The 111,731-nt window shown below is 73.7% G+C and carries 106 protein-coding genes, 1 tRNA gene and 2 pseudogenes (1 of these 109 running past the window's edge); 46 read left to right on the top strand and 63 right to left on the bottom strand.

The window, feature by feature from the left end; all coding sequences use genetic code 11:
• Window positions 1-2,994, bottom strand: the 5' portion of a protein-coding gene (locus IQ279_RS16835) for an AAA family ATPase (RefSeq protein ID WP_206349354.1). The gene continues 99 nt to the left of window position 1, outside the view; only the first 2,994 of its 3,093 coding nucleotides appear in the window; the start codon lies at window positions 2,992-2,994; its stop codon lies beyond the left edge, outside the window.
• Window positions 2,991-4,157: an exonuclease SbcCD subunit D gene (locus IQ279_RS16830; RefSeq protein WP_206349353.1), complete on the bottom strand. Its 1,167-nt coding sequence runs from the start codon at window positions 4,155-4,157 to the stop codon at window positions 2,991-2,993. The genes IQ279_RS16835 and IQ279_RS16830 overlap by 4 nt, the downstream gene beginning before the upstream one ends.
• Window positions 4,158-4,379: 222 nt before the next feature.
• Here IQ279_RS16830 and IQ279_RS16825 point away from each other — a divergent pair, with 222 nt between their 5' ends.
• Complete coding sequence (locus tag IQ279_RS16825; protein ID WP_307792396.1) at window positions 4,380-5,105, top strand: CDP-alcohol phosphatidyltransferase family protein; 726 nt, start codon at window positions 4,380-4,382, stop codon at window positions 5,103-5,105.
• An 81-nt stretch (window positions 5,106-5,186) separates the two neighbouring features.
• On the opposite strand, the gene IQ279_RS16820 is transcribed toward IQ279_RS16825, so the two are convergent.
• From IQ279_RS16820 to IQ279_RS16800, 5 genes are all read right to left on the bottom strand, one after another.
• Window positions 5,187-5,615 carry an FAD synthase family protein gene (locus IQ279_RS16820; protein WP_206349351.1) on the bottom strand — a complete coding sequence of 143 codons (429 nt, stop codon included), beginning with the start codon at window positions 5,613-5,615 and terminating at the stop codon, window positions 5,187-5,189.
• A gap of 33 nt (window positions 5,616-5,648) precedes the next feature.
• On the bottom strand, window positions 5,649-7,187 hold the full coding sequence (locus tag IQ279_RS16815) for a fibronectin type III domain-containing protein (protein WP_241028241.1): 1,539 nt from the start codon (window positions 7,185-7,187) through the stop codon (window positions 5,649-5,651).
• Between the two features lie 95 nt (window positions 7,188-7,282).
• On the bottom strand, window positions 7,283-8,884 hold the full coding sequence (locus IQ279_RS16810) for a lipopolysaccharide biosynthesis protein (protein ID WP_307792395.1): 1,602 nt from the start codon (window positions 8,882-8,884) through the stop codon (window positions 7,283-7,285).
• Window positions 8,881-10,647, bottom strand: a complete 1,767-nt coding sequence (locus tag IQ279_RS16805; protein ID WP_206349350.1) for a lipopolysaccharide biosynthesis protein — start codon at window positions 10,645-10,647, stop codon at window positions 8,881-8,883. Before IQ279_RS16805 ends, IQ279_RS16810 begins: the two co-directional genes overlap by 4 nt.
• The gene (locus IQ279_RS16800) at window positions 10,644-12,212 is read right to left on the bottom strand and encodes a hypothetical protein (protein ID WP_206349349.1); all 1,569 of its coding nucleotides are present in this window, start codon (window positions 12,210-12,212) and stop codon (window positions 10,644-10,646) included. Before IQ279_RS16800 ends, IQ279_RS16805 begins: the two co-directional genes overlap by 4 nt.
• A 186-nt stretch (window positions 12,213-12,398) precedes the next feature.
• Here IQ279_RS16800 and IQ279_RS16795 point away from each other — a divergent pair, with 186 nt between their 5' ends.
• Entirely contained in the window at window positions 12,399-13,652 is a 1,254-nt protein-coding gene (locus IQ279_RS16795) for a glycosyltransferase (protein WP_241028261.1), read from the top strand.
• Window positions 13,653-13,732: 80 nt separating this feature from the next.
• Here the strand turns inward: IQ279_RS16795 and IQ279_RS16790 are convergent, their stop codons facing one another.
• From IQ279_RS16790 to gmd, 3 genes are read right to left on the bottom strand one after another with little or no spacing between them, the layout of a single operon-like run.
• Window positions 13,733-14,881: a glycosyltransferase gene (locus tag IQ279_RS16790; RefSeq protein WP_206349347.1), complete on the bottom strand. Its 1,149-nt coding sequence runs from the start codon at window positions 14,879-14,881 to the stop codon at window positions 13,733-13,735.
• Entirely contained in the window at window positions 14,878-15,414 is a 537-nt protein-coding gene (locus tag IQ279_RS16785; protein WP_206349346.1) for an LbetaH domain-containing protein, read from the bottom strand. Before IQ279_RS16785 ends, IQ279_RS16790 begins: the two co-directional genes overlap by 4 nt.
• The gene (gmd, locus tag IQ279_RS16780) at window positions 15,411-16,424 is read right to left on the bottom strand and encodes a GDP-mannose 4,6-dehydratase (RefSeq protein ID WP_206349345.1); all 1,014 of its coding nucleotides are present in this window, start codon (window positions 16,422-16,424) and stop codon (window positions 15,411-15,413) included. The genes IQ279_RS16785 and gmd overlap by 4 nt, the downstream gene beginning before the upstream one ends.
• A gap of 128 nt (window positions 16,425-16,552) precedes the next feature.
• Here gmd and IQ279_RS16775 point away from each other — a divergent pair, with 128 nt between their 5' ends.
• Window positions 16,553-17,506, top strand: coding sequence for a GDP-L-fucose synthase family protein (locus IQ279_RS16775; protein ID WP_277402553.1), 954 nt, complete (start codon window positions 16,553-16,555; stop codon window positions 17,504-17,506).
• 40 nt (window positions 17,507-17,546) lie between these two features.
• Here IQ279_RS16775 and IQ279_RS16770 read toward each other — a convergent pair whose 3' ends face one another.
• Together IQ279_RS16770 and IQ279_RS16765 are read right to left on the bottom strand one after the other, a co-directional pair.
• Window positions 17,547-18,863, bottom strand: a complete 1,317-nt coding sequence (locus tag IQ279_RS16770; protein ID WP_307792394.1) for a sugar transferase — start codon at window positions 18,861-18,863, stop codon at window positions 17,547-17,549.
• 342 nt (window positions 18,864-19,205) lie between these two features.
• Window positions 19,206-19,829, bottom strand: coding sequence for a YigZ family protein (locus tag IQ279_RS16765; RefSeq protein WP_206349343.1), 624 nt, complete (start codon window positions 19,827-19,829; stop codon window positions 19,206-19,208).
• A 61-nt stretch (window positions 19,830-19,890) separates the two neighbouring features.
• On the opposite strand from IQ279_RS16765, the gene IQ279_RS16760 reads away from it, so the two are divergent.
• The gene (locus IQ279_RS16760) at window positions 19,891-20,298 is read left to right on the top strand and encodes a CoA-binding protein (protein WP_206349342.1); all 408 of its coding nucleotides are present in this window, start codon (window positions 19,891-19,893) and stop codon (window positions 20,296-20,298) included.
• 59 nt (window positions 20,299-20,357) lie between these two features.
• Here IQ279_RS16760 and IQ279_RS16755 read toward each other — a convergent pair whose 3' ends face one another.
• The 6 genes from IQ279_RS16755 to IQ279_RS16730 all read right to left on the bottom strand — a co-directional run bounded on the left by IQ279_RS16755 (window position 20,358) and on the right by IQ279_RS16730 (window position 24,457).
• Window positions 20,358-21,365, bottom strand: coding sequence for an NADP-dependent oxidoreductase (locus IQ279_RS16755; protein WP_206349341.1), 1,008 nt, complete (start codon window positions 21,363-21,365; stop codon window positions 20,358-20,360).
• 156 nt (window positions 21,366-21,521) lie between these two features.
• A complete protein-coding gene (locus IQ279_RS16750) occupies window positions 21,522-21,770 on the bottom strand; it encodes a WhiB family transcriptional regulator (RefSeq protein ID WP_206349340.1) in 249 nt (82 codons plus the stop codon).
• A gap of 211 nt (window positions 21,771-21,981) precedes the next feature.
• Complete coding sequence (locus IQ279_RS16745) at window positions 21,982-22,383, bottom strand: SRPBCC family protein (protein ID WP_206349339.1); 402 nt, start codon at window positions 22,381-22,383, stop codon at window positions 21,982-21,984.
• A gap of 59 nt (window positions 22,384-22,442) precedes the next feature.
• Window positions 22,443-22,814, bottom strand: a complete 372-nt coding sequence (locus IQ279_RS16740) for a GvpU-like protein (protein ID WP_206349338.1) — start codon at window positions 22,812-22,814, stop codon at window positions 22,443-22,445.
• A gap of 28 nt (window positions 22,815-22,842) precedes the next feature.
• Window positions 22,843-23,406, bottom strand: coding sequence for a YbaK/EbsC family protein (locus IQ279_RS16735; protein ID WP_206349337.1), 564 nt, complete (start codon window positions 23,404-23,406; stop codon window positions 22,843-22,845).
• Between the two features lie 169 nt (window positions 23,407-23,575).
• Window positions 23,576-24,457, bottom strand: a complete 882-nt coding sequence (locus IQ279_RS16730) for an acyltransferase (RefSeq protein ID WP_206349336.1) — start codon at window positions 24,455-24,457, stop codon at window positions 23,576-23,578.
• A gap of 141 nt (window positions 24,458-24,598) precedes the next feature.
• Between IQ279_RS16730 and IQ279_RS16725 the strand changes: the two genes are divergently transcribed.
• The 3 genes from IQ279_RS16725 to IQ279_RS16715 all read left to right on the top strand — a co-directional run bounded on the left by IQ279_RS16725 (window position 24,599) and on the right by IQ279_RS16715 (window position 27,653).
• Window positions 24,599-25,147 (top strand): gamma carbonic anhydrase family protein, encoded by a 549-nt coding sequence (locus IQ279_RS16725; protein ID WP_206349335.1) that lies wholly within the window; start codon window positions 24,599-24,601, stop codon window positions 25,145-25,147.
• 113 nt (window positions 25,148-25,260) lie between these two features.
• Entirely contained in the window at window positions 25,261-26,331 is a 1,071-nt protein-coding gene (locus IQ279_RS16720) for a DUF8017 domain-containing protein (protein WP_206349334.1), read from the top strand.
• Window positions 26,328-27,653, top strand: a complete 1,326-nt coding sequence (locus IQ279_RS16715; protein WP_206349413.1) for an MFS transporter — start codon at window positions 26,328-26,330, stop codon at window positions 27,651-27,653. Before IQ279_RS16720 ends, IQ279_RS16715 begins: the two co-directional genes overlap by 4 nt.
• Here IQ279_RS16715 and IQ279_RS16710 read toward each other — a convergent pair.
• Complete coding sequence (locus IQ279_RS16710) at window positions 27,593-28,492, bottom strand: spermidine synthase (protein ID WP_206349333.1); 900 nt, start codon at window positions 28,490-28,492, stop codon at window positions 27,593-27,595. The two genes, IQ279_RS16715 and IQ279_RS16710, sit on opposite strands and share 61 nt — an antisense overlap.
• 118 nt (window positions 28,493-28,610) lie before the next feature.
• On the opposite strand from IQ279_RS16710, the gene IQ279_RS16705 reads away from it, so the two are divergent.
• Window positions 28,611-29,483 carry a TVP38/TMEM64 family protein gene (locus IQ279_RS16705; protein ID WP_307792393.1) on the top strand — a complete coding sequence of 291 codons (873 nt, stop codon included), beginning with the start codon at window positions 28,611-28,613 and terminating at the stop codon, window positions 29,481-29,483.
• A gap of 52 nt (window positions 29,484-29,535) precedes the next feature.
• Window positions 29,536-30,408, top strand: a complete 873-nt coding sequence (locus IQ279_RS16700) for an undecaprenyl-diphosphate phosphatase (protein WP_206349332.1) — start codon at window positions 29,536-29,538, stop codon at window positions 30,406-30,408.
• Between the two features lie 55 nt (window positions 30,409-30,463).
• On the opposite strand, the gene IQ279_RS16695 is transcribed toward IQ279_RS16700, so the two are convergent.
• Window positions 30,464-31,681, bottom strand: a complete 1,218-nt coding sequence (locus IQ279_RS16695; RefSeq protein ID WP_206349331.1) for a CapA family protein — start codon at window positions 31,679-31,681, stop codon at window positions 30,464-30,466.
• Between the two features lie 427 nt (window positions 31,682-32,108).
• On the opposite strand from IQ279_RS16695, the gene IQ279_RS16690 reads away from it, so the two are divergent.
• Together IQ279_RS16690 and IQ279_RS16685 are read left to right on the top strand one after the other, a co-directional pair.
• A complete protein-coding gene (locus IQ279_RS16690; protein WP_206349411.1) occupies window positions 32,109-33,107 on the top strand; it encodes a PP2C family protein-serine/threonine phosphatase in 999 nt (332 codons plus the stop codon).
• 127 nt (window positions 33,108-33,234) lie between these two features.
• A complete protein-coding gene (locus IQ279_RS16685; RefSeq protein WP_206349330.1) occupies window positions 33,235-33,555 on the top strand; it encodes a hypothetical protein in 321 nt (106 codons plus the stop codon).
• A 36-nt stretch (window positions 33,556-33,591) separates the two neighbouring features.
• Here IQ279_RS16685 and IQ279_RS16680 read toward each other — a convergent pair whose 3' ends face one another.
• From IQ279_RS16680 to IQ279_RS16670, 3 genes are read right to left on the bottom strand one after another with little or no spacing between them, the layout of a single operon-like run.
• The gene (locus IQ279_RS16680; protein ID WP_372445165.1) at window positions 33,592-36,117 is read right to left on the bottom strand and encodes a glycoside hydrolase family 65 protein; all 2,526 of its coding nucleotides are present in this window, start codon (window positions 36,115-36,117) and stop codon (window positions 33,592-33,594) included.
• Between the two features lie 5 nt (window positions 36,118-36,122).
• Window positions 36,123-36,995 carry an HAD family hydrolase gene (locus tag IQ279_RS16675; protein WP_206349329.1) on the bottom strand — a complete coding sequence of 291 codons (873 nt, stop codon included), beginning with the start codon at window positions 36,993-36,995 and terminating at the stop codon, window positions 36,123-36,125.
• A 34-nt stretch (window positions 36,996-37,029) separates the two neighbouring features.
• Entirely contained in the window at window positions 37,030-37,866 is an 837-nt protein-coding gene (locus IQ279_RS16670) for a universal stress protein (protein WP_307792392.1), read from the bottom strand.
• A gap of 281 nt (window positions 37,867-38,147) precedes the next feature.
• Between IQ279_RS16670 and lnt the strand changes: the two genes are divergently transcribed.
• Window positions 38,148-39,695: an apolipoprotein N-acyltransferase gene (lnt, locus tag IQ279_RS16665; protein WP_206349327.1), complete on the top strand. Its 1,548-nt coding sequence runs from the start codon at window positions 38,148-38,150 to the stop codon at window positions 39,693-39,695.
• Here lnt and IQ279_RS16660 read toward each other — a convergent pair.
• Entirely contained in the window at window positions 39,667-40,572 is a 906-nt protein-coding gene (locus tag IQ279_RS16660; protein ID WP_206349326.1) for a Gfo/Idh/MocA family protein, read from the bottom strand. The genes lnt and IQ279_RS16660 overlap by 29 nt on opposite strands.
• A gap of 473 nt (window positions 40,573-41,045) precedes the next feature.
• On the opposite strand from IQ279_RS16660, the gene IQ279_RS16655 reads away from it, so the two are divergent.
• Window positions 41,046-41,510, top strand: coding sequence for a hypothetical protein (locus IQ279_RS16655; protein ID WP_307792391.1), 465 nt, complete (start codon window positions 41,046-41,048; stop codon window positions 41,508-41,510).
• Here the strand turns inward: IQ279_RS16655 and IQ279_RS16650 are convergent.
• Both IQ279_RS16650 and IQ279_RS16645 read right to left on the bottom strand, forming a co-directional pair.
• Window positions 41,498-42,001: a hypothetical protein gene (locus tag IQ279_RS16650; RefSeq protein WP_206349325.1), complete on the bottom strand. Its 504-nt coding sequence runs from the start codon at window positions 41,999-42,001 to the stop codon at window positions 41,498-41,500. The two genes, IQ279_RS16655 and IQ279_RS16650, sit on opposite strands and share 13 nt — an antisense overlap.
• Before the next feature lie 92 nt (window positions 42,002-42,093).
• Window positions 42,094-43,134, bottom strand: coding sequence for a helix-turn-helix transcriptional regulator (locus IQ279_RS16645; protein WP_206349324.1), 1,041 nt, complete (start codon window positions 43,132-43,134; stop codon window positions 42,094-42,096).
• Between the two features lie 106 nt (window positions 43,135-43,240).
• Here IQ279_RS16645 and IQ279_RS16640 point away from each other — a divergent pair, with 106 nt between their 5' ends.
• Window positions 43,241-43,696: a DUF3224 domain-containing protein gene (locus IQ279_RS16640; protein WP_206349323.1), complete on the top strand. Its 456-nt coding sequence runs from the start codon at window positions 43,241-43,243 to the stop codon at window positions 43,694-43,696.
• Window positions 43,697-43,757: 61 nt separating this feature from the next.
• On the opposite strand, the gene IQ279_RS16635 is transcribed toward IQ279_RS16640, so the two are convergent.
• From IQ279_RS16635 to IQ279_RS16600, 8 genes are all read right to left on the bottom strand, one after another.
• Window positions 43,758-44,429 (bottom strand): uracil-DNA glycosylase, encoded by a 672-nt coding sequence (locus tag IQ279_RS16635; RefSeq protein WP_206349408.1) that lies wholly within the window; start codon window positions 44,427-44,429, stop codon window positions 43,758-43,760.
• A gap of 154 nt (window positions 44,430-44,583) precedes the next feature.
• Window positions 44,584-46,164, bottom strand: coding sequence for an ABC transporter substrate-binding protein (locus IQ279_RS16630; RefSeq protein ID WP_206349322.1), 1,581 nt, complete (start codon window positions 46,162-46,164; stop codon window positions 44,584-44,586).
• 380 nt (window positions 46,165-46,544) lie between these two features.
• Window positions 46,545-47,300, bottom strand: coding sequence for an SDR family oxidoreductase (locus IQ279_RS16625; protein WP_206349321.1), 756 nt, complete (start codon window positions 47,298-47,300; stop codon window positions 46,545-46,547).
• A gap of 47 nt (window positions 47,301-47,347) precedes the next feature.
• Window positions 47,348-48,109, bottom strand: a complete 762-nt coding sequence (gene fabG, locus IQ279_RS16620; protein WP_206349320.1) for a 3-oxoacyl-ACP reductase FabG — start codon at window positions 48,107-48,109, stop codon at window positions 47,348-47,350.
• A gap of 188 nt (window positions 48,110-48,297) precedes the next feature.
• Window positions 48,298-48,693, bottom strand: a complete 396-nt coding sequence (locus IQ279_RS16615; protein ID WP_206349319.1) for a DUF3037 domain-containing protein — start codon at window positions 48,691-48,693, stop codon at window positions 48,298-48,300.
• Window positions 48,690-49,535, bottom strand: coding sequence for a HipA family kinase (locus tag IQ279_RS16610; RefSeq protein WP_206349318.1), 846 nt, complete (start codon window positions 49,533-49,535; stop codon window positions 48,690-48,692). The genes IQ279_RS16615 and IQ279_RS16610 overlap by 4 nt, the downstream gene beginning before the upstream one ends.
• 116 nt (window positions 49,536-49,651) lie before the next feature.
• Complete coding sequence (locus tag IQ279_RS16605) at window positions 49,652-50,692, bottom strand: tyrosine-type recombinase/integrase (protein ID WP_307792390.1); 1,041 nt, start codon at window positions 50,690-50,692, stop codon at window positions 49,652-49,654.
• A gap of 254 nt (window positions 50,693-50,946) precedes the next feature.
• Entirely contained in the window at window positions 50,947-51,255 is a 309-nt protein-coding gene (locus IQ279_RS16600) for a helix-turn-helix domain-containing protein (protein ID WP_206349317.1), read from the bottom strand.
• A gap of 675 nt (window positions 51,256-51,930) precedes the next feature.
• Here IQ279_RS16600 and IQ279_RS16595 point away from each other — a divergent pair.
• Window positions 51,931-53,134: pseudogene (locus IQ279_RS16595) on the top strand (IS110 family RNA-guided transposase).
• On the opposite strand, the gene IQ279_RS16590 reads toward IQ279_RS16595, so the two are convergent.
• From IQ279_RS16590 to IQ279_RS16575, 4 genes are all read right to left on the bottom strand, one after another.
• Window positions 53,127-53,612, bottom strand: coding sequence for a hypothetical protein (locus IQ279_RS16590; RefSeq protein WP_206349406.1), 486 nt, complete (start codon window positions 53,610-53,612; stop codon window positions 53,127-53,129). The pseudogene IQ279_RS16595 and the gene IQ279_RS16590 sit on opposite strands and share 8 nt — an antisense overlap.
• A 248-nt stretch (window positions 53,613-53,860) precedes the next feature.
• On the bottom strand, window positions 53,861-54,406 hold the full coding sequence (locus IQ279_RS16585) for a flavoprotein (RefSeq protein WP_206349316.1): 546 nt from the start codon (window positions 54,404-54,406) through the stop codon (window positions 53,861-53,863).
• Between the two features lie 102 nt (window positions 54,407-54,508).
• Window positions 54,509-55,393 carry an NAD(P)-dependent oxidoreductase gene (locus IQ279_RS16580; protein ID WP_206349315.1) on the bottom strand — a complete coding sequence of 295 codons (885 nt, stop codon included), beginning with the start codon at window positions 55,391-55,393 and terminating at the stop codon, window positions 54,509-54,511.
• The gene (locus tag IQ279_RS16575) at window positions 55,390-55,926 is read right to left on the bottom strand and encodes a hypothetical protein (RefSeq protein WP_206349314.1); all 537 of its coding nucleotides are present in this window, start codon (window positions 55,924-55,926) and stop codon (window positions 55,390-55,392) included. Before IQ279_RS16575 ends, IQ279_RS16580 begins: the two co-directional genes overlap by 4 nt.
• On the opposite strand from IQ279_RS16575, the gene IQ279_RS16570 reads away from it, so the two are divergent.
• Together IQ279_RS16570 and IQ279_RS16565 are read left to right on the top strand one after the other, a co-directional pair.
• On the top strand, window positions 55,916-57,013 hold the full coding sequence (locus IQ279_RS16570) for a GTP-binding protein (protein WP_206349313.1): 1,098 nt from the start codon (window positions 55,916-55,918) through the stop codon (window positions 57,011-57,013). The two genes, IQ279_RS16575 and IQ279_RS16570, sit on opposite strands and share 11 nt — an antisense overlap.
• Before the next feature lie 179 nt (window positions 57,014-57,192).
• Window positions 57,193-57,855 (top strand): Fur family transcriptional regulator, encoded by a 663-nt coding sequence (locus tag IQ279_RS16565; RefSeq protein WP_241028239.1) that lies wholly within the window; start codon window positions 57,193-57,195, stop codon window positions 57,853-57,855.
• A gap of 80 nt (window positions 57,856-57,935) precedes the next feature.
• On the opposite strand, the gene IQ279_RS16560 is transcribed toward IQ279_RS16565, so the two are convergent.
• The 3 genes from IQ279_RS16560 to aztA form a co-directional block, all read right to left on the bottom strand.
• The gene (locus IQ279_RS16560; RefSeq protein WP_206349311.1) at window positions 57,936-58,232 is read right to left on the bottom strand and encodes a hypothetical protein; all 297 of its coding nucleotides are present in this window, start codon (window positions 58,230-58,232) and stop codon (window positions 57,936-57,938) included.
• 387 nt (window positions 58,233-58,619) lie between these two features.
• Window positions 58,620-60,722: an ATP-binding SpoIIE family protein phosphatase gene (locus IQ279_RS16555; RefSeq protein WP_206349310.1), complete on the bottom strand. Its 2,103-nt coding sequence runs from the start codon at window positions 60,720-60,722 to the stop codon at window positions 58,620-58,622.
• 130 nt (window positions 60,723-60,852) lie between these two features.
• The gene (gene aztA, locus IQ279_RS16550; RefSeq protein ID WP_307792389.1) at window positions 60,853-61,602 is read right to left on the bottom strand and encodes a zinc ABC transporter ATP-binding protein AztA; all 750 of its coding nucleotides are present in this window, start codon (window positions 61,600-61,602) and stop codon (window positions 60,853-60,855) included.
• 61 nt (window positions 61,603-61,663) lie between these two features.
• Between aztA and aztB the strand changes: the two genes are divergently transcribed.
• The 6 genes from aztB to IQ279_RS16520 all read left to right on the top strand — a co-directional run bounded on the left by aztB (window position 61,664) and on the right by IQ279_RS16520 (window position 67,520).
• Window positions 61,664-62,518: a zinc ABC transporter permease AztB gene (gene aztB, locus IQ279_RS16545; RefSeq protein WP_206349308.1), complete on the top strand. Its 855-nt coding sequence runs from the start codon at window positions 61,664-61,666 to the stop codon at window positions 62,516-62,518.
• Between the two features lie 22 nt (window positions 62,519-62,540).
• Entirely contained in the window at window positions 62,541-63,773 is a 1,233-nt protein-coding gene (locus IQ279_RS16540; RefSeq protein ID WP_372445164.1) for a WD40 repeat domain-containing protein, read from the top strand.
• On the top strand, window positions 63,770-64,714 hold the full coding sequence (gene aztC / locus IQ279_RS16535; protein WP_206349307.1) for a zinc ABC transporter substrate-binding protein AztC: 945 nt from the start codon (window positions 63,770-63,772) through the stop codon (window positions 64,712-64,714). The genes IQ279_RS16540 and aztC overlap by 4 nt, the downstream gene beginning before the upstream one ends.
• A gap of 53 nt (window positions 64,715-64,767) precedes the next feature.
• Complete coding sequence (gene aztD / locus IQ279_RS16530; protein ID WP_206349306.1) at window positions 64,768-65,973, top strand: zinc metallochaperone AztD; 1,206 nt, start codon at window positions 64,768-64,770, stop codon at window positions 65,971-65,973.
• Window positions 65,974-66,090: 117 nt separating this feature from the next.
• Window positions 66,091-66,870 (top strand): class I SAM-dependent methyltransferase, encoded by a 780-nt coding sequence (locus IQ279_RS16525; protein WP_206349305.1) that lies wholly within the window; start codon window positions 66,091-66,093, stop codon window positions 66,868-66,870.
• A gap of 77 nt (window positions 66,871-66,947) precedes the next feature.
• Complete coding sequence (locus tag IQ279_RS16520; protein ID WP_206349304.1) at window positions 66,948-67,520, top strand: GNAT family N-acetyltransferase; 573 nt, start codon at window positions 66,948-66,950, stop codon at window positions 67,518-67,520.
• 44 nt (window positions 67,521-67,564) lie between these two features.
• On the opposite strand, the gene IQ279_RS16515 is transcribed toward IQ279_RS16520, so the two are convergent.
• The 13 genes from IQ279_RS16515 to IQ279_RS28055 all read right to left on the bottom strand — a co-directional run bounded on the left by IQ279_RS16515 (window position 67,565) and on the right by IQ279_RS28055 (window position 81,428).
• Window positions 67,565-69,130, bottom strand: a complete 1,566-nt coding sequence (locus IQ279_RS16515; protein ID WP_206349303.1) for an ABC transporter ATP-binding protein — start codon at window positions 69,128-69,130, stop codon at window positions 67,565-67,567.
• A complete protein-coding gene (locus IQ279_RS16510; protein WP_206349302.1) occupies window positions 69,102-69,959 on the bottom strand; it encodes an ABC transporter permease in 858 nt (285 codons plus the stop codon). Before IQ279_RS16510 ends, IQ279_RS16515 begins: the two co-directional genes overlap by 29 nt.
• Window positions 69,956-70,909, bottom strand: coding sequence for an ABC transporter permease (locus IQ279_RS16505; RefSeq protein WP_206349301.1), 954 nt, complete (start codon window positions 70,907-70,909; stop codon window positions 69,956-69,958). Before IQ279_RS16505 ends, IQ279_RS16510 begins: the two co-directional genes overlap by 4 nt.
• Window positions 70,906-72,504 carry an ABC transporter substrate-binding protein gene (locus IQ279_RS16500; protein WP_206349300.1) on the bottom strand — a complete coding sequence of 533 codons (1,599 nt, stop codon included), beginning with the start codon at window positions 72,502-72,504 and terminating at the stop codon, window positions 70,906-70,908. Before IQ279_RS16500 ends, IQ279_RS16505 begins: the two co-directional genes overlap by 4 nt.
• Before the next feature lie 69 nt (window positions 72,505-72,573).
• Entirely contained in the window at window positions 72,574-73,392 is an 819-nt protein-coding gene (locus IQ279_RS16495; protein WP_206349299.1) for a class I SAM-dependent DNA methyltransferase, read from the bottom strand.
• Window positions 73,389-74,675, bottom strand: a complete 1,287-nt coding sequence (locus tag IQ279_RS16490) for an MFS transporter (RefSeq protein WP_206349298.1) — start codon at window positions 74,673-74,675, stop codon at window positions 73,389-73,391. Before IQ279_RS16490 ends, IQ279_RS16495 begins: the two co-directional genes overlap by 4 nt.
• Window positions 74,672-75,769: a dipeptide epimerase gene (locus tag IQ279_RS16485; RefSeq protein WP_206349297.1), complete on the bottom strand. Its 1,098-nt coding sequence runs from the start codon at window positions 75,767-75,769 to the stop codon at window positions 74,672-74,674. The genes IQ279_RS16490 and IQ279_RS16485 overlap by 4 nt, the downstream gene beginning before the upstream one ends.
• The gene (locus IQ279_RS16480; RefSeq protein ID WP_206349296.1) at window positions 75,766-76,851 is read right to left on the bottom strand and encodes a PLP-dependent cysteine synthase family protein; all 1,086 of its coding nucleotides are present in this window, start codon (window positions 76,849-76,851) and stop codon (window positions 75,766-75,768) included. Before IQ279_RS16480 ends, IQ279_RS16485 begins: the two co-directional genes overlap by 4 nt.
• On the bottom strand, window positions 76,848-77,696 hold the full coding sequence (locus IQ279_RS16475; RefSeq protein ID WP_206349295.1) for a Rossmann-like domain-containing protein: 849 nt from the start codon (window positions 77,694-77,696) through the stop codon (window positions 76,848-76,850). The genes IQ279_RS16480 and IQ279_RS16475 overlap by 4 nt, the downstream gene beginning before the upstream one ends.
• Window positions 77,693-78,982, bottom strand: coding sequence for an ATP-grasp domain-containing protein (locus IQ279_RS16470; protein WP_206349294.1), 1,290 nt, complete (start codon window positions 78,980-78,982; stop codon window positions 77,693-77,695). The genes IQ279_RS16475 and IQ279_RS16470 overlap by 4 nt, the downstream gene beginning before the upstream one ends.
• Before the next feature lie 477 nt (window positions 78,983-79,459).
• On the bottom strand, window positions 79,460-80,170 hold the full coding sequence (locus IQ279_RS16465) for a GntR family transcriptional regulator (RefSeq protein ID WP_206349293.1): 711 nt from the start codon (window positions 80,168-80,170) through the stop codon (window positions 79,460-79,462).
• 116 nt (window positions 80,171-80,286) lie between these two features.
• Entirely contained in the window at window positions 80,287-80,673 is a 387-nt protein-coding gene (locus IQ279_RS28060; protein WP_241028237.1) for a YhaZ family DNA alkylation repair protein, read from the bottom strand.
• Window positions 80,670-81,428: a hypothetical protein gene (locus IQ279_RS28055; protein WP_241028236.1), complete on the bottom strand. Its 759-nt coding sequence runs from the start codon at window positions 81,426-81,428 to the stop codon at window positions 80,670-80,672. Before IQ279_RS28055 ends, IQ279_RS28060 begins: the two co-directional genes overlap by 4 nt.
• A gap of 310 nt (window positions 81,429-81,738) precedes the next feature.
• On the opposite strand from IQ279_RS28055, the gene IQ279_RS16455 reads away from it, so the two are divergent.
• Window positions 81,739-83,883, top strand: a complete 2,145-nt coding sequence (locus IQ279_RS16455) for a S9 family peptidase (protein WP_206349292.1) — start codon at window positions 81,739-81,741, stop codon at window positions 83,881-83,883.
• A gap of 37 nt (window positions 83,884-83,920) precedes the next feature.
• On the opposite strand, the gene IQ279_RS16450 is transcribed toward IQ279_RS16455, so the two are convergent.
• Window positions 83,921-84,826, bottom strand: coding sequence for a LysR family transcriptional regulator (locus tag IQ279_RS16450; protein ID WP_206349291.1), 906 nt, complete (start codon window positions 84,824-84,826; stop codon window positions 83,921-83,923).
• A gap of 73 nt (window positions 84,827-84,899) precedes the next feature.
• Here IQ279_RS16450 and IQ279_RS16445 point away from each other — a divergent pair, with 73 nt between their 5' ends.
• Entirely contained in the window at window positions 84,900-85,934 is a 1,035-nt protein-coding gene (locus IQ279_RS16445; RefSeq protein WP_206349290.1) for a DMT family transporter, read from the top strand.
• Between the two features lie 13 nt (window positions 85,935-85,947).
• Here IQ279_RS16445 and IQ279_RS16440 read toward each other — a convergent pair whose 3' ends face one another.
• On the bottom strand, window positions 85,948-87,297 hold the full coding sequence (locus IQ279_RS16440; RefSeq protein ID WP_206349289.1) for an aminotransferase class I/II-fold pyridoxal phosphate-dependent enzyme: 1,350 nt from the start codon (window positions 87,295-87,297) through the stop codon (window positions 85,948-85,950).
• A 68-nt stretch (window positions 87,298-87,365) separates the two neighbouring features.
• On the opposite strand from IQ279_RS16440, the gene IQ279_RS16435 reads away from it, so the two are divergent.
• A complete protein-coding gene (locus IQ279_RS16435; RefSeq protein WP_206349288.1) occupies window positions 87,366-88,064 on the top strand; it encodes a pyridoxamine 5'-phosphate oxidase family protein in 699 nt (232 codons plus the stop codon).
• Window positions 88,065-88,389: 325 nt separating this feature from the next.
• Here the strand turns inward: IQ279_RS16435 and IQ279_RS28050 are convergent, their stop codons facing one another.
• From IQ279_RS28050 to IQ279_RS16415, 5 genes and pseudogenes are all read right to left on the bottom strand, one after another.
• Window positions 88,390-89,562 (bottom strand): hypothetical protein, encoded by a 1,173-nt coding sequence (locus IQ279_RS28050; RefSeq protein ID WP_241028235.1) that lies wholly within the window; start codon window positions 89,560-89,562, stop codon window positions 88,390-88,392.
• 292 nt (window positions 89,563-89,854) lie between these two features.
• Window positions 89,855-89,941: pseudogene (locus IQ279_RS28045) on the bottom strand (hypothetical protein); the annotation flags it as partial.
• A gap of 104 nt (window positions 89,942-90,045) precedes the next feature.
• A complete protein-coding gene (locus IQ279_RS16425; protein ID WP_206349403.1) occupies window positions 90,046-91,056 on the bottom strand; it encodes a DMT family transporter in 1,011 nt (336 codons plus the stop codon).
• Between the two features lie 243 nt (window positions 91,057-91,299).
• Window positions 91,300-92,373, bottom strand: a complete 1,074-nt coding sequence (locus IQ279_RS16420) for an EamA family transporter (RefSeq protein WP_206349287.1) — start codon at window positions 92,371-92,373, stop codon at window positions 91,300-91,302.
• Window positions 92,374-92,404: 31 nt separating this feature from the next.
• Complete coding sequence (locus tag IQ279_RS16415) at window positions 92,405-93,016, bottom strand: peptidase (RefSeq protein ID WP_372445158.1); 612 nt, start codon at window positions 93,014-93,016, stop codon at window positions 92,405-92,407.
• A 192-nt stretch (window positions 93,017-93,208) separates the two neighbouring features.
• On the opposite strand from IQ279_RS16415, the gene IQ279_RS16410 reads away from it, so the two are divergent.
• The 3 genes from IQ279_RS16410 (at window position 93,209) to fdh (ending at window position 98,820) form a co-directional block, all read left to right on the top strand.
• Window positions 93,209-94,267, top strand: coding sequence for a 4Fe-4S dicluster domain-containing protein (locus tag IQ279_RS16410; protein WP_206349285.1), 1,059 nt, complete (start codon window positions 93,209-93,211; stop codon window positions 94,265-94,267).
• Complete coding sequence (gene nrfD / locus IQ279_RS16405; protein ID WP_307792387.1) at window positions 94,264-95,400, top strand: NrfD/PsrC family molybdoenzyme membrane anchor subunit; 1,137 nt, start codon at window positions 94,264-94,266, stop codon at window positions 95,398-95,400. Before IQ279_RS16410 ends, nrfD begins: the two co-directional genes overlap by 4 nt.
• A 135-nt stretch (window positions 95,401-95,535) precedes the next feature.
• A complete protein-coding gene (gene fdh, locus IQ279_RS16400; RefSeq protein ID WP_206349284.1) occupies window positions 95,536-98,820 on the top strand; it encodes a formate dehydrogenase in 3,285 nt (1,094 codons plus the stop codon).
• Between the two features lie 35 nt (window positions 98,821-98,855).
• Here the strand turns inward: fdh and IQ279_RS16395 are convergent, their stop codons facing one another.
• Window positions 98,856-100,079 carry an RNA-guided endonuclease InsQ/TnpB family protein gene (locus tag IQ279_RS16395; protein ID WP_206349283.1) on the bottom strand — a complete coding sequence of 408 codons (1,224 nt, stop codon included), beginning with the start codon at window positions 100,077-100,079 and terminating at the stop codon, window positions 98,856-98,858.
• A gap of 28 nt (window positions 100,080-100,107) precedes the next feature.
• Between IQ279_RS16395 and IQ279_RS16390 the strand changes: the two genes are divergently transcribed.
• Entirely contained in the window at window positions 100,108-100,341 is a 234-nt protein-coding gene (locus IQ279_RS16390; protein ID WP_206349282.1) for a TA system antitoxin ParD family protein, read from the top strand.
• A 95-nt stretch (window positions 100,342-100,436) separates the two neighbouring features.
• Here IQ279_RS16390 and selD read toward each other — a convergent pair whose 3' ends face one another.
• A complete protein-coding gene (selD, locus tag IQ279_RS16385; protein ID WP_206349281.1) occupies window positions 100,437-101,492 on the bottom strand; it encodes a selenide, water dikinase SelD in 1,056 nt (351 codons plus the stop codon).
• 147 nt (window positions 101,493-101,639) lie between these two features.
• Between selD and IQ279_RS16380 the strand changes: the two genes are divergently transcribed.
• The 16 genes from IQ279_RS16380 (at window position 101,640) to IQ279_RS16305 (ending at window position 111,658) form a co-directional block, all read left to right on the top strand.
• Window positions 101,640-101,732: transfer RNA gene (locus IQ279_RS16380), tRNA-Sec, on the top strand.
• Between the two features lie 166 nt (window positions 101,733-101,898).
• A complete protein-coding gene (locus IQ279_RS16375) occupies window positions 101,899-102,060 on the top strand; it encodes a hypothetical protein (protein WP_206349280.1) in 162 nt (53 codons plus the stop codon).
• A 198-nt stretch (window positions 102,061-102,258) separates the two neighbouring features.
• Window positions 102,259-103,371 (top strand): methyltransferase domain-containing protein, encoded by a 1,113-nt coding sequence (locus IQ279_RS16370; protein WP_307792386.1) that lies wholly within the window; start codon window positions 102,259-102,261, stop codon window positions 103,369-103,371.
• Window positions 103,372-103,549: 178 nt separating this feature from the next.
• Entirely contained in the window at window positions 103,550-104,788 is a 1,239-nt protein-coding gene (locus IQ279_RS16365; protein ID WP_206349279.1) for a helix-turn-helix domain-containing protein, read from the top strand.
• Between the two features lie 121 nt (window positions 104,789-104,909).
• The gene (locus tag IQ279_RS16360; protein ID WP_206349278.1) at window positions 104,910-105,248 is read left to right on the top strand and encodes a DUF6415 family natural product biosynthesis protein; all 339 of its coding nucleotides are present in this window, start codon (window positions 104,910-104,912) and stop codon (window positions 105,246-105,248) included.
• Complete coding sequence (locus tag IQ279_RS16355) at window positions 105,245-105,673, top strand: hypothetical protein (protein WP_206349277.1); 429 nt, start codon at window positions 105,245-105,247, stop codon at window positions 105,671-105,673. Before IQ279_RS16360 ends, IQ279_RS16355 begins: the two co-directional genes overlap by 4 nt.
• Window positions 105,663-105,830, top strand: coding sequence for a hypothetical protein (locus IQ279_RS16350; protein ID WP_206349276.1), 168 nt, complete (start codon window positions 105,663-105,665; stop codon window positions 105,828-105,830). Before IQ279_RS16355 ends, IQ279_RS16350 begins: the two co-directional genes overlap by 11 nt.
• A gap of 137 nt (window positions 105,831-105,967) precedes the next feature.
• Complete coding sequence (locus IQ279_RS16345) at window positions 105,968-106,423, top strand: hypothetical protein (protein WP_206349275.1); 456 nt, start codon at window positions 105,968-105,970, stop codon at window positions 106,421-106,423.
• The gene (locus IQ279_RS16340) at window positions 106,420-107,079 is read left to right on the top strand and encodes a hypothetical protein (protein ID WP_206349274.1); all 660 of its coding nucleotides are present in this window, start codon (window positions 106,420-106,422) and stop codon (window positions 107,077-107,079) included. Before IQ279_RS16345 ends, IQ279_RS16340 begins: the two co-directional genes overlap by 4 nt.
• A 6-nt stretch (window positions 107,080-107,085) precedes the next feature.
• Window positions 107,086-107,286 carry a DUF5999 family protein gene (locus IQ279_RS16335; protein ID WP_206349273.1) on the top strand — a complete coding sequence of 67 codons (201 nt, stop codon included), beginning with the start codon at window positions 107,086-107,088 and terminating at the stop codon, window positions 107,284-107,286.
• 98 nt (window positions 107,287-107,384) lie between these two features.
• On the top strand, window positions 107,385-107,801 hold the full coding sequence (locus IQ279_RS16330; RefSeq protein ID WP_206349272.1) for a roadblock/LC7 domain-containing protein: 417 nt from the start codon (window positions 107,385-107,387) through the stop codon (window positions 107,799-107,801).
• A 221-nt stretch (window positions 107,802-108,022) separates the two neighbouring features.
• Complete coding sequence (gene tgmA, locus IQ279_RS16325; protein ID WP_206349271.1) at window positions 108,023-108,268, top strand: putative ATP-grasp-modified RiPP; 246 nt, start codon at window positions 108,023-108,025, stop codon at window positions 108,266-108,268.
• The gene (gene tgmB / locus IQ279_RS16320; RefSeq protein WP_206349270.1) at window positions 108,268-109,245 is read left to right on the top strand and encodes an ATP-grasp ribosomal peptide maturase; all 978 of its coding nucleotides are present in this window, start codon (window positions 108,268-108,270) and stop codon (window positions 109,243-109,245) included. The genes tgmA and tgmB overlap by 1 nt, the downstream gene beginning before the upstream one ends.
• A complete protein-coding gene (locus IQ279_RS16315) occupies window positions 109,242-110,339 on the top strand; it encodes a methyltransferase domain-containing protein (RefSeq protein ID WP_206349269.1) in 1,098 nt (365 codons plus the stop codon). Before tgmB ends, IQ279_RS16315 begins: the two co-directional genes overlap by 4 nt.
• Before the next feature lie 467 nt (window positions 110,340-110,806).
• The gene (locus tag IQ279_RS16310) at window positions 110,807-111,214 is read left to right on the top strand and encodes a sulfatase-like hydrolase/transferase (RefSeq protein ID WP_206349400.1); all 408 of its coding nucleotides are present in this window, start codon (window positions 110,807-110,809) and stop codon (window positions 111,212-111,214) included.
• A gap of 18 nt (window positions 111,215-111,232) precedes the next feature.
• Window positions 111,233-111,658: an NUDIX hydrolase gene (locus IQ279_RS16305; protein WP_206349268.1), complete on the top strand. Its 426-nt coding sequence runs from the start codon at window positions 111,233-111,235 to the stop codon at window positions 111,656-111,658.
• Window positions 111,659-111,731: the final 73 nt, after the last annotated feature.

Below are 111,731 nucleotides of genomic sequence, written 5' to 3'. Positions count from 1 at the left end.
GCTGACGATGCCGACGCTGCGGTCGCGTTCGCGCAGGGAGTCAAGGACGTCCAGCACCTCGTCGAGGGTCTGGTCGTCCAGACTGCCGAACCCCTCGTCGATGAAGAGGGTGTCCAGGCGCAGCCCGCCCGCCTCCTCGCAGACCACGTCGGCCAGGCCGAGGGCGAGGGCGAGGGAGGCGAAGAAGGACTCGCCGCCGGAGAGGGTGGCGGTGTCGCGCTCGTTGCCCGTCCAGGCGTCGATCACGTGCAGGCCGAGCCCGGAGCGGCCGCGGCCGAAGGCGCGCGCGTCGGAGTGGACGAGGGTGTAGCGGCCCGCGGACATGTACGCCAGGCGGGCGCTGGCCGCGGCGGCGACCTGCTCCAGACGGGCGGCCAGCACATAGGACTCCAGCCGCATCCGGTGCTCGTTCTGCGCCGACGTGCCGGCGGTCAGGGCCGCCAGCCGGGCGACGCGGTCGTACTCCTCGCGCAGTGGGGCGAGTTCCCGGGTGTCGGCCAGGGCGCGGGCGGAGAGCCGGTCGAGCTGCTCGCAGCGGGTGCGGGCCTCGGCGTGGGCGGCGGAGGCGGCGTTCAGCCGTGCCACGGCCGCCGCCAGCGCGGCCTCGGCCCCGGCGGTGCCGACCGTCTCGCAGTCGGCCGTCTCGGTGCCGGCCGTTTCGAGGTCTCCGGGTGTGAGGTCCGCCAGTTCGGGGGCGGCCAGTTCGGCAGCGACGGCCGCCTCCTCGGCCTGCCGGTCGTCGATGCGCCGTTGCAGCAGGCGCTGCTCGTCGCCGGTGAGCCGGGCGTCGGCGGCGGCCCGCGGGGTGTCGAACCCGGCGCGCCAGACGGCGTCCGCGAGCCGGGCGTCGGCCTCCTTCAGCCGCAGCGCGGCGGCCTCGGCGGCGGCCGCGGCCTCGGCCGCACCGGTCAACAGCTCTGCCAGACGCTCCAGTTCGGCCGCCCGGTGAGCGACGGAGGGGGCCTCGCCCCGGGCACGGGCCACCTGCTCGGCCAGCTCGTCCCGCTCCCCCAGCAGCGCCTCGCGCCGGGAGACGCGGGAGGCCCTGCGCCGTTCGGCCTCCCGCCGGGCGGTCAGGCGGGCGTCGTGCTCGCGGACGGCGCGCTCCAGGGCCGCGCGGGCGTCCCGTACGCCGGAGGCCGCCTGCCGGGCGGCGGCGTGTTCCTTCTCCAGCTTCGCCACCCGCTCGGCGAGTTCGGCCGCGGGTGTCCCGCCCGCCTCCTCGTCCATCGCGGCCAGCCGGTCGCGTATGGACTCCAGCCGCTGCTCGGCCCGCCGCCGAAGGTCCTCCGCCCGCTGGTAGTCGGCCAGAGCGCTCTCCTCGGCGCTCCGGTCCGCGTGCCCGCTCCCGGGGCGGGCCGGGCCGGGGTGTTCGCGGGAGCCGCACACCGTGCACGGCTCGCCCTTCTCCAGCCCGGCGGCGAGTTCGGCCGCGATACCGCGCAGACGCCGCTCCTTGACCTCCAGCCAGTGCTCCTTGGCGGTCAGGGCCCGCTCGAGGGCGGCCGACAGCCCGGCGCCGGCCGCTTCCCGCTCGGCGGTGAGGGTGTCGCGGCGGCGGGCGGCGTCCAGGGCGCGCCGCAGGCCGTCCAGCCGCCGGGCGAGCTGCTCGGCCAGGGGCGCGGCCTCCGCGGCGGCGTCCACGTTCCGCTGGTGGGCTGCGCGGGCGGCCTCCCACCCCTCCAGCCACTCCTCCGCCTCGCGCAGCGCTTCCTCGTCCGAACCCGACTCCCGCTCCAGCAGGGCGAGTTCGCCGTCGAGCCGGGCGACGCGCTCCTCGGCGCGCCGGGCGGCCTCCAGCGCGCCCAGCTCCCGGCGGGTGGCGCGTTCCAGGTCCGCCAGTCGCTCGGCGGGGGCCTGGGCCGCCTCGCCGGGCAGTCCGGCGCGGGCCCGTTCCTCGGCGTACGCGGCTTCGCGGCCCTCCCTCTCGGCCTCCTCCCGCAGGGCGAGGGCGGGGGCGACGGTGTCGGCGGCGCGGGCCCGCTCCAGCCGGGCGCGGTCGGCGCGGTGCTCCTCCTCCCGCTCGGCCAGCTCCCCGGCGCGCCGCCGGGCCTGCGCGTACCGCCTGCGCCGCCGTTCCAGCTCGCGTACCTCGTCCAGCCGCCGCCGGGCGCCGGTGTGGGCCTCTTCGGCCAGACGCAGGGCCGAGGCCGCCGCGTCCAGCCGTTCGCGGGCCAGGGAGCGGACGGGCGCGGCCCACCCGAGTACGGCGTCGGCCAGACCGAGGTCGCCGGGGGAGAGACCGGCGAAGGGGTCGCCGTCCGGTCCGGCGCCCGGCGCGGCGCCCGGTTCGGTGGCGCCCGGTTCGGTGGCGCCCCCCGCCGCCTGCCGCATGCGGTGGGCCAGGGCGAGCAGCCGCTCGTCGCCGTCGCGCACCCGGCGCTGCGCGGCGGTGCGCAGCTCGGCCAGGTGCTGTTCGACGGCGGCGAAGCGGTGGGTGTCGAACAGGCGGCCCAGCAGTTTCGCGCGCTCCTCCGCGCCGGCCCGCAGAAAGCGGGCGAAGTCGCCCTGCGGCAGCAGCACCACCTGGCAGAACTGCTCGCGGCTCATGCCCAGCAGCTGGGCCAGTTCCTCACCGATCTCCTGGTGGGAGCGGCTGAGCGCCTTCCAGGTGCCGGCCGCGGCGTCGTACTCGCGCAGCCAGGACTGGGCCTTGTCGGTGGTCATGCCCGGGCCGCGCTTCTTGGGACGCCGCTGCTCGGGCTGCCGGGTGACCTCCAGCCGCCGCCCGCCGACGGTCAGGTCCAAAACCACCTCGGTGCGGGTGCCGGGGCCGGCGTGGTCGCTGCGCAGCCTGGCGGGGCCGGATGTCTGGCGGACGCCGGGCACCCCGCCGTACAGGGCGTAGCAGACGGCGTCCAGCACGGAGGTCTTGCCCGCGCCGGTGGGTCCGTGCAGCAGGAACAGCCCGGCGGCGGACAGCTCGTCGAAGTCGATCTCCTGGGTGCCGCCGAAGGGCCCGAAGGCGGTGACGGCGAGCCGGTGCAGTCTCATCGGGGCGCCTCCGTGCGGGCCGCGTGGGCGCGTACGGCGTCCAGGGCCGCGCCCAGCAGGACCCGCTCGTCCTCGTCGGGTCCCGCTCCGCCGCGGACGTGGGCGACGAAGTCCTCGGCGATCTCCCGGTCGGTGCGGTCGCGCAGCCTGCGCCCGTAGGAGGCCAGGTGACCCTGCCCGGCGCGCTCGGGGTCGAAGACGAGGGTGAGGACGTGGGAGAAGCGGGCGGCGAGCCGGGCCATCGGCTCACGCGGGCGGACGGGGTCGGTGAGGGTGGCCTCGACCCAGGCATGCTCGTGGCGCTCCAGCGCGGAATCTGCGAGCAGTTCCTCCAGCGTCCCGCGGATACGCGCCAGCGGGCGCGGCACCGGGCAGTCGATCCGCTCGGCCGCCACCTCCCCGCGCGGCCCGAGGTCGACCAGCCACACCGACTTGCGGTGGTGGGTCTCGGAGAAGGAGTAGGCCAGCGGCGATCCGGAGTATCGGATGCGCTCGGTGATGGTCTGGCAGCCGTGGAGGTGGCCCAGCGCCGCGTAGTCGGCGCCCTCGAAGACGGAGGCCGGGACGGAGGCGACGCCGCCCACGGTGATGTCGCGCTCGCTGTCGGAGGGCTCTCCCCCGGTGACGAAGGCGTGGGCGAGGACAACCGAGCGGGTCCCGGCGGGGCGGGCGGCCAGGTCGGCGCGCACCCGGTCCATGGCGGCGCCCAGCACCGCCGCGTGCCCGGCCCGCTCCACCCCGAAGTGGTCCCTGACCAGGGCCGGCTCCAGGTAGGGCAGACCGTAGAACGCCACCTCGCCGTGTGCGTCGGACAGCAGGACGGGGGTGGCGCAGCCGGCGGGGTCGGTGCGCAGATGGATGCCCGCCCGCTCGATGAGCCCGGAGGCCACCCCCAGCCGGCGGGCCGAGTCGTGGTTGCCGGAGATCATGACCGTCGGCACGCCGAGGTCCGCCAGGCGGTGCAGGGTGTCGTCGAAGAGTTCGACGGCGGCCAGCGGCGGCACCGCCCGGTCGTAGACGTCCCCGGCGACGAGGACGGCGTCGACGCGCTCGGTGCGCACCACCTCCACCAGGTGGTCGACGAAGGCCTCCTGGGCGGACAGCAGGCTCACCCGGTGGAAGCTCCGGCCCAGGTGCCAGTCGGAGGTGTGCAGCAGTCTCAAGATCCGGCTCCGCCCCGCAACGTCTGTCCCTCTCCTCGCCCCCCGTCGGCCGCCCTCCGGATTCTCGCACGATCCGTTCGGCGGAGTGCCGCATACGGGCGGACCGGACGGCCGGCGGACCGCGCCCGGCTCGCGGGCGCGCTCGCGGTGCCGGGGAGCCCGCGGGGGCCGCCTGCCATGATGTGCTCGCGTGCTTGCGTGCTTCGACTGGGGGGAGAGACGGTGAGCCGGTTCCGTTACGCGGTGGGGGAGTTGGCGGCGGCGCAGAAGCCGGCCAAGGGGGTGTCGCTGTACTCGCGGTACGTCAACCGGCCGGCCGGCCGGTTACTGGCCGCCGCGGCCTACGGTGCGCGGATGTCGCCCAACCAGGTCACGGCGGTCAGCGCGGTGTTCACGTTCACGGGGGTGGCGCTGATCGCCCTGCTGCCGCCTTCCCACGGCCTGGCGCTGGGGGTGTTCGCCGCGCTGGTGACCGGCTTCGCGCTGGACTCGGCCGACGGGCAGCTCGCCCGGCTGACGCGGCGGGGCGGCCCGGCCGGGGAGTGGCTGGACCATGTGGTGGACTGCGCGAAGATGCTCGCGCTCCACACGGCGGTGCTCGTCTGTTTCCACCGCCACTTCGGCTTCTCCGATCCGCTGTACCTGCTCGTCCCCCTCGCCTTCCAGTTCGCCGCCGTGACGGTCTTCTTCGGCGGCGTCCTCACCGAGCAGCTGAAGCGGAACGCGGCGGGCTCCGGGGCAGGGGCGCCCGCGGCCTCCGCGCCCTCCGCGCTCCGCTCGGTGGCGCTGCTGCCGGTGGACTACGGGCTGCTGTGCGCGGTCTTCCTCTTCCTGGGCGACCGCGAGCTGTTCCTGGTGCTGTACTGCGCGCTGCTCGCCGCCCATCTGCTGTTCCTGCCGGCGTTCCTGGCGAAGTGGTACCGCGAGCTGTCCGTCCCCGCCCGCTGACCGGCCGCTCGCCCTCGCGCCGCCCCGGGCCGGGGCGGCGCGAGGGCCGTGTGTGGGACGGCGGTACGTCGCGCGGCCGGCTCAGGCCGACTCGGCCAGTCCGTCGAGTGCCCGCCTCAGCAGCGTGCTGGAAGTGTGGACGGTGTAGGGGAAGTACACGACCTCGACTCCGACGCCGGCGAAGTCTCGCTCCAGTTTCTCCCCCTTCTCCGTGCCCCGCCAGTCGTCGCCCTTGAAGATGACGTCGAAGCGCACCTGCCGCCAGGTCTCCACTTTGTCGGGCACCGTCTCCACGAACGCCGCGTCCACGAAGCGGATGCTGCGTACGATCTCCAGCCGCTCGGTGAGCGGCACGACCGGCGATCTGCCCTTGGCCTGCCGGGCCATCTCGTCGGACACCACCCCGGCCACCAGGTAGTCGCAGCGGCTCCTGGCATGCCGCAGGATGTTCAGGTGCCCGACGTGGAACAGGTCGTATACCCCGGGCGCGTAGCCCACTCGGTGTGTCATCCGCTCTCCTCGGCTCCTCGGCGTGCGGTCGGGTCAGCTGCCGGCTGTCACGTACACGGGGCCGTTGCGTCCCGAGAGGTTGGTGCCGTCGGTGACCTCCAGCGAGTAGCGGTGGGTGGCGCCGGGCTCCACGGTGTCGGTGTAGCCCATCGTGGGCCGGTCCCAGTAGCGGGAGTCCTGCTCGATGGAGGTCAGGAAGACTCCGTCCCGGTAGAGCAGGTAGGTCAGGACTCCGTCGTCCCGGTCCCAGGAGGCCTTCCAGCTGAGCTCGATCTTCCCCCTGGCCCCGGTGGCGCCGCTCATCAGCGGCACCTGGGGCGCTCCGGTGTCCGGTCCGGCCGCGAAGCGGGTCAGCCCCTGCTGCGGTTCCTCGTTGACGGTGGTGAACTCCCCGCCCGTCCACAGGATCTCGCCGGCCATGACCATGGCGCGCGGGCCGATCTGCTCGCCGATGCCGTCGTTGGTGTCGGGGAACCACGGCAGGATCGTCTCGTCGGAGATCGACTGGGCCAGCAGGTGCTGGCGGTTGCGGTGCTCGGGGAAGCCGCCGGGGGTGTCGCCGCAGTTGTGCGCGTGCGAGCCGCTGTAGAGCACGCCCCGGTGGGGCACCACGGCCTGGGTGGCGCCCAGGCAGGTGTCCTTCCACAGCATCGCTCCGTCCGAGAGGCGCCCGGCCGCGCGGCCGTCGAAGACTCCGCCGCCGGTGCCCTCGGCGCCCAGGTAGAAGTTGGTGCCGTCGTTGACCAGGGACTTCACCGCCGACTTGCGCGGGATCCAGCCGGTGAAGCGGTCGGTGATCCGCCCGGTGGCCGCGTCCAGGCCGACCAGTGCGTGCACGCTGTTGAGCAGACTGCCGTTGATGGAGGTGAACCGGCCGCCGATGATCACCTTGTTCAGGTGAGGGACGGCGGTGATGGCGTTGATGCCCGGGATGGGGTCGTTGGAGATCGACGATCCCCGGACGGTGACGTCGAAGGGCAGCAGGGTGCTGTCGGGGGCCAGGGCCGCGACGCGCTCGCGGGTCTGTCCCTGGACGGTGGTGAACTGGCCGCCGATGTAGACGGTGTCGTCGGTGACGTCGATGGCCCGCACGGTCGAGGAGACCACCGGCTTCCAGTCGGAGCCGATGGTGCAGTCGCCGGTGTTCAGTGCGGCGGTGTTGGAGCGTCCCACCCCCCCGGCGCTGCCGAAGGAGCCGCCGATGTAGAGCAGCGAGCCGTCGGGCGACGGCTTCAGGGCCCGTACGGTTTCCACGCCTCCGGTGAACTCCGGCGCGCACGGTAGGGGCTCACCGGTCACCGCGTCGAAGGCTGCGAAGTTCTTCCGCGGCAGTTCGCCGGTGCCGGGCGCGGCCCCGGGCGGGCGGATGTGCTCGAAGGAGCCCCCCGCGTAGACGACGCCCCCTGCGTGGGCCAGGGCCCAGACGATGCCGTCGGTCTGCCAGGTCTCCAGCGGATCGGCGGTCAGGGTGGTTTCGCCGGCGGCCTGGGCCGGCCCGGCCCCTAACGCCGTGGACGACAGGCCGAGCAGAGCGGCGGCGAGCAGGGTCGTGACGGTTCTTCTTCTGCGCATGGATTCCCCCCTGGAAACGCATGAGCGCGGATGGAACGAGCCGGGGCGGGGAGGGCATCCGCGCCGGTCGGCGCACGCGGCGGCCACCCCTTGGTTCAGCTTGCTCGACTTGCTCGGCGCGACTTCCCCTCGCTGCCCTTGCGCAGCGCCCGGAGGAACTCCCCCACCCCCAGCGGCACACGATAGCGCCACAGAGCCGCGCAGAACCCGCAGACGGCGAAAGCGCCGCCCAGCACAGCGCCCCAGGGGGTGTCCCCCCACAGCAGGCGGGCGGCGAGCGCCGGTGGCGCGACGGCGGCGACGGCCACGGCCGCGGCGTGGAGGTAGCCGCGGTCGGCGGTACGGAAGCCCAGCCTCCGGACCAGCAGGGCCGAGGCGGTGTTGTCCACCACGATCGCCAGCCCCCAGGCCAGGGCCGCCCCCGTCACCCCGTACCGCGGCACCAGCCAGATCCCGGCGCCGAGCTGGACGGCGAAGCCCGCACCGGCCGTCGCCAGGTTCCAGGTGCTGCGGCCGGCCATCAGGACGACCGTCTGCGCGTTGCCGACCCCGACGTTGACCACGCAGGCCGCCGACAGCACCACCAGCGCGGCGGCGCCCTGGCCGAAGCCGGGCCCGAACAGGGAGAGCACGGTGGCGGGAAAGGCCGCGAGCAGCATGAACAGGGGCCAGGAGAACAGTACGATCCACCGGGTCGACAGCCGGTGCAGATGCTCCGCCTCCCGCTCCAGGCCGGCCGCCAGAAGTCTGCTGATCTGCGCGGCCACGGCGAGGCGTACCGCGAGCTGGAGCAGGGTGCCGGCGGTCACCAGTCGGCCGACGGCCGTGTAGACCCCGGCCTCGGCGCTGGTGCCCAGCGCCGACAGCAGGACCACCCCGATCCACACCGCGGCGATGTCGAAGACCGAGGACAGGGCGCGGGGGCCGGCGAAGGACCAGAACTCGCCCGGGAAGGCGGGCCGTTCCCCGCCTGCGGGCCGTTCCTCCCCCGGCCCGCCCGCACCGCCGCGCCGCACCGCGCGGGAGCGGCGCAGCCAGAGCCAGGCCGCCGCCGCGCCCAGCAGGGCCGGGGCCAGCCAGGCCGCGGACAGCGCGAGCACGCCCGGCGCGAACAGGACCAGGGGCAGTGCGAGCACCACCCGCAGTACGGGTTTGCCGATCTGCTCCACTCCCACGAAGGGGACCACCGAGCCGTATCCGCGGGTGGCTCCCAGCAGTACCAGGGAGACGGTCGCCACCGGCAGGAAGAGCGCGAACAGCCGCATCACCGACAAGGCCTGGCCGGTTGGGAGGCCGGGCAGCAGCCAGGCCGCCGGGGCGGGCGAGAGGAACAGCAGCGCCGCGCACGCCGTGCTCGCCGCCAGGGCGGGCGGCACGGCGGTGCGCAGCAGTCCCGGTACGCCGGCCCCGCCGGTGAGTTCCAGGTCGCGGGAGACGAAGCGCACCAGCGCGGTGTCGGCGCCCAGCTTGCAGGCGTTGCTCACGATGGTGAACGCGGCGACGCCCGCGAAGACCGCGCCGGCCCCGTGCGCGCCGAGCCCGCGGGTGACGACGGCGACCAGGAGGAAGCCGGACAGCGCGTTGACGGCGGAGCCCGCGAAGCCGAACCAGCCGCCGCGCACGGTCGCGGCGACCTCCCGGGCGCGTGCCCCGGCCGCCGTGCCGCCGCCGTGCGCGGCGGACCGTGCGCCGGTCACGGGCGCGGGGTGGTGCCGTCGCCGGTGCGCCGGTAGCGGCCGTACGAGCCGTAGGCGGTGTCCGGCCGGGCCTCGGGCGGCTCCGGTTCGAGGCGCTTGAGTGCCACGGTGTCCTCGCCCGTGCCACCGGGGCCGCCCCCGGTACCCGCGCCCGGTCCGGTGTCCGCGCCGGAGCGGCCCGTCCCGGCCGGCGGGCCGGGTTCGGCGGACGGGGCGGATTCGGTGGGCGCGGCCGGGGAGGGGATGCGGCGGCGCCTGCGGCCGCCCTCGTACAGCACCGCGCCCAGGACGTGCCCGCCGACGGAGGCGACCAGGTCCCGCACCCGGTCCAGGTCGTCCCTGAGGGTGGTGTCCGGATCGCAGACCACCAGCACCCCGCGCGCCAGTCCGGCGACGGCCGTACCGTCCGCGTGGGACAGCAGCGGCGCGGTGACGGCCACGACGTACTCGCCCCGCTCGGCCGCCCCGCTCAGCAGCCCTGTGAAACCGGGTGAGTTCAGCGCCCGCGCGGCGTCGGGCACCCGGCAGCCGGGGATCAGTTCGAGGTATCCGGCGGTACCGGCGTCCACGGTGGCCCGCGCACCGTCCGGCCAGCGGCCCGGCACGGGTTCGCGGACGGCGCCGCGCACGGGGAGCTCCCCGGCCAGGCGCGGTGTACGCGGGTCGGCCTCGACCAGCAGCACGTCACGGCCGGTCTCGGCCAGGGCCGCGGCGAGGTTGACCGCTGCGGGCAGGGTTCCGGGATGCTCCCGGGCGGACACGACCAGCAGGCCGCCGGGCTCCGCCAGGCGCGGGTGGCGCAGGGTGCGCAGGGCGATCGTGCGGAACTCCTCGGCCCGTTCCCCGCCGTGGGACGGGCCGACCTCCAGGATCCCGGCGCCGTCGCGCCTCGGCGGCGGCAGGATGCCGAGCACGGGCGCGCGCAGGGCGGTGCGCACCTCGCCGGCCGAGCGCGCCCGCGGGTCGAGCAGGGAGCGGATCCAGGCGGCGAGCAGTCCGCCGGCCAGCCCGGCGACCGCTCCGACCGGCACGAGTACCGCGGTCCCGGGGCCGGAGGGCACCTCGGGCGCCTCGCCCCTGCGCACCACGTCGCCGGGGGAGGTGTCCAGGGTCTTCAGCCCGGTGACGCGCCCCTGGAGGTCGGCTATGCGGGCGGCGAGGTTGGCCCGTTCGGACTCGGCGGTCTGCCGGGCGGACTCGGTGGAGGCGCCGGCGATCTTCTCGTCCAGTTCCTCGCGCTGGTCGATCAGGGGCTGGAGTTCCTCGTTCAGCTCGGCGACGGTGTTGTCGATGCGCCGGACGACGGCTGCCTCGCGGTGGTCGAGGTAGGCGCTTACGAAGGCGTTGACGCGTTCGGCGGCCGCCTGCGGCGAGTCGGCCGTGTACTCGAACTCCAGGATGTGCGTGTCGGGAGGGTTGCTCACCCGCAGACCGCGCTGGAGCTGTGCCGGGTCGGCTCCCCCGCCCAGTTCCCCGGCGGCGCGTCCGGCGACCGTGGCACTCCGGGCCACCTGCCTCTCGGTGCCCATGCTGATCTGCTTGTCGGCCGAGACCCCGCCGGCTTCGAACGGCGCGGTGCTGATGGCCTGTACGACGACCTCGCCGGTGGCGGTGTAGTCCGCGCCGCCCAGGGTGGACACGGCCCCGCCGCAGGCGGCGCCCAGTAGCAGGCCGGCGGCGATGACGGCGCGGTGGCGGAGGAGCCGGCGCAGCTGGTCGCGGAGCTGGTCGGGCTCCCGCGAGGAGGGGTCGTAGGCGCTCACGTTCGTGCTTCTCCTGTGGAGGTGGTCGAGAAGGTGGTGCGGGTGCGGGGCGCGGCGCCCGCGGGCACGGGTCCGGGTGCCGTCACCGGGTCCGCCGGCGGCTCGGAGGGGAGCCCGGGGTGCGGCCCGGCGGGCGGCTGCCCGGGGGCCGCCCGGCCCGGTCTTCCGGTGATCAGCAAGGGCGTCAGGAGCAGCAGGGTGAGCGGTCCCATCACGAACAGCAGACTGCCGCGCAGCAGGATGATCTGGTAGAAGCCGAACGCGGTCACGGCCAGGGCCGCGAGCGTGCCGCCGTGTTCGCGCAGCCGGTGCCGTACGCCGTCGATCCGCCTGCCCGCGGCCCCGAAGAGGGCGAAGACCGCGGCGACCCCGGGGAGGCCGGCCCACATGTAGCTCTCGATCCACAGCGGCGCGGAGAGGTTCTCGAAGGAGTAGCCGGCGTGCCGGGCCAGGGCGATGCCCGCGTCGTCGGGCTTGCCGGGCCACACGGCGCGCGGCACGAAGAACAGGGGCGGCCCGAGCGCGTTCCCGGGCGCGTGGCCGTTCTCCCGTACCTGGTCGACGCCGGTGGCGATCTGCTGGAAGGCGTCGTAGTCGCCGTTGGAGGTGAACTGCTCGGCGAGCGAGACGACCTCGACCGGCTCGCGTCTGTCGTGGCGGAAGTAGTCGCTGTAGGGGAACACCAGGAGCACCACGGCGGTGACGGTGGCCGCCCCCGCCCGGAAGGCCCGCGGCCGGCGCAGCGCGGGAGCGGCGAAGACGAGCGTCAGCAGCACCGTCCCGGCCCAGAAACGCGGCTGGCTGACGGGGTTGTTCACCACGGCGTTCACCGCGAGCAGTACGGGCAGCAGGATCCACCGCACTCCGCGCAGGGTCCGGTCGCCGCCCGGTGTGCGGGGCACGTACAGCAGCGCCAGAAGTGCCCAGAAGGCCGGCACCGACAGGCTCCAGGCGGTCAGGGCCTGGTCCGCGGCCCCGCCCGGATCTCCTTGCGCGGTGGCCTCGTTGACGGCCTGGCGGCTCTGGAAGAACGCCGCCGGGCCGCCCTGGGCGGGGACCAGCACGGCCGCCAGCGCCAGGGACAGTCCGCACAGCAGCAGGGTGCGCACAGGGGTGATCCGGCGGGCGAGCAGCGGTTCGAGCACGGGCGGGGTGCGGGGTGTCCGCCGCCCGGCCAGCGCCGATCCGGCGCTGTAGGCGAGCAGTCCGGTCTCCACCAGGGCCGCCGAGGTGAAGGCGGTGCCGGCGTCGACGGCGAAGCCCCAGGGGTAGGAGTCGGTGGCCAGCATGGCCAGCGGCGCCAGGCCCAGCCAGACGTAGCAGAAGAGCCAGAAGCCGAAGCCGACCACCCGGATCAGGGGATCGGTCAGCACCCGCGCCAGCGCCCCCGCGGTGTGGGCCACCACCACGCACTGCACCGCGAACGCGGCGCCGGTGCGCACGTCCTGCCCGTACAGCACCAGTGCGGGCAGCAGCAGGGCGAGCAGGACGGTGGACAGGCACAGTGCGGGGACGCTGCGCCGTCCGGCCCGCTCCGCCGCCGGGGACGGTTCCCTCACGGGCATGACCCGTTCCCCTCCTCCCGTTCCGCCCCTTCCGCCCCGGTCCGGGGCGGAAGGGGCGGGTTCTCGCGCTTGGCCGGGACCGGGGTGATCGAAGTTTCTGTTTTTATCAGTCTTTCCTAAGTTATGAAGGCGGATGAGTCTGTATGCCCCTACGATGACCGCGTCTTCGAAGGGGGGACGGCTGTGCTGGACTCGTTCGCGGGCCGCTGTGTACTCGTGGTCTCGACCAACTACGCGCCGGAGCACGCCGGTATCGGACCGTACTCGGCGCAGATCGCCGAGCACCTGGCCGCGCTGGGCGCCGACACCCATGTGCTCGCCGGGATGCCGCACTACCCGGCGTGGCGGGTGCATGAGGAGTACCGCGGCAGATGGCGAGTGCGCGAGACGCACGAGGGCGTGACCGTCCACCGCCGCAGGCACACCGTGCCACGGCGTCAGACGGCTCTGCGCCGGGGGCTCTTCGAGGCCGGTGTCCTGGCGCACGGTGTCGTGGCGCCGCCGCGTGTCCGCCCGGACGTGGTGCTCTCCCAGATGCCCAGCCTGGCCGGAGGGGTGCTCGGCGCCCGCATCGCCCGGCGCGCCGGGGTGCCGCACGCGGTGGTCGTCCAGGATCTGATGGGCGCGGCGGCCGGGCAGAGCGGGATGAGCGGCGGCGGCCGGGTCGCCTCGTTCGCCGGGGGCGTGGAGGGCCGGGTGCTGCGCTCGGCGGCGCTGGTGGGGGTGGTGCACGAGTCGTTCGCCGACCGGGTGACGGCCATGGGCGTACCGCGCGAGCGGGTGCGGGTGGTGCCCAACTGGACGCATGTGCGCACGCCCAGCGGCGACCGCGCGCGGACCAGGGCCCGGCTGGGCTGGCCCGAGAACGCCACCGTGGTGCTGCACTCGGGGAACATGGGCCTCAAGCAGGGGCTGGAGGTGCTGGTGGAGACCGCCCGCCTCGCCGACCGGGACGGCGGTCCGGGACCGGGCGGCACGGTGCGGGTGGTGCTGATGGGCGAGGGACACCGGCGCGAGTATCTGCGGGAGCTGGCCCGGGGGGTGGAGTCGCTGGACTTCCTCCCGCCCGCGGACGCGGAGGAGTTCCCCGAGATCCTGGCCGCGGCTGACGTACTGGCCGTCACCCAGCGGGCGTCGGTGCTGGACATGAGCCTGCCGTCCAAACTGACCTCGTACTTCACGGCCGGACGCCCGGTGGTCGCCTCCGTCGCCGCCGGCAGTGGCACCGCGCGGGAGGTCGAGCGCTCCGGCGCCGGGGTGGTGGTGCCCGCGGAGGACCCCGAGGCCCTGCTGGAGGCGGTCCGCCGACTGGCCGGCGATCCCGTCGAGTGCGCCGAACTGGGCGCGCGGGGGCACGAGTACGTCGAGCGGCGGCTGAGCCGCCGGGCCGGTCTGGAACGGATCACCGCCCTGCTGCGGGAGGCCTCGGCCGCCGGATGACGAACGGGCGCGGCACGCGGGCGCGGCGCGGCACGGCGGCGCGGGACGGCTCGGGGGCGGCGCGGGACGCATGCGGCGCCTCACCGCGCTCCGGTCCGGACGGCGCGGACGGCGGCCCCGTACAGTCTCTCCAGCCGGTCGGCCACGGCCGCCACCGAGAACCGCTCCCGCACCGCCGCGCGGCCCGCCGCGGCGGTGCGCTCGCGCAGCGACCGGTCCCCCAGCAGGCTCAGCACCGCTCCGGCCAGTGCCCCGGGGGAGCCGTCGGTGACCAGCGCGGCGTCGCGCCGCCCCAGTTCGGCGGCGATCCCGCAGCTGTCGGTGCAGACCACGGGCGTGCCCGCGGCCAGCGCCTCCAGCACGCTCATCGGGAACGGCTCGTCCACGCTGGGCAGGACGTACACGGTGGCGCGGGCGATGCGCCGCACAGCGGCGGCGTGGTCCAGCGGCCCGCCGTACTCCACCGTCCCCCCCAGCCCCTCCCCGGCGATCAGCCGGCGCACCGGGGCCAGCCGGCCCTCGTCGGCGCCGTGCAGGGTGAAGGAGGCCCCGGGGTGCTCGGCCCGCACCAGCGCGGCCATGCGCACGAACGCCTCGGGACGCTTGCGCCGGTGGAGCCGGGCGAGGAAGAGCACGTCCGCCCCGTCCGGCCGGTCCTCCGGCTCGCCCTCTCCTCCCTCCGGCGGTCTCACTCCGTTGGGCAGCCGGACCGTCGGCGGGCCGTCCGGCCGCAGCACCCTGCGCAGCCCGGTCTCCTCGGCCTCGGTGAGCACCAGCGCGGCGCGCGCCCTGCGCAGCAGGGGCACGTAGCAGCGGTCGAAGAGACGGACGGCGGCCGAGCGGCGCGGCTGGACCATGCCGTGGGTCTGGACGACGAAGGGGCGGCGGCGCAGTACGGCGGCGGCCAGCGCCGCGAGGGAGACCAGGTCGCGTCCGGCGTGGACGTGCAGCACGTCGGCCCGGCCCGCCAGCCGCCACAGGGTGAGGGCCAGCCGCGGGTTGAACAGGCCGAGGAACCCCTGGCCGGGCACCAGTGTGCGGGCCCGGTGGGCGCGCAGCGGCACACCGTCCAGGGTGCGCGGCGGCGCGGCGCGGCCGCGCCACAGTGAGACCAGTGCGACCTCGTGGCCGCGCGCGGCGAGCTCGGCGAGCTGGCCGGTGGCCACGCTCACCGGGCCGCCGTAGGCGCCGTCGTCGCCGGTGAGGGTGACGGTGTGGACGATCCTCATCGCGCGCCTCCGGCGGTGAGCACGGCTTTCGGCGCGAGGTCGCGGTGGGCGACCGCCCCGGCCCCGACCACCGCGCCCGCGCCGACGGTGACGCCGCGCAGCACCATGGCCCGGGCGGCCACCCAGCAGCCGCGCTCCAGGCGGACGGGGGCGTTGTCGAACTCGAAGGTGGGCGAGTGCCGTTGGTGGCTTCCGGTGCACAGCACCGCCTCCTGGGAGACGCACACGTCGCTTTCGACGGTGATCGGCTCCAGGTTGATCAGCCAGGCGCCCTCGCCGATCCACACGTCGTCGCCGACGGCCAGCTTCCAGGGCCACTGCACGCGCACCCGGTGCCGGATCAGGACCCGCTTCCCCACACGTGCGCCGAAGGCCCTCAGCAGCGGCGGGCGCCAGCTCGGCGGGAACCACCACTTGACGAAGAGCAGGTTGAGCGCGGCGAACCAGGCGGCCTGGACCAGCAGGCCGCGCTGCTTGTCGTAGCCGGCGCCGGTAAAGCCGCGCAGCCGGCGCCCGGCCGCCGGGGCGCTCAACGGTCCACCCGCACACGGCGGCCGGACAGTTCGGCCTCCAGCTGCGCCACGTCGGCCTCGACCATGATCCGGGCCAGCTCGTCGTAGTGCACCTTCGGGGACCAGTCCAGCAGCTTGTGCGCCTTGGAGGCGTCTCCGATCAGGGCGTCCACCTCGGCGGGGCGCTCGTACTTGGGGTCGAAGCGCACATGGCGCTCCCAGTCCAGCCCCGCGGCGCCGAAGGCGGCGGTGAGGAAGTCGCGGACGGTCGCGGCCACTCCGGTGGCCACCACGTAGTCGTCGGGCTCGTCGCGCTGGAGCATCCGCCACATGGCCTCGACGTACTCGGGCGCATAGCCCCAGTCACGGACGGCGTCGAGGTTGCCCAGGTAGAGGTGCTCCTGCAGGCCCGCCCTGATCCGGGCCACGGCGCGGGTGATCTTGCGGGTGACGAAGGTCTCGCCGCGGCGCGGGCTCTCGTGGTTGAAGAGGATGCCGTTGACGGCGTGGAGGCCGTAGGCCTCCCGGTAGTTGACGGTGGCCCAGTACGCCATCACCTTGGCGCAGCCGTACGGGCTGCGCGGGTGGAAGGGCGTGGTCTCGTTCTGCGGTGGCGGGGTGGATCCGAACATCTCCGAGGAGGAGGCCTGGTACAGCCTGGTCTCCACGCCGCCGGCCCGGATCGCCTCCAGCAGCCGTAAGGCGCCGAGCCCGGTCACCTCACCGGTGTACAGGGGCGCGTCGAAGGAGACGCGGACGTGGGACTGGGCCCCCAGGTTGTACACCTCGTCCGGCCGGATGTCGCGCAGCAGATTGACCAGCGCCACCCCGTCCGCGAGGTCGGCGTGGTGCAGGACGAGACGGCGGCCGGGGGTGTGCGGGTCCTGATAGATGTGGTCGATGCGCTCGGTGTTGAAACTGGACGAGCGCCTCATCAGACCGTGCACGGTGTAGCCCTTGGCCAGCAGCAGTTCGGCCAGATAGGAGCCGTCCTGCCCGGTGATGCCCGTGATCACAGCGGTACGCGGCATGGTGTTCCCCCCACAGGTGGTCTGGTGTCGGCCCGTGTCCGGCCGGGCGCCGGAGCGGGACGGGACCCCGACGGCAACCGGTCATATTTCAGCAGAAGTCAGGAGAAAGCGTGCCCCTCCCTGACAGAATGCGCGCCATGGACGATCTGCTGCCCCCGCCCGCCCGCGTCTTCGTCGCGGGGCACCGCGGCCTGGTCGGCTCCGCCGTCGCCCGGCGCCTGTCCGCCCGGGGCTACGAGGTGCTGACCCGTACCCGCGCCGAACTCGACCTGCGCGACGGCGCGGCCACAGCCGCCCACCTGCGCGACACCCGGCCCGACGCCGTGGTCCTGGCCGCCGCGAGGGTGGGCGGGATCATGGCCAACAGCACCCACCCCGTGCAGTTCCTGGAGGACAACCTCCGTATCCAGCTCGGCGTGATCGGCGGGGCGCACGCCGCCGGGGTGCGCCGACTGCTCTTCCTCGGATCGAGCTGCATCTACCCCAAGCACGCCGAGCAGCCGATCACCGAGAGCGCCCTGCTGACCGGCCCGCTGGAGCCGACGAACCAGGCGTACGCCGTCGCCAAGATCGCCGGCATCGTCCAGGTCCAGTCCTACCGGCGGCAGTTCGGCGCCTCCTACATATCGGCGATGCCCACCAACCTCTACGGCCCCGGCGACAACTTCGACCCCGAGACCTCGCACGTCCTGCCCGCCCTCATCCGCCGCTTCCACGAGGCGCGCGAGAGGGGCGCGCGGGAGGTGGTGCTGTGGGGCACCGGCAGCCCCCGCCGCGAGTTCCTGCACGTGGACGATCTGGCGGCCGCCTGTGAGGTGCTGCTGCGCCGCTACGACGGCGACGAGCCGGTCAACGTCGGCTGCGGCGAGGACCTGACGATCCGCGAACTGGCCGGGCTGGTCGCCTCGGTGGTGGGTTACGGGGGCCGGATCGCCTTCGACCCCGCCAAGCCGGACGGCACCCCGCGCAAGCTGCTCGACGTCGGCCGGATGAGGGCGCTGGGCTGGTCCCCCTCGATCGGCCTGGCCGAGGGGATCGCCGCCACCCACCGCGCCTGGCTCGGCGCGGCGGAAGCGGGCTGAACCGGTCGCGGCGCCCGCCCCGGCGCCCGTCCGGCCTTTCCTAGTACGCGCCACGGGCGCTCACCACCGCGCGGAAGGTACGGGCCAGGACGCCGGCGTCCATGGCGCAGGACCAGTTGTCCACGTACCTCAGGTCGAGTGCGACGGTCTCGTCCCACGACAGGTCGGACCGTCCGCCGATCTGCCACAGCCCTGTGATCCCCGGTCTGACCGACAGTCTGCGCAGCTCGGTGTCGTCATAGCGCTCCACCTCCTCGGGCAGCGGCGGACGCGGTCCCACCAGCGACATGTGGCCGGCCAGCACGTTGAACAGCTGGGGCAGTTCGTCCAGGGAGTAGCGGCGCAGAAGGCGGCCCAGCCGGGTGACCCGGGGGTCCTCGCGGATCTTGAACATCGCCCCGTCGTGCTCGTTCGCCGCCTCCAGCGCCGGGCGCATCCGGTCGGCGGCCTCCACCATCGTGCGGAACTTCCACATCGGAAACGGCCGCCGCCCCTGTCCGACGCGCACCTGCCGGTAGATCACCGGTCCCGGCGACGACAGGCGCACCGCCGCCGCCACACCCAGCAGGACGGGTGAGAGCACCGCGGTCAGCAGCAGGGCGCCCACCCAGTCGGTGATCCGCTTCAGCAGCACCGGCAGCCCCCGCCGGGGCGGCGGTTCCACATGGAGCACGGTCATCCCCGCGGCCCGGGCCAGCCGCAGCCGGTGCCGTGAGACGTCGACGAGGCCGGGCACGACGGCCAGGCTCCGGCCGTCGTCGTACAGGGCCCAGGCCAGCCTGCGCAGCCCCTCGGCCGTCGTCCACCGCCCGGGGACGACGAAGACCGTGTCGGCGTCGAGTTCGGCTGCGCGCTCGAGGACGGTGGCGGTGTCCACCGTTCCCCCGGCGTCCCCGGCGTTCCCGGGCGCGCAGTCGCCGACCACCACGTACTCGTCGTCGGTACGCGCTCCCATCCGGGCCGTAAGGCCGTCCGCGGCCCCCCTCTCCCCCACGACCAGCACTCGCCGCAGCCCCCACGCCCGGCGCCGCAGCGCCAGGGTGCGCCGGTAGGCCAGTCTGCGGTGGGCGGCGGTCAGTACCAGGCAGGGAAGGAGTGCGGGCAGCCACGCTCCGGCCGAGACCTCCAGCCGCATCGCGACGCATACCGCGGCGAGCAGGCCCAGCATCGCCAGCCAGTCGCGGAGCACCGGCAGTACGGCTGCGCCCTCCCCCGCCCGGCCCGCCGCGTAGCGTCCCCGCACTGCCGCGATCAGCGGCCACGCGGCGCCGACGACCGCGGCGGCCGGCAGCGGGCCCGGCCCGCCCCCTGCGGCGCCCAGCGCACCGGCCGGCAGCGCGGCGCCGAGCACGTCCACCGCCAGAGCCGGTGGAATGCGCCGGCCGGCCCCCGGTCTCTCCCTCGTCCTGCGCTTCCCGTCCCGCGCGCGAACGCGTAACGGCTCGGTTAAGTGCGCGGGCGCTTCGGCGACCCGCGTTCCGGCAGCCTCGAACAAGGCCCTGCCCCCCCTACTCGGTCGGCGTCCCCATCCCCCCGCTCGGCCGGCCGGTGCCGGCTCCGCATTCGCCTCCGTACCGAGTGTGAAGACTAGAACACACTTGCCGATTTCCGCGGCCGTTTACCCAAGTTGTTGATGTGTGCTGTTTCGGGTTCACATGGCGACCGGGGATCACTTCCGGATGTCCGGCCGTGTTCCCCGTCAGGTCCCGTACGCCTCGCCGCCCGGCTCCAGCCGGGCGGTGCCCGCGGTGGCGTCCGCGAGCCAGGAGCGGAAGGCGGCGACCTCGGCCTCGGGCAGCCCCACCTCGATGGCGACCTCGGCTCCGTAGTGCACGCCGCGCACGTCCCGTCCGCCGGTGCGCAGCTCGTTCTCGATCCGGCCCGCCCGCTGGTGGTCCACCGTGACCGTGGCCAGCCGCATCCGCCGCCGGGTGACGGTACCCAGTACGTCGAGGGCCTCGCCGACCGCGCCGCCGTAGGCCCGGATCAGCCCGCCGGCGCCCAGCTTCACCCCTCCGAAGTAGCGGGTGACGACCGCGACGGCGTAGCGGACCTCACGGCGCAGCAGCATCTGGAGCATGGGCGCCCCGGCCGTGCCGCCGGGCTCTCCGTCGTCGCTCGCCTTCTGCACACCGGCGTCGGCGCCGATGACGTAGGCCCAGCAGTTGTGGGTGGCATCCGCGTGCCGCTCGCGGACCCGGGCGACGAACGCCCGCGCCTCCTCCTCAGTAGCGGCGGGTGCGAGCGCGCAGATGAAGCGCGACCTGTTCACCTCGGTCTCGTGCACGCCCTCGTCCGCGACCGTCACATACTGCTCCCGCATTCGGCCCACCCTACGGTCCACCGCGGGGAATGACCCGGCCGGGCCGTCCGTTGGCTGGGGCATGTACGGAGATTCGGAGACAGTGCGCAGGATTCTGACCGAGGCCGGCGACACCTGGGCGGTGGTCGGCCTGTCGTCCAACCGCGACCGCGCGGCCTGGGGCGTGGCCGCCACGCTCCAGCGGTTCGGCAAGCGGATCGTGCCCGTCCATCCCAAGGCGGAGACGGTGCACGGCGAGCGGGGCTACGCCTCCCTGGCCGAGGTCCCCTTCCCCGTCGACGTCGTGGACGTGTTCGTCAACTCCTCGCTGGCGGGCGGCGTCGCGGACGAGGCGGTGGCGGCCGGGGCGAAGGCCGTCTGGTTCCAGCTCGGCGTGGTCGACGAGGCGGCCTTCGAGCGCACCCGCGCGGCGGGCCTGGAGATGGTGATGGACCGCTGCCCGGCCATCGAGATCCCGCGTCTGGGCTGAGCGCCGGGAGGTGCGTCCCGTCCACCGGACGGTGGACGGGACGCACCTCCCGCGCCGGGTCAGGCCAGTTCCAGCACCAGCTTGCCGACGTTCTCCCCCCGGAAGAGCATCTGCAGCGTCTCGGGGAAGTCGTCCACTGTGCCCCTGACCACGTGCTCCTTGACCTTGACGCGCCCCTCGCCGATCCAGCCGGCGATCTCCTGCGCGGCCTGCCCGTAGCGCTTGGCGTAGTCGAAGACCACGAAGCCCTCCATGCGGGCCCGGCGGACCAGCAGGGACAGGTAGTTGGACGGGCCCTTGACCGGGGTGGCGTTGTTGTACTGGCTGATCGCACCGCAGATCACCACGCGGGCGTGCATCGCCAGCCGGGCGAGGGCGGCGTCCAGGATGTCGCCCCCGACGTTGTCGAAGTAGACGTCGATTCCGTCCGGCGCGTGCTCGCGCAGCGCCTTGCGCACGTCCTGCGCCCGGTAGTCGATCGCCGCGTCGAAACCCAGCTCGTCGGTGAGCATGGCGCACTTGCGCGGCCCTCCGGCGATGCCCACGACCCGGCAGCCCTTCGCCTTGGCGATCTGGCCGGCGACGGTGCCCACCGCGCCCGCGGCTCCGGAGACCACCACGGTCTCGCCCTCCTTGAGCGCTCCGACGTCCAGCAGGCCGAAGTACGCCGTCATGCCGGGCATGCCCAGCGCGCCCAGGTACGTCGAGGGCGAGGCGAGCGCGGTGTCGACCTTCATCGCGCCCCTGCCGTCGGAGACGACGTACTCCTGGACGCCGAACGTGCCCACCACATGGTCGCCGGGCCGGTAGTCGGGGTGGTTGGACGCGGTGACCTCGACGACCGATCCCGCGCGCATCACCTCGCCGATACCTACGGGCGGCAGGTAGGAGGGGCGGTCGTCGAGCCATCCCCGCATGGCGGGGTCCAGCGAGATGACACGGGTACGGCCCGCGAAGCGGCCCGGCCCGGGATCCTCCACGGGCACCGAGCGGTGCTCCCAGTCCTCGGGCTTCACCTCTCCGGCGGGGCGGGCCGCCAGGCGGATCTGACGGTTGGTCGCTGGCATGGGGCCTCCTGCTCGATCAAGACTCCCTGCACCGTACCGACCAGTAGGTACGAGGTCGATGTGATCTGCGACACCTTCGTCCCGGGAGCAGGCCCGGAGCCGCATCGGAGCGGGTCCGGGGCGGCACGGGGCGGGCCCGGCCGTCAGCCGCCCTGATCAGGAGTCGGGCAGCCGGCCCACGAAGCGGCGTCTGATCAGCCGCCGCTCGGCCGCGGTGGTACCGCCCCACACCCCTTCGGTCTCGCCGTTCCTGACGGCCCAGTCCCTGCACTGGTACATGACGGGGCAGACGGCGCAGACGGCCCGCGCCTGCGCCGTCTGCCGATCGGCCAAGCCTCCGTCCCCGATGGGGAAGAAGAGTTCGGGATCCTCGCCGCGGCACGCCGCGGACTCGCGCCAGCCCATGTCAGCGCAGCCGTCGCGGGAGGCGGGGCAGCGGCCGGGGAACCGCCCGGCACGCGGGGAAGGAAAAGAAGCGGAGAACGCTCACCGGAACCTCCGAGGAATCGGGGCGGCCCGACGGCGGGCAGCCCGGAGATCCCCGCGGCGCGCTGGTGCGCCGCGAAGCCCGGCAGGGGCGTTGATGTCCAAATATAAAGGAATGCCCCGGTAAAGGTCATGCTCCGGCCCCGCCCCTCACCAGGCGGTGCAGGGCGAGCCGGGCCGGCCCCGCGTAGAGGACGAGCGCCGGCAGCGGTCCCTCCATGCGCAGCTCGGTGCCGGTCCGCCCGTCGGGCAGGACGGTGACCGCGTGGTGCAGGCGCATCCGCACGGGACCGGCCCTCACCCGCCAGGTCCACCGCCGTCGCGCCTCGCTGACCTCCTCGACGGTGAAGGCGACCGGCACTCCGGGCAGCGGGAGGACCACGCCCTCCATCCCGGGCTCGATGCGGTCGCCGCCCACGCGCACGGACCGGATCTGCGGGGACCAGGTGGGCCACAGCCCCGGCCGCGCGTAACGCTCCCACGCCTCCTCGGCCGGGGCCCGCCCGGCCGCCCGCAGGGTCATCCGTGCCATACCGGCCGCCCCTCGTCACGGAGGGGGCGGCCGGTACGGCATGTACCGGGCCGCTCCCCTCACCCGTCGGAGTAGCTGAGTTCCCCCAGAGTCCAACTGCTCACCTCGCCGATGGCGACGCGGTACATGCCGCCGGTGTCGGGGAGGCCGTAGCTTCCCTGGAGGATGCGTGCGACGTGCAGGTGCAGATGGGTGGGCCTGCCGCCGCCGCGCCGGTCGTCCTCCCCGGACGACCCGAACAGCTCGGCGAACGGCTTCAGGCGCTCGGAGTCCCGCAGGACCTCGGCGACCCGCGCTTTCCAGACGGCCTCGGGCGCCAGCCTGCCGGTGATGACCGCGCCGGGGACCACCACGGTGAGGGGCATCTGGTTGCTCCGCTCGGACTCCACCTTCTCGGCGATGGAGACGAGCAGGTCATCGTGGTTAGACATGCGGGCAGAGTAGCGTCCGCAGCGGTGATCAGTCGCCGGTGCGGGTGGCGTGGAGGCCCAGACCGCCGAGCACTCGCGCTCCGGGCAGTCCGGCCAGGACCTTACCGGGCACCAGCAGTTTGCCGCGGCGGCGCCCGGATCCGACGACGGCGTACGGGGTGTCGGCGACCGCCGCGTCCACCAGTAGGGGCCAGCCGGGGGGCAGGCCGACCGGGGTGATGCCGCCGTACTCCATGCCGGACTCGCCGACGGCCGTCTCCACGGGCGCGAACGAGGCCTTACGGGCGCCCAGTTCGCGCCGGACGGTGCGGTTGACGTCGGCGCGGGTGTGGGCGAGGACGACACAGGCGGCCAGGGTGGTCTCCTGGCCGCGGCGGGCCGCGACGACCACGCAGTTGGCGGACTGTTCGGGCGGGATGCCGTGGACCTCGCCGAAGCGGGCGGTGTCGGCGTCGTCCGGGTCGCTGTCCACGTAGACGATCCCGTCGGCCGACACGGGGCCGCGCAGCGCGGCGGCGACCGGCGGGGCCAGCAGGTCGAGCTTGTCGGTGACCGGCCAGGCGTCGGTGAAGTTCCCGATGGGGGCGCGCATGGCGTGCACGCTAGCAGCCGCCCGGACGTCCTCCGCGCGGGTCGGACTCGGAGGCGGGGCGAGCTGCGCGGCGAGGGTCAGAGCCAGTGGTTGCGGGCGACGTACAGCAGCAGTGCCAGGCCGTGCAGGGCGACGGCGAAGAGCAGCAGCAGGCGCAGGGTCCGGTTGCTCATGGCGTACGCATCCCGTTGGTGCTTCCTGTCCGGTCGGTGGGCGGGGCCGGAACCGTTCCGTGGCCGGCCGTCCCCTCCAGTCTGCCCGCCTCGGCCCCGGCTGTCCCCGGTTCGGCCGCCTCCGGCCCGGGGATCTCCAGACCGGCCAGCGCCGCCAGCTGCCCGGGGGTCACCCCCTCGGGCACCGGTACCGGCGGCGGGGTGCGCAGCGGGGGCAGCCAGCCCTCCCGCGGGTCCCAGCGCCGTACGACCTTCGCGGGCGCGCCCGCGACCACGGCGTGGTCGGGCACCTCCCCTCGGACGACCGAACCGGCCGCCACCACCGTGTTCCGCCCCAGCCGCGCGCCCGGCAGCACCACCGCTCCCGTGCCCAGCCAGCTGCCCGCGCCGATCTCCACCGGCGCCGAGCGCGGCCACTGCCTGCCGATCGGCTGGTGGGGGTCGTCGTAGGAGTGGTTGGTGGAGGTGATGTAGACGTACGGGCCGCAGAAGACGTCGTTCCCGATCGTCACGCCCGCCCCCGCCCCGTCTGCGACCACATGGCTGCCCCGGCCCAGGACCACCCCGTCGCCCAGCCTCAGCACCGTGTCCGGTCCGAGGTCGAGGTCCGGCATCATCCCGGCGGTCAGCGTGACCTCGGCGCCGACGATGCAGCACGCGCCCAGCTCGATCCACTCGGTGCCGAACAGCGTGCCCTGCGGGAAGGCCAGCCGGGTGCCCTCCCCGATGCCGCGGAAGGCGTACGGCCCGGGGCGCTCGGCCGAGACGGCCCCCGCCCGCTGCGCGTGGCGCCACAGCCCGTGCACGGCGCGGGAGGCCGTACGGGAGGAGGCCGCGCGGGACAGCAGGGAGGAGAACACGTTCCTGTTCTTGGGCACCTGATCACGGTAGACGCCCGGGCGGGCGGCGCACCGCCCGCCGTGCTGTGATTCCCGCCCCACCCATCGCTTACGGTGCCGTTTCGAGGAAGGCGCTCGGCACACGGGCCGCGCGCGGCACGGCAGGCGGGAGAGGCACGGATGGAACGGCGGGCGATGGTCGCGGGTGTGGTGGGCAGGGAGCCCGAGATCGATCCGGAGGCGTACGTCGCCCCCACGGCCGTGGTGGTCGGCCAGGTGTCGCTGGGGCCGGGCTCGAGCGTCTGGTACAACGCGGTGCTGCGCGGCGACTGCGACGCGATCACCCTCGGCACGGACAGCAATGTGCAGGACAACTGCACCGTCCACGCCGACCCGGGCTTCCCCGTCGTCGTGGGCGAGCGCGTCTCGGTGGGGCACAACGCGGTGCTGCACGGCTGCACGATCGGGGACGACGTCCTGGTCGGGATGGGCGCGACGGTGCTCAACGGGGCCCGGGTGGGCGCCGGTTCGCTGGTGGCGGCCCACGCCCTGGTCCCGCAGGGCATGGAGGTTCCGCCCGGTTCCCTGGTCGCCGGGGTGCCGGCCCGCGTCAGGCGGGAGCTGACCGAGGAGGAGCGCGAGGGCGTACGCGTCAACGCCGCGGCGTACCGGGGGCTGGCCGGCGCGCACCGGGAGACGCTGGTCGTCCTGGAGGACGGCGAGGGCTGAGACCTCGGCGGGCACCCGGTGCACGTGCCTCGGGCGGGGTCCCGTGTACCGGGTGCGTACCGAAGCGGGGGTGGCCGTGGTCCGGCCGCGGCGGCGGCTCTAGTGTTCTCGCCATGTGGCCAGGACAGCAGCCGCCCGGGGGCGAGCAGAACCCGCAGGACCCGCACAGCCCGCAGAATCAGCACAACCAGCCCAACCCGTGCCAGACGCCGGGTTATCAGGCTCCGAACCCCTACCAGACGCCGGGGTACCAGGCACCCAACCCCTATCAGGGACCGGGCCACCAGGGGCAGCCCGGCGGCCAGTGGGGGCAGCCGGGCGTGCCCGGCGCACCGCAGCCGCCGCAGGGCGGCAAGGAGGGGAAGAGGGGCCGGAACACGGCGATCGCCATCGTCGCGGCCGTCGCGGTGATCGCCGCGGCCGTGGTGACGGGCGTCCTCGTCCTCACCGGCGACGACAAGGGCGAGAAGACCGCGGGCCCCGGCGCCGGCGTCTCGCCGAGCCCCGAGCCCTCCACCGCCGAGCCGGACGAGGACGAGGGCTCCGGTGCCGAGCGGGACGATCCCACCAATCCGCGTGACGGCGTGGCTCCCGAGAAGCCCGACCCGGTGGTCTCCGGCTGGAAGGTCGTCACCAATGCCAAGCACCACAACGCCTTCGACGTGCCCGCCGACTGGAAGCTCGGCACGGAGACGACGATCATCGGCTACGGGCAGAAGGACGAGGACGACCCCTTCTCCGGACCCCAGGTCGCCTTCAGCGCACCGGCCTTCTACAAGGAGGGCTGGTGCGAGGCCGGCAACGGCAAGTACACCCGGGCCACCGTCGGCAGCAAGGGCGGCCAGGGCTCCCGCAACACCGCCGAGGGCGCCGAGATCGCCGCGGAGAACTTCGTCTACTTCGCCTACGGCGAGCAGGAGGACACCGTCAAGCTGACCAAGGCGAAGAAGTTCTCCAACGAGCACGGCATCACCGGCCACATAGCGAGCGCCACGGCCACCGGCGTCAAGAAGGAGAACAAGTGCGACTCCGACGGCAGGGTCGTGACCGTCTCCTGGATCGACGGCAGCAACGACCTGCGCATCTGGCTCCTGATCACCGACGCCGGGGTCGATGACGAGGTGTCCCAGGCCACCATCGACAAGATGACCGGCAGCCTGCGGCCGTACGCGGAGCAGGACTGACCGGCGGGGGGCCCGCCGGCGGCAGGGCGGGGCGGCGACCGTCCCGCCCCGCCTGGGCGGGCCGCAACTACACGCTGCTGACGGCCGCCGCCGTGATCACCGGGCTGGGCAACTCCGGTGCGCTGATCGCGGCGGCGTTCGCCGTGCTCGCCCTGGGCGGCGACGGCACCGACGTGGGCCTGGTCGCCGCCGCCCGCACCGTCCCCCTGGTGCTGTTCCTGCTCGTCGGCGGCGCCGTCGCCGACCGGTTGCCGCGCCACCGGGTGATGGTGGCGGCCAACGCGCTCAACTGCGCCTCCCAGGGCGTCTTCGCCGCACTGGTGATCACCGGGAGCGCCGAGCTGTGGCAGATGGTGCTGCTGTCGGCGCTGGGCGGCACCGGGCACGCCTTCTTCGCCCCGGCCGCCGAGGGGATGGTGCTCGCCAGTGTCCGCGGCGAGCAGGCCGGGCGCGCCTTCGCCGTCTTCCGGATGGGGGTCAACGGCGCGTCCATCGGCGGCGCGGCGCTCGGCGGCGCGCTGATCGCCGCGGTCGGCCCCGGCTGGGTGCTGGCGATCGACGCCGCCGCGTTCGCCGCCGCGGGGGCGCTGCGCGCCCTGCTCGACCTGCGCGGTGTGCCCGAGCGCGCGCCGGGCGGCGGCCTGCTCGGCGATCTGCGCGACGGCTGGCGCGAGGTCGCGGGGCGGCCGTGGCTGTGGGCGGTGGTCCTGCAGTTCGCGGTGGTCAACGCGGTGGTCGCGGCGGCCGAGGCGGTGTACGGGCCGCAGGTCGCCGAGGAGCACCTGGGCGGCGCCCGGCCGTGGGGGCTGGCCCTGGCCGCCTTCGGCGCGGGCACGGTGTGCGGCGGGGTGCTCATGACCCGCTGGCGGCCGCGCCGCATCATGCTCGCGGGCACCCTGTGCGTCTTCCCCCTGGCGCTGCCCTCGGCGGCGCTGGCGGTCCCCCTGCCCGCAGCGGGCCTGGCCGCGGTGATGTTCACGACCGGGGTGGCCATCGAGGTGTTCGGGGTGTCCTGGATGACGGCGCTGCACCAGGAGGTGCCCGAGGAGAAGTTCTCCCGGGTCTCGGCCTACGACTGGCTGGGGTCGATCGCCCTGGTGCCCCTGGCCACGGCCGCGGCCGGGCCCGTCGAGTCGCTGGTGGGCCGGCCGACGGCGCTGTGGGGCTGCTCGGTGCTGGTCGCGGCGCTGACGGCCGCGGTGTTGTGCGTGCCGGGGGTGCGCGGCCTGACCCGCCGGGACGGGACCGCGGCGGCCGGCCCTCAGCCGACGGTGAAGGAGCCCTCCGGCGGCTCGGGCGAGGGCGTCGCCTCGCTCTCCTGAACCGGGCGCGCGTTCCCGGTCAGCCGCTCCAGCGCGGCCCCGTGCACCACCCGGGCCGGGAACGGGTCGCCCGCGACCGCCCGCGCCAGCCGCTCCACGGGCAGCCCGGCGCGGGAGGCGGCCAGCACGGTGTTGCCGAACCGGCGGCCGCGCAGCACGGCGGGCTCGGCGATCAGGCACAGCCGGCCGGGGTCCTCGCCGAAGACCGTGCGGAAGGCGGCCAGCTGGGAGCGGAGGAAGCCGAAGGGGGCGGCGTCGGCGAGGTTGGCGACGTAGACGCCGTCCGGCCGCAGCACCCGGGCCGCGGCCCGGGCGTACGCCAGGGTGGTCAGATGGGCCGGGACGCGGGAGCCGCCGAAGACGTCGGCGACCAGGACGTCCACAGATCCGGCGGGCCTGTCGCGCAGCGCGGTGAGGGCGTCCCCGGCCCGCACCTCGATGCCGCCGCCGGGCGGCAGCGGCAGGTGTTCGGCGACCAGGCCGAGCAGGGCCCGGTCGGCGTCCACCACTTCCTGGCGGGATCCGGGGCGGGCGGCGGCCAGGTAGCGCGGCAGGGTCATGGCCCCGCCGCCCAGGTGGAGGAGGTCCAGCGGTGCGCCCGGGGCGGCGGCGCGGTCCAGGACGTGGGCGATCCGGCGCACGTACTCGAACTCCAGGTGCGCCGGGTCGCCGAGGTCCACGTACGACTGGGGCGCGTCGTCGACGGTGAGCAGCCAGGCGCGCGGCCGGTCCACGTCCGGCAGCAGCCGGGCGGTGCCCTGGTCCACGGCCCGGCGTACTGGCACCGGCTCCCCTGCCGTCCGGTCGTCCGCCGTCCGGTCCCGCGCCACCTCGTCCATCGCCCCATTGTCCCGTCCTTCCGGCCGGCCGGAAGGACGGGGCCGGCGGGTGCCGGGTCGCGGACCTCACAGCGGGCAGACCGGGACGTATGTCGCCGGTGTCGGTTACGCTCGCCCGGTGCCCGTCCCCGCTCCCCGGCCCGTAGGACCCGCCGCCCGGTGCTCCGCGGTGCTGTTCTCCCCGTGGTCCCGTCTGTCCCTCCTGGCCGTGCTGCTGGCCGCCGCCGCCACGATGGTGGCCCTCCACGAGCCCCAGCGGCTGATCACCCAGGGCTGGCGCCCCCCGCTGGCCGGGGGCGGCGCGCTGGCGCTGTTCGCCCTCGCCTACGGTCTGGGCACCGCGGCCCTCGTGCCCAGACCGGTGCTGAACCTGGCCTCGGGCGCCCTCTTCGGCGCCGCCCTGGGCACCGCGGCGGCGGTGGCCGGGACGGTGCTGGGGGCCGGGCTGGCCTTCGGGCTGGGGCGGCTTCTGGGGCAGGACGCCCTGCGTCCGCTGCTGCGCGGCCGCTGGCTGGCGGCCGGGGACCGGCAGCTCAGCCGCCGGGGCTTCCGCTCGATGCTGGTGCTGCGGGTGCTGCCGGGGATCCCGTTCGCCGTCTCCAACTACGGCGCCTCCGTCAGCCGGATGCGCTGGTCCGCCTTCCTGGCGGCCACCGCGCTGGGATGTGTGCCCAACACCGCCGCGTACGCCGTGGCGGGCAGCCAGGCCTCCGCACCGACCTCGCCCGTCTTCCTGGTCGCGGCCGCCTTCATCGCCGTTCCCGGGCTGGCCGCCGCGGTCGTCGCCTGGCGCAGGCGCGCCCGGCTGCGCGGGTCCGGGACGCCGGCCTCGGCCGTGGGCCGGACCACTGAGCGGACCGTGGACCGGACCACCGACCAGGCCACCGATCAGACCGCGGCCGGGGCGCCGGGACGGGCGGTCACCGGGCCGGTACGCGCGAACCCGCGACGTTCTCCCGCCGTTTCCCTCCCCGTTCCCGACCGGACATAGCATCTGCCCGACCTGACCGATGATCACGAAATAGGGACGAGCACACCCCGACATGTCTTGGTTCGAAGCGTTCATCCTCGGGCTCGTCCAGGGGCTGACCGAGTTCCTTCCCATATCCTCCAGCGCCCATCTGCGGCTGACCGCGGTCTTCGCGGGGTGGGAGGACCCAGGCGCGGCCTTCACCGCCGTCACCCAGATCGGCACCGAGGCGGCGGTGCTGATCTACTTCCGCAAGGACATCGCGCGGATCGTCTCCGCCTGGTTCCGCTCGCTGTACGACAGGCGGGCGCGCCGCGAGCACGACGCGAAGCTGGGCTGGCTGGTGATCGTCGGCTCCATCCCGATCGGCGTCCTGGGCCTGACCCTCAAGGACTACATCGAGGGTCCGTTCCGCGATCTGCGGCTGATCGCCACGACCCTGATCGTGCTGGGCATCGTCCTGGGCGTGGCCGACCGGCTCGCCTCCCGCGACGCCTCCGGCGGGCGCCACCGCGCCGTGCGCGAGCGCAAGTCGCTGGAGAGGCTGACCGTGCGCGACGGTCTGCTGTACGGCATGGCCCAGGCGATGGCGCTGGTCCCCGGTGTGTCCCGCTCGGGCGCGACGATCAGCGGCGGCCTGTTCATGGGCTACTCCCGCGAGGCCGCCGCCCGCTACTCCTTCCTGCTGGCCATCCCGGCCGTCCTCGCCTCCGGTCTGTTCGAGCTGACGGAGATCGGCCAGGGGCACGTCTCCTGGGCGCCGACGCTCTTCGCGACCGCGCTGTCCTTCCTCGTGGCCTACGCGGTCATCGCATGGTTCATGAAGTTCATCTCCACCAGGAGCTTCATGCCGTTCGTGATCTACCGGATACTGCTGGGCCTGCTGATCTTCGCCCTGGTCGCGGCCGGGGTGATCTCCCCGCACGCGGGCGAGGCGGCGGGCTGACACCCGCTGGGGGCGGCGGCCGGGCCGACCGGTCCGGCCGGTCCGGCGCTCGGTCTCACCGGCCCTCGGTGAGACCGTCCTCGCCCGCGCCCCGGCTCAGCACCGCCTCGCGCACCCGCCTGTGCACCTCGGGGAAGTTCTCCCCGGTGGCGCGCACCACGCGGAAGGGCGGTCCCATGTCGGAGTGGCCGACCAGGAACTCCGCCCCCGTGACGGTCCAGCGGCCGCCCTCGGGAGTGAAGGTGAAGCGGGCCATGGAGCCCTCGTTGCCGCTGCGCTTGCTCTCGGGGACGAAGCTGGCGATCTGGTCGCCCAGGCCGTAGACCACCCAGGTGCCGTTCACCTTCTCGTACGGCTGGGGCACGTGGTTGTGGGTGCCGATCAGCAGGTCGACGTCCCGGCGTCCGCCGGTGCGCGCGGCGGTGAGCCTGCGGGCCAGTTCCTTCTGTGTCGTGTCGGGCGCCTGCTGCCACTCCGTCCCCCAGTGGAGGCTGACGATCACCACGTCGGCCCCGGCCCGGCGGGCGGCGCGGGCGTCGGCGAGCACGCGTTCCGGTTCCAGCATGCTCACCGCCCACGGCCGGTCCTCGGGAAGTGGGATGCCGTTGGTGCCGTAGGTGTACGCCAGATGGGCGACGCGGGCGCCGCCGGCCTCCAGCAGCGCCGGGCGGGCGGCCTCCGCCGCGTCGCGGGCGGTGCCCGTGTGCCGCACTCCCGCCGCGTCCAGCGCGCCGAGGGTGCGGCGCACCCCCTGGAAGCCGTCGTCGAGGCTGTGGTTGGAGGCGGTCGAGCAGCTGTCGTAGCCGGTGGCCCGCAGGGCCTTCGCGAGCTGGGGCGGGGAGCGGAACAGCGGATAGCCGGTGAAGGGGCCGTCCTCGTCGCCGTAGGGCGTCTCCATGTGGCACAGCGCGATGTCGGCGGGTTCGACCACCGGTTTCACGCCCGCGAGGATGCGGGTGAAGTCGTGTCCGGCGCCGCCCGCGTCACGCCGGGCCTGCTCGATGATCGACAGGTACGGGATGATGTCGCCGGTCGCCACCACGGTGAACGGTCTGCCCCCGTCCGCCCGCGCGGCCCGGTCCTCCTCCGGGGTGCCGCCGGGCGCGGTGCACGAGGCGGGCGCGGCCAGCGCCAGTACGGCGGCGGTCGTGGCCGCCAGGCGTATCCGGCGGCCCGGGCGTATCCGGCGCGCCGCCTCGCCCTCTCCCTTACGTCCGGCCGTCCGCCGTGCGGTCCGCCCGGCTGCCGTCCCCGCTGTTGTGATCCGGCGCATCCTTCGCCTCCCGTGCGTCCCGGCACGCCGCTTCGGGGCGGGCGCGCCGTCCTCCTCTTCCGGCAGCGTGGGCGACGGCGGGACGGGCGGCACCTCGGGCGGTGCCCGGCTGCGCCGACCGGGCGAACGGATCGCGCGGCTGCCGGAGTGGGGGGCGTGAGGAGCGGCGCGGGGGCCGGTGCGGCAGGCGCCGGGAGGGCGGCACCGCCCGTCGCCGGCGGCGGACCGGGCCGCCGGGGTGGTCCGGGCGGCCCGTACGAGCGGGCGCGGGAAACGGTGCGACCGCGCGGGTCGCTTTTCCGTACCGCCCCGGCCTGGGAAGCTGTTCGCAGACAACCGCGGGGCATCCGCAGCGAAACCGGAGTTCACCTTGGCCGAGCGCGACGACGACAGCTACCGACTCCTGGCCGGGTTGCCCTTCGCGGCCATGACCGTCGTCGCCCTGGTGGACGTGACGGCCGGTCCGGGTGTGGGGTTCCTGCCGCTGCTGTCGCTCGGCCCCGCCTTCGCCAGTCTGGTCGGCGGTATGCGCCGCACCGCGCTGATCGGGCTGCTGGCCCTGGCCCTGTGCTTCTGCCTGGCCTTCTACGACGGCCTGCTGGGGACCACGCGCGGCTACACGGCACTGCTGTCGGTGGCCGGGGTGTCGGTGGCCGGACTGGTCGCGGCCGCCATCCGCCAGCGGCACGAGGCCGAGCTGGCGAACGTGCGGTCCATCGCCGAGGTGGCCCAGCGGGTGCTGCTGCGCCCGGTGCCCCGGGCCGCGGGGCATCTGCGGATCGCGGTGTCCTACACCTCCGCGGTGGCCGAGGCCCGGATCGGGGGCGATCTGTACGAGGTGGTCAACTCGCCCTCGGGGGTCCGGGTGATCGTGGGCGACGTCCAGGGCAAGGGGCTGGAGGCGGTGGAGACGGCCGCGGTCGTCCTGGCCGCGTTCCGGGAGGCGGCGTACGACGAGCCGGACCTGGCGGCGGTGAGCGCCCGGCTGGAGCGTTCGGTCAACCGGCACATGACACAGGAGCGGTTCGTCACGGCCGTCCTGGCCGAGACGCACGAGGACCGTTCGGTGACCGTACTCAACCACGGCCACCCATCGCCGCTGGTGGTCCGCGCGGACGGTGCGGCCCATCTCTCCGAGCCGCCGGAGACCGCGCCGCCCCTGGGCATGGGCTTCGACCTCAAGCCCCCGGAGCCGTACGGGCTGTCGCTCGCCCCCGGCGAGCAGATGCTGCTGTACACCGACGGTGTGACCGAGGCGCGCGATCCGGACGACCGCTTCTACCCGCTGATCCGGCGGGCCTTCCTGCTGCGGGAGACGAACCCGGACATAGGTCTGGAGTCTCTGTGCCGGGATCTGGTGACGCATGTCGGCGGGCCGCTGCAGGACGACGCGGCGATGCTGCTCCTGCGTTACCGCGAGGGTTGATCCGGGCCGGCTCACGGGCCCGGTCGCCGGCCGGATCTCCGGACTCCGGAAGGTTCACCCGCTCGGAGGGGGTACTCGGCAGGTGATCGACCGCCGCAGTCCGCACCGACCGAGCTGGACCGAGACCATGAACGAATCCCGCCGCCTCACCCTCCGAGAACTGCGCATCCTGCACGAGACCGAACGGGCGCTGCTGCACGACGCCCGCCTCGCCGCCCTGTTCCGGGGGTTCGGCGAGACGGAGCGCGAAGCGGCGGAGCCCGCGGCGGGCGGGCCGGCGACACCGCCCCGCCTGTGGCTGCTCGTCGGCGTCTGCTTCTTCCTGGTCCCCGCTCTGATGGTCCTGCATCCGGTGGCCGGTGTGCTGGTGTTCCTCTCCGCCGTGGTCCTGGGCACGGCCGTCCGGGCCGGCCGCCGCCCCGGGCGGCGGGGGCCGGGCTCCGGCTGAGAGCTGACGGCCCGCCGCCACCGGCCGGACGTCACCTCACCGGTCGGCCAGGTCCAGCCAGGCCGACTCGCCGGGCTCGATGGTGACGGTCCGGTCGGGCAGCACCAGGCGTACGGGCTCCTCGGCCGATCCGGGCAGGCTGACGCGCATACCGTCCGAGCGCATCCGTACGCCCACCCCCCAGTGGTGCCGGTAGCGCATGGTGAAGGAGAACTGGGACAGTTCCGGGAGCGGCGCGGGGGCCAGCCGCAGAGCGCCCCCGCGGGTCTCCAGACCGGTCAGTCCGCGCTGCACCAGGTCCAGGGTCCCGGCCATGGCGCCCAGGTGGATGCCCTCGGCCGTCGTACCGCCCTGGATGTCCGCGATGTCGCTGACCAGTGCCTCCTGGACGTAGCGCCAGGCGTCGGGGCGCCGCACCCGGGCCAGCACCCACCCGTGGACCAGGGAGCTGAGGGTCGAGCCGTGGCTGGTGCGGTGCAGGTAGTAATCGACCGTGCGCCGCCACAGCTCGTCGTCGAGGGTGTGGCCGAGCCGCTCGAACAGGGCCGCCAGTTCGGCGGGCTGGAACAGGTAGCCGAGCATCAGCGCGTCGGCCTGCTTGGACGCCTGGTAGCGGTTGACGGTGTCGCCCTCGGCCTCCAGGATCCGGTCCAGCCGGCGGATGTCCCCGTACCTGCGGCGGTAGCCCTCCCAGTCCAGTTCGGCCAGTTCCCCGTAGCCGTCGAACTGGCTGATGACGCCCGCGTGGAAGGGCACCCTCAGCCGACGGGAGACGTCGTCCCAGCGTTCCAGCGTCTCCGCGTCCAGGGCGAGTTTCCGGCACAGCTCCTCGCACAGCGGTTCGGGGACGGTCCGGAGCGTCTCCAGGGCCCGGGCGAGCACCCAGGCGGCGGTGACGTTGGTGTAGGCGTTGTCGTCCAGGCCGGGCCGCTCCCCGTCCGGGTAGGCCTCGTGGTACTCGTCGGGGCCGACCACGCCGAGGATGCGGTGGCGCCCCAGGTCCGCGTCGTACCGCGCGGCGCTCCCCCAGAACTGGGCGATCCGCAGCAGCGTCTCGGCGCCCCGGGTGTGCATGAAGTCGATGTCGCCGCTGGCCTGCCAGTACTGCCAGATGTTGTAGGCGATCGCCGAGCCCACGTGGTGCTGGAGGCGGGAGTGGTCGGGCAGCCAGCGGCCCGAGCGCGGGTTCAGGTGCAGGGTCTGGGTCTCCTCGCGTCCGTCGCTGCCGCTCTGCCAGGGGAACATCGCGCCCTCGTAGCCGCTGTCCTGCGCGGCCCGGACGGCCTCGGGCAGCCGCCGGTGCCGGTAGGCCAGCAGGGAGCGGGAGACCTCGGGGAAGTGGACGTTGAGGTAGGGCAGCACGAACAGTTCGTCCCAGAAGACGTGCCCCCGGTAGGCCTCTCCGTGCAGCCCGCGCGCCGGGACCCCGACGTCCAGGTCGGTGATGTGGGGGGAGAGCGTCTGCAGGACGTGGAAGAGGTGCACCCGCAGGATGCGGCCCGCCTCGCCCGGTACCTGGAGTTCGGCGTGCCGCCACAGCTCGTCCCAGGCGGCGCGGTGGGTGTCGAGCAGGTCGGGGAAGCCGGGCGCGTAGTCGATGTCCTCCAGCGCGGCGTGCAGCGGATCGCTGACCGCGATGTCGTGCGAGGTGTGCAGGGAGACGGTCTTGACGACGGTGACGGGCCGCCGGGGCCTGACGGCGACGGTCAGCCGCCGCGCGGGCCGCGGTCCGCCCGGGTCGGTGCGCGCCGAGACGGCCTCGCCGCTCTCCAGGCGGGTGCGGGCGGCCAGGGCCACGCCGATCTCCGAGTCCGTGGTGCGGCAGCGCACCCAGACGGTGTCCGGCTCGGTCGATCCGGTGCTGTGGCCGGTCAGATGGCGGCCGTTCAGGGCCCGGTAGCGCTCCACGCCCTCGTTGGCGACGCCGCCGTCGAGGGCGGACTCGACCTCGAGCGTGCCGGTCCAGTTCTCCGCGGTGAGGACGGTGCGCAGTGCGGCAAGGTGCGGCTGCCCCATGTGGACCAGCCGGTGCTGCTCGACGCGCAGCCGCCGGCCGGCGGCGTCCTGGAGGCGCAGGGTCCGGGTCAGGACGCCGTGCCTGAGGTCCAGTCGCTGCCGGTACTCCAGCAGCCCGTCCCCGTCGGGGGTCCACCAGGGCGGGGCGGATCCGTCCGCGGAGCCGCTCGCGGGAGTGCCGGCGGGGGTGTCCGCGGGGCTGCCGGAGGGACCGTTCCCGGGGCCGCCGCCGGGCGGGCCGCCAAGAGCTCCGTCGAGGGCGCCGTCGAGGATGCGGAAGCGCAGGGGCAGCCAGTTGGGCAGGTTGACCATGTCCTCGTTCTCGACGTCCCTGGGCTCGCTCTCCCCCACGGTGGACACCAGCCGGTTGTAGCAGCCCGCCGCGTACGTGCCCGGGTAGTGGGGCCCACCGGCATCCGTCTCGGGGGCCGCGCCCCGGGTCGCGAAGTAGCCGTTGCCCAGGGTGCACAGGGCCTCGCGCAGTCGCTCCTCCCCCGGCTCGTAGCCCTCGTAGGCCCATTCCCACCGCTCCACGGTCCCCTCCACCACTGTCAGCCCTCCTCCTCGTGCCGGCCGGCGCGGGGACCGGGCGGCAGCAGTTCGGCCAGGTCGGTCACGACCACGTCGGCCCCGTGCTCGCGCAGGTCCCGCGCACTGGTGGGGCCGGCCGTCCGGTCCACCCCGACGACCAGCCCGAAGCCGCCCCGGCGGCCCGCCTCCACACCGGCGAGCGCGTCCTCGACGACGGCCGCCTCCGCCGGAGGCACCCCCAGCCGCCGGGCGGCCTCCAGGAACACCGCGGGGTCCGGTTTGCCGGGCAGGTCCAGCCGGGCCGCCTCGTGGCCGTCCACCACGGCGTCGAACACCTCCGGCACCCCTGCTCCGGAGAGCAGTTCCCCCGCGTGCCGGGAGGCGGATATCACCGCCATGGGCACCCCTCCGCGGCGCAGGGCGCGCAGCAGCCGCAGGGTGCCGGGCCAGGCCTCGACACCGCCCCGGCGCAGGGCGGCGGTGAACAGCCGCTCCTTGCGGGCGGCGACGGCGCGGACGGTGCCGTTGCCGGGCGGGTCGTCCGGCTCGCCCGGCGGCAGGTCCAGCCCCCTGGAGGCGAGGAAGGCGGCGGCGCCGTCCAGGCGGGATCTGCCGTCGACGTACCGCCGGTAGTCCTCCTGGACGTCGAACGGGCGGAACCGGTCCCGCGCGTCCCCCTCCTGTTCCTGTCGTCCGCCGCCGCGTTCGCGCCACTCGCCCAGGCAGTCGTCGAATGCCTCCTTCCAGGCCGCGGCGTGGACCCGGGCGGAGTCGGTGATCACCCCGTCGGTGTCGAACACCACGGCCCTCAGGCCGTCCAGGCGGTGTGCCGGCGCTTGTGCCGGCGCGGCGGCCTCCTCCGGGTCCCGGGCTGCGGCTGCGGCAGGCGGCATGGTCGTTCCCTCCGGTGGGTCGTCGGGGCGGTTGTCAGATGTGCTCCGGTACGAGGGCCACGGGGCAGTCGGCGTGGTGGATGACGGTGTGGTCGACCACCCCCAGCTGGAGGCCGAGGCGGCCCTGCCGGCGGTGGGCGCCGATCACCAGCAGGTCCGCCCTGCGCGACTCCTCCAGCAGCACCGCACGGGTGGAGCCCTCCAGCGCGTGCAGGTGCAGGTCGATCCCGGAGTACTCGCGGGCCGCGGCCCGCAGGGCGCCGTCCAGGTGGTCCATCGCCTCCCGGTGGCGGGCGCCGGCCGGGCCGCCCTGGATCAGCAGGTGGTTCTCCGCCGTGTGGGCGGGCCGGCGCCAGGTCCGCACCGCGTGCAGTTCGCAGTGCCGGGTGGCGGCCTCGCGGAAGGCGAAGTGGGCGGCGGGCGAACCGTCCACCCTGTCCCCGACGCCCAGGACGACCCGGCCGTGGCCGCCGGCACGGGCGTTCTCCCCGCCGCGTACGACGACCACCGGGCAGTCGGCCCGGCCGGCCGCCTCCAGCCCCACCGAGCCCAGCAGCAGGCCCGCGATCCCGCCCCGGCCCCGTGAGCCGACGACGAGGGCGAACGCGTTGCGGCCGGCGTGGACCAGCGCGGCTCCGGGTTCCTCGTCGAGGACGACGGTGGTCACCCGCAGGCCGGGGGCGCGCAGGCGGACGCGTTCGGTCGCGGCGGACATCAGCTCCTCCGGCTCCGGGTCGCCCTCTGCGCGCTCCTCGGCCCCGTGGACCAGGCACAGCGGTACCGAGTGCCGGACCGCCGCGTCCGCGGCCCAGTCCACCGCGAGCAGACTGGCCCCGGATCCGTCGACGCCCACCAGCAGGGGAAGCTCCACCGCCGCCACCTCCTTGTCCCGGTCTCCTGCGGTTTCCCGGTCCCCGTGCCGCCCATTCCGGTTCCGGCCGGCGGGTGACCGTTCCCGGGAACCGGCGGGTCGCGGGTTCGCCCGCCGGTTCCCGGGAACGGTCACCCGCATACGGACCGGTGAAACCCGCGGCGGGCGGTTCCCGGGCACCCGCCCCGCGGCCCCGCCCGGCCCTCCGTACGGCCGCCCGTACGGCCGTCCGGCACGGTGGGGTCCGCGCACCGGTCCGGCCGAGGCGAGGGAGGCGCGGCATGCGGTTGTCCGCGGGGTCCGGGTGGCGGCGCGGGGCGCTCGCGCTCGCGGCGGGCGCGCTGCCCGCCCTGTCCTTCCCCGCGCCGTCGCTGTGGTGGTGGGCCTACGCCGCGCTGGTCCCGTGGCTGCTGCTGCTGCGTACGGCGGGCGGCGGGCGGCGGGCCGCCGTGGAGGGCTGGCTGGGCGGCACCGGTTTCCTGCTGGCCACCCATCACTGGCTGGCGCCGAGCCTGCACGCCTTTCTCGTGGTGGTGGCGGCCCTGATGGGGCTGCTGTGGGCGCCGTGGGGGTGGCTGGTGCGGCGGCTGCTGGGGGGTGCGCCGGCTCCGGGCCGTGCGGTGGCGGCGGTGGTGCTGGTGCCCTCGGCGTGGCTGATGATCGAGCTGGTGCGTTCCTGGGAGTACCTGGGCGGCCCGTGGGCGCTGCTGGGAGCGGGCCAGTGGCAGGTGCCGCCCGCGCTGCGGCTGGCCTCGCTGGGCGGGGTGTGGCTGGTCACCGTGTGGGTGGTGGCGGCGAACACCGCGCTGGCGGTGCTGGTCGCGGTGCCCGGCGCGCGGCGGGCCGCCGCGGCCGCGGCGGCGGTGTGCGTGCTGGTCCCGGCCGCGGCCTGGGTGTGGGCGCCGCTGCCGCGGCCGTCGGGCACGGTCCGTGTCGCGGTGGTGCAGCCGGGTGTGGTCGACGGGGCCGGGGCGCGCTTCGACACCGGCGAGCGGCTGACCCGCGGCCTGGCGGGCCGGGACGTGGACCTGGTGGTGTGGGGCGAGAGCAGCGTCGGTTACGACCTGGAGGAGCGCCCGGATCTGAGCGAGCGGCTGGCGGCGCTGTCCGCGCACGTCGGGGCGCCGCTGCTGGTGAACGTGGACGCCCGGCGCCCGGACGGGCCGGGGATCTTCAAGAGCTCGGTGGCGGTGGGCCCGCGGGGGCCCACCGGGGAGCGCTACGACAAGATGCGGCTGGTGCCGTTCGGCGAGTACGTGCCGGCCCGTTCCCTGCTGGGCTGGGCGACGGCGGTGGGCGAGGCGGCCCAGGAGGACCGCAGGCGTGGGGACTCGCCGATGGTGATGGACACCCTCGGGGTGCGCACCGGTCCGCTGGTGTGCTTCGAGTCGGCCTTCCCCGACATGGGCCGGGCACTGGCGCGCGACGGCGCCGAGCTGCTCGTCACCCAGTCGGCGACCTCCACCTTCCAGGACAGCTGGGCGCCGTCCCAGCACGCCTCCCTGGCGGCGCTGCGGGCCGCGGAGAGCGGGCGGCCGATGGTGCACGCCACGCTGACGGGGGTGAGCGCGGTGTACGGCCCGCTCGGCGAGCCGGTGGGCGGGCGGCTGGGCACCGAACGGAGCGGAGCCGCCGTTTACGAGGTGCCGCTCGCCTCGGGCACCACCGTCTACGTCCGGTCCGGCGACTGGGCCGTCGCCGCCGCGCTGGGCTCGCTGCTGTCGGCGGCGGCCGTGGCGGCGGTGCGCCGGTTTTGGCGCGGGCGGTACGGCAGGCGGCGGCCCGGGAGGCGGAAGAAGGCTATCCGGCCTGCTCCAGCGCGGCGGTGACGACCCGTTCGCACAGCTCGTGGGTGCGCAGGGCGTCCTCGGCGTCCAGGTGCCGCCCGGCGCGCACGGCGTCGAGGAAGGCCGAGACCGTCTGCTCGATGCCGCGCTGGCGGGCCACCGGCACCCAGTCCCCGCGGCGGCGGATGCTGGGCTGGCCCTTGTGGTCGACAATCTCGGCGAGGTTGAACACCTGGCGCCTGGCGTCCCGCCCGGAGACCTCCAGGATCTCCTCGGCGCTGCCGCTCATGCGGTTCATGACGCCGATCGCGGTGAAGCCGTCGCCGGACATCTGGAGCACCATGTGGTGCAGGAGCCCGTCCCTGACCCGGGCACGGACGTCGATGTGCCCGGCCGGCCCGGGCAGCAGGAAGCGGAGGGTGTCCACGACGTGGATGAAGTCGTCGTAGACCACCTCGCGCGGGTCGGCCGCCAGTCCGATGCGGTTCTTCTGCATCAGGATCAGATCGCGCGGGTGGTCCAGGCACTGGACGTAGCCGGGTGCGTGGCGGCGGTTGAAGCCGACGGCGAGCGGTACGCGCCGCCGGCCCGCCAGGAGCACCAGGCGCTCGGACTCGGTCAGGGTGTGGGCGAGCGGCTTGTCCACGTAGGTGGGCACTCCCGCTTCCAGCAGCCGGGCGACGATCGCGGGGTGCTCGGCCGTCGGGGCGTGGACGAAGGCCGCGTCGGGGCCGGCCGCGATCAGCCCGTCGAGGTCCGTGTGCCGCTGCGGGCCGGGTATCCGGTGGGCCTCGGCCGTCCGCTCCAGGGTGGCGCGGGTGCGGGTGTGCAGGTGGAGCTCCAGCCCCGGCCGGGCGGTGAGCACCGGCAGGTACGCCTTCTGCGCGATGTCGCCGAGTCCGATCACTGCGATCCTCACGGAAACCCCCTTGGTCTCGCCGTCGTCCGGTGCTGTCCGCCGGCCGTCCGGGCCGCTCGGGGCGCGGCCGCTTCGCCGCCGCCCCGTGTTCCCCGCGGACCGGCAGCATACGCGGCGCCCTGCGGCTCCCGGCGACGCCTGGTCGGCGATGCCGTCGAGACCGCGCAGGGCCGGGTGCGGGCCGAGCCGGTCCAGGGCGGTGAACGCGACGGTGCGCAGGGCTCGGGCGGACGGGGAGGACCAGGTGGTCGGCCGCCCGGTCCGCCCGGAGCGGCGCGCGGCGTTCATGGTGCGCGGCATGCTGGGCGGCTGAGGCGCCCGTGGCGGGCCCGGCCTCCCGACACACAGACCGCACAGGTCGCACATGTCACATCGAGCTCATGGAACACACGCAACACATGGAACACATGAGCCACCCGCGTCACTCCTGCCGGGAATTCCCGGCGGCCGTGCGATGCGGCAGAGTGAGCCGGGTGCGACATGTGAGAAGCGCCCTGCTCCTGACCGGAGCCGCTCTGGCGGCCGTCTCGGGGTGCGTCACGGTGGCGGGCGGCCAGCGGCCGGAGGAGAGCGGGCCGCCTCCCCGGCCCAGTGGCCCCGCCATGCCGCGGCGGGACGCCGAGCCGCCACGGACCCCCGGCCCGGCGCGGGAGACCCTCGCAAGGGTCGAGGACGGCGCGGAGAGCCCCGGTGTCCCCTCCCCGCCCGGCTCCGGTCCGCCCTCCGCCTCGGCCCCCGCCCACCGGCCCACCGTGCGTCCGGCGCCCCGCGGGCCGCACGGCGAACGGCTCCCCTCCCGCTCCGCCGGGCCCGGGCGCGCCTCGGGCGGCACTCCCCGGTGGCCCGGTCCGGATGTGTGCGGGCTCGGTGAGGCGTACGGCGGCTGGGCCGCGGACGGCGAACCGGCCCGGACCTGCCGGCGGGTCTACGGCGACTGAGCAGGCGGCCCGGCGGCGGCCGCCAGCCGCCGGGCCAGGTCCCCGATGGCGGTTCTGAGGCCCGCGCCGTACGCGTCGTCGGGCAGTTCCCTCACCGCGCCGCGGGCCCGGTCCAGCTCGTGCCGGGCGGCAGCGCGGTCGCCGAGCCCGGCGTGGGCGGCGGCCAGGCTCAGATGGAGCGAGGGGAGCAGGGCCCGCACGGCCGCCCGGTCCCCGCCCGGGGCCTTCGCGGCGGCCAGTGCGCGCCGGCCCCACTCGAGCCCGGCCGCGGGATCGTCCTGGGTGCCGGCCAGATAGTGGGCGATGGCGCAGCGGTGGAACGGGGCGCCGTCCTCGCCCGCCTCCTCCCACAGGCGCGCCAGCCGGTTGCGCGCCTCCTCCCGGTCCCCGCCCCGGTGCAGGATGACCGCCTGGCCGATCCTGGTCGGCAGCGGCTCGCCCGCCGCGCTCTCCTCCCCCGCCGCCCCCGTCTCCTGCCGATGCTCCGCCACGGGCTCTCCTGTGTGGTGGTGTCGGTGCCGCCGGCGCGGGCCTCCTCCCCGCACCGTCCCCCGACGCTAACCGCCGGGGGCGGCCGCGGCGCTCAGGCGCTCTCGCCGGTGCCCCGTCCGTACCTGTCCGCCAGCGCCGCCACCTCCCGCGCCACCGCCGCGCGCAGCCCGGCCGGACCGAGCACCTCCGCCTCCGTACCGAGCCGGAGCAGGTCCCCCACCGCCACAGCGGTGCTCTCCACGGGGAGGAGCACCCGCACCCAGCCGTCACCGTCCGGCCCCTCCGCCCCCCGGGCCGCCCGCGCGCCCACCGAGCCGAACAGCATGGGCAGCAGCCGCAGGCCGCGCGGGGAGAGCCGCAGCACTGCCTCACCCCGCAGACGGCCGGCCTCCAGACGGCCCGCGGCCCCGGCCCAGTACGCCGCGAGGTCGAAGCCGGCGGGCCGCTCGAAGCGCTCGCCCGGCGCACCGAGGCCGAGGAGGCGCGAGACCCGGTAGGTGCGCACGTCCCCTCCCGGCCGGCCCCCGTCACATCCGTCACCGCCGCCACCGCCGCCGTCCGGGCCGGGAGAGGAGCGTGCGACGAGGCACCAGACGCCGCCTTTGAGGACGAGCCCGAGCGGATGCAGCTCGCGGCGCACCTCGCCCTTCCAGCGGCGGTAGCGCACACGCAGGGCCCGCTGCTCCCAGACGGCCTCGGCCACGCGCGCCAGGTGCGGTACGGGATCGGCGTCCCGGAACCAGGCCGGGGCGTCGAGGTGGAAGCGCTCGGAGACTCGCCGGGTGCGCTCGGCGAGCCGCGCGGGCAGCGCGGCTCGCAGCTTGAGCTGGGCGGTCGCCAGTTCCGCGCCCAGTCCCAGTTCTGCCGCGGCGCCCGGCATCCCAGCCAGCCACAGGGAGTCGGCCTCCTGGCCGGTGAGGCCGGTCAGCCGGGTGCGGTAACCCTCCATGAGGCGGTAGCCGCCCTCCGGCCCCCGCGCGGCGGTCAGCGGCACGCCGGAGGCGATGAGCGCCTCGGCGTCGCGGTAGACGGTGCGGACCGAGACCTCCAGCTCGGCGGCGAGTTCCGGTGCGGTCATGCGGCCCCGGTTCTGGAGCAGCAGGAGCATCTGCAGGAGGCGGTCGGCACGCATGGCGGCAGTCTGCCGCCCGTACCTGACAGCAGGTGTCAGGTACGGGCGGAACAGTGGTGGCGGCCGGCGCGGGAAGGGCCCGCGCCACCGCCTGTGAGGAGCCCCCATGACCACGCACACCACCGGCAGCTTCACCTTCGCCGACTGGCAGGAGAAGGTCATCGCCGAAGCCGGCGGCAGCGGTGACCGCGGCGGCGACGGCGCGAGCACGGGAAGCGGCCCGAAGCTGGCCTCCGCCGTCGTCACCAACCACTTCACCGGCGGCATCGAGGCCGCCGGGACCTCGTGCGCGTACACCATCGTCTACACCGCGGGGGAGCCCGGCTCCGCCGGGAGCTTCACCGGCCACGAGCTGCTCTCCGGCGCCCTCGACGGGCGCACGGGCTCCTTCGCGCTCGCCGAGCACGGCACCTTCGACGAGAAGGGCACCGTGCGCTGCGTCTTCGAGGTGGTGCCCGGCTCGGCCACCGGTGAGCTGGCCGGACTGCGGGGGACGGGCGGCTTCACCGCCGTGCACGGTGAGCCGTCCGTCGCGTACGCCTTCGACTACGAGCTGGGCTGAGCCGGCCCCGTGGCACCCTCCGCCGGGCCGGACGGGCCGTCCGGCCCGTCCGGGGAGCGGCTCAGGAGCCGAGGTTGGGGATGCACCAGTCGATCGGCGTGTGCCCCTGCGCCGCGATCGCCTCGTCGATCCGGCTGAAGGGACGCGACCCGAAGAACTTCTTCGCCGACAGCGGTGAGGGGTGCGCGCCCTGGACCACCGTGTGCCGGTCGGTGTCGATCAGCGGCAGCTTCTTCTTCGCGTAGTTGCCCCACAGCACGAAGACGGCCGGGTCCGGGCGGGCGCCCACGGCGTGGATCACCGCGTCCGTGAACTTCTCCCAGCCCTTGCCCTTGTGGGAGTTGGCCTCCCCGGCCCGGACCGTCAGCACCGCGTTGAGCAGGAGCACGCCCTGCTTCGCCCACGGCATCAGATAGCCGTTGTCCGGGACGGGGCAGCCCCGGTCGGCCTGCAGTTCCTTGTAGATGTTCCGCAGGGACGGAGGGGTCCGCACCTCGGGCCTCACCGAGAACGCCAGCCCGTGGCCCTGCCCCTCGCCGTGGTACGGGTCCTGCCCGAGGACGAGGACCTTGACCTGCTCGTACGGAGTGGCGTCCAGTGCCGCGAAAACCTCCTCCCGGGGCGGGTAGACCGGCCCGCGCGCCCGCTCCTCCTCGACGAACTCGGTGAGCTCCTTGAAGTAGGGCATCTCCAGCTCGTCGCCCAGGACCTTCTGCCAGGCCTCGGGCAGCATGGCGTTCACGTGAGACAGACCTCCGGTATCGATTCCGCGCGCCCTCTTCGGACACACATCCCAGAACGTACCGGTGACCGCTGACAACCGCGCCGCGTGGGCGGGCGAGCGGTGGACGAAGGGCGGCGGGCGCCTGCCCGCCCGCCGCTTGGACTCACCAGCTCTTCTTGCGGTCCAGCTCCCACAACCGCATGATCGTCGAGGAGTCGATGCTCCACTCCACGCCGGCGATGTCGTCGTGCGCGGCGATGTAGAGCTTGCCCTGCCACAGGGGCAGCAGCCGGACGTCCTCGGCCAGGATCTTCTGGGCCTGCGTGAAGGATTCGATGGCGGCGCCCCGGTCGCTCTCCTTGCGGGACTTGGGCAGCAGCGTGCCGGTCAGCGTCTTGTGCTCGTACGGCGTGCCCAGGGCGTTCTCCTCGCCGACGAACGGCGAGATGTAGTTGTCCGCGTCCGGGAAGTCGGGGAACCAGCCGCGGCCGAACACCGGGTACTCGCCCTCGGTGATGCCTTCCTGGAACTCGCGCCACTCGCGGCCCTCCAGGGTGACCTCGAACAGCCCGGAGGCCTCCAGCTGCCGCTTGATCTCGGCGAACTCCTCGGCGGTCGTGGCGCCGTAGCGGTCGGTGGTGTACCAGAGGGTCAGCTTCACCTTCCCGTTGACCCCGGCCTGGTTCAGCGTGCTGCGGGCCTTCTCCACGCTGGGCTCGCCGTATTCCTCGTAGAAGGCGCTGGTGTGGCCGGTGATCCCGCCGGGGACCATGGAGTACAGCGGAGCGGCGGTGCGCTTGTAGACGTTGCGGACCAGGGCCTTGCGGTCGATGATCTGGGCGATCGCCCTGCGGACGGCGGGCTCGGCCACCGACTCGTGCCGCGGGTTGAACACCAGGTAGCGGATCTCGGTTCCGTAGACCTCGTTGAGCTTGATCTCCGGGTGGTCGCTGCGGTTCTTCCCGAAGTCGTCGATCTGCTCGGGGGTCAGGCCGCGGTAGGTGAGGTCGACCTCACCGCTCTTGAGCTGTTCGACCATCTTGGCCGAGTCCTTGAAGTAGCGGACGGTCACGGCGTCGTTCTTGACCTCCGCGGAGCCCTTGTACTTCTGGTTCCTGATCAGCTCGGCCCGCTCGTCCTCCTTGTAGCCGTCGAGCAGGTACGGCCCGGATCCGCTGATCTTGTCCGATTCCAGCACCCGGTCGGCCGGGTAGGCGGCGGGGTCGACGATGGAGGCGGCGGGGGTGGCCAGGACCAGCGGGAAGGTCGCGTCCGGACGCTTGAGGTGGAATATGATCGTCCGCTCGCCGGAGGTCTCGATGCGGTCGACGCTCTGCAGCAGCTGGGCCGGGCCGGTGGGCGACTTGATCTCCAGGGTGCGCTCGATGGAGTACTTGACCGCCTCCGCGTCCAGCGCGTTGCCGTTGGAGAACGTCAGGCCCTTCTTCAGGACGCACCGGTAGACGCTGCTGACGGTATCGGTGAAACCACAGCGCTGGGCGGCGTCGGGCTCCGGGGTGCCGCTGGAGCTCGGGAAGTGCAGCAGTGTCTGGTAGATGTTCCGGTACAGCTCCCAAGAGCCGTCCCAGGCGCCGGCCGGGTCGAGGACGCTGGGCGTGCTCGTGGTGCCGACCACGATCGCCTCCTCGCTCTCGCTCTCACCGAGCAGCGAGCCGCATCCGGCGAGCAGGGTCGCTGTCACCAGCACGGCTGCGCCCTTCAGAGGCTTGTTCTGGCTGAACACTTGCACGCTCCTCGGTCGGCGATGCCACTAACGCCACTAGATGCCACTACTGCCTGGGTGCTGTGGGGGGATCCATCGGCTGACGGGACGGAGCGCGCGCCACGGTGCGGAGCGCGTGCCACCACACGTACGGCAGGGTCTCAACGGGCCTGTCGTGCCGAGGACGTGGCAGACCTTACCGCAGCATATGACGGGGCTGACAGGCTTCTGGACCGGGCAAGATCAGGACTTCGTCCGCGGCGGACCGGGCGGTCGCACAGAGTACGGGAGCCGTCTCAGGACGCACACCGGCGCCGTGCCCCGCCCCCCTGGGGAACGGCGGCACGGTGTCGGCGCGGTACGGGCCCCGGCCCACCGTCACGGCGAGCCGGGGCCCGGGGTCACTCGACCCCGGCGTTGAGGAAGATCCCGCCGTCGACCACGAGGGTCTGGCCGGTGATCCAGCCGGAGTCGTCGGAGGTGAGGAAGGCCGCCGCTCCCCCGATGTCCTCGGGCGTGCCCAGCCGCCCCATCGGATAGCGCCCGGCCACCTCCTCCTCGCGCCCCTCGTAGAGCGCGGCGGCGAACTTCGTCTTCACCACGGCCGGGGCGATGGCGTTGACCCGCACGCCCGGCGACAGCTCGTGGGCGAGCTGGAGGGTGAGGTTGACCATCGCGGCCTTGCTGATGCCGTAGGCGCCGATGAAGGGCGAGGCGGACAGCCCGGCGACGGAGGCGATGTTGACGATGGTGCCGCCGTGCTCCTTCTGCCAGGCCGCCCAGGTGCGCTGGGCGAACCCGAGCGCGGAGAGGACGTTGGTGTCGAAGACCTTGCGGGCGACGTTCAGGTCCAGCTCCGCGATGGGCCCGAAGACCGGGTTGGTGCCCGCGTTGTTGACCAGGTGGTCGACGCGGCCGAACGCCTCCATGGTCCACTCGACGGCCTCCGCCCGGTGGGCCTCGTCGTGGGCCTTCCCGGCCACGCCGATGGCCCGGTCCGCGCCGAGCCGCTCCACGGCCTCCGCGAGGGCGTCCTCGTTGCGGCCTGTGATGCACACCCGGTCGCCGCGGGCCACGAGCGCCTCGGCGATACCGTAGCCGATGCCGCGGCTCGCCCCGGTGATCAGGGCGACCCTGCCGCTGTCCTGCACTGCCATGAGCTTTTTCCGTTCCGTCGTATTCGCGGTGCGGCCGTCGGCGGCCGTCAGTTGAGCGGGCCGCCGGCCACGTACATCACCTGGCCGGAGACGAAACCGGCCTCCTCGCCGGTGAAGAACGCGATGGCGTTGGCGATGTCCTCGGGCCTGCCCACGCGCTGGACGGGGATCTGAGAGGCGGCGGCCTTCTGGAAGTCCTCGAAGTCCATGCCGACGCGGGCGGCGGTGGCAGCGGTCATCTCGGTGACGATGAAGCCGGGGGCCACGGCGTTGGCGGTGATACCGAACTTGCCCAGTTCCTTGGCGAGGGTCTTGGTGAAGCCCTGCAGACCGGCCTTGGCGGCGGCGTAGTTGGCCTGACCGCGGTTGCCGAGCGCGGAGCTGGAGGAGAGGTTGACGATCCGGCCGAACCCGGCGTCGACCATGTGCTTCTGGCAGGCCCGGGACATCAGGAAGGCACCGCGCAGGTGCACGTTCATGACGGTGTCCCAGTCGGAGTCGCTCATCTTGAACAGCAGGTTGTCGCGGAGCACGCCGGCGTTGTTGACCAGGACGGTCGGTGCGCCCAGCTCATCGGCGACCCGTGCGACGGCGGCCTCCACCTGCTCGGCGTCCGACACGTCGCAGCCGACCGCCAGCGCCCTGCCGCCCGCCGCGGTGATCTTCTCCACGACGTCCGCGCAGGCCGACTCGTCCAGGTCGAGCACGGCGACGGCCCGGCCCTCCGCTGCGAGCCGGACGGCGGTGGCGGCGCCGATCCCGCGGGCTCCGCCCGTGACGATCGCGACACGCTGCTCGGTGGTGGACATGCTGGTTCTCCTCGCACTCGAATGGGTGAGCAACCGCTTAGTACCTTCGGCAGACGTGACGCTAGAAGCACGGACACGCTGTGTCAACGGCCGAAGGCGCGGTGAGGCCCAGCCCACGTCCGGGCCTCCCACGTCCGGGCCTCCCCTCCGGTGCGCCGGGTACGGCCAGGAGCGTGTGGTGCGCCCGCTCAGCGCACCAGCACCTCCAGCAGCCGCTCGGTCTCCACTTCGGGATCGGCCGTCAGCCCGGTGTGCACCGGGCCCGGCTGGAGGACGGTGGAACGGGGGGCGACAAGCCACCGGAAGCGCCGCCCTGCCTCGTCGGCCGCGGCCTGCCCTGCCTCCGCCCCGCCCCGGCACAGGCACTCCACGGCGTGCAGGGCCGCCCGCACCCCCTCGACGTCGGCGTGCGGATCGAGCGCCCGCAGCCGTCCGACGTCCAGATGGGTGCGGGCCGCGACGAAGGACCGGGCCCGGCAGTAGACGACGACCCCGGCGTTGATCATCTCGCCGCGCTCCACCCGGGGGACGAGGCGCAGTACGGCGTACTCGAAGACGTCGCGCCCGCCGAACTGCCCGCTCACCGCGCCCCTCCGCCCTTGTTCAGCCCGCTGACGGCGTCCGCCCAGTCCCTCAGCCAGCCGGGCGCCCTGGAGGGCCCGTCCTGGCTCGGGGCGCCGACGGTGATCCGCTCGTGGACCGTACCGGCCCGGGCGGCCAGCACCTCGGTGTAGGCGCGGCGCAGCTCCTCCGGTGTGCCGAAGCCGGGCTCGCCGGCCAGCCACTCGTCGGGGATGTCGGCCGCGCACTCGGCCAGCAGCTCCTCGGTCACCCGCGGCGCCAGCTCGGCGGCGGCCGATTCGATGTCCGGGCCCATGGGCGCCAGGGCGTGGTCGGAGGCGTCGTACGGCTTGTCGGCCGCCTTGGCCGCGGTGGCCCAGTTGTGGTGCCAGATCAGGCTGGCGCCGTGGTCGATGAGCCACAGGTCGCCGTGCCAGACCAGCATGTTGGGGTTGCGCCAGGAGCGGTCGACGTTGCCCGTCAGCGCGTCGAACCACACCACACGCCCCGCCTCCCGCGCGTCCACCCGGTAGGCGAGCGGGTCGAAGCCCATCGAGCCGGGCAGGAAGTCCATCCCCAGGTTCAGCCCGCCGCTGGCCTTGAGCAGCTCCTGCACCTCTTGGTCGGGCTCGCCCAGGCCGATCACCGGATCCAGCTGTACGCGCACCAGATCGGGCACGCGCAGACCGAGCCGCTGGGCGAGCCGGCCGCACAGCACCTCGGCCACCAGAGTCTTGCGGCCCTGCCCGGCTCCGGTGAACTTCACGACATAGGTGCCCAGGTCGTCGGCCTCGACGATGCCGGGCAGCGATCCACCCTCGCGCAGGGGCGTCACATAGCGCGTGGCGGTGACTTCGGGAAGCATTTTCCCAGGCTATCGGAAGCGTTGGCCTTGCAATCAACGGTTTTCTCCGGAGACCTCCGGACCGGGGACCCCGCCGGAACCACTCCCGAACCGCCCTGGGGAGAATCCGGGGAGTTTCAGCCGCCGCCCGGCCTCCCCCGCCTGCCCAGCAGTCCGTCCATGACGGTGCGCCCCCTGCTCCCGGCCTCCGGCATGAAGTGAGCGTAGTAACCGAGCGTGACGGCCGGTGAGGAGTGCCCGAGCCACCGCGCCAGGGTCACCACGGACTCCCCCGCCTCCAACATGACCGAGGCGTAGATGTGCCGCAGCACATGGAAGCCGTCCTTCGGCGCCGCCTCCCACTGCCGCTGCTTCGCGCCCTCGGCACGCGGCGGGATGACGCCGGCCTTGGCCAGCGCGGGCTTCCACGTGTAGGTGTTCCATGTGTTCACGGCCACGGCGTTGCCGAACCGCGTGATGAGCAGGAGGGGGAACTTCCTTCGCGGTCTGTCCTCCCCCGGCCTTCCCCAGGGAAGCTCCACCTCCACCGGCGGGAACGCCTCGATGTGGCGCTTCAACTCCTCGGCGACCGAGCCGGGCATGTCCACGGTGCGGGTCTTCGCTCCCTTGGGCAGGGCGAAGAACAGCCTGCCGTTGACCGTTTGAACCTGGCGGCGGATGTGGAGGGCACCTCGCGCGTAGTCGATGTCCTCCGGACTCAGTCCGAACACTTCGCCCTGACGGAGCCCGCATCCCAGCCCGAGCACCACGGCTATGCGGTGCCGGGGGCTGATCACGTCACGAACCCGGAGTGCGGTCTCCAGCGACCACGCCTCTCGCCGCTCCCGGGACGCCTTGGGCCAGCGTACGGATTTTGCGTGCATGGGGTTCCTGGCGAGCCGTCTGTCGTCGACGGCCGCTTCCAGAATGCCGGACAACTCGGACAGGATCCCGCGCCGGTAGTCGACCGAGGAGACGGATTCCTCCAGCTTCGCCGTATACGCGCGCAGCGTCGTCGCCGTGATGCTCCGGAGCGGAAGCCGCCCCAGGTGCGGAATGATGTGAAGCCGCGCTTTACGTTCCTGATCCTGCTGGGTCTTGGGCGCTCCCCTCCTGCCCGGCGCCCAGTACAGTTCGATGTAGTCGGCCAGCGTGATGGACCCGTCACGCGGGTCCACGAACTCCCCGCGTTCCTCATCCGTGGCAGACCGGCGAAGCCACGCCTTGGCGTCCTCCAGAGTGTCGAAAGACCGATCACGAACCCCGGGGACACCAGCGACCTTGTATCTCCTCCCCTTACCGTAGCGAGGAGTCCGCACCCTCTTCCCGGTTACCGGATCTCTCTTCTTCTTGATCCAGCGGTCCTCTATGTAGCCGGCCAGGTGATACTCCTTATCGGCGAAAGAAACGGTGTTCCACGGCGTCTGGCCCGTCAGTCTCCGAAAGTGCGGCCGGACCGGCGCGGTGAAGCCAATGCCAGAGGGTTCAGGGCCGGGTTGGATCGGGAGTCGGCCTCCTCCTGTTCCCGAATCCAGGTTTCGAGAGCGTCCCGCCGATACACCACTCGACCGCGACGCCCCATGCGGAAACTCGGTGGTCCCTGCCGTCGATGTCGCCAGACATACAGCGTGTGCGGCGAGAGGCCGAGATATTCGGCAGCGTCCTTGACGGTCAGGAAGGCCGCGTGAACGGCACCAGCGTTAGAGGATGCCGAGGGGGCAGGAAACGACTTTTCGGGCATGAATGGACTTCCATGGGAGGCGAGGGACGTCGAGCGCGAGCGCCGTCAATGATCGCCGTCATCGCCGGTTTGGATAACCGGCGATGACGGCCTATGTTTCGCCTTCTCCATACAGTCGACACGCACGCGAGAATCACCCATCGGACTCCACCGAGAAACGAGCAAAGGGAAGAACTTGAGCAGGAAGAGACGTGCGTGTTGGCGTAAGGAAATCCTCATCGTGTCACCCGGTCGATCGTCCGTTGGCCGTTCGCCTCCAAGGTGTTGTACCTTGACATAGCCGTGAAGAGGATTCCAGTCTTTCCGGGCCACTCTCCGTCTGCCGTGAGCGAATTAAGCGCCAGGAATCAGCCTTCGGACTTCTCTCACCCCTGCTTCACGCGGGGAAACGACAACCAGGTTTTCTCGGTAAACCGGTGAGTACCCCATGGATCGGACATGGAGCCAAGTCGTTCGAGCACCGGATCCGTCGACGCGCGGACTGTTTCGGCACTACGCCCCTGGCATCATTGCCGGGTTCGGAAAAAATCCGGTCAGCTGGCCCATACTCCCGCAAGACTTCTCGCCCGCCGAGGCACCGAGCTCTGGGCGCTGTCCCCGTCTGCTCGATCCGGCACTTGGAAAGCCTCGCTCACCGTGGACGGCGTGGACGCGGCCCAATGGAGGAGCACGCACATGATCGACACCGGCGACATCGATGTCTTCCTCGGCCTGGGCGTCGGCAAGGGCGAACACCACGCCACCGCCATCACACCGGCCGGGAAGAAAGCCTTCGACAAGCGGCTGCCCAACACCGAACCCAAGCTCCGCGAACTGTTCGCGAAGCTCCAGGCCAAGCACGGAACAGTGTTGGTCGTGGTCGACCAGTCGGCCTCGATCGGTGCCCTGCCACTGGTGGTCGCACGGAACATGGGCTGCCCCGTCGCCTACCTGCCCAGGCTGACGATGCGGCGGATCGCCGACCTCTACCCCGGCGAGGCCAAGACCGACGCCCGTGACGCGTTGATCATCGCGGACGCGGCTCGCGCGATGCCGCACACACTGCGGGCGATCGACGGCGAGGACAAGACGATCGCCGAGCTGGAGATGATTGTCGGGTTCGACGACGATCTCGCAGGAGAGGCCACCAGGGTTACGAACCGGCTGCATGGCCTGCTGACCTAGATCCATCCGTCGCTGGAGCGGGTGCTGAGGCCGCGGTTGCAGCACCCGGTCGTCCTCACGCTGCTGGAACGGTTCGGGTCACCGGCCCAGATCCGCAAGGCCGGCCGTCGGCGGCTGGTCACCCTGCTGCGGCCGAAGGCGCCGAGGAAGGCCGAGCGGCTGGTCGAGGAGATCTTCGCCGCGTTGGGCGAGCAGACCGTGACGGCTCCGGGGACCGAGGCGGCCGAATTGATCGTCCCGAGCCTGGCCGGATCCCTGGCCGCCATCCTTGACCAGCGCAAGCTGCCGGCCGGACGGATCGAGGAACTGCTGGAGGACCCCCTCTTTCCAAAGTCCTGACGTCGATGCCGGGCATCGGCGTCAGGACCGGAGCCCGGATCCTGATCGAGGTCGGTGACGGCAGCACCTTCCCAACCGCCTGCCACCCCGCCGCCTACGTCGGACTCGCCCCGGCGACCTGGACCTCGGGCTCCTCGATCCGCGGCGAACAGCCATCCAGGAGAAGAAACAAGCAACTCAAACGGGCTTTCTTCCTCTCCGCGTTCGCCGCCCTGGGCGACCCGGCCTCGCGGGCCTACTACGACAAGAAGATCGCCCAGGGCAAGCACCACCCCAGGCCCTGCTCTGCCTCGTCCGACGCCGGGCCGACCTCCTCTTCGCCATACTCTGTGACGAAACCTTCTACGAACCGCAGCCGTCGGCCTCAGTCACCTGACCTGCGGGTCCGCGAGGAGAACGACTCGATCGGCCTCGACGTCGAAGCCAAGCACCGGATGGCCGGAGTCGCCCTCCGGGTCCATCAGCACCGGCTTGCCCAGCCGCCGCCCGATCTCCCGAAGGAAGCCGCAGAACACATCAAGTCGCTCCTGGCCCTGCAACTCCCGCAGGTCGACGTCAAAGTCGACTTCATCGTCGACATGGAAACGGAAGATCGCCAACACATCGGCAGCCGGCCAGACCCGCAGGTGCGGACATTCGGCATCCGCCGGACGGGATAGAACGGCCTCCGCCCGGGGCACCGGAAGCACCGCCTCTCCCTCGGAGTACTGGCACTTCCAGCCCTTCTCCGCGACAAGATCGAGGACCGCCTGCCAGCCCTCCACTGAGACATCCGGGACACGCACGTCCGGCAACGGCCCCATCAAGTCCGGGTCGAAGAAGCACTTGACGTCATCCCACAACAGGTCAACCACCCCGCCATGCTGCCCGGCTCGCCGGCCCACCGCATCCCCGTTTCCCTTGACCAGAGACATAGGGGCCCCCGGGATGTACACGGAAGTACTGAAACCACTCAAGCCCCGTACCGCTGGGCCTCATCCCCTGCGCTCCATCGGAGTAGTGACGGCGAGGCCGTGGGCGCCTCGGCCCCGTTGCGCCAGCTCACACGCAACATGGGCATCGGCGAACAGGGATCGCCCTCATACGTCCAACCGCCTGGCGATCAGTTCCCGCCGGGAAGCATGTCCTCCACCGCCTCCAGGGCCCGCTCCCACGGAAAGGCCCGGGCGTTGCCCGTCTTGGGCGGGTGCGGCTCGTACCCGTCCTCGCCCAGCAGGACCCGCACGCCCTGGGACCGGAGCGCCTCCACACTGCGCGGCACGGCGGGCTGCGCGGCCTGCGCCTGGTTGAAGAACGGCATCGCCGCCACCGGCACACCCATGTGCACCGCCTCCGACGGGATACCCAGCGCCACCGTGTCCGCGATACCCGCGCCCCACTTGTTCAAGCTGGTGCACGACAGCGGGGCGACCAGCATCGCGTCCGCCTTCGGCAGCGCGTCCTTCTCCCACGGCAGCTTGTACCGGGACCGCACCGGGTGGCCGGTGAGTTCCTCCAGCTCCTCCATCCGCGGCTCCCACCAGGCGGCGGCCGACGGCGTGAGGACGGCGCACACGTCCCAGCCGCGTCCCTGTGCGAGTCGTACGGCCTGGTCGAGGTACTGCGTGGGACCGGCCGCGCAGGCGATCAGGTAGAGCACTCGGGTCATGGCCGGAGTCCACACCGCCGGGCGAGACCGGTCAACTCCGGGCCCGGAGTGGGCGCGAGCTCCATGAGGTCACCGACCAACCGCGTGACGGATGGCATCGCCTCAGTGTGCGCGGGCGTCGCCGGATGACTCATCCGCCGAACCTTGCCCATCTCCTGTGCGGAGGTGGGCGAAGACCTCCGGCAGCGGCATGTCGAAGCGGTCCTTGTCCCCCTCCCAGCGGAGCATCACCGACGCCGTCGCCTGCGCGATGTCGTCCGGGAGCCCGGCCTGGCGCAGCGTCTCGGCGACCTCGTGTATCTCCGGTGCCCACCGCCAGGCCCGCGCGGCGACGCTGGGCAGGTAGCCCGCGTCGGTGAGGATGTCGGCGGGCATCGTCTGGGCCTGCTCGACCAACTCGGCGGCCACCCCGTGTGCCTCGGCCAGAGCATGGGAGACCGCGGCGATCGTGCGGGCCGCCTTCTGGAAGCCGGCGAAGGCCATCTTCAGCGCGGAGGCCGAGCCGATCGGGCGCTCCAGTGCCCGCACCTGAAGATCGGTGCCCTCGAAGGCGTCGGCCAGCGCCCGCACTCCGCGCCGGTCACCGGACAGGCACAGGCTCGCCCGCCGTCCTCCGGTCGGCGGAGGCCCGAAGACGGCTCCGTCCACCACAGCGGCGCCGCGTTCGGAGAACGGTACGGCGATCCGCTCCATGCGGTGCGGACTGATCGCGTTGGCGTCGACGAAGACACCCGCATACGGCAGGCCGGCGACCTGCCGGGCCACGTCCTCGGCCGCGTGCGGGGGGCAGAGCGACACCACCAGATCGCTCACCGCCAGGGCGTCGGCCAGTGAACCGCATGCCTCCAGGCCCGCCTTGGCCGCCCGGACCCGGGTGGCCTGGCTGCGTCCGTCGGGCACCCACAGCACCCGGGCACCGCCGTGTACGGCCTGTTCGCCGACGGCGGCGCCCATCGCGCCGGGGTGCAGCAGCGTCATGGTGGTCATCGGGCACTCCCCGGAGGTAGGGCGGCGCGCTCCCGCCCCGCGTGCGAGGCGATCGCGTCCTGCAGGTTCACGGCCGTCGGCGACGACGCGGCGGAGTGTACGGCCAGGTGGCGGCCGAACTGCTCCAGACGCTTGGTGACGCTCTCCGTGGGGCGCCGTGCCGCCGTGCCCAGCACGATGTGCACCGTGCCCGTGGTGCCGTCGAGGTCGCCCCGGCCGAGCCGTGCCAGGGCGAGGTCCATGCGGGCGAGGGAGAGTTCCCCGAGGCGCCGGCGCTCCGGCGGATCGGCCTCGAACAGCTCAACCGCCTCCTCGGCCCGGGCTTCGGCATCGCTCAGTTGCCGGTTCCCGCCCAGCCACAGGTGGGTGCTGCTGGCGTAGAAGAGTTGCTTGGCGAGCGGGAACGCCATCATGCCGCCGGGGACGTCTTCCCCGTTCACCTGCTCGCGCAGCGTGTCGGCGGTGCGCAGGGCCGCGAGGGCTTCGCCCGGGCTGTTCAGCTGTCCGTAGGCACGGGCCTCGATGCTGGCCAACCGCCAGGGCCTGCGGGTGGCGGTCATCGTCAACGACATGAGCGAGGTCAACATCGACGCCGCCCTGGTGCGCGGCGGCCGGGCGGCCCTGTCGCGCACCGAGGAGCGCCTGGTGGAGATGACCAACGGGTGCATCTGCTGCACCCTGCGCGACGACCTGCTGGAGGAGGTCGACCGCCTCGCCCGTGAGGGAAGGTTCGACCACCTGCTCATCGAGTCCAGCGGCATCTCCGAACCGATGCCGGTCGCCGCCACCTTCGTCTTCCCCCGCGACGACGGCGCCACTCTGGCGGACCTCGCCGACCTGGACACCATGGTCACCGTCGTCGACGCCGCGAACTTCCTGCCCGAGTTGAGCGCCGGGGACGGGCTCGCCGAGCGGGGCCTGGACCAGTACGAGGACGACGAGCGCACCGTCAGCGACCTGCTGATGGACCAGATCGAGTTCGCCGACGTCATCGTGCTCAACAAGCTCGACCTCGTCGGCGCCGGGGACGCCGACCGGCTGCGGGCCGCACTCACCCGGCTCAACCCGGCCGCCCGCGTCGTGCCCGCCACCCACGGGCGGGTGGACCTCGGTGAGGTCCTGGGCACCGGGCTGTTCGACCTGGAGAAGGCGCAGCAGGCACCGGGCTGGGTGATGGAGCTCAACGGCGACCACGTACCGGAGACCGAGGAGTACGGCATCTCCTCCACCGTCTTCCGCTCCACCCGGCCCTTCCGCCCCGAGAGGCTGTGGTCCTTCGTGACCGAGCGCCTCGATGGCGGGGAGTTCGGACAGGTCCTGCGCTCCAAGGGCTTCTTCCACCTGGCCTCCCGCCCGCATGTGACCGGACTGTGGTCCCAGGCCGGCTCCGTCGCCCGCTTCGAGCCCTCCGGTGCTCGCCAGGCAGCGGACGGCCAGGGGCAGGAACTGGTGTTCATCGGCACCGGCCTGCGCCCGGAAGCCCTCCGGGCCGCCCTGTCCGCGTGCCTGCTGGCCGACGGCGAGGCGGCTCCGCCCCACCATCCGTTCCCCGCGTGGGACACCTACGGCATCGAGGACGCCTGCGACCACGACCACCCGCAGCCGCTGCCGGCGGTGTGACGGACTCCGGGCCGGGCGGTGGTGCAGCCACGGCACCGCTTCGCGCACCGGTGCGGCGAGCCGGCGGCGGCCGGTCCGGCGGTGGCGCGGACCCGCCGAACCGGCCGGAACACCCGGCGGCGGCGCCCTGGAGGACGGAGTGACAGAAAAACGAAAACCGTTTCCCATAGAGTGTCGCCATGGCCAGTGACGCCACGTCACCGACGGGCTTCCCCGCACCCGGAGGAGGACCCGCACCCTGTGAACCACACGCGTTCCGCGCGACGCAGCGGCCCTCGGGAGAGCCGTGGACACAAAAGGAGCAAGCCCCGCCCCCTTCCTGCGGCGGGGCCGCTCCGCGGGCACGCGCGGTGTCCGGAGAGGCGCCCGGGAGCCGGCCCGCAGCTCGAACGCACCGGAGCACCCCGGCGGGCGACGCCCCCCGGACCCCCGGCCGGTGGTCCCCGCTTCCCGGGACCCGGCGGCGACAGGCGACGGTCCTGCGATTACTCGAAGGGCTGGAGGTGTTCGCCGGCGCCCGGCAGATCCACCGGCGCCTCCAGTGCCAGGGGGATCCGGTCAGCCTGAGCACGGTGTACCGGGCACTCACCGCTCTGGAACGCCTCGGCCTGGTCGATGTCGTGCGCGACGGCGGCGGGGGGAAGGCCTACCGCTACAGGGACACCACCGAACACCGGCATTACCTGGTCTGCCGCGGTTGCGGGTACAACGTGCCGGTCCCCTGCCGGGAGTTCGAGGAGTGGCTGGCGGCGACGCAGCGGCAGCACGGGTTCGTCGACGTACGCCACATGCTCGTCTTCGAGGGACGGTGCCGAAAGTGCCCGGGCGGGCGGACGGCCTGACGGCCCGCACCCCGGCCACCGGAGCGGGCGGACCGCAGAGCCCCGGCGGCGGTTCCGTGGCACCGCGCATCCGCCGGGCCTCAGTGCTCGTCCCAGTGACCCTCGTGGAGGGCGTGCCTGCATCCGTCGTGGACGTAGTCGGCGTGGTCACCGTGCGGGACGGCGACATGTCCGCAGCCCTCGCCGTGCCGGTGGGGGTGGTCGCCGTGGACCGCGTGCCCTTCGGGCTCGCACTCGTCGACGTGACCCTCGTGGACGCGGTGGAGATGACCTTCGTGCACGTAGTCGGTGTGACCCCGGTGCCCGAAGGCGACGTGGCCACACCCCTCGCCGTGCCGGTGCGGGTGCTGGGTGTGGGGGGCGTGTGCGGTGGCCATGTCCTTCACCTGCCTGTCGGAGCTTTCTGGGTGCTTTGGCCGCGTATGGACCATGTTCCAGGTTCCTCCCGGCCGGTGGTTTCCTCAAATCCCGCCCGCCGGCCGGCGCCGCCCCCGCCGCGTCATACGGGACCGTCACCGAGCGGGGGGCGAAGAAGGCTCTCCGGCCCTCCCGGCCCGGCGGCAGTTCCGCGTCGGTGGGCAGCGCGTCGTCCAGCGCCGAGCGGATGCGTCCCTCACCGAGGCCGACGCCGGTGAGGACGGCCTCGGTGCACCGGTCGACCGTAGTGGTCGTCCTGGAACCGCGAGGCGAACACGCGGGGCGCTGCGGCGAGGCCGCCTCCCGGGCACGCCGGGCGTCCGCACGGAGTGCGGTCGTCGGTGAACTCAGGGGCCCTCGGTGAGCTGCTCGGTCCAGATGGTCTTGCCACCGGGGGTGTAGCGGCTGCCCCAGCGGTGGGCGAGCTGGGAGATGAGGAACAGGCCGCGGCCGCCCTCCTCGGACAGTCGGGCGCGGCGCAGGTAGGGCTGGGACTGGCTGGGGTCGGACACCTCGCAGACGAGCCGGTGGTTCCTGGTCAGGCGCAGGCCGATGGGGCCGCCGGCGTAGCGGACGGCGTTGGTGACCAGTTCGCTGACGATCAGCTCGGTGGTGAAGTCCAGCTCGCCCAGGTCCCACTCCGCCAGCTGGGCGGAGGCCAGGGCCCGTGCGTGCGCGACGAGGCCGGGGTCGGCGGGCAGTCGCCAGAAGGCCGTGTCCCCGGGCGGCACCCGGTCCACGCGGGCCAGGAGCAGGGCGAGGTCCTCGTCGCGGTTCTGCTCCCGCAGGCGGGCCAGGAGGCGGGGCCCGACGTCACTCAGCGGCTGTTCGGTGTTCGCGGCGGTCCGGGCGCTCTCGCACATCCGCTCCAGGTCCCGCTCGGTGTTGCGCACCACCGCGGTGATCGGTCCGCTGTGGAAGGCCAGGACATCGCCCGGCCGCAGGAGCAGTTCCACCGGTTCGAAGGGTTCGGTGCCGCCTCCCAGCGGCGGCCCGGGACGGAGTTCGACGTCGTCCGCCGCACAGCCCTGCCTCCTGGCCAGGACGGGGCCGGGGTGGCCGGCGCTGGCGACGAGGCACCGTCCGGTGACCGGGTCGTAGGCCGCGTACAGGCAGGTCGCTCCGTGCAGGGAGCTGACGGCCGGTCCCGCCCGGTGCCCCTCGTCCTCGCCGATGCGGGTCACCAGGTCGTCCAGGTGGCTCAGCAGCTCGTCGGGCGGCGGGTCCAGGTCGGCCAGGGTCTGCACCGCCGACCGCAGCCGTCCCATGGCACCGGCGGCGTTCACTCCGTGCCCGGCGACCTTGCCCACCACGAAGGCCACCCGGACTCCGGACAGCCGGATCACGTCGTACCAGCTCCCGCCGGTTCCGGCCGCGGTACTGGCCGGCGCGTACATCCCCGAGGTCTCCGCCGCCGCCAGGCGCACCACCGGAGGAGGCAGCAGGCTGCGCTGCAGGGCCTCGGCCGTGCGCCGCTCCCGGGTGTACCGGCGGGCGTTGTCCAGGCCCAGGGCCAGCCGGGAGCCGATCTCCTCGGCCAGGGTCGCGTCGCCCCGGTCGAACGGGGTCCGGTCCCCGGTCCGCCACAGCGGTACGGCCCCCAGTACGGTCCCGCGCGCCCGCAGCGGGAGGACCAGGAGGGAGGTCGCGGCCTCGGGCAGGGTCAGCCGGGACCGCCGCGGATCCCGTGCCGCCGCCCTCCGAAGGCCGCTCAGGTCCGGCATGGTGCCGGCCGACCCCCGCAGCAGGTGCTCCCGCTCGACGTCCCCGATCGAGAACGTCTCCCCGCGGCCGTAGACCTCCTCGGGCCACGTTCCCTCCCCGGCGGCCACGGCGACGCGCCTCATGGGCGCGTCCGCGGCGAACTCCCCGAGCTCCTCCCCGGCCAGCACCGCCTCGGTCAGATCGACCGCGCCCAGATCGGCGAACACCGGCACCAGCAGATCGACCAGCTCCTCGGCGTTGCGCGCCACGTCCAGCGAACCGCCGACGCGTACCGCCGCCGCGTGCAGCAGGTCCAGCCGCTGCTGTGCGCGCGGGCTGGAGGCCAGCACACCGCCTCCGGCCAGGGCCACCCGCATCCCGAACTCGTCCTCGAGCTCGGCTCCCGCCGCGGGCACCAGCCAGACGAGGAAGCGCGCCCCGCCTCCCTCCGCGAGCGCGAACACGCTCACGTCCACGTCCACCCGGCCGCCGCCGACGCGCCGCAGCACCACGCGCCCGTCGCTGCGGTGGCCGTGCCCGGCGCCCTCGGCCAGTCCCACCCACTGCGACGGGCCCTCGAGGAAGGAGCCCAGTTCCCTGCCGCGGAGCTCCCCGGCCGAGCCGCCCAGCAGCTCCAGCACGGGCCGCGTGCACGCCATCACCGCACCGGCGGCGTCCAGCACCAGCTCGGCGGGCTGCCCCCAGCCCGCCGCCCCGGTTCCGGGGGGACCGCCACGGCCGGTCATACGCCTCCCAGCACGACGTCGTCACAAAGCCCCGTGCCTCCCAGGAGAAGACCTCCTTCCGCCCGCCGCAACCCGGCCGCGCCCCCGGGAGGCAGGCGGCGGCCCGCCCCGGCAGGCCCTGCCGGGGACCTCACCCCCGGCCCCGGCGAGCGACTCCGCGCTCCTCCGCCGCAGAAGGCCGTGCCGGCCGGGGAAGTCCCCGGACGCTCCCGCGCGCCTCACCGGTCAGCACCTCGTGGGGCGGGCCTTCCCCGGCCGGTCTGCCGGCATGGAGCAGCAGGCAGTGGTCGGCCCGTCGGGCCGCCGCCGGATCGTGGGTGACGTGTACGACGGTGGTGCCCTCAGCAGCCACCTCCCGGAGGACCTCGGTGATTCTCCGCTGCGCCTCCAGGTCGAGGCCGGCTGTCGGCTCGTCGAGCAGGAGGAGGTCGGCTTCCTGTGCGAGCCCCTGGGCCACGAGCGCGCGCTGCCGCTGCCCTCCGGAGAGTTCACCGAGCCGCCGCTCCACGAGCGCGCCGATGCCGAGCCGCTCCATGCACGTCTCGACCACCGAACGGTCGCACGGGGACATGCGCCCGAACAGCCCCAGACGTCCCCATCTGCCCATCGCGACGGTGTCGCGCACCGTGACCGGCAGCCCGTCGGAGACGGTGCTGCGCTGCGCCACGAGCGCGGGGCGGACGGAGGTGCGATGGGCCACCGTCCCGGCCATGACCGGTACCACGCCCGCCAGCACGCCGAGCAGCGTGGACTTGCCCGATCCGTTCGGCCCCACGACGGCCGTGACGGCCGAGGCCGGTATCCGCGCGCTGAACCCGGACAGCACCGCCCGCCCCGCGTAGCCGGCCGACACGTCGTCGAGCGTCACCTGCTGCTTCACCTGGAGGCCTCCCTCTCCCTGATTTGAAATGAAAACCGTTTTCATTATATGTTCATGCGCCATGGAGTGGTTGACCGGCCCCTTCGAGGTGGCCTTCGTGCAGCGTGCCCTGTGGGGCGGTGTCCTGGTGTCGCTGATCTGCGCCCTGGCAGGCACCTGGGTGGTGCTGCGCGGCATGGCCTTCCTGGGGGACGCCATGTCGCACGGCATGCTGCCGGGGGTCGCGGTCGCCTCGCTCCTGGGAGGGAACCTGCTGGTCGGCGCGGCGGTGAGCGCGGCCGCCATGGCGCTGGGGATCACCGCGCTCGGCCGTGCCCCCCGGTTGTCGCACGACACGGGGATCGGCCTGCTCTTCGTGGGGATGCTCGCTCTGGGCGTGATCATCGTCTCGCGTTCCCAGTCGTTCGCCGTCGACCTGACCGGGTTCCTCTTCGGTGACGTGCTCGCGGTGCGCGAGAGCGACCTCGCCCACCTCGCCGTGGCGCTGGGAATCGCCCTGGCCGTCTCCGTCGTGGGACACCGGCCGTTCGTCGCCCTGGCCTTCGACGAGCGCAAGGCCCGCACGCTGGGTCTGCGCCCCCGTTCCGCGCACGCCGCGCTGCTGGGGCTCCTGACGCTGGCCATCGTCGCCTCGTTCCACGTGGTGGGGACGCTGCTGGTCTTCGGGTTGCTGATCGCGCCCCCCGCGACGGCCCTGCCCTGGGCCCGGCGCATTCCGGCGATCATGGCCGGCGCCGCCTGCCTGGGCACGAGCGCGACGTTCCTCGGCCTGCTGCTGTCCTGGCACCTGGGCACCGCCGCGGGAGCGACGATCGCCGCCGTCGCGGTCGCGCAGTTCCTGCTGTCCCACCTCGCCGCCGGCCTCCGGGGCCGCCTGCCCCTCTCCGCACGGCTCTCCCCCACCCACGACCGTTGAACACCCTCACCCCGTGAACGGAATGCGAAAGCTCGTCATGAAACACGCGAAGACCCGCGCGGCGGCCGCCCTCGCCGCGGCCGTGCTGCTGACCGGCTGCCAGAACGGTCCGGGACGTGCCAAGTCCGCCGAGGCCGAACCGTCCTCGTCCGCCACCCCCCACGGTTACGTCGAGGGGGCCGAGGAGACCGCCGAGCAGCGGCCGCGCCTGGTGATGGCGGACACCGGCACCGGTGAGATCCACGTCCTGGACCTCGTGACCGAGGATGTCACCCGGGTGGGACGGGCCGAGGGGGTGCGGGACATCGCCGGCGACGGCCGGTTCGCCTACCTGGGCACCGGCACCGGTACCCAGATCGTCGACAGCGGCGCCTGGAAGGTGGACCACGGCGACCACGCGCACTACTACCGCTCGAAGATCCGCGGTGTCGGGAGGATCGGCGGAGGGCGGCCGGAGCATGTCCACAGCGACGCCGACCTCACCGCGGTCACCTTCGACGGCGGCGCCCGGCTGTTCGACCGCGCCGCGCTGGAGGACGGCAGCGTCGGCAGGGGGCGCCCCGTCGCCGGCCGGCCCGGGGAGGGACCGGTCGTCCCCTACCGGGAGCACCTGCTGGTCGCAGGGACGGGAACCGCGCGGGACACCGTCGAGGCGCGCGACCGCGACGGAGCGCCGGTGGCGTCCGTCGCAGAGCGGTGCCCGCAGGTGCGTGGCACGGCCGTGACCCGCCGGGGTGTCGTCTTCGGCTGCTCGGACGGCGCTCTGCTCGTCACCGAGGAGGACGGCGAGTTCACCGGTGAGAGGGTTCCCTACGGCAGGCCCGTGGACGCCGACGACCGGGCCCTCGCCTTCGAGCACCGGCCCGGCGGCACCACCCTCGCCGCCGCGGCCGGCGACGACGCGGTGTGGGTGCTCGACGTCACCGAACGGACCTGGAAGCGGGTGGAGACCGGTCCCGTCGTAGCGGTGACCACCGCCGGCGAGGGCGCACCGCTGCTCGTCCTCACCAAGGACGGCACCCTGAGCGCCTACGACCCCACCACCGGAGAGCGGACCGCGAGCACCGAACTGCTGGGCGGGGCCTCCCCGGAGCAGATCGCCTCGGCGGTCATCGAGGTGGACACCAGCCGCGCCTACGTCAACGACGTCGCGGCGCGGAGGGTCCACGAGATCGACTACAACGACGGCCTGCGGCGGGCCCGCACCCTCACCGTGGACTTCGCCCCCGCCCTGATGGTGGAGACCGGACGATGAGGGCCGGCACTCCGGCGGCCCGGCGCCGCGCCGCGGCGGTCCTGCTCACCGCCCTGGCCTGCGTCCTGCCGCTCCTCGGCGGCTGCGGGACAGGCGGCGGCGACCGCCCCGGCGTGGTGGTCACCACCAACATCCTCGGTGACATCACCCGCAACGTCATCGGCGACGAGGCCGAGGTGACGGTGCTGATGGAGGCGGGCGCCGACCCGCACTCGTTCGGCGTCTCCGCCACGCAGGCGGCCTCGATCGAACGGGCCGGCCTGGTGGTGTACAACGGGCTCGGACTGGAGGAGAACGCCCTGCGGCACGTGGACTCCGCCCGGGAGACGGGTGTCGCCACCTTCGCCGTCGCGGAAGCCGTCGACCCCCTCCCCTACACCTCGGACGACACCGCCGGACGCCCCGACCCCCATTTCTGGACCGACCCCCACCGCGTCCGCACCGCCGTCGGCCTCATCGCCGAACAGGTCGTGGAGAACGTCGACGGCATCGACGCCGCCGCGGTCCGGAAGAACGCCGACCGGTACGGGGCGCAGGTCGATGACCTCGCCTCCTGGATGCGGCAGCGCTTCAAGGCGGTGCCCGAGGAGCGGCGCAGCCTGGTGACCGACCACCACGTCTTCGGATACCTGGCCCAGCGGTTCGGATTCCGCGTCATCGGCGCCGTGATCCCCAGCGGCACCACCCTGGCCTCCCCCAGCGCCTCCGACCTGGACTCCCTGGCCACCGCGGTCCGGGAGGCGGGAGTCCGCGCGATCTTCGCCGACTCCTCCCGGCCCGACCGGCTGGCCCATGTCCTCAGACGCGAGAGCGGTCTGGACGTGGAGGTCGTCCCCCTGTTCTCCGAATCCCTCACCGACAAGGGCGGAGGAGCCCCGACCTACCTGGACATGATGCGGGCCAACACCACGGCGATAGCCGATGGCCTGGGCACCGACTGATCCACGAAGCCCCCGTCCACGGACGGACCACGAGAAAGAGAAAGAACACCGACATGAGCAACACGGCACGCCCCGCGAAGGCCACGGGCATCGCCCTCCTCCTGGCGGCCTCCCTCGCGCTCACCGCGTGCGGCGGGGAAGAGACCCAGCAGACCCGGTCCTCGGCGGAGAAGACCGACGCGAAGTCCAACGCCCCGGCCCCGGCCCCGGCGGTCACGGATCCCGTCGTCACCACCTACGACGGCGGCCTCTACGTCCTGGACGGCAAGACCCTCGAGATCGCCGAGGACATACCCCTGCCGGGATTCAACCGGGTCAACCCGGCCGGCGACGACCGCCACGTCATGGTCTCCACCAGCAGCGGGTTCCGCGTCCTGGACGCGGCCGGCGGCAAGCTCACGGACATCGAGTTCCAGGGGGACAAGCCCGGCCACGTGGTGCACCACGCCGACAGGACCGTGCTGTTCACCGACGGCACCGGCGAGGTCACCGCCTTCGACCCGAACGACCTCGCCGGCGGAAAGCCGAAGACCACCACCTACGACTCCCCCTCCCCCCACCACGGCGTCGCCGTCGAACTGGCCGACGGCCGCCTGGTCACCACCCTGGGCACCGAGGAGGAGAGGACCGGCATCACCGTCCTCGACGAGAACCGAAAGGAGATCACCCGCAACGAGAAGTGCCCCGGCGTCCACGGCGAAGCCACCGCCAAGGACGAGGCCGTCGTCATCGGCTGCGAGAACGGTGTCCTGATCTACCGGGACGGCGCCATCACCAAGGTGGACAGCCCCACCGAGTACGGCCGGATCGGCAACCAGGCCGGCTCCGAGAGCTCCCCCGTCGTCCTGGGCGACTACAAGAAGGACGCCGACGCCGAACTGGAGCGCCCCGAGCAGGTCTCCCTGATCGACACCCGCACCGGCAGGCTCCGCCTGGTCGACCTCGGCACCAGCTACACCTTCCGCTCCCTGGCCCGCGGCCCGCACGGCGAGGCCCTCGTCCTGGGCACCGACGGAAAGATCCACGTCATCGACCCCGAGGAGGGGGAGGTCACCCGGACCATCCCCGTCATGGACCAGTGGCGCGAACCGCTGGAGTGGCAGCAGCCCCGTCCCGCGATCTTCGTGCGCGACCACACCGCCTACGTCTCCGACCCCGCCACCCGCGAGCTCCACGCGATCGACGTCGAGTCCGGCGAGCGGCTCGCCACGGCCACCCTGCCCAAGACCCCCAACGAACTCAGCGGCGTGAAGCACTGACCCCCGCCGGGCCCGGTGCGGCCGTACCGGGCCCGGCGTACGGCCTCCGCCCCCGAAGGCCCTGTCCGGAACGCCCGCGTGTCCCTTCCGGTCCCGGACCCCGGAACCCTATTCTTGATGAATCTGAATTTCGTTACCAGGGGGGAGTCGACGGTGCCCGACCCCTATGCGGCGTCCGCTCCGTACATCGATCCGCTGATCGCCGGTTTCTGGCACGGCACAGCGCCCGCCCTGACCGCCGAGCTGAAGTCCCTCTCCACCCTGTCGGGCCCCGTGGCGGACCTCGGCGCCGGGTCCGGGCGCGGTGTGCGGGCCGTCGCCTCGGCCCTGCCCGGTGTCTCCGTACTCGCCGTCGAGCCCTCCCCCGCCATGCGCACGGCCCTGCTCGCCCGGCTGGTGGACGACCCCGTCCTGCGCACCACCGTCACCGTGATCGCGGCCGACGCACAGACCTACGACTTCCCCAGGAGCCCCAGAGCCGTCCTGGCCATGAACATGCTGGGCCATCTCGCCCCCGAACAGCGCCGACGACTGTGGGCGAAGATCGCGTGGTGCCTGGAACCCGGCGGAGCGCTGCTGGTCAACAACCAGCGGCCCCACACCCCCGTGGCGGTACCACGGGCCGCAGGAGGCACCTTCCGCGTCGGTGAGCAGGACTACGAGGGCTGGATACAGGCCGAGCCCTCCGGCGCGGAACGCCTCACCTGGAGGATGACCTACAGAACCCTGCACGAGGGGAGGTGCGTGTCGGAAACCACCGCCGACTACGAGTGGTGGACGGTCACCGACGACGAACTGCGCGCCGAATGGGCCGAACACCACCTGACATCCCGCACCGCCGGTGAGGAGAAGACCGCCTTCCACGTGGTCAGCCGCAGCGGCGGACCCGTCTCCTGACCCTCCGGCCGGGGAGACGCCCCTGCGGCTCCCCCACCGCACTCCACCCCGCCCCCACGAGACCCCATGGATTCCGGATGCACGACTTCCCATCGCCCCGCCCCGTCGGCCCCTACCTCGTCCGCCCGGCCACCCCGGAGGACGTCGAGGGCGCGCGCAGCGTCATGCTGGACACCTTCTACCGCGAGTTCGGCTACGGGTACGTACCGGCGTGGCACGCGGACGTCGTCGACGTCCGCGGCACCTATCTGACGGGCCCCCGGCACCTGCTGCTCGTCGCGGTGCACGGTGACGCGCCGGAGGGGAAGGTGGTGGCCACCACCGGCCTCCTCTCCCGCGGCCCCGCGCACCCCCCGCATCCGCGATGGATCGCCGAACGCTATCCGTCCGGCTCCACGGCCCAGTTGGTGCGCGTCTACGTCCGTCCCGGGCACCGGCGCCACGGACTGGCCAGGACCATGGTCGAAATGGCGGCCGACTTCGCCGCCGCCGCGGACTACGCCAGTCTCTACCTGCACACCAACGTCGACGTCCCCGGGGCCCGGCCCTTCTGGGAGAGCGTCGCCAAGGAGATCTTCGACGCCAGGAGCACCGGCGAGCACGGCCCCGGCTTCGCGACCGTCCACTACGAGATCCCACTGCCACGCTGACATCCCGGTCGGCGCCCGCGGTCCGCGGGCGCCGACCGGAGCGATCAGGCCGAAGGCCCCCTCACTGCGCCGGCGAGTGAGGGCATCGCCTCCAGCAGGCGCCGTGTGAACGGGTGGCGGGGGGCGGAGAGCATCTGCCCGGCCGCTCCGGACTCCACCACACGCCCCTCGTCGACCACGGCGATGTCGTCGGCCAGTCCCGCGGCCACCGACAGGTCGTGGGTGACGACCACCAGGGACGTCCCCTCCCTCGGGGAAAAGGCGTTCCCGGAACCGGTCGTGAGCCCCGCGAGCAGCGCGCAGACGTCCTTCCGGGCGACGGGGTCGAGCCCTGAGGTGATCTCGTCGCACAGCAGTACCCTCGGGCGGGCCAGCAGGGCGCGGACCAGAGCGGCCCGCTGCAGCTCGCCGCCGGAGAGGGCGCCGGGCGGACGGGAGGCGGTGTCCGCGCCGATCCCCACGCCGGTGAGCGCCGAGAGCGCCTCGGTGCGGGCCTCGTCCGGGTCCGCGCCCCGCAGCCGGACAGCGGTGCGTGCCACCTGCTCCAGCACCGGCCGGTACTCGTCGAACGAGGCCCTGGCGTCCTGGAAGACGTACTGCACGGCGGCCAGATGCTCCCGGCTCCGGTCGCGCACGCTGCGCGGCAGCGGCTCCCCGGCCAGCAGGGCCCGGCCCGACCAGCGCCGGTGCAGCCCCGCCAGACAGCGGGCGAGGGTCGTCTTGCCCGAGCCGGAGCGGCCCACCACGGCAAGGCACCGCCCGGCGCCGAGCGTCAGTGAGAGGTCGTGCAGCACCACGGGGCCCGTACGGCGGCGCCCGTGCCAGGCGGTCACACCCTCCACCCGCAGAGCGGGCGCGGCGCCCCGGCCGTCCGGCTCCGGTGGTCCGTCCGTCCGCACCGGTACGGCAGCGGCCGGCATATCCGCGGCGCGGGGGTGCCCGGGGGCCGAGAGGATTCGTGCGGTGGGCCCGCTCTCAGAGGTCCGCCCATCCCGCAGGACGACGACGTGGCCGGCCAGCTCGCGCACCACGTCCAGGTCGTGGCTGAGCAGGACCACCGCCACCCCCCGGGCGAGCACCGCCCGCAGCTCGTCCACCACCCGCCGCTTGGTCAGCGCGTCCTGGCCCGTGGTGGGTTCGTCCGCGACCAGCACCGGCGCGCCCGACAGCAGGGCCTGCGCGATGACGACCCGCTGCTGCTGGCCGCCCGAGAGCTGGTGCGGGTGTTTGCGCAGCACCTGCTCCGGATCGGGAAGCTGAGCCGCGCGCAGCGCGGCACGGACCCGCCCGGCCCGCTCCGCGCGGCCGCCGCCTCCCGCGCGGGCGATGTCGGCCAGCAGGGCTCCGGCCCGGCGGGCCGGGTTGAGCGCGGCGGCGGGGTTCTGCGGGACGTACCCGGCCGGGCCGGCCACGTCGACCGTACCGCTCACCCGCGCCCCGGCCGGGTACTCGCCGAGCAGGGCCAGGCCGGTGGTGCTCTTCCCACTGCCGGAAGGTCCCACCAGGGCGGTGCAGCGGCCGGGCAGGACGGTGAACGAGACCCCGTCCACCAGGGCCCGGCCGTCCACCTCCACCCGCAGGTCATCGACGCGTGCGACCGGCCGGGACATCCCGGGCCTCCTTCCCCCGGCGCGTTCCCCGGGTCCTCCTGGCCAGTGAGGCGTCGAACAGCAGGTTGGTGCCGGTGGTCAGCGCGACGATGAGCACGGCCGGGACCACCACGGCCCACGGCTGCACGAACAGCCCGGTGCGGCCCTGGTCCACCATCACGGCCCAGTCGGCGGCGTCGGGGGCGACACCCACCCCCAGGAAGGCCGCGGTGGCCACCAGGTACAGCGCGCCCGTCAGCCGCACGCCGGCGTCGGCGGCCAGTGTGCGCAGCATCGAGCGGCCGACGTAGCCCACCGCCATCCGCCACCAGCTCTCACCCTGCATCCGCATCGCCTCCACGGCGGGCCGGGAGGCCGCCTCGGCAGCGCCGGCACGGACGATCCGGACCGCGTCGGGCACGTTGACCAGGGCCACGATCAGCGCCAGCCCGGCCGCTCCGGGCTCGAGCAGGGCCGCGACCATCAGCATCAGCAGCAGGGAGGGGACGGCCAGCACGACGTCCCACGGCCGCATCAGGAACTCCTCCAGCCAGGCGCGGTGGGTGAGGGCCGCGACCAGGCCGACCGGCAGGGCGACCAGGTAGGCCAGGACGGTGGCCACCGCAGCGGTCACCACCACCGAGCGCCCGCCGAGCAGGACCTGCCGCCACACGTCGCGGCCGGTGAAGTCGGTCCCCAGCCAGTGCCCTTCCCCGGAGGTGAAGGAAACCCCGCGGGGCCCCGGTTCACCGGCGAACCAGGGGCCCGTGACGGCCAGGAGCAGGGGCAGGGTGATCAGTGCGGCGCCGAGCACCGCCTGCCCGGAGGGCCGCCGTGCCGAGCCTTTCACGCGCTCACCCCCGTTCGCGGTGCGAGGTCGTGCGTCACCAGATCGGCTCCCACGTTCACCGCGACCGTGACGAGGCCGAAGACGACCGCCAGTCCCTGGACGACCGGGATGTCACGGGCCGCCACCGCGTCCATCAGGACGGTGCCGAGTCCGGGGATGACGAAGAGGGCCTCCACCACGACCACCCCGCCCAGCAGCCAGTCGACGGTCCGGGCCAGTTGCTGCACGGCCGGGGCCGCGGCGTTCGGCAGTGCGTGCGTCCAGCGGATCCGGCTCTCCGCGACGCCGTAGCGCCGGGCCTGGGCGGTGTAGGACGAGGCCATGGCGTCGATCATCCCGGCGCGGACCAGCCGGCTGACGGAGCACACCGGCCGGGCCAGCAGGACCAGTACCGGCAGGACCAGCACGGCCGGATGGCCGAGCAGACCGGATCCGTACCCGACGGCGGTGGGCGGCAGCCAGCCGAGCCACAGCGCGAACACCACCGTCAGCAGCACGCCCAGGGCGAACTCGGGGACCGCGTAGACGCCGAGCGTGACGGTGCTGATCACTCGGTCGGCGCGGCCGCCCTCACGGCGGGCCGCGAGCACGCCCAGCCCCACCGCGACCGGTACCAGCAGTGCCATGGTCAGGCCGGCGAGCAGCACGGTGGGACCGAAACCGGCCGCCAGGTACTCCGTGACCGGGCGGCCGGACACCAGCGAGACGCCCAGGTCGCCGCGGACCAGCCCGGCCGCCCACTCCCCGAACCGTTCGGCGACCGGCCGGTCCAGCCCCATGACCTCGCGGATGCGCTCGACGCGTTCGGGATCCGGGGCGTCCCCGGCGAGTGCGACGGCCGCGTCGCCGGGAAGCGCCTCGGTGAGCGCGAAGACCAGCACCACCACGCCGGCGGTCTGCGCCACGCCGAGCACCAGCCGCCGCAGCAGCCAGGAACGGCGGTCGGTCACGCCAGCCACACCCGGTCGAAACGGGCCCAGTCCAGGGTGTTCGCGGGGGCGTCCTCGGCGACTCCGCGCACGCCCGGTGCCGTGGCGACGATCCAGTCGGCGAAGCCCCAGACGAGGAAGCCTCCCTCGGTGTGGAGGCGGCGCTGCATCCGCTCGTACAGCGCGGTCCTCTCGCTCTCCTCGGCGGTGGACTGGGCCTGCCGGTAGAGCTCGTCGAAGTCCTTGTGCCGCCACTTGGTGGCGTTGGTGGGGGAGTCGGTGAGCAGCCGCTGGGAGATGTGCGACTCGATGGGCATCGTTCCGGAGCGGGTGCAGGCCAGGACACCGGAGTCGAGGGTGTCGCTCCAGTAGGTGTCGGCGTTGCCGACCCTGACCTCGATGGTGACGCCCGCCTCGGCGGCCTGTTCCCTGAATATCTCGGCGGCCTCGACGAAGCCGGTGGCGACCGGGGAGGTGTCCAGGGTGACGGTGAGCCCGTCGCCGTGCCCGGCCTCGCGCAGCAGTCTCCTGGCCCGCTCCAGGTCCCGCTTCCGCTGCGGGATGTTCCCGGCGTAGTACCGGTAGCCCTTGCCGAACAGGTCGTTGCCGATCTCCCCGGCCCCCGAGAGTGCTCCGTCGACCAGTTCCCGGCGGTCGGCGATGAGGAAGAACGCCTCGCGCACCCGCCGGTCGTCGAAAGGGGCTCGGTCGGTCTTCATCACGAAGCCCTGCATGGCGCTGTTGCGCAGGCGCACGATCCGCACCCGGTCGCCGCCGTCGTGGGCGCGGGCGGTGGTGGGGTTGAGTTCGTGGGCGTACTCCACCTGGCCGCCCAGCAGCGCGTTGATCCGCGCGGACTCCTCGTCGGCGACGGTGAACTCCAGCTCGTCCAGGTGGGGGGCGCCGTCCCAGTAGCCGTCGAAGCGCTTCACCAGCAGGGAACGGCCGGGGGTGAAGGAGACGTGGCGGAACGGGCCGCTGCCGACCGGTTCGCCGAAGTCCCCGGCGTCGTCTGCCCCGGCCCGCACGATGTACGCGCCGAAGGCGGCCAGTACGTTGGGGAACTCGGCGTAGGGGCGCTTGAGCCGGAACTCCACGGTCCGCTCGTCCCGGGCCCGGCTGTCGTCCAGGTCGATGGGCTCCAGGGACGCCTTGGCCCGGAACGCCCGGTCGGGGTCGGCGATGCGCCGGTAGCTGTGGAGCACGTCTTCGGCGGTGACCGGTTTGCCGTCGTGCCACTTCGCCTCGCGGAGGGTGACGGTCCAGCGGTCCAGGGTCTTGTTCGGCTCCCAGCGTTCGGCGAGCCGCGGCCGGGCGGACATGTCGGAGCCGAAGTCGGCGAGCTTGTCGAACAGCGCCTTGGCTCGGGCGGCGTCGGCGAACAGGTTCGTCAGGTGCGGGTCGAGGGTCTCGTTCGCCCCACCGCCCGCGAAGGCGGCCCGCAGCTTCCCGCCGCGGCGCGGCTTCCCGTCGCCGCCCCCACCGGCCGCGCCCTTGCCCTCCGGCCCGCCGCAGGCGGCCAGGGCCAGGGCGGCGGCCGTAACGCCTCCCGCCGCCAGGACGGTTCGCCGCGCGGGCCCGCCGGGGTGTCCGGTGGTGATGGTTGTGTCGTCCATGGTGTTCTTTCCTTGCTCGCTGGTGCCGGGTGGTGATCGGGGGGCGGCGTTGGGAGGCGGGGTGAGCGGTCAGGCCGGGGCGCCGGTGCCGTGTTCCGGTGGCCGTGCGGAGAGCCGGGCGACCAGGTGCAGCCGGTCACCGTCGGCTCCGCCGCCCGGGGCGGGGGCGCCGGGGCTCCAGGGCGGATCGGTGCGCGGCCCCGGCCCGTCGTGCAGCTCCAGCACCTCGAACCCGGCCGTGTCCAGCAGGTGGCGCAGTTCCTGCGGGAAGAGCAGCCGCCAGGCGGAGCGCTGCTCCGCGGGAGGCGATCCGTCGTCGGCGGTCCACACTCTGCGCCGCCGCAGCAGCTGGGCGGCGCGGTCGATCCGGAGCGTGGTGACGGAGGTGTGGGTGACACCGTGCCAGGTCAGCGACCGGGTGCGGGGGGTGTCGAGCAGTTCGGTGTTCCCCAGGAAGAAGGCACCGTTGCGCATCTCGGCGACGAGCAGGCCGCCGGGCGACAGATGCCTGCGGCAGGCCGCGAGGAAACCGGCGAGTTCGGCGTTGGTGTGGCAGTACAGCAGGGCGCTGTCCAGGCAGACCACGGCGTCCACCGTGCGACCCAGGCCGAAGTCGCGCAGATCGGCGCGGACGTAGTCGGGGCCGGGATGGTGGACGCGGGCGTGGTCCAGCATCGTCTCGGCGAGGTCGATGCCGGTCACCTGCCGGCCGAGGGCGTGCAGGTGGGCGGCGTCCCGTCCGGTGCCGCAGCCGGCGTCCAGGACGCGGGGGCCGGCGCCGTGGCGCAGCAGGACGTCCTCGGTCCAGCGCGCGGCGGTCCGGTCGGGGTCGGGGAACTGGGCCTCGTACAGCTCGGGCCGGTCGGTGAGCAGGTTGCCGCTGGTCACGACACCACCTCCCTCGGGGAGGCGGTGCGGTGGGCGGGCGCCGGTTCCGGCAGAACGGCCCGGCGGCGCAGCAGGGTCACCCCGGCCGCGGAGAGCAGACCGAAGGCCAGGCAGCACACCCACGGCAGCCACGGCCGCTCCAGCCGCTCCCCGATGTCCATCGTCCAGCCGACGGCGGCGTTCCCGGCCGCGGCCGCGATCCCGGAGACGACGTAGAAGATGCCGAAGTGCGTACCGGTGAGCGACTCCCGGCCGAAGGCGGGGATCAGCTCCATGACGAAGGGCTGGGCCACCATCACACCGAGGTAGAGCAGGAACGCGCCGGCGAGGACGGGCAGCAGCCGCAGTGCCGCCGCGGCGGCCGTGTCCGGCGGCCCGCCGCCCACCCGACCGGTCACCAGGAGCGGCGGTACGAAGGCGAGTCCCATCAGGGCGAGGCCGGTGGAGATCCAGCGACCGCGGCTGCCGAGCCGCTTGAGCCGGGCGGTGATGCGCAACTGGAGGGCGAGACCCGCGACCGTGCCTGTGAGGAGGACCAGGCCGGCCGCCCACGCCTGGCCGGTGGCGGTCCGCGCACCGTCCGGCAGCAGGAGGTAGAGCTGTGTCTCCAGGGTGAACATACCGGTCAGGGCGAGGGCGAAGGCGAGGAACCGGCGGTTGGCCAGCACCTCCCGCCAGTCGCCGAGGACTCCGGGGCGGCCGGTCCTCTCCACCTCACGGGCGGGCAGGACGAGTGCCTGGGCGACGGTGAGCACGGCGAAGATCCCGGCAGCGGTGAGCGCCGAGGTCCGGAAGTCCAGCAGGAGCAGTGCGCTGCCCAGCAGCGGCCCGGTGAGCGCGCCGCAGGTGGCGAAGAGCTGGAAGAGGGCGAACGCCTCGGCCCTGCGCTCCCCGGCCTCCACGGAGATGTAGGCGCGTACGGCAGGGTTGAACAGGGCTCCCGCCAGCCCGCTGAGCACGGAGGCGGCGAGCAGCACGGTCAGGGAGTCGCCGAGCGCGAAGAGCCCGAAGCCGACCGTGCGCAGGGCGCATCCGGCGATGATGACGCCGCGGGCCCCGAGCCGGTCGGCGGCCGACCCGCCGATGATGAACAGCCCCTGCTGGCTGAGGTTGCGCACCCCGAGCACGACCCCGATCAACGCGGCCGACATTCCCAGGTCCTCGTCCAGGTGGAGGGCGAGATAGGGGATGAGGAGGTAGAAGCCGGTGTTGACGCCGAACTGGTTGATCAGGAGCAGACGAACGGCCAGGGGGAAGCCCCTCACCGCGCGGACGGTCTTCACACGGTGTCCTTTCCGGGTGGGAGGGCGGCCGGGGCGGGGGTGGGCGCGGGGGTGACACCGAGTCCGGGCAGGCCGGTGGCCCGGACGGTTCCGTCGGCGCCGCCGATGCCCTGCCACGGATCGTGGGCGAGCAGCAGGTGACCGTCCAGGTCGGCCCAGCGGGCGCGGTCGGCCAGGTGCACGGCGGGGGCGATGCCGAGCGAGGAGGCGGTCAGGCAGCCGAGCATGACGTCGGTACCGCTGCCGTCGAGGGCGTCGATGATGCGCAGGGCCTGGTGGACGCCTCCGCACTTGGCGAGCTTGACGTTCACGCCCTGCACCCGCCCGGCCAGGCGGAGGGCGTCGTCGTACCCGGTCGCGTCCTCGTCGGCGATCAGCGGCAGGGGGGAGCGCTCGGCGAGTCGCGCCAGCGTCTCCGGGTCGCCGGGGACGGTGGGCTGTTCCACGGCCTCGACTCCCAGCGCGGCGAAGCGCGGCAGCAGTTCCCGGGCCTGCTCAGGCTCCCAGGCGCCATTGGGGTCCAGCAGGATCCGCACGCCCGGGGCGGCGTCGCGCACCGCCGCGACCCGGTCCAGGTCCTCGGCCGGGTCGGCCGCGCCGGCCTTGATCTTCAGCAGGCGGAAGCCGCGGGCCGTCAGGTCGCGGGCCTGGACGGCCGCGTCGGCGGGAGGCGTGATGCCGATGGTGCGGGCGGTGGCGGCGGCCGGCGGCGCGCAGCGGACGCCCTGGCCGGGCAGCAGGCGGTGGACGGGGCGCCCGGTGGACCTGCCCAGCAGGTCCAGCAGAGCCGAGTCGACCGCGGCCGTGACGCCCGGCGGGAGCCCCGGGGGCAGCAGGGTGCCCTCCCGCAGGTCCACGAGGGCGGACTCGGGGCCGGGGTGCCGGGCCAGCGCGGGAGCGGCACGGTCGAGCAGGGCGCGGGCGGCCCGCTCGGCCGTCAGGTCCAGGTACACGGAGCTGACCACCTCGCCGTGACCGGTGGTCCCCTCGTGCTCGATCCTGGCCCACACCGCGTCGCGGCGGGCCATCACGGACCGGGAGATACGCAGCGGCCGGGCCAGTTCGAGGGAGACGGTGCGGACGGTGAGCCTCATGCCGAGCCCTCCGTTCCCGCCGCCAGAGGGTCGGCGACCGCTCCGCAGCGGGTCCATCCGGTGGCCTCGACGGCACGGGGGTGGGGGATCTCCAGGGGCCGGTCGCGGGGCGGGGCACCGGCGCCGATGCCGTGCCGCAGGCAGTAGTCGTCGTCGTAGATGGTGCCCAGGTAGCGGTGCGGCCCGTCGGGGAAGACGGTGGCCACCACCGCGCCGGGCCGGGTTCTGGCTGCCCACGCGGCCACCAGGGCGACCGCGCCGGTGCTCCACCCGCCGCTGACGAAACAGCTCCGGGCCAGGCGGCGGCAGGCGTCGACGGCCTCGTGCGGGCCGACCCAGTGCACCTCGTCGAAGATCTCGTACCGGACGTTGCGGGGATGGATGCTGCTGCCCAGGCCGCGCATCAGCCGCGGGCGGGCCGGCTGGCCGAAGATCGTGGAGCCGACCGAGTCCACTCCTATGACGTGCAGCCCCGGCCAGCGGCGGCGCAGCGGGCCGGTGAGTCCCGCGCTGTGCCCGCCGGTGCCCACGCTGCACACCAGGACGTCCAGGTGATCCAGGGCGTCGCCGATCTCGGCGGCCATACCGGCGTAGCCCGCGGTGTTGTCGGGGTTGTTGTACTGGTCGGGCCAGTAGGCGCCGGGAAGTTCGGCGAGGAGTTCGCGCAGCCGGGCGATCCGGGCGGCCTGCCAGCCGCCGCAGGGCGCGGGCCGGTCCACCAGTTCCAGCCGGACCCCGTGGGCCCGCAGCAGCGCGCGCACCGACGGCTCCAGTTCGGCGTCTCCGACGAGCACTACGGGATGGCCGAGGGCCTGTCCGGCGAAGGCGAGTCCGATGCCGAGTGTGCCAGAGGTGGACTCCACCACGGGCGCCCCGGGCCGCAGCTCACCGCGCTCCCCGGCTCCGCGCAGCATGGCGACCGCGGCACGGGCCTTCAGCCCGCCCACTCCCTGGGCCTCCAGCTTGGCCCAGAAACCGGGGTGAGGGTGCGGCAGTGGGGCGGTTATGCGCGCCATGGGCGTGCGGCCGAGCAGGGACAGCAGTTCGGGCGCTGCGGTCTGTTCGGGTGCGAGGGTGATCATGCGCTGCTCCCCGGTCCGTGCGGCAGGCGGTAGTGGTGGAGCACTCCGGGGCCTCCGTCGAGCCAGAAGAAGGGGTAGGGCTCGGCGGAGACGGCGGTGACACCGGCGCCGAGGAAGCGCGGCAGTACCGCGCTGCCGGTCTGGGCGAAGAGGACGAACGGCTTGCCGGTGGCGCGGACGTGCTCCAGCAGGGGCTCGAAGGTGTCGTTGCCCAGGGTCATGCCCGAGGCCAGGAGGGCGTCGCAGCCGTCCAGCTCCGCCTGCGCGTCGGTGAGCACCGGCTCGCCCCACTCGGTGGTGCCGCCCTTGAGGTCGCACGGAACGTACCCGGTGCCGCGCTCGCGCAGCGCCTCCAGCAGGGAGTTGACGACACCGACGACCAGGACCCGGTGTACGGCGGGACCCGGCGGCAGCAGACCCACGACGGCGCGGGCGCGGGCGCGCGACTTCTCCAGGCTGCCGCCCGGCGGCAGCCGGTGGGGCAGGGCGCCGTTGGCGGGGGTGTGCGGCACGACGTGGGCGAGGTAGGCGTCCAGGGCGGCCGTCCGTACCGCCGGTGACGGGTGCTCCAGCAGGTGCGCGACATCGGTGCCGACGCAGTCGTCGAGTGCGCCGTCCGGCAGGGTGCCGGGCTCCACCGCGCAGGAGCCGACCGCCCCGGCCAGCCGCAGGCTGAGCACCTCGTTGCGGTAGCCGCTGCTGCGGCCCTGGTGGCGTACGGCCTGGGTGGTGGTGAAGGCCAGGGAGATCCGCAGGCCGGCCGGACCGGGCCCGAACTCTCCGGCCAGTACCCGCTGGTGGAGCTCCGCGACGGAGTGGACGGTGGGCACGGCGGCGACCGTCACGCGGCGCCTCCTTCGGTCTCGCCCCGGCCTCCGGCATCGGCCCAGCGGGGGTGCAGCCCGGCCAGGACGGTCTCCGCCCGCCCCCGGGCGGCCCCCTCCTCGGCCGCGGTGACCATGACGTGGCCCAGGTAGTCGTTGTTGCTGGTGGCCCGCCGTACGTTCCGGCCGGGTGCCGCGAGGTCCAGTTCACGGACCCCGGGTGCGGCCTCGGCGGCCCCGGCTCCGTCGAATCCGGCGAGTTCGCCGCCCCGGTCCGGCAGCAGGAAGGCGATGGCGGCGCTGCGGACTCCGGTGTCCCGGGGGGTGAGGTCCGGACGGTTCCCCAGCGCCACGTCCACGGCGGCCGCCGGCAGGTCGATCCCGGTGACGTGCCGGACCAGCTCGGTGATCCGGTTGCCGGCCGGGCGCGGGTTGACCTCCACCACCCGCGGACCGTCGTCCGTCAGCTTGATCTCGGTATGGGCGACGACCTGGTCCAGGCCCAGTGCCCGGAGCGCGGCCACCGCGGTGTCGGCGGCCTCCCGTACGGTGTCCGGGTCCAGAGCGGCCGGGAACATGTGGCCCGTCTCGATGAAGGCCCGGCCACCGCCGACGCTCTTGTCGGTCACTCCGACGACCCGGCAGGTGCCGTCGTACGACACCGTCTCGACGCTGATCTCGGGGCCGGTGAGCAGTTCCTCCAGCAGCACGGTGGAAGCGCGCCGCTGGCCGCGCGCGTTGACCGGGAAGTCGCCCAGCGCCTTGTACGCCTCGGTGAGCTGCCGCTCGTCGTCCACCCGGCGTACGTACATGCCGGCGCACAGGTCGGTCGGCTTGACCACCAGGGGGAAACCGATGCGCGCGGCGGCCTCGGCCGTCCCGGGCCAGTCCCGGCACACCGCGTGGCGCGGTCCCGGCACACCGGCGTCCTCCAGCACTCGCCGTGTGGTGTCCTTGCGGCACGCGGCCTCGACCGCCCGCGGCGCGGGCCCCGGCAGGCCCAGACGCTCGGCCACCCGGGCCACGGCCGGAAGGTAGTAGTCACAGGACGAGAGCACGCCGTCGAAACCCAGCACCCCGTGCAGCCGCTCGGCGTACTCCAGCAGGGCGGGGAGGTCGTTGGTCTCGGCGGTGAGGACGTTCTCCGCCGCGAGCAGGGGGTGTGGCGCGGGAGGCCGTGCGGAGCGCAGGTAATGATGCAGGTTCCGGGTGAGGAAGGTGAACCGGTGTCCCTCCTCCCCGATGGCGCGCGGCAGCAGTCGGCTCATCGATCCGACCCAGCTCTCGATCATCAGAAGATGTCCCACGGTCCGCCCTTCGCACGGCATGAGCATGGCCGCGATGAGATTAACGGTTATCGTTTTCATTGTCACCCATTGGAGTGCCGGGATCTCGGGGAGCGACTGCGGGGCCGGGGGCCCGGTGAACCCTCGCAGCACACCGGTGCGAGGCCCCGCCCTCACCACGGCTCAGCCGGTCACGGCATGCGGCTCCTGCGAACCCCACACAGACGAGTCCACGCCGAACGTGCGGCCTCGGCCGCCCTCACCGGCCGGGCCCCGGGGGCCACCCGGGGACCGCGGCCCGGGAGAGCTCCTGGCCGGAGTGCTTCTGCCGGGAAACCAGAGCAGGCCGGACCTCCCCCGGTCCCGGGACGGCCACAGCACTCGTCACGCCATCCACGGCAGTCGGTCCCCGTGATGGCACCGACGTGCCCGGTCTGCGCCGACGACGCGCCGCGCACGCGCGGGCGCAGCTTCCCTCCGGGGAGGATTCCGGGGAGGTCAGCCAACGCCCGGTCTCCGTGCCGGGCGCTCGCGCTCGCCGTCCTGTTCGCGCGCGGCCCCCATGGAGCGCGCGTGCGCCAGGTGGCGGCGCATGTGCTCCCCGGCCGCCGCGGCGTCGCCGGCCAGCACGAGGTCCAGCAGCGCGGTGTGCTCCCGCGCGGAGGCCACCAGCGTTCCCGCTTCCGCGTTCCCGGCGAGCGCGTGGAGCCGGGAGCGCTTGCGCAGGTCGTCCACCGTCTCGACGAGGCGTGCGTTGCCGGCCAGGGCAAGCAGGCCGAGGTGGAAGCGGCGGTCGGCCTCCAGGCAGCCGGCGAGGTCACCGGCACGCGCGGCGACCACGGTCTCCTCGGCCGTGGGGCGCAAGGCCTCCAGCCGCTCCCGCGCGGCCGTTCCGGCCAGGCGGGCGACGGTCGGGACCTCGATCAGGGCGCGGACCTCGGTGAGTTCGTCCAGGTCTCGCCCGGACAACTCGGTGACGCGGAAGCCCTTGTTGCGCACCGGCTCGACCAGCCCCTCTCGCGCCAGGTCCAGCATGGCCTCACGGACGGGGGTGGCGGAGACGCCATACTCGGCGGCGAGGGCGGGGGCGGAGTAGGTCGCCCCGGGCCGCAGTTCGCCCGCGACCAGCGCGGTGCGCAGGGCGCCGGCGACCTGGTCGCGCAGGCGCTCCTGCACCGAGACGAGTCTTCGGGGTTTCGGCTCGCTCATGGTTCCCCCCTCGGCGGATTCGTGGTCTCACCATAAAATGTCACGTTGCGCGACGCTCACACCGTGCCGGTGGTCCCGCGGTGGTCCGGCCGCGCCGAGGCGGAACCGGGCACCGCTCATGTGTTCAGGACGAAGCGTCCGGTGGCCTTGACCAGGCCGTTGACCTGGATGTCGACGGCGTGCTCACCCGGGTAGTACCCGCGGGTCCGGATCTCCCTGACGGAGTGGGCCTTGCGCAGGCTCCGCCGTTCGCCGGGCGCGAGGCCGAGGACCGTGAGCTTGAAGACCTTGGGGATGCCGCGGCCGTTCCCGCGCACGTGGTGGACGACGTAGTCGACGGTGACGTAGTGGGCCCGGTCGTCCGTGTTCACGATGTCGAGGTCGGTCAGGAGGGCGCCCCCGACGGCCACCGTCCCGGGGGTGACGCTCAGCCGGGGCACCCGGACCTGTTCTCCGCCGGTCGCGCCGAGGGCGGCCAGGGCCCGCTGGTCGCCCTTCTTCACCAGGGTGCGCAGCCCGTGCCGGACGATCCACTCGGTCTCGGGGACGGGGCTCTCCTCCAGCCGGCGCGGCGCGGCGCGGTGGCGAGGGCGGCCCCGGGGTTGTCCCTGGAGATGTCGTCGAGGTTGTTCGCGACGGACCTGCGGACGTGTCCGGACGGGTCTCTGCGCAGTGGTTCGAGGACCTCCGGGACGGGCCGCGGGTCCTTGACGAAGACGTCGAGGGTCCGGGCCCAGGGCAGACGGGGCCGGACTCCCCCGCTCGCCAGGCGCCGCACGTTGTGGCTCGGGCTGCGGGCCCACCGGACGATCCGCTCCATGACCTGTCCGCGGTGCCGCTCGATGTAGGGCCGGATCGCGTACTCGCCGGTGTGCCGCCTGGTGATCTCCTCGATGGCGCCGAGGGAGAGTTCGGGGTGCTCCGGGCCGTACTCCTCCACGAACCTGGCCACCGGCATCAGGAACCAGCTGGTGTTGAACACCCCCTCGCCCTCGGCCAGTTCGTCGCCGAGGGGCGCCAGGAGGACCGACACGGCGCCGGGGTAGTCCCCGGGCAGCCGGGTGCGCAGGCCCTCGGCCAGGACCAGGACACGCTCCTTGAGCTCCTTGCCCGGGACGCGCCGCTCGGTCTCGGCCGCGTACCCCTCGATGTCGAACCCGGGGTACACCGCGCGGATCCTGCCGCCGATGAGGTGTGCGGCCTCGCCGTTGAAGTACCGCTTCAGTCCGTACCCGCCGGCCATGGTGTCCGGGTCCATCCTGTCGTCATGGGTGCCGGCCGGGGCGCCTGCCCGGCTCCGGGAACCCTGTCACCAAAAGGGGCGCGCGGGTGCGGCCGCGATCCGCCGGCCCGTGCCGCGGTGGAGCCCTGCCCGGTCCGGATACTCACCGGTCTCGTCGTGACACGCCGTCGGCGCCGCACGCGGTTGCGCCCGACCACCACGCCCGCGCCGCAGCCGAAGGCCGCGGCGCGGGCAGAGCCGGTGCGCGGGGTCCGGTCGGCCGCGCACGCGCCGGGGACCGCGGTGGATGCGACGGGCCCGGCGGCCGTCTGCTATGCCTGCTCCCATGCCTTCCACCACCGCCGCCCCCGACGGCGCGCCCCTTCACGGACAAGCGCTCTTCCCGGAGCAGTTGGCCCGCACCCGCCGCTTCTCGCTCGGTGCCCCCCAGCATCCGGCGGTGTCCCCGGACGGTGCGCGGGTGCTGTTCGTCCGCACCGGGGGCGGGGACGACCCCGTCGGACGGCTGTGGCTGTGGGAGGACGGCGGGGAACGGCTGCTGGCCGCCCCGCACGGCGCGGACGGCGGCACGGGCCCGGTCCCGTCCGAGGAGAGGGCGCGACGCGAGCGGGCCCGCGAGCGGTCCACGGGCATAGTGGCGTACGCGGCCGACCGGCAGTTGCGGCGTGCGGTGTACGCGCTCGGCGGCGCGCTGTGGGCGGTGGACACCGGCGGCGGCACTCCGTTCCCGGTGCCGGCGGCCGGGCCCGTGGTGGATCCGCGGCCTTCCCCGGACGGGGAGCTGGTCGCCTACGTCACCGGCGGCGCGCTGCACGTCACCGGCTTCGGCGGCCTCGGCGGCGACCGGTGTCTGGCCGCCCCCGAGGGGCCCTCAGTGACGTACGGGCTGACCGACCATGTGTCGGCCGAGTCGACGGGGCGGCTGCGCGGCCACTGGTGGGCGCCCGACGGCCGGGCCCTGCTGGCGGCCCGGGTGGACACCTCCCCGGTGCGGCGGCGGTGGGTCTGCGACCCGGCGCGTCCCGAGCTCCCGCCGCGCCCCGTGGCCTACCCGGCCGCGGGCACGCCCAACGCCGACGTCTCCCTGCATCTGCTCTCCCTCGACGGCGGCCGCACCGAGGTCGTCTGGGACCGCGCGGCCTTCGAGTACGTGGTGGCCGCCGACTGGGACGCCCACGGCCCGCTGGTCACCGTGCAGAGCCGCGACCAGCGCGTGCTGCGGGTCCTGGCCGTCGATCCCGCCACGGGTGCCACCCGCGTTCTGCACGAGCAGCGCGACCGGCACTGGGTGGAGCTGGTGCCGGGCGCGCCGTGCCGCACCGCCCCGGGGCTGCTGGTGAAGGCCGAGGAGTCGGCCGGAACCCGGCGGCTGCGCGTCGGCTACACCCTCACCCCGGAGGGCCTGCAGGTCACCGGGGTGCTGGGCACGGACGGTGAGGAGGTGCTGTTCACCGGGTGCGAGGACCCGCTCGAGGAGCACGTGTGGACCATGGGGCCGAAGACGGGCTGCCGCCGTGTCAGCGACGGGCCCGGGGTGCACTCGGCCACCGCGGCGGGCGGCACCGTGGTGCTCGACAGCCTGGCCCCGGACGGGCACGCGGTCACCGTCCTGCGCGGCGGGAGGGCGGTGGGGCGGATCGCCTCCCTGACCGAGGAGCCCGTCGTGACGCCCCGGCCCCTCTTCCCCGTGTACGGCGCCCGGCGGCTGCGCAGCGCGCTTTTCCCGCCCTCGGGGTACGACCCGGGGGCTCCGGACGCCCGCCCCCTGCCCGTCCTGCTCAGCCCCTACGGCGGACCGGGGATGCGGCTGGTGGTACGGGCCCGGACGTGGTGGGCGTGTGTGGCCCAGTGGTTCGCCGAACAGGGCTTCGCCGTGCTGGTCACCGACGGGCGCGGCACCCCGGGGCGGGGGCCGGCGTGGGAGAAGGAGATCCGCGGCGACCAGCTCGCCCCCGTGCTGGAGGACCAGATCGACGCCCTGCGCGCGGCGGTGGCCGAACGTCCGTACCTGGACGCGGGCCGGGTGGCGATCCGCGGCTGGTCCTTCGGGGGCACCCTCGCCGCCGCGGCCGTGCTGCGCCACCCGGAGGTCTTCCGCGCCGCGGTCGCCGGAGCGGCCCCCACCGACCAGCGGATGTACGACACCCACTGGAAGGAGCGCTACCTGGGCCATCCGGAGCGGGAGCCGGAGAACTACGAGCGCTCCTCACTGCTGCGCGACGCCCACCGGCTGCGCCGTCCGCTGCTGCTGGTGCACGGCACCTGCGACGACAACGTGGCCTTCGCGCACACGTTGCGGCTGTCGGCGGCGCTGCTGGCCGCCGGGCGCGAGCACACGGTGCTGCCGCTGTCCGGTGCGGGGCACACCGGCGGCGACGGGAAGGCCGCCGGACGGCTGCTCGGTTTCGAGCTCGGTTTCCTGCGCGACGCCCTCGGGCTCGGGACCGGGGGCGGGGCCGGGGCCGGGTGACGGCCGGGGGTGGGGGCGGGGCCGGGCGGCCTCCGCGTCAGCCGCCGACACCGTCCGCGGCCGTGCGCAGCGCCTCCACCGCCGCCCGGATGGACGGCCTGCGGTCGGCGTCCTCCCTCCAGACCGCGTAGACGTGCCGCTTCATCGGGTGCCGCACGGGGGCGACGGCCACTCCCTCCGGCAGCGGTCCGCGGCCGAGACGGGGTGCGACGGCCACCCCCAGCCCGGCGCCGACCAGGGCGAGCTGGGTGTGGTGCTCCCCGGCCGTGTGGCACAGTCTGGGCTCGATGCCCTGGCCGCGCAGGGTGAACAGCAGCCAGTCGTGGCAGAACTCGCCCCCGGGCCAGGAGATCCACTCGTCGTCCGCGAAGTCCGCCAGCTCCACCCGCCGGGCCCCGGCACGGGGATGGCCGGCGGGCATCGCCACATCGGCCGGGTCGTCCAGGAGCGGTTCCTTGGCCAGCCCTCCGGGCAGGGACAGCGGGCGGTTGTACCAGTCCAGGACGACCGCGAGGTCGATCTCCCCGCGCACCAGCGCCCGTACCGACTCCTCGGGCTCCATCTCCCGCATCCGGGTACGCAGTTGGGGGTGGTCGGCGCGCAGTGCGGCCAGGGCGGCGGGGAACAGCCCCCGGGCGGCGGTGGGGAAGGCGCCGAGCAGCAGTTCGCCGACGGCCCGGCCGCGGTGCGCCTCCAGTTCGGCCTCGGCGAGTTCGAGCTGGGACAGCACACGCCGGGCATGCTCGGCGAGCAGGCGGCCGGCATCGGTGAGCCGGACGCCGCGGCCGTTTCTGGCGAGCAGCTGCTGACCGGTCTCGCGTTCCAGTTTGGCCATCTGCTGGGAGACGGCCGAGGTGGTGACGTGCAGTCCCTCGGCCGCGCCGCTCACCGAGCCGTGGCGGGCGACGGCGTGGAGGATGCGGAGCCGGTCCAGGTTCAACATGTAAGCGATACTAAGCGGTCTCCTCCGGGATTTCTCACTTGTCCTTAATCATTGAAGGCGCGATCGTTGACGCATGTCCGTCTCCGCCCGCGCCCGCGCCGGCACCGTGCCGGTCCCCGACTCCCCTGGCCCCGCCGCTCCGGCTGCCCCGGCTTCCGCGTCCGTCCGCCGCCCGTCCGCGGTCGACTGGCGCGTGCGCTTCGCCTCCCTCAGCCTGATCTGGGGTTTCAGCTTCCTGCTGATCAAGATCGGCACCCATGGCTTCGCCCCGCTCCAGGTCACCCTGGGGCGCCTGGTGTTCGGCACGGCCGTTCTGGGCGCGGTGCTGCTGGTACGGCGCGAGCGGCTGCCGCGGGGCATGCGCACCTGGGGGCATCTGGCGGTCGCGGCGTTCCTGCTGAACGCACTGCCGTTCACCCTCTTCTCCTACGCCGAGCTGACCATCTCCTCCACCCTGGCGGGCATCTGCAATGCCACCACCCCGCTGTGGGGCATGCTGCTCTCCCTGGTCGCCCTCTCCGACGACCGGCCCACCCGGCGCCGGGTGGCCGGGCTCGGCGTCGGCTTCGCGGGCGTCCTGACCGTGCTCGGCGCCTGGCAGGGGTTCGACGGACAGGATCCCGCCGGCACGGCCATGGCGTTGGCCGCCGCGCTCAGCTACGCGGTCGGCTGGGTGTACGTGCGGCGCACACTGGCGGGCACGGACGGTTCCAACGTGGCGATGGCCGGCTCCCAGCTTCTGCTCGGCACTCTCCAACTGGCTTTGATCACACCCCTGTTCACATCCTTCCCGGACTCGTTCCCCACCGGGCCGCTGCTGGCGGTCGCGGCGCTGGGCGCACTGGGCACCGGGGTCGCCTTCCTGCTGCAGTACGGGCTGGTGGCGGAGGTGGGGCCGACCACGGCCACCCTGGTGACGTACTTCATCCCCGTGATCGCCACGGCGGCCGGAGTGGCGCTGCTGGACGAGCATCTGGCCTGGAGCACCCCCGTCGGTGCGCTGGTCGTGCTCGCAGGCGCGGCCCTCACACAGAGCCGGACGCGGGGTCGGACACGGAGCCGGGCGCAGGGCCGGACACGGGGCCGGACAGGGAGCGCACGGCCGTGACAGGCGGTGCGGTTCAGCCGTACCGCCGCGCCTCGCCGGGCCGGACCGCCGCCGCCACCGCGTCGGCGACCGGCTCGGCCTCGCCCTCGGAAAGGGCCGAGACGGTCAGCCGGATACCGGGCGGTGAGGCGATCCGGAAACGGGCCCCGGGGGCGACGGCCCAGCCGGCCCGCAGCAGCCGGGCGACCGCGCCGGTCTCGTCGGGCACCGGCACCCACACGTTCATCCCGCTGCGTCCGTGCGCCTCGATCCCGCGCGCGGCGAGCGCGTCGAGCAGGGCGGCGCGGCGGCGGCCGTAGGAGCCGGCCACCTCGGCGGGGTCGACCGCGCGGCTCTCCCACAGCGCGGTGACGGTGCGCTGGAGCAGATGGCTGACCCAGCCGGGCCCCAGCCGCTGCCGTCCGCGCACCCGGTCGACGGTGACGGCGTCACCGGTCAGCACCGCCAGCCGCAGGTCGGGGCCGTAGGCCTTGGCGGTGGAGCGCACCAGCGCCCAGTGCTCGGTCGGGCCGTCCTCGCCCGCCAGCGGATGCAGGGGCAGGTCGACGATGCCGTGCCCGTGGTCGTCCTCGATCAGCAGTACGCGCGGGTGTGCGGCCAGGACGCGGCGCAGTTCGCGGGCGCGCGGTGCACGGACGGCGGCGCCGGTCGGGTTCTGGGCCCGGTCGGTGACGATCAGGGCCCGCGCGCCCTGCCGCAGCGCCCGTTCGACCGCCTCGGGCAGCGGGCCGTCGTCGTCCAGGGCGACCGGGAGCGTCCGCAGGCCCAGCGCGGGGACGAGGTCCAGCAGGCTTCCCCACCCCGGGTCCTCCACGGCGACCGCGTCGCCGGGTTTCAGATGGGCCGCCAGCACCCGCTCGATGGCGTCCAGCGATCCGGAGGCGGCGGCGACGGGGCCGGGCGGCACAGCGTCCGCGTCGAAGGCCTCGCGCGCCAGCCGGGCCAGGTCGCCGGTGAGTCCGGGGGCGCCGTAGAGCGTCGGGTGCCGCTCGTGGCGCCGCGCGGCGGCGGCGAGGGCCGCGTTCAACGGGGGCAGCAGCGCCGGGTCCGGGTTGCCCTCGGAGATGTCGCACACACCCTCGGGCGCCTCGACGCCGATGGCCTCGCGTGCGGTGGTGGCCGGGCGCGGGCGCACCCGGCTGCCGCGCCGTCCGGCCGTCTCGATCACCCCGCGCTCGCGCAGGGCGCGGTAGGCGGCGGCGACCGTGTTGGGGTTCACCCCCAGTTCCGCCGCCAGCTCGCGCATGGGAGGCAGCGGTTCACCCGGCTCCAACTCCCCCGTGCCGACCCCGCGTTCCACGCTGGCGGCGATTTCGGCAGCGCGCCGCCCCTCGATCCGATATCCTCCTAGCACAAAAGCCATTATGCACTAGTGCAATAAAGGGAGCAAGTCGGCGGGCCGCCGCCGCGGACGAGAGGGAGTCGAACACCATGTCCACCACCGCCCCCGGGGACGCGTACGCCCAGACCGAGCGCACCGTCCCCACCCGCGGCCGCAAGCGCGCGGCGTACGACCGCGAACTGGTGCACGCGATCCTCGACGACGGATACCTGTGCCACCTCGGTTTCGTCCGCGACGGCGCACCGGTCGTCCTGCCGACCCTCTACGCCCGGGCCGGCGAGCGTCTGTACGTCCACGGCTCCACCGGTTCCCGGCCGCTGCGGGCGGCGGGCTCCTCCGACGAGGGGCTGCCCGTCTGCCTGACGGTGACGCATCTGGACGGCCTGGTGCTGGCCCGCTCCGCCTTCCACCACTCGGTCAACTACCGCTCCGTGGTGGTGCACGGCACCGCGCACCAGGTGGACGACCTCGCGGAGCGGGCCGCCGCCCTCGACGCCATCGTCGACCAGGCTGTTCCCGGACGCTCGGCCGACTCGCGTCCGGCCGACGCAAGGGAGCTGGCCGCCACCGCCGTCATCGCCCTGGATCTGGAGGAGGTCTCGGCGAAGGTCCGCACCGGCGGCCCGAACGACGAGCCGGAGGACCTCTCCCTGCCCCACTGGAGCGGTGTGGTGCCGGTACGGAGGACCTACGGCACTCCCGTACCGGCCGAGGACATGGCCGCGGGCGCCGCCGTGCCCGGCTATCTCGACCCCGAAGTCCTGGCCCGGACGACGGGGAACAGGTAGCCCGCCGGCAGCTTGTCGTTCCGGGCCGCCTTCGACGTGCCGCCCTCGCGGAGCAGGTGCACGACGGGAGCGAGCTTCGGGCGGGACGCCTCCGCGCCGGCGGCGCGGACGTGGACATGGACGTTGTCACGGTCGACACCGTGGCGGAAGCAGTGCGCCGACCCGACGATCGGGGTTCCGGTCGGCCGTCGATGTGCGGCAGTAGCCGATGAGTATCGTCGGAAACCACCCGGAGAACCGTTCCCCGAAGTTGATTCTCGATGCGAGTCGCCGACACTACCCCGTCCGCGGGTCTGTGATCACTGCTTCGGGTGTCGGCAAACGGTCATTCACCGACACCCGAGGCAGCCCGGTTCGGAAGGTGGCGACGCACTTTGCCACTCGGGTCACCAGCCAGCTGGGCTGCTCTACGGTCCACTTCCCGCGGGTCCAGAACACCCAGAGTACGCCACGCTTCGGCGCGTATTCGCGCCTTGCGGTGTGTGATGAACTCCAGTACCCGCGGCACGTCGCACGCACCTCCCAGATCGGCGAGCCCTCCCAGCGCGCCGATGATGACCGCGTCCGACGGATCACCGGACACCAAGGCATCGCGATACACCTTTGGCGTGAGATCCGTATAGCCGCGGGCGTACAGGGTGGCGCGAGCGTGGTAGCGGACTCGGGCATCACAATCGAGCATCGCGCTGCGCAGCTCCATTTCGCCGTGTTGCTGACGGGCCCGTGCGCGCGGTACCCGCAAACGTATGCGGGGACTACTGCTGTTCTCCAGGCACGGCAAGAGCGCGTTCTGTTCGGTCGGTGTCAGCCGTGACGACGTGGCCACACGGGCGGCCCACCGCCACAGAGACGGGTCCCGGGTCGCGAAAGCGGTCTCGACGGCCGCAACCGGATCGATCCGGGCGAGCCACCGCAGACAGCAGGCGCGCATCGGAGGGTCTGTCGACCGGGCGCCCTGCCACAACGCTTCTACTCCGCCACGGTATAGAAGGTCCTCCACCATGGCCAGTAGAGGACCTGCCCTACCGCGTCTGCTCAAGCCGTCAAGAAGGGGCAGCGCCTGAACGAGGAAATCCACGTGTTCCGGGGTCAACCGTGCGGCCAGCGCTTCCTGTGCGAGGCCTCGCACTTCCCCGACCGGATCATTGAGCCGCAGCAGCAGGAAGGGAACCGGGAAGGAGTCCGGAGCGTCGGCAAGCTTGGCGACACCCTCTTCCCTGATATATCCAGACCGGTCGAACGACATCAAAGCGGCCACAGCCATGGCGTACCGATCAGGCACGGCATCACTCAAAGCGCTCAGCCCGAGGGAACTGAGACTGTAACGCCGGTTGCGGTAGTCCGATTCCAGACGCATCAACTCAGCCGGCGTCGCCCTGCGCAGCAAGGTGTCCAAGCGGCGCGCCGCCGGGGCAGGCTCCTCGTCCCACGACAGCATGACCTGGACAACAGAACCCAAAAGCACCGATCGGATAAATCGAACCTCGGAATCGGACATTCCCCGGCACCTCGCCTCTGCCTATGACTGTTCTCGGCCTGCCCCCGGGCTTCCTGCGGGGTGCCGGATGTTCCACAGGATTATGCGACGCCACGGCATGGATCTCGGGTGGGAGACGGGCGGCTGTCCATGTCGGGACGGAAGGTGCCACACGGGTTGACGTTCGACCGGAACAGCGCGGTCGGGGTGCCGTCCTTGCCGTAGTGCGGCACGGTGCTCGCGCTGTTCCGGTTCTCCACGTCTCCACGGCCTGGAGTCCGCCGTGGATCTCCCGGCGCAGGCCGGGGCCGGCCAGGTGACCGCAGGCGAAGACGGTGCGCACTGCGCGGCCCGGTTCTTCGAGGGCCTGGCGGGCGGAACGCCCGGGGCCACCACGAATGAGGCGCCGCAGTGCCTGCTCGGCCTCCGTGCTGCCCGGACGCAGGACGGTGGCGTAAGCGGTTCCTCCGCCCGCGCCCGCTCCGGCCCCTCACCCTCCGGCTGTCACGCCCCGGCTCCGCCTCCGACGCCCCCGGGCCCCCCGACGCCCGCGCCCGCGCCCGCGGTGGCCGTGCGGCGCGCCCCGGAGGCCAGGCGTGCCTCGGCGATCGCCAGCCCCGTCACGGCGGTGAGCAGCAGCGCGGTGCCCGCGACGGTCGCCGCGGTCAGCCGCTCGTCCAGCAGCACCACGGCGATCACGGCCGCGCTCACCGGCTCGATGAGCATGATCACCGAGGCGGTCGCCGACCGTACGACCGCCGCCCCCGCGAAGTACAGCGCGTACGCCAGCGCCGTCGGCACCGCAGCCGTGTACGCCAGCAGGAGCAGCACCCGCACCGGGTCCTCGGCGGTGTGCGGCAGCAGCCCCTCGGCCAGTCCCAGTGGCAGCAGGCACACCGCGCCGACGCCGAACGCCCAGGTGGTGGTGGAGTACGGGTCACCGCCCGCGCCGTTGCGGCCCATCCACCGGGTCAGCAGGGTGATGGCGGCGTAGCCGGACGCGGACAGCAGCGCGAGGCCGACGCCCAGCGGCCGCACCGTGGTCCCGTCCCCGCCCAGGTACAGCACCGCCAGACCGGCCAGCGCGCCGGCCACGGCCGCCAGGCCGCCGCGTCCCAGCCGCTCGCCCATCGTCAGCCGGGCCCCGAGTGCGATCAGCACGGGCCCGGCGCCGAGGGTGACGACCGTGCCGACGGCGAGCCCGGTGGCCTGGACGGCCGCGAAGTAGGCGGTCTGGAAGAGCGTCAGACCGAGCCCGGTGGCCACGATCCGTCCCACCCGGCGGCGCCGCGGCTCGGGCACGGCCGGGGCGGTGCGGTCCCGGCCGGCGGCGCGGGCGGTGCGGCGCAGGGGGAGGAACGCCAGCAGCAGGACGATCCCGCCGACGTAGCGCCAGAAGGACAGGGCGATCGGGCCCAGGTCGCTGGCGCGGTACAGCAGGGCGGCCGCGGCCCCGGCGGTGCCCCAGGCGACCCCGGCGACGACCAGGTGGAGCAGCCCGCGTCCGACGGACAGCCCGTCGGCCGGAACGGAACCGCTTGCGGAATCACTGCTTCCGCCGGTGGGCGCGGCGGTGGGCAGGGCAGAAGTGGGTTTCGACACGTGTGAGTTCTCCGCGTATGTCGGGAAGCTGTCATGTGGTCCCGTACGCGGGCGGCAGTGACCTGCGCGGCGGCGCTGACGCCCCGGCGCGGTTCTCCTCGGCAGCCCGCCCTAGGCGGCGGGAGGGGGAAGCACGGTCAAATGCATGCCCGTACCCTACGGTGCGGGCACGTCCTGCGACAACCGCTGCTCCGCCGGCCCTCCCCCGCCTGCGGCCCCGCCCGCGCCGCCCTTTGCGACCACCGGCCCGGCGGGCGGCGCGGGGGGACCCGCGGGCGTGGCGCGCTGCGCGATGAACGCGCCCGCCAGCACCACCGCACCGCCGAACAGCTGGACCGCCGACAACCGCTCCTCCAGCAGCACCCAGGCCAGCACGGCGGCCACCACCGCCTCCAGGCAGGCCACCACCCCCGCCACCTGCGGCGAGAGCCTGCGCACCGCTATCACCCCGGTCAGATAGGCGGCCACGGTCGCCACCAGCACGATCCAGCCCAGCAGTACGGCCGCGGGCACCTGGGCGCCGGACGCCGGGAGGCCCGCCAGTTCGGCCCGGCCGCCCAGCACCGACCATTCCATCTCCCAGGGCCGGGCGACGGCGGTGAGCACCAGCGCGCCGATGAGCAGCCCGTAGGCGATGACGCCCAGCGGATCGGGGACCCCGTCCCTGCCGGGGTCCTTGCCGGGTCCGCCGGTCCCGTGGTCGGACAGGACGAAGTAGCCGACCTGGCAGCAGGCGGCGCCCAGCGCCAGCAGCAGCCCCCAGGCGTCGAAGCCGAGTCCGGCCCAGATCTCCACCACGCACGCCAGGCCGCCGACCGCGAGCACCACCCCGGCCCCCGCCGCCCGGCTCACCGGGCGGCGCTGGACGAAGCGCACCCAGCCCAGCACCAGCGCGGGCGCGAGGTACTCCACCAGCAGGGCGACCCCGACCGGGATGCGGGAGATCGCCGCGAAGTAGCACGCCTGCACGCCCGCGACGGCCAGGAGCCCGAACCCGGCCAGCAGTGCCGGACGCCGCCGCGGCAGGCCGCGGTGGCGCCAGGCCAGCGGCAGTAGCACGACGGCGGCGCCCGCGACCCTGAGCCAGGTGACGTGCAGTGGGTCGAGCCCGGCGTCGATCAGCGGCTTCGCCGCCGGACCGGAGCCGCCGAAGGCGACGGCGGAGACGAGGGCGAGGGTGAGGCCGGTCCTCGCCCTCGAAGGGGCGGGCGGGGGTGTCGGGGCGTGCACCGGTCCATCATGGCAGCACCCGACAGGAGTGTCAGCGGCTGTGTCCCTGACGCAGCCGCGGGGGGTGGGCCCCGGCGCCCCGCGCCTCCGTCCGCGCGGCGGCGGGGACGGAGGCCGCGAGCGGGGCCTCGGCAGGGACGGCGCCCGCGCGGCGCAGCACCTCCACCGCCCGGCAGTACGGATCGGCGAGCAGGGCGTCCAGCAGATCCGTGCCCTCCACCCGCGCTCCGCCCCGCGTCCGTGCCCGCCGGAGGGCGTCCTCCAGGGCCGCCGCGGCGGCGGGGGACCAGCCGGGGACTCCGGCCGGGGCGGCTGCCTGCGCCTCCTGGGCCGTAACCGCCGCGCCCGCCGCGCCTTCGACGGTTCGCCGCCAGCGCAGCCCGTAGCCGATGCTGCGCTGCGCCAGATAGCCGAGGATCCGCGTCAGGCGCGCCGTACCGCCGAGAGCCGCGCGTACGGCCGGGTCCGACTCGACCAGGCCGTGCAGCAGATGGGCGGTGTCGGCCTGCCGGTCCCCGTCCCGCACGGCGCGGCGGCGCGCGCTCGACAGCGCCGCCGCCGGCCCCGGGCCGAGCGCGGCGCAGACCTTCGGCCTCCGCCCGGCGATGCCCGGGCGGAACGTATGACTGTGCACGTTCCCCACCCCATCACCCCGCCGGCGCCCGGGCATCCGCGCCGCGGCCCATTCGCGCGTCCCCCCAGGGTCGGGGCGCGCGGTCCGCCGCCTCCTTCCCCGGACGGAGGAACGGACGGCCCCGTTTCGTCCGGCCTCCTCCCGGGGACTCGTGGACGGCACAGCCGCCGACAGGTGCAACTGGAAGGAGACAGGGGCCCCATGACCGACACCGCCGCACAGGCCGGGGACACCGGGCCGTCCACTTCGGGGGGACTGCTCCACGGCGCACAGCCGGACGTGGCGGGTGCCGCGGGCCACCGCGACCACCCGCAGCGCGTGGGCTTCTTCACCGACACCTCGGTCTGCATCGGCTGCAAAGCCTGCGAGGTGGCGTGCAAGGAGTGGAACGCCGTGCCCGAGGACGGCCTGGAGCTGACCGGCATGTCCTACGACAACTCCCAGGGACTGAGCGCCTCCACCTGGCGGCATGTGGCCTTCATCGAGCAGCGCAAGCCCCTGGGGAGCCAGGAGCCGGGTGTGGTGCACGGCCCCGCGGCCGGTGCCGGCGGCGCGGAGGGCATGGGCGACTTCGACGTCTTCGCCGCCGCGGAGCGCCTGGGCGCCACAACCCCTGAGCCGGGCGCCCCGGCAGGGGACGGTCCGGGCACCCCCACCGGCGAGATCTCCCCGATCGCACCCGACGGGCGCACCGAACTGCGCTGGCTGATGGCCTCGGACGTGTGCAAGCACTGCACCCACGCGGCCTGTCTGGACGTGTGCCCCACGGGCTCGCTGTTCCGCACCGAGTTCGGCACCGTCGTCGTCCAGGAGGACATCTGCAACGGCTGCGGCTACTGCGTCCCGGCCTGCCCCTACGGGGTGATCGACCAGCGCGAGGACGACGGCCGCGCCTGGAAGTGCACCCTGTGCTACGACCGGCTGGGCGCGGGGATGGAACCGGCCTGCGCCAAGGCGTGCCCCACCGACTCCATCCAGTTCGGCCCCCTGGACGAGCTTCGGGAGCGGGCCGCCGCCCGGGTCGCGCAACTGCACGCCGCGGGCGTGCCCGACGCCCGGCTGTACGGCGAGGACCCCGAGGACGGCGTCGGCGGTGACGGCGCCTTCTTCCTGCTGCTGGACGAACCGGAGGCCTACGGCATGCCGCCCGACCCGGTGGTGACCACGCGTGACCTGCCGTCGATGTGGCGCCACGCGGCGGTCGCGGCGGCGGCGATGGCCGCCGGGGTGGCCGCCTGCTTCGCGGGGAGGCGCCGGTGAGCACCCCCGAGCCGAACGTGCCGGGCCCGGTCACCCCCGGCGGCCCCGGCGGAGCGGAGACGGACGGCGAGCACCCCGGCCGGACGGCGGCGACCGGCCAGGGCGGCGGCAGGCACCGCCGCAGGCGCCGGCGCGGGGAGCAGCCGGTCGTCCCCGAGGCCGAGTTCACCTCGTACTACGGCATGCCGATCCTCAACCGGCCCACCTGGAAGGCCCTCGACATCGCGGGCTACCTCTTCCTGGGGGGCCTGGCCGGGGGCTCATCGCTGCTGGCCGCCGGGGCGCATGCCACCGGGCGCCGCGTCCTGGCCCGGTCGGCGAAGATCGGGGCGCTGGGGGCCATCTCCGCCTCCACGGTGGCGCTGATCCACGATCTGGGCCGCCCGGGGCGCTTCTACAACATGCTGCGGGTCGCCAAGCCCACCTCGCCCATGAGCATGGGGTCCTGGCTCCTGGCCGCCTACGGCCCGCTCGCCGGGGTGTCCGCAGTCACCGACGCGACCGGTCTGTTCCGGCGCTCCGGTGCGGCGGCCACCGCCGGCGCGGCGGTGCTGGGTCCGGCCGTCGCCTCCTACACGGCCGTGCTGATCGCCGACACGGCCGTGCCGTCCTGGCACGAGGGCTACCGCGAACTGCCGTTCGTCTTCACCGGCTCGGGGGCGGCGGCGGCGGCCGGGCTGGGCATGCTGGCCGCTCCCGTGGAGCAGGCCGGCCCGGCCCGCCGGGCCGCCGTCTTCGGGGCCGCGCTCGAACTGGGGGCCACGGCGGTGATGACCCGCCGCATGGGGCTGGCCGCCGAGCCGCTGGAGCGCGGCAGGCCCGGAGCCCTGATGCGCGCCTCGAAGGTGCTCACCGCGGCCGGTGCGGCCGCCGGGCTGCTGGCCGGAAGGCGCAGCCGGACGGCCGCGGCGCTCTCGGGCGTCGCCCTGCTGGCCGGTTCGGCGGCCCTGAGGTTCGGCGTCTTCACCGCGGGCGTGGCGTCCGCCGAGGACCCGAAGTACACGGTTCTCCCCCAGCGCGAACGGCTGCGGGCCAGGGCCCGGGAGCGCCGCCGCGAGCACGCCGGCGACGGCGCGGGCGGCACGGGCAGCGGCGACGGCACGGGCAGCGGGAACGACGGGCCGGCGGTGTGAACGCCGGTTTGGCGGGCGCGGCCCCGGGTACCCCGGAGAACCGGTGACAGGGTGGCCCGTGCCGTCCCCCCCACGGGGGCGGCACGGGCGGTCGCACCGCAGACCAGTGGCACGAGTTCAGCGAGGACGGCAGTCGTGGGCATCCGAACCTGGATCAACTCCTGGCCGGTCTACCGGCAGCTCACCGGTGACGACCCGCTGGGCCGCGGCGCCGCGGCGAGCAGCGGGCACACCGCCAACCTGACGCCGCGGGTGGAGACCGCCGACAGGGTGGTGAAGTCCATCTGCCCCTACTGCGCGGTCGGCTGCGGCCAGAACGTCTACGTCGAGGACGGAAAGGTCACCCAGATCGAGGGCGATCCCGACTCCCCGGTCTCGCGGGGGCGGCTGTGTCCCAAGGGCGCGGCCAGCCTCCAGCTGACCACCGGCTCGGCCCGTGTCCAGCAGGTGCTCTACCGGCGGCCGCACGGCACCGAATGGGAGCGGCTGGACCTGGACACGGCGATGGACATGATCGCCGACCGGGTGATCGAGTCGCGCCGGTCGGGCTGGGAGGAGGAGCACGACGGCAAGCGGGTGCGGCGCACCATGGGCTTCGCGAGCCTGGGCGGCGCCACGCTCGACAACGAGGAGAACTACCTGATCAAGAAGCTGTTCACGGCGCTGGGCGCCGTACAGATCGAGAACCAGGCACGTATTTGACACTCCTCCACGGTCCCCAGTCTGGGGACCTCGTTCGGCCGCGGCGGCGCGACCACCTTCCAGCAGGACCTGCAGAACTCGGACTGCATCGTCATCCAGGGCTCGAACATGGCCGAGTGCCACCCGGTCGGATTCCAGTGGGTGATGGAGGCCAAGGCCCGGGGCGCGAAGGTGATCCACGTCGATCCGCGGTTCACCCGCACCAGCGCGCTGGCCGACGTCCACGTGCCACTGCGCGCGGGCAGTGACATCGCGTTCCTCGGCGCGATCGTCAACCACGTCCTGAGTGAGGAGAAGTACTTCCGCGACTATCTGCTGGCGTACACCAACGCACCGGTGATCCTGCGCGAGGACTTCCGCGACACCGAGGACCTCGACGGCGTCTTCTCCGGACTGGACGCGGAGCACCGCACGTATGACGCGAGCTCCTGGCAGTACGAGGGGATGCGGGCGCAGGCCGCCTCGGGGCACCGGGAGCAGAACTACCCGCGGACCGGCGAGAAGCGCGAGGCGTCCTCCGACGAGAGCGTCGACGAACTCTCCGAGGAGGCCCGCGGCGAGTCCCACGGCTCCGGCGGCGCCGACCTGGGCGAAGGCAAGCCCCGTCGGGACGAGACGCTCAGCGATCCGCGCTGCGTCTTCCAGGTGCTCAAACGGCACTTCGCCCGGTACACGCCGGAGCTGGTCGAGGAGGTCTGCGGCGTACCGCGCGACACGTTCCTCCAGGTCTGCGAGCTGATCACCGGGAACTCCGGCCGGGACCGCACCACGGCGATCGCCTACGCCGTCGGCTGGACCCATCACACGGTCGGGGTGCAGTACATCCGGACCGCGGCGATCCTCCAGACCCTGCTGGGCAACATCGGGCGCCCGGGTGGCGGAATCCTCGCCCTGCGCGGGCACGCCTCGATCCAGGGGTCGACCGACATCCCGACGCTGTTCAACCTGCTGCCCGGCTACATCCCCATGCCGCACGCCCACACCGGCACGGATCTGGACACGTTCGTCGACGCCGGGGCGGGCAAGCGGGGCTACTGGGGCAACATGCGCGACTACCTGGTGAGCCTGCTCAAGGCGTACTGGGGGCCGGCCGCGACGGAGGAGAACGACTTCTGCTTCGACTACCTGCCGCGCCTGACCGGTTCGCACGACACCTACACCACCGTGCAGAACCAGCTGGACGGGGTCTGCACGGGCTACTTCCTGATGGGCGAGAACCCGTCCGTCGGCTCCGCCAACGGCCGGATGCAGCGCCTGGGCATGGCGAACCTGGACTGGCTGGTGGTGCGTGACCTCTCCCTGATCGAGAGCGCCACCTGGTGGAAGGACGGCCCCGAGATCGAGTCGGGCGAGCTGCGCACCGAGGACATCCGCACCGAGGTGTTCTTCCTCCCCGCGGCCACGCACACCGAGAAGGACGGCAGCTTCACCAACACCCAGCGCATGCTCCAGTGGCGCCACAAGGCGGTGGAACCGTCCGGGGACGCGCGCAGCGACCTGTGGTTCATGTACCACCTCGGGCGGATCATCCGGGAGAAGCTGGCCGGTTCCACCGACGACAGGGACCGCCCGGTCCTGGACCTGACCTGGGACTACCCGGTCCACGGCGACAGCGCCGAGCCGGACGCCGAGGCCGTCCTCGCCGAGATCAACGGTTCCGACTCCGAGGGCAGGCCGCTGTCCTCCTACACCCAGCTCAAGGGCGACGGCTCGACGGCGTGCGGCTGCTGGATCTACTGCGGCGTCTACGCCGACGGCGTCAACCAGGCTGCGCGCCGCAAACCGGGAGAGCGGCAGAACTGGGTGGCTCCCGAGTGGGGCTGGGCCTGGCCCGCCAACCGCCGGATCCTGTACAACCGGGCGTCGGCGGATCCCGAGGGCAGGCCGTGGAGCGAGCGCAAGGCGCTGGTGTGGTGGGACGAGGAGAAGGGGCGGTGGACCGGGCACGACGTCCCGGACTTCCCCGAGGAGCGGCGCCCGGACCACGTACCGGCCGAGGACGCCGAGGGGCCCGACGCCCTGTCGGGCACCGACGCCTTCATCATGCAGGCCGACGGCAAGGCCTGGCTGTACGTGCCCACCGGCCTGCTGGACGGGCCGCTGCCGGCGCACTACGAACCGCAGGAGACGCCGTTCACCAACCCGCTCTACCGCCAGCAGCGCAATCCCGTCCGGGTGCTGGGGAAGCCGCATCCGGTCAACCGGTACCAGCCCGCCGGCGCGGAACCGGGCTCGGAGGTGTTCCCGTACGTGGCGACCACCTACCGTCTCACCGAGCACCACACCGCGGGCGGCATGTCGCGGTGGCAGCCGTACCTGGCCGAGCTCCAGCCGGAGTTCTTCTGCGAGGTCTCGCCGGAACTGGCGGCCGAGCGGGGGCTGGAGCACATGGGCTGGGCCACGGTGGTCAGCGCCCGCTCCGCGATCGAGGCCCGGGTCATGGTGACCGACCGGATGTCGCCTCTCACCGTGCAGGGCCGCACCCTGCAGCAGGTCGGACTCCCCTACCACTGGGGCTCCAACGGCTACTCGCGCGGGGACTCGGCGAACGAACTGTTCCACGTGGCGCTGGATCCGAACGTGCACATCCAGGAGACCAAGGCGCTGGCGTGCGACATCCGGCCGGGGCGGCGGCCGCGCGGGCCGAAGCTGCTGGACCTGGTGCGCGAGTACCAGGTGCGGTCGGGTATCACCGAGGAGACGGGCCGGGACATTTGACATCCTCTCCTCCCTGAGGGGAGGAGATTCCTGGCTCAGGCTGCCTCCGGGAGCAGCGCTCCCGGAGGTCTTCCGCCATCAGCGCCAGCCGGGTTGAGACCAGCCCGGATGAGCATCACACGGGCGGAGTTCTTGTCCCGAGGCGAGGCGGCTCCGCACGTGGTGCAGACGTAGGTTCGTTCGGAGAGAGGGAGTGCGTGCTTGGTTCTCGCTCCGCACGATGCGCAGTCCATGGTGGTGTGCGCGGGGTGCACGAGGCGGACGTCGCGTCCGTGCTTGCGGCCCATCTCGATCAGAGCCGCCTTGGTGGCGCCGATCGCCGCGTCAGCGGCTTTACGGGCCATGGTGGTCCTGGCAAGGAAGCGCGGGCGGAAGTCCTCGACGGCGATCGCGTCGTGGTCGGTCACGACGCGCTTGGCCCACTTGCGGGCACTGTCGGCCCGCTGCCGCGCGACCTTCTGGTGCGCCTTCGCGCGCAGCTTCTTCGCAGTCTGGTAACCCTTGGAGGTGGCCTGGCCCTTCCTCGGCTTGCGGCGGGCCATCATCCGGTCGTACCGCGCCAGCGCGGCCTGGGCCTTCCGCCCGTGCTGGGCGTGCGGCAGATCGTGCGCGTCGCTCGTGGTGGTGGCGGTCTCCTTCACGCCCCAGTCCACACCGATCACACACCCGGTCTCCGGCAGCGGTTCGACCCGGGCCAGGACGACGAACGACGCGTACCAGTGCCCAAGGCTGTCCTGGTAGACGCGCACGCTGGTGGGGTCGGACGGCAGGTCACGAGACCACACGACCGTCAGGGCGATGCCGCCCGCGAGGTGCAGGCGGCCGTCCCTGAGCCGGAATCCGCGCCGGGTGTAGTTCAGCGTGGGCAGCGCCTCGCGCTTGCGCCTGATGCGGGGCATCCCCGCGCGCCGCCTCACCGGCAGTTTCGCCTTGATGTCCTTGACGGCCTTGGCGCGGGAGGTGGCGAAGTCGCGGATGGTCTGCTGCTGCGGCACCGAGGCGCCCTCACGCAGCCACGGCAGCTTGGCGCGGGCCTCGGTCAGCATCTTATCGAGCTGCGCCGGGCCGCACGTCAGCTTGTCGCCCGGATGCGCGCGGTTGTGGGCGTGAGTCTGCCGGGACTTGGCGACGCACTCGTTCCAGATCCAGCGGCAGCGTGCCCACTCGGCGAGCAGGCCCGTGCGGGCGGTGGACGACACGCGCAGCCGATAGGTGTACCGGGCGCGCCCGGCGTCCTCCGCAGTCCGTCGTGTCGCCATAGCTTCACAATAGCTATACGATGGCTGCATGGTCAACTTCAACGTCCGCTTCCCCGACGACCTCCACGCCCGCGTACGCGCCCAGGCGGCTGCGGACCGGCGGTCCGTCAACTCCGAGATCCTGCACCTGATCGAGGTCGGCCTCACCGCCGTCGCTCCCGAGACGCCGGATCACCCTGGCGGCGGTCCAGCCACCCCAGCCCCGCTATGCGGGAAGCCGGATTCTCCCCCGCAAGTGGGAGACACCCCCACCCCGATGTGAACGCCGGGGCACCCTCCAGTGGCTCAGGTGACGGCCCGTCGCGGCCGCGGGCGGCACGGGGAGCATGTGCCGCCCGCGCCCCCGGCGGGTCCCCGTCAGCGGATCACCAGGGCGTGCTCCCCCGCCGGGACCAGTTCGCCGATCACGGGCGCGCCGGGGATCTCCCCCGCCACCAGCAGGCCGCCGGAGGTCTGAGCGTCGGCCAGCAGCAGCCGGGTGTGCTCGTCCGCGGAGCCGAAGTCGGTGTGCGGGGCGACCCAGTCGAGGTTGCGGCGGGTGCCGCCGCTGACGTAGCCGTCGCGCACCGCCTCCCGCGCGCCGTCCAGGTAGGGAACGGCCGATGAGTCCACCACGGCGCTCACCCCCGAGGCGCGCGCCATCTTGTACAGGTGGCCCAGCAGCCCGAAGCCGGTGACGTCCGTGGCGCACCGCACGCCGGCCGCCAGGGCCGCCTGCGCCGCCTCCCGGTTGAGGGCCGCCATGGTCTCCACCGCGTGCCCGAAGAACTCGCCGGTGGCCTTGTGCCGGTTGTTGAGCACACCCAGGCCCAGCGGCTTGGTCAGCGACAGCGGCACCCCCGGCCGTCCGGCGTCGTTGCGCAGCAGCGCGTCCGGGTCGGCGATCCCGGTGACGGCCATGCCGTACTTGGGCTCGACGTCGTCGACGCTGTGGCCGCCGCCGACGTGGCAGCCCGCCTGCCCGGCGACCTCCAGCCCGCCTCTGAGCACCTCCCGCGCCAGCTCGAACGGCAGCTTCCCACGCGGCCAGCCCAGCAGGTTCACCGCCACCAGGGGGCGGCCGCCCATGGCGTACACGTCCGACAGCGCGTTGGCGGCGGCGATGCGCCCCCAGTGGTAGGGGTCGTCCACCACGGGGGTGAAGAAGTCGGCGGTGGCGACGACGGCGGGACCGCCTTCCGGCCCGGGCAGGCGTACGGCGGCCGCGTCGTCGCCAGTGTCCAGCCCGACCAGCAGCTCGCCGGCGGGCTCGGCGGCGGGCAAGACCCCGGTCAGTCCGGCGACGGCCTCCTCCAGTTCGCCGGGCGGGATCTTGCAGGCGCAGCCGCCGCCGTGCGCGTACCGCGTCAGCCGTACGGGCTCCTCGACCGCACCGCCGTCCTGGTGGCCGTCCGTCTCGTTCCGGGTGTACATCGCGATCCCCTCTCACCGGCCCGTGCCGGGCGTCGCGGCACTGACTGCCCCGCCGCCACCGGCCGAAACGCCGACGGAGGAGATTGACTCCCACCGAGGCGCGGCGTTTGGATGATCCACGTCCGGGAACGAGTGCCCCGGCGGCATGGAGGCGTAAGGGTGCCTGGTGGCCCTCCCGGTCTTCAAAACCGAGGTGTCCGAGGATCTCGGACAGGTGGGTTCGATTCCCATCCGCCTCCGCCGGCCGCTCACCGGGCCGGCGGTCCGCCGCCGCAGCACCGGCGGGCCCGGGGCGCCGACCGGGCCGACACCGGCGTTCCTCGCGGCGTGCGCGGACACCGGCCCCAGCGGTGAGGCGGGGGCGACCGTACCGGTCCCGGTGTAGGCGATCCCCCGCGGCACGGTCGTGGAACTGCGCGCGGCGGCCGCCGCCGACCCGGACCTGATCGTCACCTCGATCGAGTACCGGGGGATGCGCGACACCCGCCGCCTGTTCACCGGCGGGCTGGTCGACCGGGCACTCGCGCGGGTCTTCCGGCTCAGCGGGCGGACGGTGATGGGGCCGTAACTCGTGCGGGGAGTCCACCGAAACCCCCTCCCGGCACCTTCCGTGAGCACTACGGTGCTTTCGGTAGTGTCCCGGCGAGGGGAGAACTCCGATGACCGACGCGAAACATAAGGGCGAGCCGGCACCGATCCGGCCGTGGCCTCCTCAGACGCCGTCCCCGGACGGCGACGGTCCGTCTCCCGCACCTCAGCCTCAAACGTGCTGACCACAGACACGGCCGGGCAACTGGCCCGGCTGCTCGATGAGCTGGAGGGATCCGGCGCCCTCACCTCCGCGTGGCGGCCCGCGTTCGAGGCGGTACCACGACACCTCTTCCTCCCGGACCGGGTGTGGCGGCACACCCGGTCCGGCCACCTCCTCATCGACCGCGCCGAGGACCCTGCGGCGTGGTGGGAGCTGGCGTACGCGGACGAGCCGGTCGTCACCCAGCTCGACGACGGCGCCACCGGCGGGCCCGGTGTCGCGACCTCGTCCAGCTCGAAGCCGTCGCTGGTCGCCCGCATGCTCAACGCCCTGGACGTATCCGGTGGGCAGCGGGTGCTGGAGGCCGGCACCGGCACCGGCTGGAACGCCGCTCTGCTGGCGTACCGGCTCGGTGACGACCAGGTCGTCACCGTCGAGGTCGACGCGGAGCTCGCGGGCCGGGCAGGCTCGGTGCTGGCCAGGGCCGGGCGGGCCCCCCGGGCAGTGTGCGCCGACGCGGCGGCCGGGTGGGCGCCCGGCGCCCTCTATGACCGGGTCATCGCCACGTACTCCGTCACGCGGGTACCGCACGCCTGGGTGGCCCAGACCCGGCCGGGAGGGCGCATCGTGGCCCCGCTGCACCGCGACATCTGGTCCGGTGCCCTGGCCGTCCTCGACGTCCAGGACGGCCGGACGGCGCACGGCCGGTTCGCCAGCCGTGCGCTGTTCATGCCGGCCCGCACCGACCGGATCCCGGCCGCCGCGGTGGACTCGTCCACCGGACGGTCCTCGACCACCGGCCTGGACCCCATCCACCTCACCGGCCTGGGCTTCTGCGTGTACGCGTACGTGCGTCTGCCGGATGTCACCATGACCTACGCCCCCGAGGAGAGCGGCGTGCGGGTGTGGCTGACCGGCCGCGACGGTTCCGCCGCCACCGCCGCCCCCACTCGCGGCGGGCAGGCAGAGGTGTGGCGGTACGGCCCCACCGACCTGTGGGACCGTGTGCGCGCGGTCTGGGAGGAGTACGCCGCCGCCGACTCCCCGCCGCTGGAGGCGTTCGGGCTGACCGTCACCCCCGACGGTCAGCAGATATGGCTCCACGACCCCGGAAACGTCATCGGCTGAGCCGCAGCAACGCCCAAGGCCCCGCCTCCGGGTGAGGGCCAAGTGCTGCACCCCTGTGAGAACTTGGAGCGTTCCCCACCGGGCGCACTAGCCACAGTTCACGCTCAACCCCCCACACGAAAACGGCTCCGCCCCATACTCTGTGAGTGACGAGCTACACAGAGAAGAGGGCAGAGCCATGTCCATCACTGATGCTACCCCGGAACCCATCGCGTTCGGGGAACGTCTCCGAATTCTGCGAACCCGCCGCGGTATGAGCCGGCCCGTCTTGGCTGGCCTCCTGGGCCGCTCCCCGAGCTGGCTCAAGCAGGTCGAGCGCGGGGAGATCCACACCCCGTCGCTGTCGATGATCCTGCGGATCGCTGAGGTGCTGCGAGTTCGTGACCTTTCCGACCTGACTGGGGACCAGTCCATGCCTACCGCCTTGTTCGTCGGCCCCGGCCACGCTCGCCTGCCCGAGGTCCGCGCCGCCGTCGACGCGTTCCCCTTCGTCACCTCCGACCGCCCGGCCCCTGACACCGCGCACCTGCGTGCACGGCTTGCCCGCGCCTGGGCCGCCCGGCACTCCGCTCCCAACCACCGCGAGGTCATCGGCTCCCTGCTGCCCGGGCTGATCCGCGACGCCCAGCTCGCCGTACGGCAGGCCGATACCGGGCCCGAGCGGCGTGACGCTCAGGCCATCCTCGCCGAGGTCTACTCCCTCTCTCAGTTCTTCCTGGCCTACCAGCCTGACGGGGCCCTGCTGTGGCGCGTCGCCGAGCGGGGCATGGTCGCCGCTCAGGAGTCGGAGGACCCGCACGCGTTGGGCATGGCGACCTGGCTCACCGCAGAAGCCCACCGCGACGCCGGCCACTACGACGGAGCCGACGCTGTAACGATGGAGTGCCTGCGCTACCTCGAACCGCAGTTGCCTGACGCAGACGATGATGTTCGCGCGATCGCTGGCGCCTTGCAGGTCGCCGCCGGATACACCGCCGCCTGTCGTGGCGACACCGGCGCCGCGTGGGGCTGGTGGGACAAGGCCGAGCGCATCACCCAGCGCCTGCCTGCCGACTACTACCACCCCGTGACGTCTTTCTCCCGCGCCATCATGGGCGCGCACGCGGTCACTCTCGCCGTCGAACTTCACTCCGGCGGTGAGAGCGTGAGGCAGGCCGCCCGAGCTGATGTCCGCTGCATCCCATCTCGCCCGCGCAGGGCCCGGCACCGCATTGAGGAGGCCCGCGGCTACCAGCTCGACGGGCAACTCGACACCGCCCTGATCACGTTGGAGAAAGCCCACGAGAACGCGCCGGAGACGGTTCGGTACAACGGCTATGCCCGGCGGATCATTCTGGAGGAGACCGAAGCGAAGTCCCTTGAGCGACGACGCCGCGCTTCGGAGTTGGCGGTGAAGGTGGGCGTACTCGCCGCTTGAGTGATCGCTTTCTGAACGGGTGTACGCAGGGCAGGAATCCTGCCCCTTCCCCCACCACAGGGGTCCTACGTTCGGTGACGAACTGATCACCGGAACCGTTCGGGGGCTCCCTGTGCAGAGCATGCCCACTGCACCACCTGTTGCCGCGCCAGCCGCAGCAGACACCCCGGTCGACGTCATCGCCATCACGGCGACGATCGACCGGGCCTTGTCCATCGGCACGGTCCTGCCCCGGCACGAGGCCGCCGAGGACCTGGTGACCGAACTGAGCGGGCACCTGCGGCGGTTACTGGCCGCTGTGCCGCACGCCGGCCAGGCACGGGCCGCCACCGCCGCCGGCCAGGCCGCGGCCGGGCCCGGACCGGGCTTGCAGTCCGCCACCGACCGGGCCCGGCTCCTCGCGCTGGACTGCCGGTGGCTGCTGCGGCACCTCGGCCACGAGGGGAGGCCGGCCCGTTGACCGCCTCCCCCTCCCTCTGCCCCGTCCCGCTGGTCCGGCCGGGGGTGTGGTGCGAGGTGATCAGCGCCTACTCGGGCGCGCCGGGGACGGCTGTGCGCCGGGACGGGTACGCCGCCCCGGGGCCCGGGGCGGCGGTCCGGTGGATACGGGCCGGGGTGCGCACGGTGGCCTCGGTGCTCGGCCCGCGGCAGGCCGAGTTCGTGCTGGACTGGTGGGTGGACGGGCCCGGCTCGGAGCGGGCGTGTGCCCGGCTGCGTGAGACCGGGGACTGTGCGCTGACTCTCTACCCCGGTATCCAGGAACTCACCTGGCGGGCCCGCCCGGTGCGGTTCCTGCACCTGGCGGAGGTCAACGGCCGCCCTCCGTGCGGCCGCCGTTACCGGCCGCGTCTGCTGCTGACCGGGAGGGCCGACCATGCCCGCTGACGCGCCCGGCAGCACGACGAGCAAGCAGCCCGGCCGGCTGGGCCGCGCGTACCTGACGGTGAAGGCCAACCCCGGCGCCCTCCTCGTCGTGCTGGTGGTCCTCGGCCTTGCCGTCTGGTGGCTGTGGCCGCTCGTCGTTTTCTTCCTCGGCTGGTAGCAGCCCTCCTTGAACCGCCCCGCGGCCGGCGGGCCGACCCTGTGCCCGCCGCCGCGGGGCCCTCCCCTGTACCACCGGAATCGAAAGGCACAACGCCCGTGAACCCGCCCCCGCCCACGACTCTGGCGCGTCCCGCCGTGAACCTGTCAGCCATCATCGTCGGCCCCCTGGAACTGGGGTGGCTGGAGCCAACCGGCCGCGTCCCGGACGTGCTGCGCGCCTGGGAGCGGGGGGCGCTGGGCGAGGTACCGGCCGGGCTCGCCTGGGACGTGGTGCGCGTCCCCACCGGCACCGCGCATGCGACGGTGCGGCGGCTGCGCGCGGCCCGCGTACCGCTGGGGCCGGTCCTGGCCACCCCGCTGGGGGTGGACTTCCTCCTCGCGCCCGGTTCGGCGGACGGCTGGGACGCTCCCGAGAGCTTCCGCCTGCCCGACCGCACCCTGGTGCCGCTGCCGCACCCGGACTACGCCGAGCCCCGCCACCTGGGCGGCCGGTCCTGGATCGTGCGCCCCACCACCGGGGCACTGACCGATGGGCCCGCTCTGCGGGACGCCTACGCTCTGGCCCGCGTCGTGGCGGAGGCCGCCCGGTGAGCGCCGGATACCAGACCGCGCCCCGCCCTCTGCCGAAGCCGGGCGCTCCCCCGTACACCGACCGCTGGTCGCAGGAGGCGCTTCTCACCCCCGAGGTCATCGCGACCCCGCGCGGTATCGCCTTCCCCGACGAGGTCCCCCTGGACCGCGACAGGTGGGGTGTGCTGTGGGCCGGCCGCGCGCTCAAGCGCGGCCAGGGCAAGCCGGTCTACGGCACCGCGCACCCACAGCGGCAGCGGTCCGTGATGCGCCGCCTGCGGTGCCACGTCTGCAACGGGTCGGCCGACCGCGACGGGCGGGGCGTGCTGTGGGTGGTCGAGGACCGCCGCGGCGACTGGGAGGACTGGCCCGAGGGCCTTGCGACGGTGCATCCCCCGCTGTGCCCGCGGTGCGTGCCGAGGGCCGTTGGGGAGTGCCATCACCTGGCCCGGACCCCGTGGGTGGCGCTGCGGGCCCGCAGCCCTCAGATCGTCGGCGTCCACGGCACCGTCTACCGGCTCACCCGGGGCGAACTCATCCCGGTCGGAGAGGAGACCGTGCGCTACGACGACCTGCCCGCTCTCCGCTGGGTGCTGGCGAGCCAGGCCGTCGCCGCCCTGCACGACTGCACGCTTCTGGACCCCGCCGAACTCACCGACCCCACGCGAAAGGGATGACCGCCCGTGTGCCGCCACACGCCCCCGTGCCCGCCCGCCGCCTCCTCCGGCCGGGAGGCCGCCCACCTCACCGCCCACCATCCCGAGCAGGGCTGGTCGCTGCGGTCTGACGGCGCCCTGCTGTTCGAGGACACCGGCGTACTGCTGCCCGACGGGCAGGTCATCGCCCCGCACCGCCCGGCCGGCCCTCTCGCGGCCGCCGCATGACCCCTGCCCCCGGCAGCGGAAGTTTCGAATCCCCTGCGGCCCGCAGCCGGGGGCAGGCATCAAGCCCTCCCGTTCCCACCATCAGGAGAACACCGAGCATGCTCACCACCCCCGCGGCCTTTCCCCTGGACGGCTTCGACTGGGCCCTCCAGCACCTCGTGGAGCGCGTCCCCCACACCCGTAGCGCGGTTCTGCTGTCCTCCGACGGCTTGGCGAAGTCGCAGTTCGGTCTCGACAAGGACACCGCCGACCGTCTGGCGGCCCTCGCCTCCGGCCTGTCCGGGCTGGCCGACGGCGCCACACGGCTCCTGGCGCCCAACGCGGCCGAGACGCTGTCCCTGAACGTGGCCGTGATCGACCTCGGCGCCGTCGCGCTGCTGGTGTGCGCGGGCGTGGAAGGCAGCCGCCTGCTGGTCACCGCCGACCGGGAGGCCGACCACGGCCAGGTCGGCTTCGAGATGGCCAAGCTCGCCGGCGGCCTCCGCGACCACATCACCACCCCCGCCCGCGCATAGGGCCGCTGCTGTTCGTCTGTGCCGCCGGTTCCGGCGCGTGCTTGGCCGTCCTCGTCGAAGCCGACGCGGATGTTGTCGGCTACGCGATGGGGATGCTCGTCAAGAGCGTCCGCCCGTATCTGGCCGCACCCGCGCGCCAGGCAAAGACGACCGCCCCGGGCTTGGGGGTCACACTCTGCCCGGGGCGGTTCGAGCAAGTACCGACAGTGAAGGAGAGACACATGTCCGCTGTAGCGATGGTGCCGTTCGGCGCCCGCAACCCCCAGCCCCCGTACACCGTCACCATCGACCCGAGGGAGTTCACCTACGACCCCGACCGGCAGGTCAACGTGATGGGTGACGGCCGCCTGTGGGCCGACACCCCGGTGGCCGCGTCCAGCACCGCGACCAACAACGACTCCAACGGACCGGCGGACGAGACGTCCGACCCGTACGCCTTCCCCGCCGACTACGTCGAAGCCGCCTGATGGCCGCGCCGCGCGGGCACGTCCTGGTCGTCGCCGAGAACCTGGACGCGAGCGCCGATCTCGTCGTCCAGGCCCTCAACGACCGGAAGGTGCCGGTGACCAGATTCGACATTGCCGACTTCCCCCAGTGCGTCACGCTCACAGCCGGGCACGACGGCCATGCGCCCGGCTGGCTCGGGGAGTTGAGCACCGGTGCCCGCGCGGCGCGGCTGGAGGAGGTCCGGGCCGTCTACTACCGGCGGCCCGGCCTCCCCCGCATCTCGCCACAGGTGGCCGAGGAATACCGGGAGTGGGCGCGCGCGCAGGCCCTGGTGGGCATGGTGGAGGTCCTGTCCTCACTGCCGGTGGTGTGGATGCACCACCCGGACACCTACCGGGCCGCGGCCCACAAGCCCACCCAGCTCGTCGCCGCCACCGACGCCGGGCTCACAGTGCCCCGCACCCTGATCACCAACAGCCTTGGCCAGGCCCGCCGTTGGGCCGCCCGGATCGACGGTCCGCTGGTGTGCAAGCCCATCGCCGCCGCCCCACTGCACCGGCCCGGTGAGAAGCCGCTGACGCTGCCCACCCGCCGCGTGGAACGGAACGAGCTGGACGAGTCGCTGGAGACGACCGCGCACCTGCTCCAGGAGTGGGTGCCCAAGCAGTACGAGGTGCGGCTGACCGTCGTCGGCGACCGGATGTTCCCCGCCGCGATCCATGCCGGCAGTGAGGCCGCCCGCGTGGACTGGCGTGCCGACTACGAGGCGCTGAGCTACGAACCCGTATCCGTCCCCGAGCAGGTGGCCGAGTCCGTACGCCGGTTCATGGACCACTACCACCTGAACTACGGGGCACTCGACTTCGCCGTCACCCCGGCCGGCCGATGGGTGTTCTTCGAGTGCAACCCCGCCGGGCAGTGGCAGTTCATCGCCGCCGCCACCGAGTTACCGATCGCCGAGGCCCACGCCGACCTCCTGCAAGGAGCCGCCGCATGACCACCCCCACCACCACCGACCCCGCGCGGGATCTCCGCACTGCCCTCGCGCACCAGGTCGCCGCCCCCGATGACCCGTGGCGGGCCGCGTTCGAGACGGTGCCCCGGCACGTGTTCGTGCCCTCCTTCCACGAACAGGCAGAAGACGGCCGATGGACGACCGTCACCCCCGACCAGCCGCGCTATTGGGAGGCCGTCTACTCCGACCGGGCACTGACCACCCAGCTCACCGACGGCACCCCTACATCGTCGTCCAGCCAGCCGAGCCTGATGCTGGAGATGCTGCACGCCCTGGACGTGGCCGACGGGCACAGGGTGCTGGAAGTCGGCACCGGCACCGGTTACAACGCCGCCCTCCTCTCCCACCGGCTCGGCGGTAGCCGGGTGACCACCATGGACGTGGACCCCGGCCTGACCGGGGCCGCCGCCCAGCGCCTCGGCGAGGCTGGACACCATCCGGCCGTCCGCACCGGCGACGGCGCGCACGGTGTCCCCGACCGAGCCCCGTACGACCAGATCATCGCCACCTGCGGCCTGCCGTCCGTGCCGTGGCCGTGGGTCGAGCAGGCGGCGGACGGCGCGGTGATCGTGGTCCCCATCGGCTGGGGCGTCGCCCGCCTGGCCGTTCACGGTGACGTCGCTGAGGGCGGTTTCCTCCCCGGCGGGGCGTACTTCATGGCACGCCGTGTGGGCGTACCCGTTCCGGACTTCGCGAGTCTGGAGCGCGCCGGGCACCGCTCTTCCGGCACCGGTACGCCGATTGAGGCATTCCACCGTCTGGAGTTCCTGGTGTCGGTGACCATGCCCGGCTACCAGTGGTGCGTCTGGAACAGCGGAGACGACGGCACGGGTGAGAGCCTGGGTCTGTGGACCCCTGATGGGTCGATCGCCCGCGTCCACGCTGACGGCACGGTCCGCCAGGCCGGGCCCCGCCGCCTGTGGGAGACCGTGGAAGAACTGCACCGGCAGTTCCCGGACACGGCCCCCGCCCGCGACGCCTTCGGCATCACCGCCACCCCTCACCGCCAGTGGGTATGGCTGGGCGACCCGCAGGGCCCGAGCTGGGATCTGCCGTCGGTTGGCGGCCTGTCCTGACCGCGTAAGCAGATAGCCGTTGTGGCCCGGCCCCCCGTCACGGGGCCGGGCCACAGGTCTGTTCCCCCCCGCCCTGAGCCGGGGCCCCCGCAGGGGGCCCCAGAGGGCATCAGCTGGCATCGACTGGCATGCGTTGGTATCAGCTGGTACGCGATTGGTCCTGCTTTGCGACGAAACCGCAGGTCACAGGGCTGTATCGAAATGGGTTCGATTCCCATCCGCCTCCGCCGGCCGCCCGCCTGGCCGGCGGTCCGCCGCCGCTCACCGCGCCCGTGCGCCCGGGTCCGGTTCGGGAGCCGGACCCGGCGCCTCGCCCGGTGGCTCCTCCTCGCTCGGCCGGCGGCCCTCGACGTACGAATGTAGGAGCGCCGCGTGGGATAGCGGGGTGGCCGGATCGGCGACATCCCCGTTGACGGTGCAGTCGAGCAGCACCACGTCCGCGATGAGGGCACCTTTCAGAGACGCCGCTGGGCTCGGTCCTGCCCGACCTGTTCGACGAGGACCACTGGCGCCCCGAGTTCTGCTCCCCGGAGCCGGACTCCACACGCCACCAGGTCGATCAGGCCCTCGAACTGGCCGAGTTCTACCACGGGCGGCAGCCGTTGTACCTGTTCGTCAACGTCTCCGCCACGCACGTCCCCCACGGCCACTACATCGGCTCCAGCGACGACACCACCGCCTCCCAGGCTGCCGCCCTCGCCTACGCCGACGCACACCTGGGGCGCCTGCTCGACGGGCTCGCCGAGAAGGGCCGATGGCTGGTCATCCTGTGCGCAGACCACGGCGACGCCTACGGGGACGACGGCTTCCACGGCCGCGGCATCGCACACCGGGCGGTCTTCACCGTGCCATATGCCGCGTGGATACACCCGTGAGCGTTACGCTCACACGCCATGAGCGAAGCGATGCGTGATGCCTCGGTGGTCGTGGCGCGCGATGAGCAGGGCCTTGTCGCCCTGCTGAGCGCCGACTTCCCCCGCCACGGCGGCGAGTACCTGTTCCTGCCCGGTGGCCGCTTCGAGGAAGGAGAGGATGCCCTGACGTGCGCACGCCGCGAGCTACGGGAGGAGGCCGGCGTCACCGCCGACCAGTGGAGACCGCTCGGCGCGTACGCCATGACACTCGGTTCCACCGCCCGCGTCCATCTGTTCGAAGCCCGCGGCCTTGCCCTCGGCCCACAGGAACTGACCCTCGCCGAAGCCGACTACAAGCTGTCGTGGTGGCCCATGCAGGACGCCCTCGACGCCGCCCGTGAGGGCCGCTTCCTGCTCCCCGCAGGCCCCCTCGCCCTCCTCCTGGCTCACCGGTTGCAGAACTGATCCCCCACCGTCCGCGAACTCGGCAGGCCAGCCCCACCACCACGAGGTCGGGCCACAGGTGTGTTCCCGTGCC

The organism is Streptomyces verrucosisporus (genome assembly GCF_017114865.1).
Lineage (GTDB): Bacteria > Actinomycetota > Actinomycetes > Streptomycetales > Streptomycetaceae > Streptomyces > Streptomyces fenghuangensis.
The sequence above is the reverse complement of the archived record's forward strand: the minus strand, read 5'-3'. Positions and strand labels throughout refer to the sequence as shown.

Coding starts and splice junctions, on each gene's coding strand:
- IQ279_RS16820 (WP_206349351.1), bottom strand. CDS start 5,615: ATGACACACCGAGTGGGCTACGCGCCCGGGGTATACGACCTGTTCCAC.
- IQ279_RS16815 (WP_241028241.1), bottom strand. CDS start 7,187: ATGCGCAGAAGAAGAACCGTCACGACCCTGCTCGCCGCCGCTCTGCTC.
- IQ279_RS16800 (WP_206349349.1), bottom strand. CDS start 12,212: ATGCCCGTGAGGGAACCGTCCCCGGCGGCGGAGCGGGCCGGACGGCGC.
- IQ279_RS16790 (WP_206349347.1), bottom strand. CDS start 14,881: ATGAGGATCGTCCACACCGTCACCCTCACCGGCGACGACGGCGCCTAC.
- gmd (WP_206349345.1), bottom strand. CDS start 16,424: ATGCCGCGTACCGCTGTGATCACGGGCATCACCGGGCAGGACGGCTCC.
- IQ279_RS16775 (WP_277402553.1), top strand. CDS start 16,553: ATGCGCGCCATGGACGATCTGCTGCCCCCGCCCGCCCGCGTCTTCGTC.
- IQ279_RS16765 (WP_206349343.1), bottom strand. CDS start 19,829: ATGCGGGAGCAGTATGTGACGGTCGCGGACGAGGGCGTGCACGAGACC.
- IQ279_RS16760 (WP_206349342.1), top strand. CDS start 19,891: ATGTACGGAGATTCGGAGACAGTGCGCAGGATTCTGACCGAGGCCGGC.
- IQ279_RS16755 (WP_206349341.1), bottom strand. CDS start 21,365: ATGCCAGCGACCAACCGTCAGATCCGCCTGGCGGCCCGCCCCGCCGGA.
- IQ279_RS16750 (WP_206349340.1), bottom strand. CDS start 21,770: ATGGGCTGGCGCGAGTCCGCGGCGTGCCGCGGCGAGGATCCCGAACTC.
- IQ279_RS16745 (WP_206349339.1), bottom strand. CDS start 22,383: ATGGCACGGATGACCCTGCGGGCGGCCGGGCGGGCCCCGGCCGAGGAG.
- IQ279_RS16740 (WP_206349338.1), bottom strand. CDS start 22,814: ATGTCTAACCACGATGACCTGCTCGTCTCCATCGCCGAGAAGGTGGAG.
- IQ279_RS16735 (WP_206349337.1), bottom strand. CDS start 23,406: ATGCGCGCCCCCATCGGGAACTTCACCGACGCCTGGCCGGTCACCGAC.
- IQ279_RS16725 (WP_206349335.1), top strand. CDS start 24,599: ATGGAACGGCGGGCGATGGTCGCGGGTGTGGTGGGCAGGGAGCCCGAG.
- IQ279_RS16720 (WP_206349334.1), top strand. CDS start 25,261: ATGTGGCCAGGACAGCAGCCGCCCGGGGGCGAGCAGAACCCGCAGGAC.
- IQ279_RS16710 (WP_206349333.1), bottom strand. CDS start 28,492: ATGGACGAGGTGGCGCGGGACCGGACGGCGGACGACCGGACGGCAGGG.
- IQ279_RS16700 (WP_206349332.1), top strand. CDS start 29,536: ATGTCTTGGTTCGAAGCGTTCATCCTCGGGCTCGTCCAGGGGCTGACC.
- IQ279_RS16695 (WP_206349331.1), bottom strand. CDS start 31,681: ATGCGCCGGATCACAACAGCGGGGACGGCAGCCGGGCGGACCGCACGG.
- IQ279_RS16690 (WP_206349411.1), top strand. CDS start 32,109: ATGACCGTCGTCGCCCTGGTGGACGTGACGGCCGGTCCGGGTGTGGGG.
- IQ279_RS16685 (WP_206349330.1), top strand. CDS start 33,235: ATGAACGAATCCCGCCGCCTCACCCTCCGAGAACTGCGCATCCTGCAC.
- IQ279_RS16675 (WP_206349329.1), bottom strand. CDS start 36,995: ATGCCGCCTGCCGCAGCCGCAGCCCGGGACCCGGAGGAGGCCGCCGCG.
- lnt (WP_206349327.1), top strand. CDS start 38,148: ATGCGGTTGTCCGCGGGGTCCGGGTGGCGGCGCGGGGCGCTCGCGCTC.
- IQ279_RS16645 (WP_206349324.1), bottom strand. CDS start 43,134: ATGCGTGCCGACCGCCTCCTGCAGATGCTCCTGCTGCTCCAGAACCGG.
- IQ279_RS16640 (WP_206349323.1), top strand. CDS start 43,241: ATGACCACGCACACCACCGGCAGCTTCACCTTCGCCGACTGGCAGGAG.
- IQ279_RS16635 (WP_206349408.1), bottom strand. CDS start 44,429: ATGCTGCCCGAGGCCTGGCAGAAGGTCCTGGGCGACGAGCTGGAGATG.
- IQ279_RS16625 (WP_206349321.1), bottom strand. CDS start 47,300: ATGGCAGTGCAGGACAGCGGCAGGGTCGCCCTGATCACCGGGGCGAGC.
- fabG (WP_206349320.1), bottom strand. CDS start 48,109: ATGTCCACCACCGAGCAGCGTGTCGCGATCGTCACGGGCGGAGCCCGC.
- IQ279_RS16610 (WP_206349318.1), bottom strand. CDS start 49,535: ATGCTTCCCGAAGTCACCGCCACGCGCTATGTGACGCCCCTGCGCGAG.
- IQ279_RS16600 (WP_206349317.1), bottom strand. CDS start 51,255: ATGCCCGAAAAGTCGTTTCCTGCCCCCTCGGCATCCTCTAACGCTGGT.
- IQ279_RS16585 (WP_206349316.1), bottom strand. CDS start 54,406: ATGACCCGAGTGCTCTACCTGATCGCCTGCGCGGCCGGTCCCACGCAG.
- IQ279_RS16580 (WP_206349315.1), bottom strand. CDS start 55,393: ATGACCACCATGACGCTGCTGCACCCCGGCGCGATGGGCGCCGCCGTC.
- IQ279_RS16570 (WP_206349313.1), top strand. CDS start 55,916: ATGCTGGCCAACCGCCAGGGCCTGCGGGTGGCGGTCATCGTCAACGAC.
- IQ279_RS16565 (WP_241028239.1), top strand. CDS start 57,193: ATGGCCAGTGACGCCACGTCACCGACGGGCTTCCCCGCACCCGGAGGA.
- IQ279_RS16560 (WP_206349311.1), bottom strand. CDS start 58,232: ATGGCCACCGCACACGCCCCCCACACCCAGCACCCGCACCGGCACGGC.
- IQ279_RS16555 (WP_206349310.1), bottom strand. CDS start 60,722: ATGACCGGCCGTGGCGGTCCCCCCGGAACCGGGGCGGCGGGCTGGGGG.
- aztB (WP_206349308.1), top strand. CDS start 61,664: ATGGAGTGGTTGACCGGCCCCTTCGAGGTGGCCTTCGTGCAGCGTGCC.
- IQ279_RS16540 (WP_372445164.1), top strand. CDS start 62,541: ATGCGAAAGCTCGTCATGAAACACGCGAAGACCCGCGCGGCGGCCGCC.
- aztC (WP_206349307.1), top strand. CDS start 63,770: ATGAGGGCCGGCACTCCGGCGGCCCGGCGCCGCGCCGCGGCGGTCCTG.
- aztD (WP_206349306.1), top strand. CDS start 64,768: ATGAGCAACACGGCACGCCCCGCGAAGGCCACGGGCATCGCCCTCCTC.
- IQ279_RS16525 (WP_206349305.1), top strand. CDS start 66,091: ATGAATCTGAATTTCGTTACCAGGGGGGAGTCGACGGTGCCCGACCCC.
- IQ279_RS16520 (WP_206349304.1), top strand. CDS start 66,948: ATGCACGACTTCCCATCGCCCCGCCCCGTCGGCCCCTACCTCGTCCGC.
- IQ279_RS16515 (WP_206349303.1), bottom strand. CDS start 69,130: ATGTCCCGGCCGGTCGCACGCGTCGATGACCTGCGGGTGGAGGTGGAC.
- IQ279_RS16500 (WP_206349300.1), bottom strand. CDS start 72,504: ATGGACGACACAACCATCACCACCGGACACCCCGGCGGGCCCGCGCGG.
- IQ279_RS16485 (WP_206349297.1), bottom strand. CDS start 75,769: ATGAGGCTCACCGTCCGCACCGTCTCCCTCGAACTGGCCCGGCCGCTG.
- IQ279_RS16480 (WP_206349296.1), bottom strand. CDS start 76,851: ATGATCACCCTCGCACCCGAACAGACCGCAGCGCCCGAACTGCTGTCC.
- IQ279_RS16465 (WP_206349293.1), bottom strand. CDS start 80,170: ATGAGCGAGCCGAAACCCCGAAGACTCGTCTCGGTGCAGGAGCGCCTG.
- IQ279_RS28055 (WP_241028236.1), bottom strand. CDS start 81,428: ATGGACCCGGACACCATGGCCGGCGGGTACGGACTGAAGCGGTACTTC.
- IQ279_RS16455 (WP_206349292.1), top strand. CDS start 81,739: ATGCCTTCCACCACCGCCGCCCCCGACGGCGCGCCCCTTCACGGACAA.
- IQ279_RS16450 (WP_206349291.1), bottom strand. CDS start 84,826: ATGTTGAACCTGGACCGGCTCCGCATCCTCCACGCCGTCGCCCGCCAC.
- IQ279_RS16445 (WP_206349290.1), top strand. CDS start 84,900: ATGTCCGTCTCCGCCCGCGCCCGCGCCGGCACCGTGCCGGTCCCCGAC.
- IQ279_RS16440 (WP_206349289.1), bottom strand. CDS start 87,297: ATGGCTTTTGTGCTAGGAGGATATCGGATCGAGGGGCGGCGCGCTGCC.
- IQ279_RS16435 (WP_206349288.1), top strand. CDS start 87,366: ATGTCCACCACCGCCCCCGGGGACGCGTACGCCCAGACCGAGCGCACC.
- IQ279_RS28050 (WP_241028235.1), bottom strand. CDS start 89,562: ATGTCCGATTCCGAGGTTCGATTTATCCGATCGGTGCTTTTGGGTTCT.
- IQ279_RS16410 (WP_206349285.1), top strand. CDS start 93,209: ATGACCGACACCGCCGCACAGGCCGGGGACACCGGGCCGTCCACTTCG.
- IQ279_RS16395 (WP_206349283.1), bottom strand. CDS start 100,079: ATGGCGACACGACGGACTGCGGAGGACGCCGGGCGCGCCCGGTACACC.
- IQ279_RS16390 (WP_206349282.1), top strand. CDS start 100,108: ATGGTCAACTTCAACGTCCGCTTCCCCGACGACCTCCACGCCCGCGTA.
- selD (WP_206349281.1), bottom strand. CDS start 101,492: ATGTACACCCGGAACGAGACGGACGGCCACCAGGACGGCGGTGCGGTC.
- IQ279_RS16365 (WP_206349279.1), top strand. CDS start 103,550: ATGTCCATCACTGATGCTACCCCGGAACCCATCGCGTTCGGGGAACGT.
- IQ279_RS16360 (WP_206349278.1), top strand. CDS start 104,910: ATGCCCACTGCACCACCTGTTGCCGCGCCAGCCGCAGCAGACACCCCG.
- IQ279_RS16350 (WP_206349276.1), top strand. CDS start 105,663: ATGCCCGCTGACGCGCCCGGCAGCACGACGAGCAAGCAGCCCGGCCGG.
- IQ279_RS16330 (WP_206349272.1), top strand. CDS start 107,385: ATGCTCACCACCCCCGCGGCCTTTCCCCTGGACGGCTTCGACTGGGCC.
- tgmA (WP_206349271.1), top strand. CDS start 108,023: ATGTCCGCTGTAGCGATGGTGCCGTTCGGCGCCCGCAACCCCCAGCCC.
- tgmB (WP_206349270.1), top strand. CDS start 108,268: ATGGCCGCGCCGCGCGGGCACGTCCTGGTCGTCGCCGAGAACCTGGAC.
- IQ279_RS16315 (WP_206349269.1), top strand. CDS start 109,242: ATGACCACCCCCACCACCACCGACCCCGCGCGGGATCTCCGCACTGCC.
- IQ279_RS16305 (WP_206349268.1), top strand. CDS start 111,233: ATGAGCGAAGCGATGCGTGATGCCTCGGTGGTCGTGGCGCGCGATGAG.